This window comes from Bradyrhizobium sp. CCBAU 51627 (assembly GCF_028128765.1).
GTDB lineage: Bacteria > Pseudomonadota > Alphaproteobacteria > Rhizobiales > Xanthobacteraceae > Bradyrhizobium.
In genome coordinates this window covers 1-107,693 of record NZ_LBJG01000026.1, presented here as the reverse complement: position 1 = coordinate 107,693, position 107,693 = coordinate 1, and the positions used below count along the sequence as shown (strand labels likewise).

The 107,693-nt window shown below is 64.7% G+C and carries 118 protein-coding genes, 1 pseudogene and 1 riboswitch (1 of these 120 running past the window's edge); of the genes and pseudogenes, 56 read left to right on the top strand and 63 right to left on the bottom strand.

Annotation, left to right across the window (positions count from 1 at the left end; all coding sequences use genetic code 11):
- Positions 1 to 272 carry the start of an amidohydrolase family protein gene (locus tag XH88_RS23045; protein ID WP_271670578.1) on the bottom strand. 613 nt of this gene lie to the left of the window's left edge, so the window shows 272 of its 885 coding nt (coding positions 1-272); its start codon is at positions 270 to 272; its stop codon lies off the left edge, out of view.
- A gap of 342 nt (positions 273 to 614) precedes the next feature.
- On the opposite strand from XH88_RS23045, the gene ykgO reads away from it, so the two are divergent.
- The 3 genes from ykgO to XH88_RS23030 all read left to right on the top strand — a co-directional run bounded on the left by ykgO (position 615) and on the right by XH88_RS23030 (position 1,869).
- Entirely contained in the window at positions 615 to 740 is a 126-nt protein-coding gene (gene ykgO, locus XH88_RS23040) for a type B 50S ribosomal protein L36 (RefSeq protein WP_006611362.1), read from the top strand.
- A gap of 104 nt (positions 741 to 844) precedes the next feature.
- Positions 845 to 1,483: a tetratricopeptide repeat protein gene (locus XH88_RS23035; protein WP_271670577.1), complete on the top strand. Its 639-nt coding sequence runs from the start codon at positions 845 to 847 to the stop codon at positions 1,481 to 1,483.
- Between the two features lie 125 nt (positions 1,484 to 1,608).
- The gene (locus tag XH88_RS23030; protein ID WP_271670576.1) at positions 1,609 to 1,869 is read left to right on the top strand and encodes a hypothetical protein; all 261 of its coding nucleotides are present in this window, start codon (positions 1,609 to 1,611) and stop codon (positions 1,867 to 1,869) included.
- Here XH88_RS23030 and XH88_RS23025 read toward each other — a convergent pair.
- Positions 1,866 to 2,048 (bottom strand): hypothetical protein, encoded by a 183-nt coding sequence (locus XH88_RS23025; RefSeq protein ID WP_092288717.1) that lies wholly within the window; start codon positions 2,046 to 2,048, stop codon positions 1,866 to 1,868. The two genes, XH88_RS23030 and XH88_RS23025, sit on opposite strands and share 4 nt — an antisense overlap.
- Before the next feature lie 329 nt (positions 2,049 to 2,377).
- Between XH88_RS23025 and XH88_RS23020 the strand changes: the two genes are divergently transcribed.
- Positions 2,378 to 3,334, top strand: a complete 957-nt coding sequence (locus tag XH88_RS23020; protein ID WP_271670575.1) for an alpha/beta fold hydrolase — start codon at positions 2,378 to 2,380, stop codon at positions 3,332 to 3,334.
- 18 nt (positions 3,335 to 3,352) lie between these two features.
- Here XH88_RS23020 and cycA read toward each other — a convergent pair whose 3' ends face one another.
- Positions 3,353 to 3,748 (bottom strand): cytochrome c-550 CycA, encoded by a 396-nt coding sequence (gene cycA, locus XH88_RS23015; RefSeq protein ID WP_271670574.1) that lies wholly within the window; start codon positions 3,746 to 3,748, stop codon positions 3,353 to 3,355.
- A gap of 230 nt (positions 3,749 to 3,978) precedes the next feature.
- Between cycA and XH88_RS23010 the strand changes: the two genes are divergently transcribed.
- Positions 3,979 to 5,472, top strand: coding sequence for an FAD-linked oxidase C-terminal domain-containing protein (locus XH88_RS23010; protein WP_271670573.1), 1,494 nt, complete (start codon positions 3,979 to 3,981; stop codon positions 5,470 to 5,472).
- Between the two features lie 59 nt (positions 5,473 to 5,531).
- Here XH88_RS23010 and XH88_RS23005 read toward each other — a convergent pair whose 3' ends face one another.
- Positions 5,532 to 5,870 carry a putative quinol monooxygenase gene (locus XH88_RS23005; protein WP_271670572.1) on the bottom strand — a complete coding sequence of 113 codons (339 nt, stop codon included), beginning with the start codon at positions 5,868 to 5,870 and terminating at the stop codon, positions 5,532 to 5,534.
- A 223-nt stretch (positions 5,871 to 6,093) separates the two neighbouring features.
- Between XH88_RS23005 and XH88_RS23000 the strand changes: the two genes are divergently transcribed.
- The 4 genes from XH88_RS23000 to XH88_RS22985 all read left to right on the top strand — a co-directional run bounded on the left by XH88_RS23000 (position 6,094) and on the right by XH88_RS22985 (position 10,491).
- Positions 6,094 to 7,332: an FAD-binding protein gene (locus tag XH88_RS23000; RefSeq protein WP_271670571.1), complete on the top strand. Its 1,239-nt coding sequence runs from the start codon at positions 6,094 to 6,096 to the stop codon at positions 7,330 to 7,332.
- Complete coding sequence (gene glcF, locus XH88_RS22995; RefSeq protein ID WP_271670570.1) at positions 7,329 to 8,651, top strand: glycolate oxidase subunit GlcF; 1,323 nt, start codon at positions 7,329 to 7,331, stop codon at positions 8,649 to 8,651. Before XH88_RS23000 ends, glcF begins: the two co-directional genes overlap by 4 nt.
- Before the next feature lie 65 nt (positions 8,652 to 8,716).
- Positions 8,717 to 9,079, top strand: coding sequence for a histone (locus XH88_RS22990; protein ID WP_271670569.1), 363 nt, complete (start codon positions 8,717 to 8,719; stop codon positions 9,077 to 9,079).
- A gap of 407 nt (positions 9,080 to 9,486) precedes the next feature.
- Positions 9,487 to 10,491: a TorF family putative porin gene (locus XH88_RS22985; RefSeq protein ID WP_271670568.1), complete on the top strand. Its 1,005-nt coding sequence runs from the start codon at positions 9,487 to 9,489 to the stop codon at positions 10,489 to 10,491.
- A 247-nt stretch (positions 10,492 to 10,738) separates the two neighbouring features.
- Here the strand turns inward: XH88_RS22985 and XH88_RS22980 are convergent, their stop codons facing one another.
- A complete protein-coding gene (locus tag XH88_RS22980) occupies positions 10,739 to 12,502 on the bottom strand; it encodes an ABC transporter ATP-binding protein/permease (RefSeq protein WP_271670567.1) in 1,764 nt (587 codons plus the stop codon).
- A gap of 314 nt (positions 12,503 to 12,816) precedes the next feature.
- Here XH88_RS22980 and XH88_RS22975 point away from each other — a divergent pair, with 314 nt between their 5' ends.
- Complete coding sequence (locus tag XH88_RS22975; protein ID WP_271670566.1) at positions 12,817 to 14,481, top strand: L-lactate permease; 1,665 nt, start codon at positions 12,817 to 12,819, stop codon at positions 14,479 to 14,481.
- Between the two features lie 138 nt (positions 14,482 to 14,619).
- Positions 14,620 to 15,018, top strand: coding sequence for an META domain-containing protein (locus XH88_RS22970; protein WP_271670565.1), 399 nt, complete (start codon positions 14,620 to 14,622; stop codon positions 15,016 to 15,018).
- Positions 15,019 to 15,172: 154 nt separating this feature from the next.
- Here the strand turns inward: XH88_RS22970 and XH88_RS22965 are convergent, their stop codons facing one another.
- From XH88_RS22965 to XH88_RS22955, 3 genes are all read right to left on the bottom strand, one after another.
- Positions 15,173 to 16,384 carry a hypothetical protein gene (locus XH88_RS22965; RefSeq protein ID WP_271670564.1) on the bottom strand — a complete coding sequence of 404 codons (1,212 nt, stop codon included), beginning with the start codon at positions 16,382 to 16,384 and terminating at the stop codon, positions 15,173 to 15,175.
- 142 nt (positions 16,385 to 16,526) lie between these two features.
- Complete coding sequence (gene groL / locus XH88_RS22960; RefSeq protein WP_271670563.1) at positions 16,527 to 18,158, bottom strand: chaperonin GroEL; 1,632 nt, start codon at positions 18,156 to 18,158, stop codon at positions 16,527 to 16,529.
- Between the two features lie 158 nt (positions 18,159 to 18,316).
- Positions 18,317 to 18,613, bottom strand: a complete 297-nt coding sequence (locus XH88_RS22955) for a co-chaperone GroES (RefSeq protein WP_014491914.1) — start codon at positions 18,611 to 18,613, stop codon at positions 18,317 to 18,319.
- Between the two features lie 318 nt (positions 18,614 to 18,931).
- Between XH88_RS22955 and XH88_RS22950 the strand changes: the two genes are divergently transcribed.
- Positions 18,932 to 19,453 carry a hypothetical protein gene (locus XH88_RS22950; protein ID WP_271670562.1) on the top strand — a complete coding sequence of 174 codons (522 nt, stop codon included), beginning with the start codon at positions 18,932 to 18,934 and terminating at the stop codon, positions 19,451 to 19,453.
- A gap of 183 nt (positions 19,454 to 19,636) precedes the next feature.
- Here XH88_RS22950 and XH88_RS22945 read toward each other — a convergent pair whose 3' ends face one another.
- On the bottom strand, positions 19,637 to 20,416 hold the full coding sequence (locus tag XH88_RS22945) for a protein phosphatase CheZ (RefSeq protein WP_271670638.1): 780 nt from the start codon (positions 20,414 to 20,416) through the stop codon (positions 19,637 to 19,639).
- A 316-nt stretch (positions 20,417 to 20,732) separates the two neighbouring features.
- On the opposite strand from XH88_RS22945, the gene XH88_RS22940 reads away from it, so the two are divergent.
- A complete protein-coding gene (locus XH88_RS22940) occupies positions 20,733 to 21,548 on the top strand; it encodes a L,D-transpeptidase (RefSeq protein WP_271670561.1) in 816 nt (271 codons plus the stop codon).
- Positions 21,549 to 21,618: 70 nt separating this feature from the next.
- On the opposite strand, the gene XH88_RS22935 is transcribed toward XH88_RS22940, so the two are convergent.
- The 6 genes from XH88_RS22935 to XH88_RS22910 form a co-directional block, all read right to left on the bottom strand.
- A complete protein-coding gene (locus XH88_RS22935) occupies positions 21,619 to 22,443 on the bottom strand; it encodes a DUF2076 domain-containing protein (RefSeq protein ID WP_271670560.1) in 825 nt (274 codons plus the stop codon).
- 177 nt (positions 22,444 to 22,620) lie between these two features.
- Positions 22,621 to 23,466, bottom strand: a complete 846-nt coding sequence (locus tag XH88_RS22930; protein WP_271670559.1) for a ChbG/HpnK family deacetylase — start codon at positions 23,464 to 23,466, stop codon at positions 22,621 to 22,623.
- Positions 23,463 to 24,509, bottom strand: a complete 1,047-nt coding sequence (locus tag XH88_RS22925) for a glycosyltransferase family 2 protein (RefSeq protein WP_271670558.1) — start codon at positions 24,507 to 24,509, stop codon at positions 23,463 to 23,465. The genes XH88_RS22930 and XH88_RS22925 overlap by 4 nt, the downstream gene beginning before the upstream one ends.
- Positions 24,510 to 24,608: 99 nt before the next feature.
- Positions 24,609 to 25,586, bottom strand: a complete 978-nt coding sequence (gene hisG, locus XH88_RS22920) for an ATP phosphoribosyltransferase (RefSeq protein ID WP_271670557.1) — start codon at positions 25,584 to 25,586, stop codon at positions 24,609 to 24,611.
- Between the two features lie 3 nt (positions 25,587 to 25,589).
- Positions 25,590 to 26,741: an ATP phosphoribosyltransferase regulatory subunit gene (locus XH88_RS22915; protein ID WP_271670556.1), complete on the bottom strand. Its 1,152-nt coding sequence runs from the start codon at positions 26,739 to 26,741 to the stop codon at positions 25,590 to 25,592.
- 132 nt (positions 26,742 to 26,873) lie between these two features.
- Positions 26,874 to 27,629 (bottom strand): 16S rRNA (uracil(1498)-N(3))-methyltransferase, encoded by a 756-nt coding sequence (locus tag XH88_RS22910; RefSeq protein ID WP_271670555.1) that lies wholly within the window; start codon positions 27,627 to 27,629, stop codon positions 26,874 to 26,876.
- A gap of 209 nt (positions 27,630 to 27,838) precedes the next feature.
- Here XH88_RS22910 and XH88_RS22905 point away from each other — a divergent pair, with 209 nt between their 5' ends.
- A complete protein-coding gene (locus tag XH88_RS22905; RefSeq protein ID WP_271670637.1) occupies positions 27,839 to 28,501 on the top strand; it encodes a hypothetical protein in 663 nt (220 codons plus the stop codon).
- Positions 28,498 to 29,430 carry a 4-hydroxybenzoate octaprenyltransferase gene (gene ubiA / locus XH88_RS22900; RefSeq protein WP_271670554.1) on the top strand — a complete coding sequence of 311 codons (933 nt, stop codon included), beginning with the start codon at positions 28,498 to 28,500 and terminating at the stop codon, positions 29,428 to 29,430. Before XH88_RS22905 ends, ubiA begins: the two co-directional genes overlap by 4 nt.
- A 6-nt stretch (positions 29,431 to 29,436) precedes the next feature.
- On the opposite strand, the gene XH88_RS22895 is transcribed toward ubiA, so the two are convergent.
- Positions 29,437 to 29,955: a DUF6101 family protein gene (locus XH88_RS22895; protein ID WP_271670553.1), complete on the bottom strand. Its 519-nt coding sequence runs from the start codon at positions 29,953 to 29,955 to the stop codon at positions 29,437 to 29,439.
- A gap of 280 nt (positions 29,956 to 30,235) precedes the next feature.
- Between XH88_RS22895 and XH88_RS22890 the strand changes: the two genes are divergently transcribed.
- From XH88_RS22890 to XH88_RS22860, 7 genes are all read left to right on the top strand, one after another.
- On the top strand, positions 30,236 to 31,633 hold the full coding sequence (locus XH88_RS22890) for a TldD/PmbA family protein (protein WP_271670552.1): 1,398 nt from the start codon (positions 30,236 to 30,238) through the stop codon (positions 31,631 to 31,633).
- Complete coding sequence (locus XH88_RS22885; RefSeq protein ID WP_271670551.1) at positions 31,620 to 32,432, top strand: 3'(2'),5'-bisphosphate nucleotidase CysQ; 813 nt, start codon at positions 31,620 to 31,622, stop codon at positions 32,430 to 32,432. The genes XH88_RS22890 and XH88_RS22885 overlap by 14 nt, the downstream gene beginning before the upstream one ends.
- A gap of 62 nt (positions 32,433 to 32,494) precedes the next feature.
- Complete coding sequence (locus XH88_RS22880) at positions 32,495 to 32,737, top strand: DUF4170 domain-containing protein (RefSeq protein ID WP_028134338.1); 243 nt, start codon at positions 32,495 to 32,497, stop codon at positions 32,735 to 32,737.
- Positions 32,734 to 33,447 carry a lysophospholipid acyltransferase family protein gene (locus tag XH88_RS22875; RefSeq protein ID WP_271670550.1) on the top strand — a complete coding sequence of 238 codons (714 nt, stop codon included), beginning with the start codon at positions 32,734 to 32,736 and terminating at the stop codon, positions 33,445 to 33,447. Before XH88_RS22880 ends, XH88_RS22875 begins: the two co-directional genes overlap by 4 nt.
- On the top strand, positions 33,440 to 34,768 hold the full coding sequence (locus XH88_RS22870; protein WP_442868463.1) for a 3-deoxy-D-manno-octulosonic acid transferase: 1,329 nt from the start codon (positions 33,440 to 33,442) through the stop codon (positions 34,766 to 34,768). The genes XH88_RS22875 and XH88_RS22870 overlap by 8 nt, the downstream gene beginning before the upstream one ends.
- Complete coding sequence (gene lpxK / locus XH88_RS22865) at positions 34,761 to 35,777, top strand: tetraacyldisaccharide 4'-kinase (RefSeq protein WP_271670548.1); 1,017 nt, start codon at positions 34,761 to 34,763, stop codon at positions 35,775 to 35,777. Before XH88_RS22870 ends, lpxK begins: the two co-directional genes overlap by 8 nt.
- 259 nt (positions 35,778 to 36,036) lie before the next feature.
- Positions 36,037 to 36,372, top strand: a complete 336-nt coding sequence (locus tag XH88_RS22860) for a GYD domain-containing protein (protein ID WP_271670547.1) — start codon at positions 36,037 to 36,039, stop codon at positions 36,370 to 36,372.
- Between the two features lie 342 nt (positions 36,373 to 36,714).
- On the opposite strand, the gene XH88_RS22855 is transcribed toward XH88_RS22860, so the two are convergent.
- Positions 36,715 to 36,900: a hypothetical protein gene (locus XH88_RS22855; RefSeq protein ID WP_271670546.1), complete on the bottom strand. Its 186-nt coding sequence runs from the start codon at positions 36,898 to 36,900 to the stop codon at positions 36,715 to 36,717.
- 524 nt (positions 36,901 to 37,424) lie between these two features.
- On the opposite strand from XH88_RS22855, the gene XH88_RS22850 reads away from it, so the two are divergent.
- Complete coding sequence (locus XH88_RS22850; protein ID WP_271670545.1) at positions 37,425 to 37,736, top strand: hypothetical protein; 312 nt, start codon at positions 37,425 to 37,427, stop codon at positions 37,734 to 37,736.
- A 16-nt stretch (positions 37,737 to 37,752) separates the two neighbouring features.
- On the opposite strand, the gene XH88_RS22845 is transcribed toward XH88_RS22850, so the two are convergent.
- Positions 37,753 to 37,977: a DUF2093 domain-containing protein gene (locus tag XH88_RS22845; RefSeq protein WP_027563082.1), complete on the bottom strand. Its 225-nt coding sequence runs from the start codon at positions 37,975 to 37,977 to the stop codon at positions 37,753 to 37,755.
- Between the two features lie 167 nt (positions 37,978 to 38,144).
- On the opposite strand from XH88_RS22845, the gene XH88_RS22840 reads away from it, so the two are divergent.
- Together XH88_RS22840 and XH88_RS22835 are read left to right on the top strand one after the other, a co-directional pair.
- Positions 38,145 to 38,975: a dienelactone hydrolase family protein gene (locus XH88_RS22840; protein ID WP_271670544.1), complete on the top strand. Its 831-nt coding sequence runs from the start codon at positions 38,145 to 38,147 to the stop codon at positions 38,973 to 38,975.
- A 97-nt stretch (positions 38,976 to 39,072) separates the two neighbouring features.
- Positions 39,073 to 39,222, top strand: a complete 150-nt coding sequence (locus XH88_RS22835) for a hypothetical protein (RefSeq protein ID WP_271670543.1) — start codon at positions 39,073 to 39,075, stop codon at positions 39,220 to 39,222.
- 147 nt (positions 39,223 to 39,369) lie between these two features.
- Here the strand turns inward: XH88_RS22835 and xseA are convergent, their stop codons facing one another.
- Positions 39,370 to 40,992 (bottom strand): exodeoxyribonuclease VII large subunit, encoded by a 1,623-nt coding sequence (xseA, locus tag XH88_RS22830; protein ID WP_271670542.1) that lies wholly within the window; start codon positions 40,990 to 40,992, stop codon positions 39,370 to 39,372.
- Positions 40,993 to 41,129: 137 nt separating this feature from the next.
- Between xseA and XH88_RS22825 the strand changes: the two genes are divergently transcribed.
- From XH88_RS22825 to XH88_RS22815, 3 genes are read left to right on the top strand one after another with little or no spacing between them, the layout of a single operon-like run.
- Positions 41,130 to 42,140, top strand: coding sequence for an alpha/beta hydrolase (locus XH88_RS22825; RefSeq protein ID WP_271670541.1), 1,011 nt, complete (start codon positions 41,130 to 41,132; stop codon positions 42,138 to 42,140).
- Complete coding sequence (locus XH88_RS22820) at positions 42,137 to 42,688, top strand: hypothetical protein (RefSeq protein WP_271670540.1); 552 nt, start codon at positions 42,137 to 42,139, stop codon at positions 42,686 to 42,688. Before XH88_RS22825 ends, XH88_RS22820 begins: the two co-directional genes overlap by 4 nt.
- Positions 42,688 to 42,987 (top strand): winged helix-turn-helix domain-containing protein, encoded by a 300-nt coding sequence (locus XH88_RS22815; protein WP_271670539.1) that lies wholly within the window; start codon positions 42,688 to 42,690, stop codon positions 42,985 to 42,987. The genes XH88_RS22820 and XH88_RS22815 overlap by 1 nt, the downstream gene beginning before the upstream one ends.
- 105 nt (positions 42,988 to 43,092) lie before the next feature.
- Here XH88_RS22815 and XH88_RS22810 read toward each other — a convergent pair.
- Positions 43,093 to 43,335 (bottom strand): annotated as a pseudogene (locus tag XH88_RS22810) (IS110 family transposase); the annotation flags it as partial.
- A gap of 320 nt (positions 43,336 to 43,655) precedes the next feature.
- Positions 43,656 to 43,925 (bottom strand): hypothetical protein, encoded by a 270-nt coding sequence (locus XH88_RS22805; RefSeq protein WP_271670538.1) that lies wholly within the window; start codon positions 43,923 to 43,925, stop codon positions 43,656 to 43,658.
- 212 nt (positions 43,926 to 44,137) lie between these two features.
- On the opposite strand from XH88_RS22805, the gene XH88_RS22800 reads away from it, so the two are divergent.
- The 4 genes from XH88_RS22800 (at position 44,138) to XH88_RS22785 (ending at position 48,148) form a co-directional block, all read left to right on the top strand.
- Positions 44,138 to 44,503 (top strand): integrase core domain-containing protein, encoded by a 366-nt coding sequence (locus tag XH88_RS22800; protein WP_271670636.1) that lies wholly within the window; start codon positions 44,138 to 44,140, stop codon positions 44,501 to 44,503.
- A 267-nt stretch (positions 44,504 to 44,770) separates the two neighbouring features.
- Positions 44,771 to 45,487 (top strand): AbiU2 domain-containing protein, encoded by a 717-nt coding sequence (locus XH88_RS22795; protein ID WP_271670537.1) that lies wholly within the window; start codon positions 44,771 to 44,773, stop codon positions 45,485 to 45,487.
- 333 nt (positions 45,488 to 45,820) lie between these two features.
- On the top strand, positions 45,821 to 47,104 hold the full coding sequence (gene purD, locus XH88_RS22790; RefSeq protein WP_271670536.1) for a phosphoribosylamine--glycine ligase: 1,284 nt from the start codon (positions 45,821 to 45,823) through the stop codon (positions 47,102 to 47,104).
- A gap of 138 nt (positions 47,105 to 47,242) precedes the next feature.
- Positions 47,243 to 48,148 (top strand): alpha/beta fold hydrolase, encoded by a 906-nt coding sequence (locus tag XH88_RS22785; RefSeq protein WP_271670535.1) that lies wholly within the window; start codon positions 47,243 to 47,245, stop codon positions 48,146 to 48,148.
- Here the strand turns inward: XH88_RS22785 and XH88_RS22780 are convergent.
- Positions 48,145 to 48,603, bottom strand: a complete 459-nt coding sequence (locus tag XH88_RS22780) for a nucleoside deaminase (protein WP_212297101.1) — start codon at positions 48,601 to 48,603, stop codon at positions 48,145 to 48,147. The genes XH88_RS22785 and XH88_RS22780 overlap by 4 nt on opposite strands.
- 119 nt (positions 48,604 to 48,722) lie before the next feature.
- Between XH88_RS22780 and XH88_RS22775 the strand changes: the two genes are divergently transcribed.
- Positions 48,723 to 50,642, top strand: coding sequence for a pseudouridine synthase (locus XH88_RS22775; RefSeq protein ID WP_271670534.1), 1,920 nt, complete (start codon positions 48,723 to 48,725; stop codon positions 50,640 to 50,642).
- 1 nt (position 50,643) lies between these two features.
- Positions 50,644 to 51,198: a 16S rRNA (guanine(966)-N(2))-methyltransferase RsmD gene (gene rsmD, locus XH88_RS22770; RefSeq protein WP_271670533.1), complete on the top strand. Its 555-nt coding sequence runs from the start codon at positions 50,644 to 50,646 to the stop codon at positions 51,196 to 51,198.
- Positions 51,199 to 51,303: 105 nt separating this feature from the next.
- Here rsmD and mutL read toward each other — a convergent pair whose 3' ends face one another.
- On the bottom strand, positions 51,304 to 53,118 hold the full coding sequence (gene mutL, locus XH88_RS22765; RefSeq protein ID WP_271670532.1) for a DNA mismatch repair endonuclease MutL: 1,815 nt from the start codon (positions 53,116 to 53,118) through the stop codon (positions 51,304 to 51,306).
- Between the two features lie 317 nt (positions 53,119 to 53,435).
- Here mutL and XH88_RS22760 point away from each other — a divergent pair, with 317 nt between their 5' ends.
- Complete coding sequence (locus XH88_RS22760) at positions 53,436 to 53,747, top strand: hypothetical protein (protein ID WP_271670531.1); 312 nt, start codon at positions 53,436 to 53,438, stop codon at positions 53,745 to 53,747.
- A 58-nt stretch (positions 53,748 to 53,805) separates the two neighbouring features.
- Here XH88_RS22760 and arfB read toward each other — a convergent pair whose 3' ends face one another.
- From arfB to XH88_RS22725, 7 genes are all read right to left on the bottom strand, one after another.
- Entirely contained in the window at positions 53,806 to 54,222 is a 417-nt protein-coding gene (gene arfB, locus XH88_RS22755; protein ID WP_271670530.1) for an alternative ribosome rescue aminoacyl-tRNA hydrolase ArfB, read from the bottom strand.
- Between the two features lie 116 nt (positions 54,223 to 54,338).
- Positions 54,339 to 55,712 carry a M16 family metallopeptidase gene (locus XH88_RS22750; protein ID WP_271670529.1) on the bottom strand — a complete coding sequence of 458 codons (1,374 nt, stop codon included), beginning with the start codon at positions 55,710 to 55,712 and terminating at the stop codon, positions 54,339 to 54,341.
- The gene (locus XH88_RS22745) at positions 55,709 to 57,100 is read right to left on the bottom strand and encodes a M16 family metallopeptidase (RefSeq protein ID WP_271670528.1); all 1,392 of its coding nucleotides are present in this window, start codon (positions 57,098 to 57,100) and stop codon (positions 55,709 to 55,711) included. Before XH88_RS22745 ends, XH88_RS22750 begins: the two co-directional genes overlap by 4 nt.
- A gap of 186 nt (positions 57,101 to 57,286) precedes the next feature.
- Positions 57,287 to 58,012, bottom strand: a complete 726-nt coding sequence (locus XH88_RS22740; protein ID WP_271670527.1) for a hypothetical protein — start codon at positions 58,010 to 58,012, stop codon at positions 57,287 to 57,289.
- A 96-nt stretch (positions 58,013 to 58,108) separates the two neighbouring features.
- Positions 58,109 to 58,603 (bottom strand): signal peptidase II, encoded by a 495-nt coding sequence (gene lspA / locus XH88_RS22735; RefSeq protein ID WP_271670526.1) that lies wholly within the window; start codon positions 58,601 to 58,603, stop codon positions 58,109 to 58,111.
- Positions 58,604 to 58,612: 9 nt separating this feature from the next.
- Positions 58,613 to 61,621 carry an isoleucine--tRNA ligase gene (gene ileS / locus XH88_RS22730; protein WP_271670525.1) on the bottom strand — a complete coding sequence of 1,003 codons (3,009 nt, stop codon included), beginning with the start codon at positions 61,619 to 61,621 and terminating at the stop codon, positions 58,613 to 58,615.
- A gap of 203 nt (positions 61,622 to 61,824) precedes the next feature.
- Positions 61,825 to 62,796, bottom strand: coding sequence for a bifunctional riboflavin kinase/FAD synthetase (locus XH88_RS22725; protein ID WP_271670524.1), 972 nt, complete (start codon positions 62,794 to 62,796; stop codon positions 61,825 to 61,827).
- A 233-nt stretch (positions 62,797 to 63,029) separates the two neighbouring features.
- On the opposite strand from XH88_RS22725, the gene XH88_RS22720 reads away from it, so the two are divergent.
- A complete protein-coding gene (locus XH88_RS22720; RefSeq protein ID WP_008567674.1) occupies positions 63,030 to 63,425 on the top strand; it encodes a response regulator in 396 nt (131 codons plus the stop codon).
- 73 nt (positions 63,426 to 63,498) lie between these two features.
- Here XH88_RS22720 and XH88_RS22715 read toward each other — a convergent pair whose 3' ends face one another.
- From XH88_RS22715 to uvrC, 9 genes are all read right to left on the bottom strand, one after another.
- The gene (locus XH88_RS22715; protein ID WP_271670523.1) at positions 63,499 to 64,353 is read right to left on the bottom strand and encodes a TIGR01459 family HAD-type hydrolase; all 855 of its coding nucleotides are present in this window, start codon (positions 64,351 to 64,353) and stop codon (positions 63,499 to 63,501) included.
- 15 nt (positions 64,354 to 64,368) lie between these two features.
- The gene (locus XH88_RS22710; protein WP_271670522.1) at positions 64,369 to 65,835 is read right to left on the bottom strand and encodes an EAL domain-containing protein; all 1,467 of its coding nucleotides are present in this window, start codon (positions 65,833 to 65,835) and stop codon (positions 64,369 to 64,371) included.
- Positions 65,836 to 65,971: 136 nt separating this feature from the next.
- Complete coding sequence (locus tag XH88_RS22705) at positions 65,972 to 67,102, bottom strand: YihY/virulence factor BrkB family protein (RefSeq protein WP_271670521.1); 1,131 nt, start codon at positions 67,100 to 67,102, stop codon at positions 65,972 to 65,974.
- Complete coding sequence (locus tag XH88_RS22700; RefSeq protein ID WP_271670520.1) at positions 67,102 to 67,689, bottom strand: phage holin family protein; 588 nt, start codon at positions 67,687 to 67,689, stop codon at positions 67,102 to 67,104. The genes XH88_RS22705 and XH88_RS22700 overlap by 1 nt, the downstream gene beginning before the upstream one ends.
- Positions 67,690 to 67,767: 78 nt before the next feature.
- Positions 67,768 to 68,727 carry a 50S ribosomal protein L3 N(5)-glutamine methyltransferase gene (prmB, locus tag XH88_RS22695; protein ID WP_271670519.1) on the bottom strand — a complete coding sequence of 320 codons (960 nt, stop codon included), beginning with the start codon at positions 68,725 to 68,727 and terminating at the stop codon, positions 67,768 to 67,770.
- Positions 68,727 to 69,209: a molybdenum cofactor biosynthesis protein MoaE gene (locus XH88_RS22690; RefSeq protein WP_271670518.1), complete on the bottom strand. Its 483-nt coding sequence runs from the start codon at positions 69,207 to 69,209 to the stop codon at positions 68,727 to 68,729. Before XH88_RS22690 ends, prmB begins: the two co-directional genes overlap by 1 nt.
- A 3-nt stretch (positions 69,210 to 69,212) precedes the next feature.
- Entirely contained in the window at positions 69,213 to 69,464 is a 252-nt protein-coding gene (gene moaD, locus XH88_RS22685; RefSeq protein ID WP_271670517.1) for a molybdopterin converting factor subunit 1, read from the bottom strand.
- Positions 69,461 to 70,078: a CDP-diacylglycerol--glycerol-3-phosphate 3-phosphatidyltransferase gene (gene pgsA, locus XH88_RS22680; RefSeq protein WP_271670516.1), complete on the bottom strand. Its 618-nt coding sequence runs from the start codon at positions 70,076 to 70,078 to the stop codon at positions 69,461 to 69,463. Before pgsA ends, moaD begins: the two co-directional genes overlap by 4 nt.
- Before the next feature lie 105 nt (positions 70,079 to 70,183).
- On the bottom strand, positions 70,184 to 72,247 hold the full coding sequence (gene uvrC / locus XH88_RS22675) for an excinuclease ABC subunit UvrC (protein WP_271670515.1): 2,064 nt from the start codon (positions 72,245 to 72,247) through the stop codon (positions 70,184 to 70,186).
- Between the two features lie 250 nt (positions 72,248 to 72,497).
- Here uvrC and XH88_RS22670 point away from each other — a divergent pair, with 250 nt between their 5' ends.
- Positions 72,498 to 73,121 carry an outer membrane protein gene (locus XH88_RS22670; protein WP_271670514.1) on the top strand — a complete coding sequence of 208 codons (624 nt, stop codon included), beginning with the start codon at positions 72,498 to 72,500 and terminating at the stop codon, positions 73,119 to 73,121.
- An 87-nt stretch (positions 73,122 to 73,208) separates the two neighbouring features.
- Here the strand turns inward: XH88_RS22670 and XH88_RS22665 are convergent, their stop codons facing one another.
- The 4 genes from XH88_RS22665 to XH88_RS22650 form a co-directional block, all read right to left on the bottom strand.
- Positions 73,209 to 73,424: a cold-shock protein gene (locus XH88_RS22665; RefSeq protein WP_008544396.1), complete on the bottom strand. Its 216-nt coding sequence runs from the start codon at positions 73,422 to 73,424 to the stop codon at positions 73,209 to 73,211.
- Positions 73,425 to 73,688: 264 nt separating this feature from the next.
- The gene (locus XH88_RS22660) at positions 73,689 to 74,549 is read right to left on the bottom strand and encodes a 23S rRNA (adenine(2030)-N(6))-methyltransferase RlmJ (protein ID WP_271670513.1); all 861 of its coding nucleotides are present in this window, start codon (positions 74,547 to 74,549) and stop codon (positions 73,689 to 73,691) included.
- A 166-nt stretch (positions 74,550 to 74,715) separates the two neighbouring features.
- Positions 74,716 to 75,429 (bottom strand): ribonuclease T2, encoded by a 714-nt coding sequence (locus XH88_RS22655; RefSeq protein WP_271670512.1) that lies wholly within the window; start codon positions 75,427 to 75,429, stop codon positions 74,716 to 74,718.
- Positions 75,430 to 75,547: 118 nt separating this feature from the next.
- Positions 75,548 to 76,009: a hypothetical protein gene (locus XH88_RS22650; RefSeq protein WP_271670511.1), complete on the bottom strand. Its 462-nt coding sequence runs from the start codon at positions 76,007 to 76,009 to the stop codon at positions 75,548 to 75,550.
- 182 nt (positions 76,010 to 76,191) lie between these two features.
- Here XH88_RS22650 and XH88_RS22645 point away from each other — a divergent pair, with 182 nt between their 5' ends.
- Entirely contained in the window at positions 76,192 to 76,497 is a 306-nt protein-coding gene (locus XH88_RS22645; RefSeq protein WP_271670510.1) for a hypothetical protein, read from the top strand.
- Positions 76,498 to 76,553: 56 nt separating this feature from the next.
- A complete protein-coding gene (locus XH88_RS22640; RefSeq protein WP_271670509.1) occupies positions 76,554 to 77,084 on the top strand; it encodes a DUF3617 domain-containing protein in 531 nt (176 codons plus the stop codon).
- A gap of 194 nt (positions 77,085 to 77,278) precedes the next feature.
- On the opposite strand, the gene XH88_RS22635 is transcribed toward XH88_RS22640, so the two are convergent.
- From XH88_RS22635 to XH88_RS22625, 3 genes are read right to left on the bottom strand one after another with little or no spacing between them, the layout of a single operon-like run.
- Positions 77,279 to 78,667, bottom strand: coding sequence for an ATP-binding protein (locus XH88_RS22635; RefSeq protein WP_271670508.1), 1,389 nt, complete (start codon positions 78,665 to 78,667; stop codon positions 77,279 to 77,281).
- Between the two features lie 19 nt (positions 78,668 to 78,686).
- The gene (locus tag XH88_RS22630; RefSeq protein ID WP_271670507.1) at positions 78,687 to 79,418 is read right to left on the bottom strand and encodes a response regulator; all 732 of its coding nucleotides are present in this window, start codon (positions 79,416 to 79,418) and stop codon (positions 78,687 to 78,689) included.
- Positions 79,415 to 79,954 (bottom strand): MarR family transcriptional regulator, encoded by a 540-nt coding sequence (locus XH88_RS22625; RefSeq protein WP_271670506.1) that lies wholly within the window; start codon positions 79,952 to 79,954, stop codon positions 79,415 to 79,417. Before XH88_RS22625 ends, XH88_RS22630 begins: the two co-directional genes overlap by 4 nt.
- 338 nt (positions 79,955 to 80,292) lie before the next feature.
- Here XH88_RS22625 and XH88_RS22620 point away from each other — a divergent pair, with 338 nt between their 5' ends.
- The 4 genes from XH88_RS22620 (at position 80,293) to XH88_RS22605 (ending at position 83,818) form a co-directional block, all read left to right on the top strand.
- Positions 80,293 to 81,375 carry a branched-chain amino acid aminotransferase gene (locus tag XH88_RS22620; protein ID WP_271670505.1) on the top strand — a complete coding sequence of 361 codons (1,083 nt, stop codon included), beginning with the start codon at positions 80,293 to 80,295 and terminating at the stop codon, positions 81,373 to 81,375.
- Positions 81,376 to 81,469: 94 nt separating this feature from the next.
- A complete protein-coding gene (hisS, locus tag XH88_RS22615) occupies positions 81,470 to 82,990 on the top strand; it encodes a histidine--tRNA ligase (protein ID WP_271670504.1) in 1,521 nt (506 codons plus the stop codon).
- 118 nt (positions 82,991 to 83,108) lie between these two features.
- Positions 83,109 to 83,312, top strand: a complete 204-nt coding sequence (locus XH88_RS22610; protein WP_025033847.1) for a tautomerase family protein — start codon at positions 83,109 to 83,111, stop codon at positions 83,310 to 83,312.
- A 113-nt stretch (positions 83,313 to 83,425) separates the two neighbouring features.
- On the top strand, positions 83,426 to 83,818 hold the full coding sequence (locus XH88_RS22605; RefSeq protein ID WP_271670503.1) for a thioesterase family protein: 393 nt from the start codon (positions 83,426 to 83,428) through the stop codon (positions 83,816 to 83,818).
- A gap of 109 nt (positions 83,819 to 83,927) precedes the next feature.
- Here XH88_RS22605 and proC read toward each other — a convergent pair whose 3' ends face one another.
- Together proC and XH88_RS22595 are read right to left on the bottom strand one after the other, a co-directional pair.
- Positions 83,928 to 84,752 (bottom strand): pyrroline-5-carboxylate reductase, encoded by an 825-nt coding sequence (gene proC, locus XH88_RS22600; RefSeq protein ID WP_271670502.1) that lies wholly within the window; start codon positions 84,750 to 84,752, stop codon positions 83,928 to 83,930.
- Positions 84,753 to 84,946: 194 nt separating this feature from the next.
- Entirely contained in the window at positions 84,947 to 85,447 is a 501-nt protein-coding gene (locus tag XH88_RS22595; RefSeq protein ID WP_271670501.1) for a YbjN domain-containing protein, read from the bottom strand.
- Positions 85,448 to 85,853: 406 nt separating this feature from the next.
- Positions 85,854 to 86,012: riboswitch (FMN riboswitch) on the top strand.
- 74 nt (positions 86,013 to 86,086) lie between these two features.
- On the opposite strand from XH88_RS22595, the gene XH88_RS22590 reads away from it, so the two are divergent.
- Entirely contained in the window at positions 86,087 to 86,644 is a 558-nt protein-coding gene (locus tag XH88_RS22590; protein ID WP_271670500.1) for a 6,7-dimethyl-8-ribityllumazine synthase, read from the top strand.
- 180 nt (positions 86,645 to 86,824) lie between these two features.
- Here the strand turns inward: XH88_RS22590 and XH88_RS22585 are convergent, their stop codons facing one another.
- The 6 genes from XH88_RS22585 to XH88_RS22560 all read right to left on the bottom strand — a co-directional run bounded on the left by XH88_RS22585 (position 86,825) and on the right by XH88_RS22560 (position 92,286).
- Positions 86,825 to 87,778 (bottom strand): ribose-phosphate pyrophosphokinase, encoded by a 954-nt coding sequence (locus XH88_RS22585; protein WP_271670499.1) that lies wholly within the window; start codon positions 87,776 to 87,778, stop codon positions 86,825 to 86,827.
- 194 nt (positions 87,779 to 87,972) lie between these two features.
- A complete protein-coding gene (locus tag XH88_RS22580) occupies positions 87,973 to 88,602 on the bottom strand; it encodes a hypothetical protein (protein WP_271670498.1) in 630 nt (209 codons plus the stop codon).
- A gap of 185 nt (positions 88,603 to 88,787) precedes the next feature.
- On the bottom strand, positions 88,788 to 89,555 hold the full coding sequence (gene pgeF / locus XH88_RS22575) for a peptidoglycan editing factor PgeF (RefSeq protein ID WP_271670497.1): 768 nt from the start codon (positions 89,553 to 89,555) through the stop codon (positions 88,788 to 88,790).
- Entirely contained in the window at positions 89,555 to 90,673 is a 1,119-nt protein-coding gene (locus XH88_RS22570; RefSeq protein WP_271670496.1) for a class I SAM-dependent methyltransferase, read from the bottom strand. Before XH88_RS22570 ends, pgeF begins: the two co-directional genes overlap by 1 nt.
- A gap of 21 nt (positions 90,674 to 90,694) precedes the next feature.
- On the bottom strand, positions 90,695 to 91,540 hold the full coding sequence (gene lgt / locus XH88_RS22565) for a prolipoprotein diacylglyceryl transferase (RefSeq protein ID WP_271670495.1): 846 nt from the start codon (positions 91,538 to 91,540) through the stop codon (positions 90,695 to 90,697).
- Positions 91,541 to 91,548: 8 nt separating this feature from the next.
- Positions 91,549 to 92,286, bottom strand: coding sequence for a dienelactone hydrolase family protein (locus XH88_RS22560; protein WP_271670494.1), 738 nt, complete (start codon positions 92,284 to 92,286; stop codon positions 91,549 to 91,551).
- Positions 92,287 to 92,481: 195 nt separating this feature from the next.
- Between XH88_RS22560 and XH88_RS22555 the strand changes: the two genes are divergently transcribed.
- The 4 genes from XH88_RS22555 (at position 92,482) to ychF (ending at position 95,537) form a co-directional block, all read left to right on the top strand.
- Positions 92,482 to 92,742 (top strand): accessory factor UbiK family protein, encoded by a 261-nt coding sequence (locus XH88_RS22555; RefSeq protein WP_271670493.1) that lies wholly within the window; start codon positions 92,482 to 92,484, stop codon positions 92,740 to 92,742.
- A gap of 300 nt (positions 92,743 to 93,042) precedes the next feature.
- Positions 93,043 to 93,768, top strand: a complete 726-nt coding sequence (locus tag XH88_RS22550; protein WP_271670492.1) for a 50S ribosomal protein L25/general stress protein Ctc — start codon at positions 93,043 to 93,045, stop codon at positions 93,766 to 93,768.
- Positions 93,769 to 93,829: 61 nt separating this feature from the next.
- Positions 93,830 to 94,435: an aminoacyl-tRNA hydrolase gene (gene pth, locus XH88_RS22545; RefSeq protein ID WP_271670491.1), complete on the top strand. Its 606-nt coding sequence runs from the start codon at positions 93,830 to 93,832 to the stop codon at positions 94,433 to 94,435.
- A 4-nt stretch (positions 94,436 to 94,439) separates the two neighbouring features.
- Positions 94,440 to 95,537 (top strand): redox-regulated ATPase YchF, encoded by a 1,098-nt coding sequence (ychF, locus tag XH88_RS22540; RefSeq protein WP_271670490.1) that lies wholly within the window; start codon positions 94,440 to 94,442, stop codon positions 95,535 to 95,537.
- A gap of 147 nt (positions 95,538 to 95,684) precedes the next feature.
- Here the strand turns inward: ychF and XH88_RS22535 are convergent, their stop codons facing one another.
- Positions 95,685 to 95,981, bottom strand: a complete 297-nt coding sequence (locus XH88_RS22535; RefSeq protein ID WP_092230128.1) for a DUF4282 domain-containing protein — start codon at positions 95,979 to 95,981, stop codon at positions 95,685 to 95,687.
- A 159-nt stretch (positions 95,982 to 96,140) separates the two neighbouring features.
- Here XH88_RS22535 and XH88_RS22530 point away from each other — a divergent pair, with 159 nt between their 5' ends.
- From XH88_RS22530 to XH88_RS22520, 3 genes are all read left to right on the top strand, one after another.
- Positions 96,141 to 96,593, top strand: a complete 453-nt coding sequence (locus tag XH88_RS22530; protein WP_271670489.1) for a MaoC family dehydratase — start codon at positions 96,141 to 96,143, stop codon at positions 96,591 to 96,593.
- Positions 96,593 to 97,075 carry a MaoC family dehydratase gene (locus XH88_RS22525; RefSeq protein WP_271670488.1) on the top strand — a complete coding sequence of 161 codons (483 nt, stop codon included), beginning with the start codon at positions 96,593 to 96,595 and terminating at the stop codon, positions 97,073 to 97,075. The genes XH88_RS22530 and XH88_RS22525 overlap by 1 nt, the downstream gene beginning before the upstream one ends.
- A gap of 202 nt (positions 97,076 to 97,277) precedes the next feature.
- Positions 97,278 to 97,424, top strand: coding sequence for a hypothetical protein (locus XH88_RS22520; protein ID WP_014492017.1), 147 nt, complete (start codon positions 97,278 to 97,280; stop codon positions 97,422 to 97,424).
- A 41-nt stretch (positions 97,425 to 97,465) separates the two neighbouring features.
- Here XH88_RS22520 and XH88_RS22515 read toward each other — a convergent pair whose 3' ends face one another.
- From XH88_RS22515 to XH88_RS22500, 4 genes are all read right to left on the bottom strand, one after another.
- Positions 97,466 to 97,603, bottom strand: a complete 138-nt coding sequence (locus tag XH88_RS22515; RefSeq protein WP_271670487.1) for a hypothetical protein — start codon at positions 97,601 to 97,603, stop codon at positions 97,466 to 97,468.
- A gap of 327 nt (positions 97,604 to 97,930) precedes the next feature.
- Positions 97,931 to 98,350 (bottom strand): hypothetical protein, encoded by a 420-nt coding sequence (locus tag XH88_RS22510; protein WP_271670486.1) that lies wholly within the window; start codon positions 98,348 to 98,350, stop codon positions 97,931 to 97,933.
- Between the two features lie 167 nt (positions 98,351 to 98,517).
- Positions 98,518 to 99,441, bottom strand: a complete 924-nt coding sequence (locus XH88_RS22505) for a hypothetical protein (RefSeq protein ID WP_271670485.1) — start codon at positions 99,439 to 99,441, stop codon at positions 98,518 to 98,520.
- 215 nt (positions 99,442 to 99,656) lie between these two features.
- Entirely contained in the window at positions 99,657 to 100,097 is a 441-nt protein-coding gene (locus XH88_RS22500) for a nuclear transport factor 2 family protein (RefSeq protein ID WP_271670484.1), read from the bottom strand.
- Between the two features lie 350 nt (positions 100,098 to 100,447).
- Between XH88_RS22500 and XH88_RS22495 the strand changes: the two genes are divergently transcribed.
- Positions 100,448 to 100,678, top strand: coding sequence for a hypothetical protein (locus XH88_RS22495; RefSeq protein ID WP_271670483.1), 231 nt, complete (start codon positions 100,448 to 100,450; stop codon positions 100,676 to 100,678).
- 62 nt (positions 100,679 to 100,740) lie between these two features.
- Entirely contained in the window at positions 100,741 to 100,986 is a 246-nt protein-coding gene (locus XH88_RS39095) for an SEC-C metal-binding domain-containing protein (RefSeq protein ID WP_333909263.1), read from the top strand.
- A gap of 119 nt (positions 100,987 to 101,105) precedes the next feature.
- On the opposite strand, the gene uvrB is transcribed toward XH88_RS39095, so the two are convergent.
- The 4 genes from uvrB to XH88_RS22470 form a co-directional block, all read right to left on the bottom strand.
- The gene (gene uvrB / locus XH88_RS22485) at positions 101,106 to 104,006 is read right to left on the bottom strand and encodes an excinuclease ABC subunit UvrB (RefSeq protein ID WP_271670482.1); all 2,901 of its coding nucleotides are present in this window, start codon (positions 104,004 to 104,006) and stop codon (positions 101,106 to 101,108) included.
- Positions 104,007 to 104,099: 93 nt separating this feature from the next.
- Positions 104,100 to 104,327, bottom strand: a complete 228-nt coding sequence (locus tag XH88_RS22480) for a hypothetical protein (RefSeq protein ID WP_271670481.1) — start codon at positions 104,325 to 104,327, stop codon at positions 104,100 to 104,102.
- 56 nt (positions 104,328 to 104,383) lie between these two features.
- Positions 104,384 to 104,608 carry a hypothetical protein gene (locus XH88_RS22475; protein WP_271670480.1) on the bottom strand — a complete coding sequence of 75 codons (225 nt, stop codon included), beginning with the start codon at positions 104,606 to 104,608 and terminating at the stop codon, positions 104,384 to 104,386.
- Between the two features lie 110 nt (positions 104,609 to 104,718).
- Positions 104,719 to 105,633: a LysR substrate-binding domain-containing protein gene (locus tag XH88_RS22470; protein ID WP_271670479.1), complete on the bottom strand. Its 915-nt coding sequence runs from the start codon at positions 105,631 to 105,633 to the stop codon at positions 104,719 to 104,721.
- Positions 105,634 to 105,789: 156 nt separating this feature from the next.
- On the opposite strand from XH88_RS22470, the gene XH88_RS22465 reads away from it, so the two are divergent.
- From XH88_RS22465 to XH88_RS22455, 3 genes are all read left to right on the top strand, one after another.
- Complete coding sequence (locus tag XH88_RS22465; RefSeq protein WP_271670478.1) at positions 105,790 to 106,569, top strand: sulfite exporter TauE/SafE family protein; 780 nt, start codon at positions 105,790 to 105,792, stop codon at positions 106,567 to 106,569.
- Complete coding sequence (locus tag XH88_RS22460) at positions 106,566 to 106,796, top strand: hypothetical protein (RefSeq protein ID WP_271670477.1); 231 nt, start codon at positions 106,566 to 106,568, stop codon at positions 106,794 to 106,796. The genes XH88_RS22465 and XH88_RS22460 overlap by 4 nt, the downstream gene beginning before the upstream one ends.
- Before the next feature lie 112 nt (positions 106,797 to 106,908).
- Positions 106,909 to 107,604 carry a glutathione S-transferase family protein gene (locus XH88_RS22455; RefSeq protein WP_271670476.1) on the top strand — a complete coding sequence of 232 codons (696 nt, stop codon included), beginning with the start codon at positions 106,909 to 106,911 and terminating at the stop codon, positions 107,602 to 107,604.
- Positions 107,605 to 107,693 lie beyond the last annotated feature (89 nt).

Here is a 107,693-nt window from a genome sequence, read left to right as displayed (position 1 = left end):
TCGATCATCTCGTAGTTGTTGTAGCGGCGGAAGCCCGTCTCGCGCTCGGCATCGACGGGGAAGATCACCGCGGCGATGTTCTTGGCGCGATAATAGGCCGCGGTCTCCGGCACGGTCGGCGGATGCTTGTTGGGCGACTTGAAGTACTCCGCCATCTGCGCCTGGAAGTCGTCATAGCCGTCGTCGGGATGGCAGCCGCAGGGTTCCTCGGCGTGGGTGTGGATGTCGATGGCGACGACTTTGTCGATATCAGGCAGCTTCAGCTTCGGCATGGGTGTCCTCCCGACGGGTTGCCGAATTGATTATAGGATATAACGAATTTGGCAAGGCATTGCTGGCGCCCAAACCGGAAGCCCGGATAAGCCTTTGCGAGGCTTGGCCTCGAACGCGCTGGATCGGGCCGATCCGGCCTGATCTACTGTGCATGGGGTTGTTTTCACGATTTTGCCTTGAGGGAAGCGGGCAGTTAACATTTGACATCACCTCCCGCCATGCCTTAAGAACCCCCGTCCCGGGCGGACGGTCCGCCAGCGGGAAAGATCTCATTTTGCCACATTCGCGCGTGCCGAAACGGTAGTGCCGAACACGGCCTTTCGAACGTTCAGGATTCTGCCATGAAGGTCCGTAACTCGCTGAAGTCGCTGCGCGGTCGCCATCGCGCCAACCGCCTGGTCCGCCGCAAGGGCCGGGTCTACGTGATCAACAAGGTGCAGCGCCGCTTCAAGGCTCGCCAAGGCTGATATTGCCCTCGCGGTCGCCTGCGCGCCCCGCAAGACCACGGCTCACACGAGTTTGACGCCGCCTTTGCTTTGCAAGGGCGGCTTTGCGCGTTTAGACTTTCAACATGACGGTGAGATTCTCGATCGCACGCGTGTTGTTCCTGGCCCTGGTGCTCGGCACGAGCGGCCTCACGCCGGCGCTGGCGCAGGATCATCCGGCCCCGCCGGCGAAGCAGCAGAAGAAGCTGCCGGAGGCGCCGGCCAAGCTGCCCAAGGCCGACCGCACCAAGAACCTCGATTTCCTGTTCGGCGCGCTCAAGGCCGCTCCTGACGAGGCCAGCGCCAAGCATGTCGAGGCGCGGATCTGGGCGATCTGGCTCCAGACCCCGAGCGACACCGCGGCGCTTTTGATGGCGCGGGCCAAGGCGGCGGTCGATGCGCAGAAGATCGACGTCGCGATCAAGCTATTGGACGCCGTCATCAAGCTCAGGCCCGACTACATCGAAGCCTGGAACCGGCGCGCCACGCTCTATTACATGCAGAACGATTATGCCCACGCGCTCGCCGACATCCGCGAAGTGCTGATCCGGGAGCCCCGTCATTTCGGCGCGCTCGCGGGGCTCGGCATGATCATGCAGGATGTCGGTGACGAGAAGCGTGCCCTCGAGGCCTATCGCAAGGCGCTCGCCGTCAATCCGCACCTCGAGAAGATTCCCGATCAGGTGAAGGCCCTGACCGAGAAGGTCGAAGGCCGCGATATCTAGCCGATAAATCGATTATTGCTTGAGCGGTCGCGGCGCACGCCGGTTAACCACGATCGGAAGCGCTTTGCCGCGAGGGCTATTGCCGGCGCGGCCGCGGGTCTACCTGCAGGGCAGGAGCGAAAGCCATGAAGCGCTTGATGTTTGCTTGCAGCTTGCTGTTGGCGTCGGGGACGATGAGCCTCGCCGACGGATTGTTCTGGGTGGTCGGCAATCGCGCCACCGGCAAATGCACCATCGTGACCCGCAATCCCGTCATCAACGGCGACATCTGGTTCGGCGACGGTCCCTACAAGTCCAAGGCCGACGCCAAGCTGGCCCGCTCGACCATCCGTGCCTGCCCCGCGCCCACGCCCGACGAGGAAAAGGCCGAGGACGGCGCGGGCTAGTGCAGCACGCTGGTGCCGCGTTCGGCGAGACCGCGATCGGCCGCCGCAGCGTAAGCCTTTGCGAGCTCGCTCTCGAGGTGCTCATTGATCAGAAGCAGTGCCCGCACGGCCCCGCGCAAATCGCCGTTGCAGCTTGCGACGATCTCATCGATCGCGGTGTCATTCGATCTGAAGCGCATCGAAAAATCCTCCGGTTCAAACCAGGACAATCCTGCCGGTCTTTCCCGCATTTTTCAGGTTGCGAGGAGGGATCGGCGCCTATCCGCGTCTAAATGGCCGAACCGACCGTGGCGATTATATGGACAGCGCGATGACGACTGCATGAAGCTGGTCCGAAGCTTGTGCGCGTCAATTGGTTCCGTTGATTCCGTTGGGTTTTTTCGTTCTCGATTGTGCACATATCCACAGGGGGTGGCATTTCCTGTGGAAGCGCCGAACTGCCCCGCGCGAAACTGCCGCCCGCGTCACCCGTAACCGCGATGTGCTCTGGATCGCCCGGACTTTCTCCATGATCGTGCTCTCAGCCGTGACGGCGCTGGTGCTGCTGGCGCTGGTCACACAGGCCGGCGTTGTTGCCTTACAACGCGCCTTTCCGCCGCAAGGCCGGATGATCGAGGTCGATGGTGCGACGCTGCACGTCGTCGACATCGGCCCGCGCGAGGCGGGCACGCCGATCGTGATGCTGCACGGCGCAAGCTCAAACCTCGAAGTGATGCGACGTCCGCTCGGCGACCTCCTGGCCAAGCGGCATCGCGTCATCCTGATCGACCGTCCCGGCCACGGCTGGAGCACGCGCGCACTTCGGCAGGATTCGACGCCGGCCATCCAGGCGCGGATGATCGATGCGGCGCTGAGCAAACTCGGGATCGATCGCGCGGTCTTCGTCGTGCATTCCTGGAGCGGTGCGCTCGGTGCGCGGCTGGCGCTCGACCACGCGAGCCGCGTCGCCGGTCTCGTGATGCTGGCGCCGGTGACCCATCCCTGGCGCGGCGGCGTCGGCCGCTATAACGAGATCATTGCAATGCCGGTGATCGGTCCGCTGCTCGCCTACACCATCACGCTGCCGCTGGGCTATTTCGTCACGGAATCCGGTGCGCGGAATGTCTTCCTGCCGCAGACGATGCCGGATGGTTTCGTCAAGGACTCGGCGACGCCGCTGTTGCTGCGTCCGCGCGAATTCATCGCCAATGCCTATGATCTGGTGACGCTGAAGGCGTCGGTGGCCGCCCAGGCGGCCCGCTATGGCGAGATCAGATTGCCTGTCACGATCATCGCCGGCGAGCCCGACAAGACGGTGAAGACCGACATCCACGCGCGCCCGTTTGCCGCAACGGTGCCGGATGCAAAGTTGATCGTGCTGCCCGATCTCGGCCACATGGTGCAGAACGCGGTGCCGGACCTCGTGAAGGCGGAGATCGAGGCGATGATCGGTCACATCGCCCCCGCGCGGGCGGCCGCCGATTAGCGGCCGCCTCTTGGGCGCTTACTTCTTGATTTTTCCGTCCTTGTCGAACTGCGACACATAGGCCCAGAGATTGTTGATCTCGGTCTCGTTCTTGATGCCGGCGAACGCCATCTTGGTGCCGGGGACCTTGGCCTTCGGGTCCTTGATGTATTCCTTGAACTGAGCCTCGTTCCAGGTGATGCCGGAGTTTTTGTTGGCCTCGGAATAGTTGTAGTCCGGCGCGGTGCCGGACTTGCGGCCGTCGAGACCGTTGAGCTCGGGCCCGACCTTGTTCTTGGCGCCTTCGCCGATCGCATGGCAGGCCAGGCACTTGTTGAACGACGTCTTGCCGGCTGCGGCGTCCTGCGCCATCGCACTGGATGCTGCGGCAGTCATGGCAAGGGCAACCAGCGCGCCGAAAGTCAGTTTTGTCATAGGATGCTCTTCGTCTCTTCCCGGGGTCAGATGGTGGATCGTCGTTTTGGCAGGTCCGGTGCAAGTGGACAAGCCGCGAAACTGTGACAGGTTTCCTGATAACAGACTTGCCCCAGAGAGAACTTGCGCTGCAACAAAGCAATGCGACCTTCGGACGACCCTACCCAAACGCCGGGAGACATGGTTGATTTGGCGGAACAAATTCCAATGCCGGACGAAAGTTTTTTGATATGGCCATCATGATGCCTGCGAGCGACCAGGCGGTGCTTGCGCGCCGCGCGGAGATCGTCGCTGCATTGCGCGCAATCGTGCCCGGCGAGGGCGTGATCGATACGCCGGCCGAGATGCGCGCCTACGAATCCGACGGGCTGACCGCCTATCGGCAGCCGCCGATGGTCGTGGTATTGCCCGACACGACCGAGCAGATTTCGCTCGTCCTGAAATATTGTGCCGCCCACGGCATCAAGGTGGTGCCGCGCGGCTCCGGCACCTCGCTGTCGGGCGGCGCGCTGCCGCTCGAAGACGGCGTGCTGCTCGGCCTCGGCAAGTTCAAGCGCATCCGCGAAATCGATTTCGACAATCGCGTCGTCGTCACCGAGCCCGGCGTCACCAATCTCGCCATCAGCCAGGCGGTCGCCCACGCCGGCTTCTACTACGCGCCCGATCCGTCCTCGCAAATCGCCTGCTCGATCGGCGGCAATGTCGCGGAAAATTCCGGCGGCGTGCATTGCCTGAAATACGGCATGACCACCAACAACGTGCTCGGTTGCGAGATCGTGCTGATGAGCGGCGAGATCCTGCGCATCGGCGGCAAATCGGCCGAGAACGCGGGCTATGACCTCATGGGCGTCATCACCGGCTCGGAAGGCCTGCTCGGCGTCATCACCGAGATCACGGTGCGCATCCTGCAAAAGCCGGAGACGGCGCGCGCGCTGATGGTCGGCTTCGCCGAGGTCGAGGCCGCCGGCGAATGCGTGGCGCGCATCATCGGCGCCGGCATCATTCCGGGCGGCATGGAGATGATGGACAAGCCGGCGATCCACGCCGCCGAAGCCTTCGTCCACGCCGGCTATCCGCTCGACGTCGAAGCGCTGCTCATCATCGAGCTCGATGGTCCCAAGATCGAGGTCGACGAACTGATCAGTCGCGTCGAGGCCATCGCCAACGGCTGCGGCTCGACCACCTGCCAGATCTCGAGCTCCGAGGCCGAGCGCAACCTGTTCTGGGCCGGACGCAAGGCTGCATTCCCCGCCGTGGGCCGCATCTCGCCCGACTATCTCTGCATGGACGGCACCATCCCCCGCGGCGCGCTGCCGAAGGCGCTGGCGCGCATCCGCGAGCTCTCGGAGAAATACCAACTCGGATGCGCCAACGTGTTCCACGCCGGCGATGGCAATCTGCACCCGCTGATCCTCTACGATGCCAACAAGCCCGGCGAGATCGAGCGCGCGGAAGCTTTCGGCGCCGATATCCTCCGCGCCTGCGTCGAGTTCGGCGGCGTGCTCACCGGCGAGCACGGCGTCGGCATCGAGAAGCGCGACCTGATGCCCGACATGTTCACCGAGATCGATCTCAACCAGCAGCAGCGGCTGAAATGCGCGTTCGACTCGCAGGGCCTCCTCAATCCCGGAAAAGTGTTTCCGACCCTGCACCGTTGCGCCGAGCTCGGCCGCATGCACGTGCACGCGGGCAAGCTGGCATTTCCGGATATTCCGCGGTTTTGAAGCCAGGGCTGACCCGTCCCACCCTTGTCTTGTAGGAGAGGGCGAGCCAGCATTTTCCTTCACATGAGCGCGTATTGCGCCCGCTCGCGTCTCGCCAGCAGCGGCAGTGCCTGCCCGGCGATGTGGCTCTTGAAATGCGCGCTCTCCTGATGCGCCTGGAAAGCCGCCTCGTCGCGGAATAATTCGTAGAACAGGAACTGGGCCGGATTGTCCTTGGCGCGGCTGATCAGGAACAGCTTCACGCCGGGTTCGCTTTGAGCCTGTGGCAGGAAGCCGCGGAGGATCTCGGCAACGCGGTCGGCTTGCTCGGCCTTCGCTTCCCATTGCGCCACGACCAGAAGACCACCGCCGCTGACCGCCTGATGGATGGCTTGCTGGTTCACTGCCTGCTCGTTCATGAGGGAACTCCGTTAGAGAGGGAACAGTTCGATCAATAACGAAGTTTGAATGGGAATGATTCGATGGCGATCGAAGCACGACTGTGCCGAACGAGCCGTGCAGGATCGCCGCGCGCGCTCGCCGGATCAGCCACCGCAAGATGCGTGCACCTCCTTTGGAATGAGGGCGTCAAAGCTCCGCGCGAATTGATTTCCGACGGGAATTTCGCTACCGCCTTTTCTCGTGGATACGCTCAGGGTCAGAGACGCCAAGGACGTCGAAGAGGTGGTGCGCGCGGCGATTGCCAACGAGCAGCCGCTCGAGATCATCGGTCATGGCAGCAAGCGCAGCATCGGGCATGCGATGGTGACCAACGCGGTGCTCGACGTCTCCGCGCTGAATGCCGTCACCTCCTATGAGCCCAACGAGCTGATTGTCACGCTCCAGGCCGGCGCGCCGCTGGCCGACGTGCTGTCCCTGATCGATGCCAAGAACCAGCAATTCGCCTTCGAGCCCGTCAACACCGCGCCACTGCTTGGCACGTCCGTGTCGGGCACCATCGGCGGTATGATCGCTTCCGGCCTCGCCGGCCCGCGGCGGATCAGGGCGGGCGGGGCACGCGATCATCTGCTGGGGGCGCATGCCGTTTCCGGCTTTGGCGACAGCTTCAAGACCGGCGGCAAGGTGGTCAAGAACGTCACGGGCTACGATCTCTGCAAGCTGCTGGCAGGGTCTTGGGGCACGCTGTCAGTCATGACCGAGGTGACGCTGAAGGTGATGCCGAAGCCGGAGGCGGAGCGGACGCTGTTGCTGCGCGGATTAGATGATGCTGCCGCCAACAAGGCGATGACAGCGGCGCTCGGCTCGCCCTTCGACGTCTCCGCCGCGGCGCATCTGCCGAAATCGGCTTTCCGTGCCAGGACCGAAGGACTTGGCGATATCGCCGGCCAGGGCGAGGCACTGACCGTGCTGCGGCTCGAGGGCATCATCGCATCTGCCAGTCACCGCGCCGGCTCCTTGCGCGAATTGCTGGCCCCGTTCGGAACCGCTGTTGTCATCGGGGATGCCGCGTCGTCCGCGCTGTGGGCCACCATTCGCGACGTATTGCCTTTCGCGGCCAGCGCTGCGCTCGGGGCCTGGCCGGTATGGCGCATCGTCTGCCCGCCGGCCTCAGGCGCTGCGCTCGGGACGCAATTGGCGCGCGAGACCGGTGGCGACATCATCTACGATTGGGGCGGCGGCCTGATCTGGGCGGCACTGCCGCGGAAGGGCGATGCGCATGCCCCGGCCGTTCGCCAGCGGACCAATGCCTTCGGCGGGCATGCCACGCTGATCCGGGCGGACGAGGACGTCAGGCGCGAAGTCGATGTCTTCCATCCGCAAGCACCAGGTGTTGCTGCCCTGAGCGAACGGGTCCGCACCAGTTTCGATCCGAAATCCATTCTGAACCGGGGACGGCTGACGCGGAGCGCTCGGGCATGAAGACCGAATTCTCACTCGCACAGCTCGCCGACCCCGACATCGCCGAGGCCGACAAGATCCTGCGCGCCTGTGTCCATTGCGGCTTCTGCACCGCGACCTGCCCGACCTATGTCCTGCTCGGCGACGAGCTCGATAGCCCGCGCGGCCGCATCTATCTGATCAAGGAGATGCTGGAAAAGGACCAGGCGCCGACATCCCAGGTGGTCAAGCACGTCGACCGCTGCCTGTCGTGCCTCGCCTGTATGACCACCTGCCCGTCGGGGGTGAACTACATGCACCTCGTCGATCAGGCGCGGGTCAGGATCGAGCAGCGCTACCAGCGTCCGCTCGCCGAACGGCTGCTGCGCCGGGTGCTCGCCTTCGTGCTGCCAGACCCCCGATGGTTTCGCCTGAGCATGCGGCTGGCGCAGCTGGCCCGGCCGCTCGCCGTCTTCCTGCCGACCCCGCGGCCCTCAGCCACCCCAGGACTGATCCAGCGCCTCAAGGCGATGCTGGCGCTGGCACCTGGCCGGCTGCCGACGCCGGGTGCCCTCCCGGGCAGCGTATTCGCCGCGCTCGGCAAGAAGCGCGGCCGCGTCGCGCTGCTCCAGGGCTGCGCCCAGCAGGTGCTGGCCCCGCGCATCAACCAGGCGGCCATCAATCTTCTCACCCGGCATGGCATCGAGGTCGTCCTGGTCAAAGACGAGCAATGCTGCGGCGCGCTCACCCATCATCTCGGTCACGACGATGATGCGCTGGCGCGGGCGCGCGCCAACGTCACAGCGTGGCTGAAGGAGGCCGCCGGCGAGGGGCTCGACGCCATCCTGGTGACGACCTCCGGCTGCGGCACCGTGATCAAGGACTATGGCTACCTGCTGCGCGAGGACGCCGCATTCGCGGCCGATGCGGCGAAGGTGTCCGCGCTCGCGAAGGACGTCACCGAATATGTCGCCGGTCTTGCCCTCGCGCCGAGCACGCAACAGGGCGATGTCGTCATCGCCTATCACTCCGCGTGTTCGTTGCAGCACGGACAGAAAATCACGGGCCTTCCGAAAGAATTGCTTTCCAAGAATGGATTCGTGGTGAAAGATGTGCCCGAGAGCCATTTGTGTTGCGGTTCGGCGGGGACATACAACATTCTCCAGCCCGAGCTTGCGGGCCGGTTGCGCGATCGCAAGGTCGCCAACATCGCGAGCGTCAAGCCGGACATGATTGCCGCGGGCAATATCGGCTGCATGGTGCAGATTGCCAGTGGCACGTCAGTTCCGGTCGTACACACGATTGAGCTTCTCGATTGGGCTACGGGCGGGTCGCGGCCGGCATTGAATCCGTCGCGCTGAGCTTTCGTCCGGTGACGGCTGAAAAGCCCGATCGACCATTGTTCGGCGGCAACAGGAGGACCACGATGGCGAAAGCGAGCAAGAAGAAAAGCAAGAAGGCCAAAAAGGCCAAGAAGGTCGTAGCAGCGAAGAAGGCGACGAAGAAGAAGGCAGCCAAGAAGTCGGCGAAGAAGTCGGCGAAGAAATCTGCCAAGAAGGCCGCGCCGAAGAAAGCTGCCAAGAAGTCAGCAAAGAAGGCTGCGGCCAAGAAGGCCGTGAAGGCGGCGCCGAAAAAGGCCGCCAAGAAAGCAGCGCCGAAGAAGGCGAAGGCAGCTCCCGCGCCGAAACCAGCGGCCCCCGTGGCGCCGGCACCGGAGCCCGCCGCCGAGACGAGCTGGGCGATGCCTTCGTCTTCTGCGGAAGCGACGCCGGCCGAGGGGCAAGGTTAGGCCCAAGGGATTGGGTCCTACGCTTAGGCCAAAGGCCGGTTTATCCCCATCACGATCGACAGCAGAAGGCCGTAGCAGTGATGCTGCGGCCTTTTTGCATCGCCGCCCCGATGACTTAGTCCGCTGATTCGTGGCGCGGGTGCCACGCGGTCCCAGGCCCACGTAGTATCCTGGGGCCTCAGTGCACTTTGGCGTGAAAATAATGTGATCGAGAAGCAACACCGGCCGACAACCTTTTGTGGAATCGTCAGAACGCCCAAAAAGGCGGCAGATGCTCGTGTTTTTTGCTTCTCCGTTTACGTCCCTCCATCCAGATTGGCCGAGTTACAGAGTTTGCAATCAGGTCGGGCGGCCCCGGGGGGCTTCCGGAGCTCGACCGGGGTCTAAAATTGGTGATGGGGATCGAAATGAAAAAAGTGACTTTGTTGGCAACGGCGCTGGCAATGGTGACGGGTTCGGCGTTTGCGGCGGACATGCCGTTGAAGGCCTTGAAGGCTCCGCCGGCGCCCGCATTTGATCCCTGGGATGTCGCCTTCGGCGGCGCGATCATGAACGACTACATCTTCCGCGGCGTGACCCAGTCCAACCACAAGCCGTCGGTCGCTGCCTATTTCGAGCCGCGCTACAACATCAACAAGGACCTCCAGCTGTACGCCGGCGTGTCCGCTGAGAGCATCTCCTTCGCCAACCGCGCTGCAGCCGAAGTCGACGTCTACGGCGGTATCCGCCCGACCTTCGGCGCCTTCGCCTTCGATATCGGCGTCTGGGGCTACCTGTATCCGGGCGGAAGCTGCGCCGACAACGTGCTTACCGGCGGCATTCCCGGCGGCGGCGTCTGCCCCGTCAGCACCACGACCATCTTCCTTGCCGACGGCAACGTCATGAAGAAGGACGTCAGCTTCTTCGAAGTCTACGGCAAACTGAACTACACCATCAACGACAATTGGTCCGTCGGCGTGAACGAGTATTACTCGCCGAACTTCCTGAACTCGGGTGCGTGGGGCAACTACTCCTCGCTGACCGCGAAGTGGATCGCGCCGAGCACGACGTTCGGCGCTTCGGGCGTCGGCATGTATGTGTCGGGTGAGTTCGGCCGGCAGTGGTTCGGCACCTCGGATGCCTTCTACGGCACCGGTGCGGGCACCGTCTTCGCCAACGGCATTCCCTACAAGGACTACAACACCTGGAACATCGGCGTCGGCTTCACCTATAAGGTGTTCACGCTGGATCTGCGTTACTCCGACACCGACCTGAACAAGGGTGATTGCAACGCCTTCACCAGCGCCTTCAACGCCACCGGCACCACCAACGTCACCCCGATCAATCCGGGTGGCGCCGGCTCCAACTGGTGCGGCGCGGCAGGTATCGCCAAGCTGTCCTTCGACCTGACGGCGATGAGCAACCTGAAGTAAGTTACTTCCGAGACGACTGACGGGGGCGGCAGGGCAATCTGCCGCCCTTTTGTTTTGGGGGGCGGCTTCGCTTCCACGCTAAATTAGGCGTCGGGTCGTGCGAGGTGGTCCCACGTCGTCATGGCCGGGCTTGGCCCGGCCATCCACGCGCATCCCGAGGCTCGAAAGACGTGGATGCCAGGGACGAGCCCGGGCATGCCGAATCCGGGGGACGACCGTTCCGAGCCGCGCGTTCCCCGCTCGCGCCTCAGCGGGCCGCACTCGCCTCCGGCTCGGCCCGTGCGCCGCCATTGTCGAGGACATGGATCTTGCCGTACTCCGCCATCGCCACCTTGCGGGTGTGGAAGGCATCGAGCGTCGAGCGGTGCCCGATCGAGACGATGGTGGCCTGCTGCAGCCTCTCGGCCAGCAGCCGGTAGAGCCTCGCCTCGGACAATTCGTCGAGCGAGGCGGTGGCCTCGTCGAGGAAGAGATAGTCCGGTGCATGCAACAGCGCGCGGGCGAGCCCCAGTCGTTGCTGTTCGCCGAGCGACAGCATCCGGTTCCAATGGCCGTCCTCGCCGAGCCGTTCGGCGAGATCGGGCAGGCCAACTGAGATCACCGCATCCCGGATCTGGCTTGCCTGGAATGCGCCGGGTGGTGCGGGATAGATCACGGCATCACCCAGCGCACCGACCGGGAAATAGGGGCGTTGCGGTAGCATCATCAGCTTCGCCTGCGCGGGGACGACGATGCTGCCGGTCCCGAACGGCCAGATGCCGGCGATGGCCCGGAACAGCGTCGACTTGCCGGAGCCGGACGGGCCGGTCACGAGCACGCGCTCCGGCGCCTGGATGGCGAAGCCGTCGGCGGCGACCAGCGGCGTGCCGTTGGGGAGATACACACAGAGCTTTTCCAGGCCGATATTGCGGCTGCCGCCTGCCGCTTTGAGCTCGATCGTCGCCTCATGCGCCGGCAGGTTTGCCGCGGTCGCGACCGACATTTCGAAGCCGTCGAGGCGCGCGACGATCGCACGCCATTCCGCGATCGATCGATAGAACGAGACGAAAAAGGACAGCGCATCCTGCACCTGGCCAAAGGCCGAACCGGTCTGCATCATGTCGCCGAGCTGGATGCTCTTGGCAAAGTAGGCGGGCGCCACCACCACGTAGGGAAAGATCGTTGCAGCCTGACCGTAGCTCGCCGTGAAGGCGGTGAGGCGCTTGGTCCGGCTCATGATCGCATACCAGTTGCCGATGACGGAGCCGAAGCGCTGCAGAAGATGGCCTCGCTCCGCGCGCTCTCCCTTCAACAGTGCAATCTGCTCGGAATTCTCGCGCACGCGGATCAGGTTGAAGCGGAAGTCCGCCTCGTAGCGCTGCTTCTCGAAATAAAGATTGATGAGCGGCGCACCGATCCAGTGCGTCAGTGCCGTGCCCAGGAGCGCGTAGGCCAGCGCGCACCAGACCAGAAAACCCGGGATGACGATGTCGGTGCCGTAAATGTGCAGCGGCGCCTTGTTGGACAGGCCCCAGAGGATGACGATGAACGACGCCAGCGTCACGATCGACGACAGCAGGCCGAGGCCGAGGACCAGCGTTTGCTCGACGAAGTTCGTGACGTCCTCGGTAAGACGCTGGTCAGGGTTGTCGGCCGCATCGCCCTTCAGCTGCATGCGGTAATGCGTGGCGCCGTCGAGCCATTCGCCGAGATAGTGTTGCGTCAACCAGCGCCGCCAGCGGATCTGCAGCCACTGGTTCAGATAAAGCTTGTAAACGGCTATCGCGACGTAGGTGAAGGCAAGGCCGAGGAAGATCCAGACCTGCATCACGAACTCGTTCAGATCGTAGGCCTGGAGTGCACTGTAGAACCGGTTCTGCCACTGATTGAGCAGCACATTGATGGCGACGAGCGCCAGCTCCATCGCCACGACGACGGCGAGCAGGCCGCGACCGGCCCATTTGTCTTCCGATCGGAAATACGGGCCGGCGATTCGCCAGACGATCGCCAATGTGGCGCGGATGTTCTTCACAGAGCGGGATCTCCTGCAGGGGCTGTGCGCAAATCTCTCAAGCCAAGCCGTTGAGGCAAGGGCGGAAATGAGCGCGCTTGGACTAAAGTCGCACGTGATGCAATTTGCGTTGGCTTGTCGCGGCTTGCAACCCTAGCATGGGCCTCAACGGCGCGGGGTGGGGGCCTTCGGGATTTCGCGAGCTTGTGAGCGGCCGGGAACCGCTGCATCCGCGAGGAATTCGCATCCCCTTCGGGGGTTATCGCTTCAGCGTCAAGCAGGATCGGCTGTCCACGCGGGCCGCCTGTCGCACACATGCGTGGGGGAGGAAGACCATGTGGAATCAAATCTATGATCCGTTGCATAGCCCCGTGCTGTCGACGATCGCGGCGGCAGTGCCCGTCGTCACGCTGCTGGTCCTGATCGCGAGTGGGCGCGTTCAGGCTCACATTGCAGCCGTCATCGCCATGATCGTGACCAACCTGATCACGATCTTCGTGTTCACCATGCCGGCGAACATGTCGATTCGTGCCTCGATCCTCGGCATCGTGACCGGCTTCTTCCCGATCGGCTGGATCGTTCTCAACGTCATCTTCCTCTACCAGGTGACGGTCGGATGCGGGAAATTCGAGCTGCTCAAGCGTGCGATCGGTAGCGTGACGGAAGATCGGCGGCTGCAATTGTTGCTGGTGGCTTTCTCGTTCGGTGCCTTCTTCGAAGGCGCCTCGGGCTTCGGCACGCCGGTCGCGATCACCGGTGCCGTGCTGATCGGGCTCGGCTTCTCGCCACTGGCGGCCTCGGGGCTCTCGCTGATCGCCAACACCGCACCCGTCGCCTATGGCGCGCTGGGCACGCCGATCCAGGGCCTTGCCTCGGTCACCGGGCTCGATCCCTATATCCTGGGTGCAATGGTCGGCCGGCAATTGCCGTTCTTCTCGCTGATCGTGCCGTTCTGGGTGGTGTGGGCATTCGCCGGCTGGCGAGGAATGAAGGACGTCTGGCCGGCCGTCCTCGTCACCGGCGTGTCGTTCGCGATCCCGCAATTCGTGATCTCGAATTACATCAATCCCTGGATCGTCGACATCGGCGCATCGCTCATCTCGATGGGCGCGCTGATCCTGTTCCTCAGGGTCTGGCAGCCGAAGCAGCTCTGGCTCTCGCCGGCGCTGCGCGGCCACGATGAATCGGCGGCCACCATGGCGGCCGCAAAACCGCTCGACAAGACGCCCTTGACGCAAGGCGAGCTGTTCAGTGCGCTTCTGCCGTGGATCATCGTCTGCATCGTGATGCTGATCTGGGGTAACGGCGCCTTCAAGACGTGGGCGAATTCGATCTTCACCTGGAACTATGCCGTTCCCGAGCTGCACCAGATGATCAACAAGATGCCTCCGGTCGCGCCAGGGCCGACAAAGGAAGCGGCCGTGTTCAGCTTCACCTATCTGTCGTTCACCGGCACGGGCATGCTGATTGCGGCGATCATCTCCGGCCTGCTGATGGGCGTCGGTCCCGGCAAACTCGTGGCCGAGTATGGCCGCACCATCCGGCTCTGCGCGATCTCGCTGATCACGATCTCGGCGATGCTCGCGATCGGCACGCTGACGCGGCTGTCCGGCGTCGACGCGACGCTCGGTCTCGCCTTTGCCGCAACCGGCGTGCTCTATCCCTTCTTCGGCACGCTGCTCGGCTGGTTGGGCGTGGCACTGACCGGATCGGATACATCCTCGAACATCCTGTTCGGCAATCTCCAGAAGATCACCTCCCAGCAGCTCGGCCTGTCGCCGATCCTGATGGGCGCGGCGAACTCGTCCGGCGGTGTGATGGGCAAGATGATCGACGCGCAGTCGATCGTGGTCGCCTCCACCGCGACCAACTGGGTCGGCCACGAAGGCAGTATCCTGCGCTTCGTGTTCTGGCACTCGATCGTGCTCGCCTGTCTTGTCGGTCTGCTCGTGACGTTGCAGGCCTATGTCTATCCGTTCACGGCGCTCGTCCTGAAGTAGCAGGCGGCACCGGGCTTCGACAGCAAATCCCCGCGGGATCGTCCCCGCGGGGATTTTGGTCTCCTGCACCGACGAACCTTCTCAAAGGCCTTGCCGTCTTATAGAAGACCCGGCAAATCGGAATGCTCGAGAGGTCTGATGGTGTCGCTGAAGAAGATGGTATGTGCCGCGGCCGCGTTGCTCGTGATGTCCGCCGTTGCACCTGCGGAAGAAGGCTTTCCCTTCGGCACCGAGATGACGCTGGAAGCCGTGCCGCAGCCCGGCTCGAAGCGGATCCCGAACCTCGAGATCGGCGACCATGGCGAGGTCGTGCTCGAGCTCTGGTGCAAGGGTGGCAAGGGCCAGTTCTCCGTTGCCGGCAACACCGTGATTTTCGTCCCCGGCCCAATTCAGGATCGTTCCTGTCCGCCCGCCAAGGCCCAGGCCGACGACGATCTCGTCGCAGCGCTCGCCGCTGTCGAGACCTGGAAGCGCCAGGGCGACATGCTCACGCTGGTCGGCCCGAAGACGTTGCGTTTCCGCGAGAACGGGAATTAGATCCTCTCGTGTCCCGGACGCGGTGCGGCACGAAGTGACGCTCCGCTGAGCCGGGACCCAGACTCTCTCCACGATCTCGCTCGCAGCTTTCTGGGCCCCGGCTCTGCAGCGCTTATCGCGCTGCGTCCGGGGCACGAGAGCTTGGACTAGCTCGTCACTTCCACACCGACTTGTCGGCGTCCCAGCGCTGACCCTTCAACTCCTTGGCGAGCGCCTCGATCGAGCCGTTGTCGTCGGGCTGATCGCCCTCCTCGTCGGCGGTCGCCTCATCCGAGACGTTGAGCTTGGCGCCGCTGCTCTCGTCGGCTGTGGTGGTCGAGGGGCTGCCGATCCAGACCATCAACTTCTCTGATGTCCCCGGCTTGTCGGCGGAGACGAGGCCCGCGACCTCGATCGTGTCGGTGAGTTCGAGCGCCGGGAAATCCTGGTTCGGCCTTTTGAACACCAGCTTGAGCTTGCCGGTTGAGGGGCTGAAGCTCTGCGAGACAGGCTTGGCCGCGAGCGTCTTGCTGAGCACGCCGGCAATTGTGCTGGCGAGCTTGTCGCGGTTGATCTTGTCGCCGTCACGCCAGTCGGCGGCGGGCAGACGGATGGTGCGGTCCATCTCCGCGACCCCCGCGGTCCAGCCGGCAGCCGTGACACCCGGCATCGTCTTGAATTTTGCCAGCAGCGCGGCCGCGCGCTCCGGATCGACCGACATGTTGATGGTCTGCTCGCCGGCGCGCAACGCGTCGCAGCCGACGGAGAGACTTGCCAGCGTCACCTCGACGTCCTGGCCCTTGAGGCTTTTCAGGAAGTCGGTCGCGTTCTCCAGCTTGATCTTGACCGCGATCGCTTCCGGGGACACTTCAGTAAAGTCCTTCGGCTGCGGCGTGATGCCGTCGTCGGTGGTCTGGTTGTCCAGAAATTCCTTCTCGCTGAGGTCGGCATTGTCGGGCGACGTCACTTCGGTGACGGTCTGGCCGATGCCGATCTGGCCGCGGAACTCGAAGGTGTCGCCGGTCGGTTTGCGCGTCAGCTTGACGGTAACAGGCGCCTTCGCGCCGAGGCTCTGCGTCGTGCCGGTCAGCGTCTGGCCGGAGACCTGCAGGTTGACGACGAAGCGGTCCTTGCGGTCGGAGTTTTTTGCCACGGGGTAGCAGACGTCGAGCACGGCCGCGGTGACCGTCTTGCCCTGCCGCGTCTCCTTCAGGATCACGTCGGCATTGCCGTCCATCAGCCCGTCGATCGAGGTGAAATAGCGCGTCTCGATGCCGCCGGGCGCGGCGGCCTTCGGCGACAGCTTCATCTGGGCTGAGGCGACTTCGGGCGAGACGGCGAGCAGGACCGCCAAAAGAATTGTCGGGCAAACCAGAAGCGCGCGCATTGACGAAATCCTCGATCGAAAGAATCGGGCGCCACCGTAGTGGGTTTTGGCCGCCGGTTGAATCGGAAAGCGTGCGGCATGATCGGCAAAAAAGAAGGCCGCCCGGAGGCGGCCTTCATGACATTGTCAGGTGGGGACGGGCTTAGAAGCCGCCCATGCCGCCGCCGGCCGGCATGGCGGGCGCGGCTTCCTTCTTCGGCATCTCGGCGACCATCGCTTCGGTGGTTACCAGGAGGCCAGCCACGGAGGAGGCGTCCTGGAGCGCGGTGCGCACCACCTTGGCGGGATCGATGATGCCCTTCTCGATCATGTCGACATAGTCCTCGGTCTGGGCGTCGAAGCCGAAGGTCTCCGACTTGTTTTCCAGGATCTTGCCGACCACGATCGAACCCTCGACGCCGGCATTCTCCGAGATCTGGCGGATCGGAGCTTCCAGCGCCTTCAGCACGATATTGATGCCGGCCTGCACGTCGGCATTGGCGTTGGTGAGACGGCCGACGGCCTTCTTGGCGCGCAGCAGCGTCACGCCGCCGCCGGGGACGATGCCTTCCTGCACCGCGGCGCGGGTGGCGTTGAGCGCGTCCTCGACGCGGTCCTTCTTCTCCTTGACCTCGATCTCGGTGGCACCGCCGACGCGGATCACCGCGACGCCGCCGGCCAGCTTGGCGAGACGCTCCTGGAGCTTCTCACGGTCGTAGTCCGAGGTGGTCTCCTCGATCTGGGCCTTGATCTGGCCGACGCGGGCTTCGATGTCGGGCTTCTTGCCGGCGCCCTTGACGATCGTGGTGTTCTCCTTGTCGATCACGACCTTGCCGGCGCGACCGAGCATCTTCACCGTGACGTTCTCGAGCTTCATGCCGAAGTCTTCGGAGATCAGCTGGCCACCGGTCAGGATCGCGAGGTCTTCGAGCATGGCCTTGCGGCGGTCGCCGAAGCCCGGCGCCTTGACGGCCGCGACCTTCAGGCCGCCGCGCAGGCGGTTCACGACCAGGGTCGCCAGCGCCTCGCCCTCGACGTCCTCGGCGATGATGACGAGCGGCTTGCCCGACTGCACCACGGCTTCCAGCACCGGCAGCATGGCCTGCAGGCCGGACAGCTTCTTCTCGTGCAGGAGGATGTAGGCGTCCTCGAGCTCGGCGGTCATCTTCTCGGGGTTGGTGACGAAATAGGGGCTGAGATAGCCGCGGTCGAACTTCATGCCCTCGACGATGTCGACTTCGGTATCGAGCGACTTGTTTTCCTCGACGGTGATGACGCCCTCGTTGCCGACCTTCTGCATCGCCTGGGCGATCATCTTGCCGATGGCGGTGTCGCCGTTGGCCGAGATGGTGCCGACCTGGGCGACCTCGGAGGAGGCGGCGACGGGCTTGGCGCGCTTCTCGATGTCCTTGACGACGGCGTGGACCGCGGTGTCGATGCCGCGCTTGAGGTCCATCGGGTTCATGCCGGCGGCAACCGCCTTGGCACCTTCGCGCACGATGGCCTGGGCCAGCACGGTCGCGGTGGTGGTGCCGTCGCCGGCGAGGTCGTTGGTCTTGGAGGCGACCTCACGCACCATCTGGGCGCCCATGTTCTCGAACTTGTCCTCGAGCTCGATCTCCTTGGCGACGGTGACGCCGTCCTTGGTGATGCGCGGCGCGCCGAACGACTTCTCTATGACGACGTTGCGGCCCTTCGGACCGAGCGTCACCTTGACGGCGTTGGCGAGAATGTCGACGCCGCGCAGCATGCGATCGCGCGCGTCTCCGGAAAACTTGACGTCCTTGGCAGCCATTGTCTGCAATCCTTGTTAATTCGTGATGTGTCTGTCGCACTCCGTTCGTCATTGCCGGGCTTGCCCCGGCAATCCATCTCACTGCGAAGAATGATGGATGCCCGGGTCAAGCCCGGGCATGACGATGGGATATTCAGCGGCCGTTCAGGCTGACGGCCTTAGGCCATCACGCCCATGATGTCCGACTCCTTCATGATCAGGAGCTCTTCGTTGTCGATCTTGACCTCGGTGCCCGACCACTTGCCGAACAGTACGCGGTCGCCGACCTTGAGATCGATCGGGATCAGCTTGCCAGCCTCGTCGCGGCCTCCGGGGCCGACGGCGACGACTTCGCCCTGGGACGGCTTTTCCTTGGCGGTGTCGGGGATGATGATGCCGCCCTTGGTCTTTTCCTCGGCGTCGATACGTTTGACCACGACACGGTCATGCAGCGGACGAAATTTGGACTTAGCCATGACGTTTCCCTTTGGAGGCTCGCTTTTCCGAAAGCAGCGGAAGTGGGTGAGGGCGGCGCTCCCGTTCCCCCTCTTCCCGAGGAGCGAACGGCGCGCTTAGCAATCGGTCTTTCCGAGTGCTAATAGTGCGCAGGGGATATGGCTTGACTGCGATCCTGTCAAGCAAAGGTGGTTAAGCGATTGGTGAGGCGGATATAGGATGGTGGCATTGGAAACTTGTTCGGGGCGCCGGCGTATCAAAGGACGTCATTGCTCCGGCAGCGGTTTTGCGCTTGGCTGCGGCTGGGGTGCGGCCAGGGTCTTGTTCGGGGGAATGCCATGATCAGTTCAGCTCACGCGCGCACGGTTGCCAATCTGGCGGCGGCCTCTTGTCTGGCGCTGCTGCTGGGTGCCTGCGGCGGCGGCATGAGCCTGCCGTCCTTTTCGTCGTCCCAGCCGGCGCCGGTGGCCGAGCCCGGCACCGCGCCGGAAATGCCGGCCTCGATCCGCGCCGACGAGATCGTCGGCCGCTGGGGCCTCGCCTCGTTCCAGAACCCGGCCGACCGCGCCCGCACCGAGGCGGCTGCGCGAGCCCAGTGCAAGAATCCCTACGTGATCGGCGCCGGTTCGTCCGGCGGCGTGATCATGCATCTCGCCGACCAGGCTACGCCGCAGGAACTGCGGCTGAAGGGCTCGCCGAGCGGCAAGAACTATATCGGCCCCTCCGGCCCGACGCCGGGCGAGCAGGACCGCGAGATCGTCTCCTTCGACGGCCGCGTCATGATCACCCGCTTCGTCGACAAGGACGCCGCCACCCGCTACGGCAACATGGTCTATGTCCGCTGCGCCCCGAGGGCGTGATTTTCTGCAGTCGTTCCGGGGCGCGCGAAGCGTGAACCGGGAACCTCGAGATTCTCAGGTGCGCAATTGCGCACCGGAGTTCGATGCTGACGCACCGGCCCGGAATGACCGCCTGAAAATAAGTCCCAAAAACAAAAACGCCGGCTCTCGCCGGCATTTTGCTTTTCTGGCTTTCGCGTCCGCTCAGTCGAACAGCGCGTCGATGTCGTCCTGCGAGGCATGGCCGACGTCGCCGGCGAGCTTCGGTCCGTTGAGGAGCTTTTCGTCTTCGCTGCGGCTGTCGACATGCGCCGGCACGTGGGACTTGATCGCGTCGACGCCGCCCCAGATCTCCATCATCGCGTTGATGTGCTGCTCGATGAACTTCATCGTCGTCATGACCTTGCTGATGCGCTGGCCGGTCAGGTCCTGGAAGTTGCAGGCCTCGAAGATCGAGATGACGCGTTCCTGAATGTCGTCGGCGAGCCGCTTCTGCTGATCGACCGAGTCCACCTTGGACATCGCGCTCGCTGCCTGGTCGATCGACTCCGCGGCCTCGAGGATCTGCTGGGTCGCCTGTTCGGTGCCGCCGACCACCGCGCCGAGTTCGCCATTGACCTTGGCCATCTCGCCGCCGTCGAAGCTCTTGCCGTGCAGGGTCGCGATCTCGCGCTTGGTGCGGTCGATAGCATCATGGATGAGGTCGAGTTCGACCTTCAGCTTCTCGCACTGCTCGATCTGGGCGCGATAGGTGTCGAGCATCGTGCGCGCCTCGGAAAGCTCGTGGGCGGTGGAGGCGTCGATCGCGGCCATCGCTGCACTGCCGGATAGCGGGGCCGTGCCCTTTGCCATCTGTGCGCGGATCGCGCGCAGCTCGGCCATGATCTCGCTGTGCATCGGGCCTGCCTCTTCGGTCACGTCGACAATTGGCATCTCGCCGCCGGCGATATCCTCGACACGAAAACGTTTGCGGTGAACAGCCATCAGGATACTCCCCCCACCTCTTTCACGGGTCTTTGTAGGCAGAAGCAATTTAACACGAGGTTCACGGCCGGAACTGAGAAGCGGCCGCGCGCGACGGCGAGCATGCGCGCGGTTAACCATGCGGCTCGCGCCTTCACCGAAAATAAACGCTGATCGCCGAATTGGGCCGCCGCTCGCGACGTGGTGAATCGAAACCCCCGATCCGTTTACCAAACGAAACGGAGTTTGCTCTTTATTGACCACGTCGAGGACGCGAGACTTCAGCCAGCGCGCTCGGCGGCGAATGCAACTAGACGAAACAGTACAGAGTACGTCGATGTTCAAGAAAATGTCTGTCGCGCTGCTCGGCAGCGCTTGCGGCTTCATTGTCAGCACCGATTGCGCCAGCGCCTTCGACAATACGGTCCCGAACGATCCGCCCGCGGTGCTCTACCAGCCGCGTGTGCCGGCGGCGCCGGTCCGCGTCGCCTCCAATGGCAACATGGGCGGCGGCTTCATCGAGTTCCTGTTCGGCGATGGACCCGGCCGCGGCCCGGCCTACGCTCCGCAGCAGCCGATCTATCAGCAGCAGCCGGCTTACGCCGATCCGCGCCGCCTGCCGCCAATGGGCGAGCCGCAGATGCAGGGTGGATATCAGCAGGGTGCGAGCTATCAGCAGGAGGCGATCGATCCGCGGCAGCGTCCGTTCGATCCGAAGTTCGAGAAACAACTTGTTGACTATAGCGGCAAGGAAAGCGCCGGCACGATCGTGGTCGATTCCACCAACAAGTTCCTCTATCTCGTCGAGGGCAACGGGCGCGCGTTGCGTTACGGAATCGGCGTCGGACGCGAAGGTTTTACCTGGACAGGCGTGAAGTCGATCACGGCCAAGCGCGAATGGCCGGATTGGACGCCGCCGGCGGAAATGCTCGCTCGCCGGCCTGATCTGCCGAGGCACATGGAGGGCGGCCCGGAAAACCCGCTCGGCGCGCGCGCGATGTATCTCGGCTCCACGCTCTACCGCATCCACGGCTCCAACGAGCCCTGGACTATCGGCACCAACGTCTCCTCCGGCTGCATCCGCATGCGCAACGAGGACGTCATCGACCTCTACGGCCGCGTCAATGTCGGCACCAAGGTCGTGGTGATGTGATCGCCTGATGTCCGACGTGAAAACGGCCGCCTCATCGGCGGCCGTCTTGTTTGGCACTGTCGAGGCAAACTCAGGCGTAATCGCTACCGCCGTCGTCTCCGCCGCCGAAGTCGCTGTCGCTGTCGTCGGCCATGTCCATGTTGCCGTTGTCGTTGTTGTCGTAGTCCTGATCGTTGTCGTCGCGATCGTTCGAGGCCTGGTCGAAGAAGCCCTGTCGGGAGTCCCTGTTCGATCCGATGTCGTCGAGACCGGCGTCGCGGGCAAGCGAGCTGCCGGACTGATCGCCGCCCCAGGGGGAGCCGCCGCGCTCCTCGATGATGGTGGTGTCGCCAAAAGCCTGATGCGATCCGCCGCCCATCATGCCGCGGATGCTTGAAAGCAGCAGCGAACCGCCGACGACACCGGCCGCGGCCGCCGCCGCCGTGCCCAGGAACGAACCGCCCCCACCGCCGACCGGCGGGGCGCCATAGCCCTGACCATATCCCTGACCTTGCCCGTAAGCCTGGCCATACGGCGGTTGGCCGTAACCCGGCTGGGCCTGCTGCATCGCCTGGCCGCTATTCCAGACCGGCCGCTGCTCGCGGGGCGGTACGTTGGGAACCGAGCCGCGCGACGAACTCGAGCCGAACAACGTGTCGCGCATGGTGTCCAGGAAGCCGCCGGATTGCGGCTGCTCCTTCGCATGCGCCGCTTCCAGCTCCTGGATGCGGGCATTCGCGCGCTTCAGCGCTTCGTCCTGGACCAGCGTGGTCTGCACCAGCGCGTAGACGGCGCCCGGCGCCTTGCGTAAGCCGTCCGAAATCGCGGCGATCGCGTCGGGATCGCGCGGTGCATTTTCCAGTTTCGAAAGCCTGTCGAAAAGATCGTCGACGAGCTGGCGTTCCTGCGGCGTCATGGTCTGTCTCCCTCGCGCGAAACAAGCGCAAGCGGGATGTAGGGTTCCATTGTGGCCCCAACAGTGGCGGCCGGATTAAATTTCGGTATGCGACAGACTGCCCCAAGGCTTTGCCCCAAGGCTTTGCCCCAAGGCTTTGCAGCAAGGCTTACCTTTCAGGGCTGGTTTTCGCCGGTGTCATGCCAACGTCACATGGCTGGCCGCGAGAAGCTGCGCGAAGGCGTCGCCGGCGAGGTAGGCGTGCTCGCGCTCGCGGACATCGGTCATCGGATCGAGGCCGGTGAGGACTTCGTCGACGAAGCCGGGATGGCACATCACCAGGCCGCCCTCGGGGAGGCCCTCAAGGAACTGCCGCATCAGCGCGCCGAAATCGGCCGCGCGCGTGAAATCATAGGCGCCGGCGAAAGCGGGATTGAATGCGAGACCGACGCGCTGCGCGCGGCGGCGGAATTGCGCGCTGAGGACATCGAGCACCATCGCTTTTGGCGAAGCCAGTCGCTGCGCCAGCGGCAGGTTGCGGCCGCCCTGCCGCACCCAGGCCTTGGGCGCGGCCTCGCCGACCGCCTCGAGGAAGCCGTCGCGCACCTGCGGAAACAGCTGCACGTGCTGATGGCCGTCGACGAAGTGGGGCGGCCGGCCGAAGGCTTCCGCGAAGGCCACGAGCTGCGCTCGCACCTCGTTGCGGAAGAACTCGCTGTCGAGCCGCCGCATCAACCCGGCGCGCAACAGTTTTGGAAAAGCCATGAACATGTCGCCGTCGAGCGGACGGAAATGCATGGTGAGCGGGCGGAATGGGGCCGACAGCGTCACGTGCAATCCGATCGCGCAACGCGGGCTCGCCTTGACCGCTGCCTGAAGCGCCTCGATCTCGCTGCGCTGGATCGCCGGGCCGACTATCATCACCGAGGTGGCGTTGAGGCGGCCGCGCTCGATCAGGTCGCGGATGGCGCGGTTGACCCCAGGGCTGATGCCGTAATCATCGGCGCAGAGCCAGATCCGCCGCAGGCGCGCGGCCGCGCTCATTCGGCCGCAGTCCTGTTCGATGCGTCGTCGGCGGTGTCGGCGTTAGAGTGCTTTTCGCTGTGCTCGGCAACGAAATAGATCGGACGCGCCTTCAGCTCGGAGAGGATCTTGCCGATATATTCGCCGACGATGCCGATCATGATGAGCTGCACGCCGCCGATCGTCATCAGGCCGACCACGAGCGACGGATAGCCAGGGACCTGCTTGCCGGTCGTGAAAACCTCCCACAGGATCGAGAGGCCAAACAGGAACGCGCCGCCGGCGAGGATGACGCCGAACAGGCTGGCGAAACGCAGTGGTGCCACCGAGAACGAGGTCAGGCCCTCGATCGACAGGCCGAGCAGGCTTGCTGCGTTGAAGGTGGTGACGCCGTGGGTGCGCGCTGCGGGCTCATAGTCGACGCGGATCTGGCGGAAGCCGATCCAGCTGGCGAGGCCCTTGAAGAAGCGGTTGCGCTCCGGCAGTTGCCGCAGCGCGGTTACCGCGCGCGGCGAGAGCAGGCGGAAGTCGCCGGCATCTTCCGGGATCTTCTGGCGGGCCCCCCAGTTGATCAGCGCGTAGAAGCCGTGCACGGCGACCCGGCGCAGGAACGTCTCGTTGTCGCGATGTGCCTTGGCGGTATAGACGACGTCATAGCCGTCATCGATCCAGTGCCGCACCAGCTGCTCGATCAGCGCCGGCGGATGCTGACCGTCGCCGTCCATGAACATGACGGCTCCGAGCCGGGCATGGTCGAGGCCGGCCATCAGGGCGGCCTCCTTGCCGAAATTGCGCGACAGCGAGACCACCTGGACGTCAATGGCGTCGGCCGGCAGCGAGCGGGCGATCGACAGCGTCGCATCCTTGCTGCCGTCATCGACATAGACGACCTCGCAAGCGAGCCGATAGCGCTGCCGTACGACCTTGGCGAGATCGCAGATGCGCTGATGCAGGGCGGCAAGGCCTGCCGCCTCGTTGTAGACGGGGACGACAATCGACAGCCCCTTCGCCGCGGCATTCGCTGCGGTGGTGGTCAGGGCGGAAACGTCAGAGCCCAGCGTCATCGATCGAGGTTCCAGAGGCGTTCAAGGTCATCTCAACAGCATATGGTAGCTGCCGTTTGCTGTCGCTACGCTGAACGGAACAGCTCGGCAGCTTTGGGCTCATCGCCGCAGGAAGGCCTCGAGCTTGGCGAACAGCGGGTTCTCCCGGTCGAACACGTAGTCGAGCGAAACCACCGAGACGGTCTCGGCGCCGTGCTCGCGCAGGAAGCTTGCCAGCGCATAAAGCTGTCCTGGCGGGCAGTGCAGCGTCAGCATGCCCGATGAGGTCGGCCCGCCGAACGGAGCTTCGACGCCGAACCGGCTATGGGCTTCGCCAATAAGGGCGGTATCGCATTGCCGGAAGCGGGTCCGGACCTCGCGGTATTTGTTGGCGCGCGCGCGTGCCGCGATGTGGTCGAGGATCACGCGCGCGGTCTCGAGCGCCTGCGGCGACCAGTCGGCGTGCTTTGAGGCGACCAGATTGGCCTGGCTGCGCAGCATCACGCCGTCGTCGAGCACCCGCAAGCCGTTGGCGGCGAGCGTCGCCCCCGTGGTGGTGATGTCGACGATCAGTTCGGCACTGCCCGCGGCCGGCGCGCCTTCGGTGGCACCAGCGCTCTCGACAATGCGGTAATCGGTGATGCCGTGGGTTTGGAAGAAGGTGCGAGTCAGGTTGACGAACTTGGTCGCGACCCGCATCCGCATGTGGTGCTGCTCGCGGAAGCCGGTGGTGACATCGTCGAGATCGGCCATGGTACGGACATCAATCCAGGCCTGCGGCACCGCGACGACGACGTCGGCATAGCCGAAGCCGAGCCCGTCGATCAGGGACACGTGCTTGTCGGCGTCCGCGATGTTCTCGCGCACCAGGTCTTCGCCGGTGACGCCGAGATGTGCGAAGCCGCGCGACAGTTGCGAGGCGATCTCGCTCGCCGAGAGATAGGCGACCTCGACATTGTCGAGGCCCGCGATGGTGCCGCGATAGTCGCGGGCGCCGCCGGCCTTCGACAGCTTGAGCCCGGCGCGGGCGAAGAAGCTTTCCGCGTTTTCCTGAAGGCGGCCCTTGGAGGGAACGGCCAGAACGAATGGCGCGCTCATGACTTAAGCTCCCACCTTGCGGCCGATCCTGGTCAGAGCGTCGACCCAGACCGAGAAGCCGACCGCCGGAATCGGAGTTGGCGATCCAAGCTGGGTCATCAGTCCATCATAACGGCCGCCGGCGACCAGCGGTTCGGCGCCATTGCCCCTGTGATGCAGCTCGAATTCGAAGCCGGTGTAATAGTCGAGCCCGCGGCCGAATGCGGTCGAGAAGCGCGTGGTCTTCACCTCGATGCCGCGCGCGGCCATGAAGCCGATCCGGCTTTCGAATTGGTCGATGGCGCCGGCGAGGTCGAGCTTTGCATCAGTGGTGAGCGCGCGCAGCTCAGCGACGGCATCGTCCGGATTGCCTGATATCGACAGGAAGCGCTTGAGGACATCGATCGCCTCGCGCGGAAGCGCGCCACCCTTGAGCGTCGACTGCTCGAGGAAGCGGTCGGCGATCTCGGCCGTGGTGCGGCCGCCGACATTGGTGGTCCCGGCGATCGACATCAGATCCGTGACGAAGGCCAGCGCCGCTTTGCGGTCCGAGCCGGCGAGCGCGGCCAGCACGCCCTCATATTCGCTGCGGGTCGCGGCGGTCGCAGCCGCCAGCCGCTCCAGATCCTGCTCCAGACTGATCTTGCGATTGAAGTCCTTGACCAGGCGGCGGCGCCAGACCGGGTAGAGGTTGAGGGCATCAAGCAGCGCGTTGAACAGCGCCACGTCCCCGGTGCGGATCTCGACATCGCGCACGCCGAAGGCGGCGGTTGCCTCCAGCGCCAGCGCCAGGGTCTCGGCATCCGCGGCGGCGCGGTCCTGCCGGCCGAACGATTCGATGCCGGCCTGGAGGAATTCGCTGGGCTGGCCACTGCGGTAGCGGAACACGGGTCCCAGATAGCTGAATCCGGCCGGCTGACCGGCGCGGCCGGAGGCGAGATAGTCGCGCGCCACCGGGATCGTCAGGTCGGGGCGCAGGCAGAGCTCTTCGCCGGACAGGTCCGTCGTCAAATAGAGGCTCTTGCGGATGTCCTCGCCGGACAGATCGAGGAACGGCTCGGCCGGCTGCAGGATGGCTGGCTCGGACCTGATGTAGCCGGCCTGCGCAAACGACAACAGCAGCGTATCCGCCCAGGCGGCGGAGCCGGCAGCATTTGAGGTGGCAGTTGCGGTCATAACAGGGTCCATCGTCCCGGTGGAACCGGGCAGCGAGCAAGGGGAGACGAGTTGGCGCAGCCCTTAGCATGGCCCGAAACCGGTTTCGACCTCCAAAGGATCAATCGCTTAACGGCGGGGCAATGCATGGGATCAGGCGGTTTTGCCGCTCCAGTCGCCCAGCACCGCCTGCACCAGCGCCAGCGCCGCCACCGCGGCGGTGTCAGCCCGCATGATGCGGGGGCCGAGGGCCAGCCGCAGGATCTTCGGCTGGCGCAGCAGCAGGCCCCGTTCCTCCTCGGCAAAGCCGCCCTCGGGTCCGATCAGCACGTCGATACCTCGTCCGGGCTCGCGCGCGCCTTGCAGGCTCTGGACCGGATTTTCGACCTCGGCTGCCTCATCGCAGAAGATCAGCAGGCGGTCGGCAGGGCGCTGGCTGAGGTAACGCTCCAGCGACATCGGTTCGGCGACAGTGGCAATGCTCAAAATCCCGCATTGCTCGGCCGCTTCGACCACATTGGCGCGCATCCGTTCGGTGTTGACCCGGGAGGCCTGCGTGAACCGGGTCAGGACCGGCTGCAGGCTGGCAGCGCCCATCTCGATGGCCTTCTGGACCATGTAATCGAGCCGGGCATGCTTGAGGGGGGCGAAGACGTAGGCGAGGTCGGGCAGGCGGTCCTGGGGCCGGGTCGGCTGCAGGATGACGAGGCCATCCGGACGCTTGCGGCCTTCGATCGCGGCCTGCCATTCGCCGTCGCGGCCATTGAAGGCCAGCACCTCGGCTCCGGCGGCGAGCCGCAGCACATTGCCGAGATAGTTGCTCTGGTCGCGGTCGAGGGCGATCCTGGCGTCCTGGGCCAGGGGGGCATCGACGAACAGGCGGGGGGCGCGAAAATCGTGCGAGGGCATTGGTCAAAAGTCCGATTTGCCGCCGTTCTTAAACGAAAGCAGCCATTTCGGGGGTAAATATTGCCGAACTGCTGCGTCGGCGCGCCGCGCTCTTGCCCTATTCAACGGGTTGTTAAGGCTCGGCGGGAATCGTAAAATCGCGCGCACGCTGGTTGCGCTTCAATGGAAGACGCCGAACCCCGTAAGCTCCTGCCGGAGAGACACTCTTGATAATCCGTCGTTTGATGGTTCCTATTACTGCCGCCATGGTCACCGTGGGGGCCGCGGGTGCTCATGCCCAGGGATTCCCGGCGCCGTTACCGGGCCAGGCCGCAGCCGATCCCGCATTTCCGCCCGTCAACGGCCGAGCGCCGGTCGCCTCCATTGGCACCGCGCCACAGGCTTCCTTCCCGGTCAACGGCGCCGCGCCCCTCGGTGGGGGCGGCGGCGCCTTCAGCGCGGCCCCGCCGACGCAAGCCGGTCCCGGCGAGAATTGCATGAAGGCGTTCATCCCGCTCCGCGAGGAGGCCGAGAAGCGCGGCAAGCTGATCAAGGCTGCGAGCGACCGCCATGCCTCGCCCGAGGAAGCCTGCAAGCTGATCAGGAGTTTCGGCCAGGCCGAGTCCAAGATGATCAAGTATGTCGAGGCCAATGCCGCCAAATGCGGAATCCCGCCGCAGATCGGCGCGCAGATGAAGGACGGCCACAAGAACACCGAGGCCATGCAGACGAAGGTCTGTAACGTCGCGCAGCAGATGGCGAACCAGCCGCGCGGTCCGGCCGGTCCGTCGCTCAGCGAAGTGGTGGGCTCGGGCTCGGCGCCGGAAGCCAATGCCGGCAGGAAGGGCGGCAGCACCTTCGACACGCTCAACGGCAACGTCCTCACCCGATGAGCGACACATCAGCCCGTGTTGCCGACTCTACCGGCAACTGGGTCGATACGCTCGCGCCGTCATGGGCGCGGCCGTATCTGCGCCTGTCCCGCTTCGACAGGCCGATCGGCTCCTGGCTTCTGTTGATGCCGTGCTGGTGGTCGGCCGCGCTCGCCAGCGGCATGGCGCATGACGCCCGCCGCCTGCCGCTGATCATCGTGCTGTTCTTCATCGGCGCCTTCGTCATGCGCGGCGCCGGCTGCACCTGGAACGACATCACCGACCGCGACCTCGACGACAAGGTCGAGCGCACCCGCTCGCGGCCGCTGCCGTCTGGACAGGTGACCACGAAGCAGGCGCTCGCCTTCATGGTTGCGCAGGCCCTGATCGGGCTCGTGGTGTTGTTGCAGTTCAACCGCTTCGCCGTCCTGACCGGCATCGCCTCGCTTCTGATCGTCGCGATCTACCCCTTCATGAAGCGCATCACCTGGTGGCCGCAGACCGTGCTCGGGCTTGCCTTCTCCTGGGGCGCCTTGATGGGCTTTGCCGTCACCTTCGGACGCATCGACGTCACCGCGCTGGTGCTCTATGCCGGCGCGATTTCCTGGGTGATCGGCTATGACACGATCTATGCGCATCAGGATGCCGAGGACGACGCGCTGATCGGCATCAAGTCGACCGCGCGCCTGTTCGGCGCACACACGCACCAGGCGCTGATCCTGTTCTACGGATTGTCGGTGATGCTGATCGGCGTCGCGCTCGCCTCTGGCGATGCGCGCTGGCCGGCGTGGATCGGGCTTGCCGCGTTCGGCGCGCATCTGGCGTCGCAGATCGTACGGCTCAGGATCGACTATCCTGCACTGTGCCTGCGCCTGTTCAAGTCGAACCGCGACGCGGGCTTGCTGCTGTTTGCGGGACTGCTGGCCGATGCGGTGATGCGAGCAGCCTAGCTTCGCTCAATTCCTTGCGATGATCTCGCGTTCTTCGCGATGAATCGGCAGCTCGCGCGCCATGGCGGTGCGTCGGCGCATCAGGAATTTCGGGCGGCGGGCACGGATCGCATTGGCGCGGCGACGCCGGGCGGCCGGCTTGCGGGCGCCTTCGTCGAGCTGCGGAAGCGCAAAGACCTCGCTCCAGATCGCCCAGGCTTCAGCGAGTTCGTCGCTGTCGGCGCCGACCAGCAGCGGAACGGACAGGGAGGGGTCGCGATGGACCAGCACGAGGGCCTGCGCCTCGTCGTTACCGCGCAGCGCGACGCCGGTGAAGTCGCTGACGCGCACGTTGATCGCCATCTGCATGCCGCGGACCGCACGGCGCAGCACGACGCGTTCGCGATGAAGCTCGATCTGTCTTGTGGATCCGTCGGCGCGCGGATCATGCGCATCGAAGCGGACCGGAAGGGAATGAGGGTCGAGCCGCAAGCTGCGGCTCGACCCGGCGGGGTTGACCCCGCATGTTGATGTTTGACGCCTCACGGCTTTCATTCTCCCCGCCAGGATTGTGTTCCCGGTCGATGCGAGGACCTTAGCGCAGGCCCTTTCCGAAACCGCTTAAAAAGGCTGGTTAATCCAGCGTCACCGGGCCGCATGATTGACAAGACCTTGGCGCGCATGATTGACGAGACGTTGCGCGAGAAGCGCGAATCTGAGCCTTTTGCGGGCTGAAAATGCTTGAAGTCCGCACCATTTGGGCACATCTGGTGTTCAGGGCCCAAGGTCGCCCGGAAACCTCCCGCGCCCCAACAGGATTTCGTTCGTGAACTCTTCACCATCCGCAAGCTCGACGCTTTCGCCCAAAGCCAACCGCGACCTGTTCGATCAGTCTGCGCTCTCGGATCTCGCTCAGCGTCTGGTCGAGGCGGCAAAGCGCGCCGGTGCGGATGCGGCCGATGCGGTCGCGGTGCGCGGCATCTCGCAAGGTGTCGAGGTGCGCGACGGCCGCGTCGAGGAGTCCGAGCGGTCCGAGGGCGACGATGTCGGCCTGCGCGTGCTGGTCGGCCAGCGTCAGGCCGTGGTCTCGACGAACGATGTCGGCGGCGATGCCGTCACCAAGCTTGCCGAGCGCGCAGTCGCAATGGCACGCGTGGCTCCAGCCGACAAATATGTCGGCCTTGCCGATCCCGCGCTGCTCGCGCGTGATTTCCCCGATCTCGATCTGCTCGATCCCAATGTGCCGGCAACGGCTGAGCTCGAACGCCGCGCGCTGGAGGCAGAGGCTGCTGCGCTCGCCGTGAAGGGTGTATCCAAGTCGGGCGGCGCCTCGGCCTCATCAGGCATCGGCGGCATGGTGCTCGTCACCAGCACAGGTTTCCACGGCTCTTACCTGCGCTCCAGCCAGGGCATCTCGGCGACCGCAATCGCCGGCGAAGGCACCAGCATGGAACGCGACTACGACTTCACCTCGGCGCCGCACGGCGCCGATCTGCTGTCGCCGCAAGCCGTCGGCCGTTCCGCCGGCGAGCGCACCGTCGCCCGCTATAATCCGCGCAAGGTCGAAACCTGCAAGGTGCCCGTGGTGTTCGACCCGCGCGTCGCGGGCTCGCTGGTCGGCCATCTCGTCGGTGCCATCAACGGCGCCTCCATCGCGCGCAAGACCAGTTTCCTCAAGGACAAGCTCGGCGAGCAGCTGTTCGCCAAGAACATCCGCATCGTCGATGATCCCTTGCGCAAGCGCGGCCTGCGCTCGCAGACGTTCGATGCCGAGGGCGTCGCGGTGAAGACAATCGCGCTGGTCGACGAAGGCGTGCTGACGACCTGGCTGCTCGATTGCGCCACCGCGCGCGAGCTCGGCCTCACCACCACAGGCCACGCCCATCGCGGCGTCTCGTCCTCGCCCTCGCCCGGGCCGTACAATCTGCATCTCGAGCCCGGCACACCGACGCCGGCCGAGCTGATCGCCGACATCAGCCAGGGTTTCTACGTCACCGATCTGATCGGCTCGGGCGTCAACGGCGTCACCGGCGACTACAGCCGTGGTGCCTCCGGTTTCTGGATCGAGAACGGCGAGCTCACCTATCCCGTCAGCGAGGTGACGATCGCCGGCCATCTGTTCGAGATCTTCAAATCGATGCAGCCGGCCAACAATCTCGAATTCCGCTACGGCATCAATGCGCCGACGGTGCGCATCGAGGGATTGACGCTTGGCGGACGCTGACTTCTCCGACGCAACGATCCTGACGCGCGACGCCGCGCTGCTGCAAGACACGGTGCGGGAGGCAGGCGCACTCGCGCAATCGATGTTCCGCACCGAGTTGAAGAAGTGGATCAAGGGCGCGTCCTCCCCGGTCTCGGAAGCCGACATCGCCGTCAATGATCTCCTCGAAGCACGCCTGCGTGGCGCTACGCCGGACTATGGCTGGCTGTCGGAGGAGAGCGCCGACGATTCCACACGGCTGTCGCGGCGGCTGACCTGGGTGGTCGATCCCATCGACGGCACGCGCAACTATCTTGGGGGTCATGACGATTGGTGCGTCAGCGTAGCGCTGGTCGAGGGTGCTTCGCCGGTGCTGGCCGCGGTGTTCGCGCCTGTTACCAGTGAGTTCTTCTTCGCCGCCCGCGGCCGCGGCACGCTGCTCAACGACATCCCGGTCCGGGCAAATTCCGGCAGCGAGCTCGACTTTGCACGCGTCGCCGGCCCCAAGCCGCTGGTCGAGCGGCTGAAGCCGTCGCTGGGCGAGATCAAGCTGCATCCGCGAATCGGTTCGCTCGCGCTCCGCCTTTGCCGGGTTGCCCATGGCGGGCTGGATGCGGCTTTTGCGGGGGGCAACAGCCATGATTGGGACCTTGCGGCGGCCGATTTGATCGTGCAGGAAGCGGATGGTAGGATGAGCGACCTCTCCGGAGATCCCATCCTTTATAATCGTCGGGAAGTGACGCACGGGGTGCTGGTGGCAGCGGGACGCGATCGTCATGCGAGCATTGTCGCGCATTTTCGAAACCGTCCCTTGCCCTGAAGCGCTTGTCGGCGTGCTTGTCGACAACTGCTTTGCCGGGCAGACCATTAGGAACAGAACTCATGCCAGATAGTGCCCCGCAACAACTGCTTCATCTCGTCATCGGCGGCGAGCTCGTCGATCTCGAGCAAAACGTCTTCAAGAATCTCGACGACGTCGAGATCGTCGGCCTCTATCCGAACTATGCCACCGCTCACGCCGCCTGGCGCGCGAAGGCGCAGAGCACGGTCGACAACGCGCAGATGCGCTATTTCATCGTCCATCTCCACCGGCTGCTCGACCCCAATCAAGAACCGGCGCGTTGAGAAGACTGCTTCGCAATACGCTGCGAAGCAGCTGGTTTCAGCGTGCCGTCGGGTTTCTGGCGGCCGAATATCTGCGTCTGGTCTGGCGGACCAACAAATTCACCTTTGATCCGCCCGATGTCTATGACATCGTCGAGCCGCAGATCCCGGCGATCTTTGCCTTCTGGCACGGCCAGCATTTCCTCACCCCGTTCATCAAGAACAAGGACTCCTATCGCGCCAAGGTCCTGATCTCCCGTCATCGCGACGGCGAGTTCAACGCGATCGCGGTGGAGCGGCTCGGCATCGGTCTCATCCGCGGTTCGGGCGACCATGGCGGCGCTTTCCACCGCAAAGGCGGGGTCGGCGCCTTCAAGGAGATGGTGCGAACGCTCCAGGACGGTTGTAATGTCGCGCTGACAGCCGATGTCCCCAAGCGCGCGCGCGTCGCTGGACTCGGCATCATCATGCTGGCACGGGAATCGGGGCGTCCGATCATGCCTTTCGCCATGGCGACGAGCCGCTTCGTCAGGCTCAAGAACTGGGATCGCACCACCATCAACCTGCCGTTCGGGCGGGGCGCGCTGGTCGGCATCAAGGAAATCCACGTTCCCGCAGATGCCGATGCCGCCATGATGGAAACGCTGCGGCTGGAGCTGGAAGAGACGCTGAACGAGGCCACCCGCCGCGCCTATGCGCAGCTCGGGCGTCCGGGGCCTGCCGATGGCTAGCTCGCTGCCCCATGCGGTCCCGAAGTCCCTGCCGATGACGCTGCGGATGTATCGGCGCCTCGCCACCGGCCTCGTGCCGCTCGCGCCGGCGCTGATCAAGCGGCGGCTGAAGCAGGGCAAGGAAGATCCCGCGCGCGTCGGCGAGCGGCGCGGCCTGTCCCGGGACGTGCGCCCGCACGGCCCGCTGGTCTGGATCCACGGTGCCAGCGTCGGCGAGGTGTTGGCGGCAGCGGCGCTGATTGAGCGCCTGCGCGATCTCAACCTACGCATCCTGCTCACCTCGGGCACGGTGACTTCGGCCGCGGTCGTCGCAAAACGCTTTCCGCCCGACGTCATCCATCAATATGTGCCGTATGATTCCCCGCGCTATGTCGCGCGCTTCCTCGACCATTGGAAGCCGTCGCTGGCGCTGTTCATCGAATCCGATCTCTGGCCGAATCTGATCCTGGCGGGCGCGGCGCGCCGAGTACCGATGGTGCTGATCAACGGGCGGATGTCGCCGCGGTCCTTCCCGCGCTGGCGGCGGATGCACGGCACCATCTCGGCGCTGCTGTCGCGGTTCGACATCTGCCTCGCGCAGTCGAAGCTAGACGCCGAGCGCTTTTCCGCGCTCGGCAGCCGCGATGTCCTCACCACGGGCAATCTCAAGCTCGACGTGCCGGCGCCGCCGGCAGATCCCGCCAAGCTCGAACGGCTGATGACGATGACGCGGGGACGCCCGATCATCGTTGCGGCTTCGACCCATCCGGGCGAGGACGAAATGCTGGTCGCGGCGCATCGCAGCCTCGTCGGTCACTTCCCGCAGCTTCTGACCGTCATCGTGCCGCGGCATCCGGATCGCGGCCCCTCGATCGCGGGGCTGGTCACGGCGTCCGGCCTGAAGCCGGCGTTGCGCTCGCGCGACGAGCTGCCGACGGCCACGACCGACATCTATGTCGCCGACACCATGGGCGAGCTCGGCCTGTTCTACCGCCTGTCGCCCATCGTGTTCATGGGCGGTTCGCTGATCCGCCATGGCGGCCAGAATCCGATCGAGGCGATCAAGTTGGGGGCGGCCATTGTCCATGGTCCGAACGTCTTCAACTTCGCCGATGTCTATCAGGCGCTCGATAGCCGCGGCGGCGCGCGCCAGGCCGACACGCAGGAGGCGCTGGTCAAGCAGCTCGGCCTGTTGCTGGCCGATCCGACCGTGCGCGACAAGCTGCAGCGCGCGGGAAGCGGCGTGGTCGAGGAGCTCGGCGGTGCGCTCGATCGCACCATGACGGCGCTCGAGCCGTATCTGATGCAGTTGCGGATCGAGATGGGAGCCGCCAATGCGTGAGCCGGCCTTCTGGTACCGGCCGCGCTCTCCGACGTCGCATCTGCTCAGCCCATTGGGCATGCTCTATGGCGCCATCACCGCGCGCCGCATGGCGCGCAAGGGCTTTGACGCCGGCATCCCCGTGCTCTGCGTCGGCAATTATCATGTCGGCGGCGCCGGCAAGACGCCGACGGTGCTGGCGCTGACCAGGCTGCTGCGCGAGCTCGGCGAGACGCCGGTGGTGCTCAGCCGCGGCTATGGCGGGCGCCTCAACGGCCCGGTCATGGTCGACCGCGAACGCCACACCGCGTCCGATATCGGCGACGAGCCGTTGATGATGGCGCGTGATGTCCCGGTCGCGGTGGCACGCGATCGTCTCGACGGTGTTGCGCTGGCGAAGTCGCAAGGCGCCACCGTGATCCTGATGGATGACGGCTTTCAAAATCCGCATCTAGCAAAGGATGCCTCGCTGATCGTGATCGACAGCGAACGCGGCCTCGGCAATGGCAAGGTGTTTCCCGCCGGTCCCTTGCGCGCGCCACTGGGAGCGCAGCTCGCGCGCACCGACGCGCTGGTGCTGATCGGCGACGGACATGGCGCGGACGATGTCGCGGCGAAGATTTCCGCACGCGGCAAGCCGGTGCTGCGCGCGCGGCTGAAGCCGGACGCGGCATCGGTTGCGAGACTATCCGGCAAGCCTGTGCTTGCCTTCGCCGGCATCGGCGATCCCGAGCGCTTCTTCCGCACATTGCGCGCCAGCGGCATCGAGGTCGTGCGCACGCGACCCTTCGCCGACCACCACATGTTTTCGCCAGCCGAGATCGCCGCGCTCGCCGCGGATGCCCGGCGCGAGCAGCTCACGTTGGTCACGACAGAGAAGGACCTCGCGCGCCTGCGCGGCATCGAGGGCGCGCCTGATGGCATCGTGCCGTTCGCCGTTCAGCTCGAGTTCGATGAACCGGAAAAGCTGCGGCAACTGATTGGCGATCATCTGTACAAATCGCGCGAGCGGCGATTCAGCGCGCGTTGATCTCGCACGTTGGGCAACGTCTCTGCCGTACCCCAGAAAAGCGACATGTCGCCGCTAGCGAATCCTCTTCCGCGCGTACGGGAGTTGATGTAGCCTTTCACAAGAGCCGTCACCGGGACGTGCCGAACTCCCGGAAATCATCGGCGGCGTTTATGCCCACGGCGGGCAATGTATCTTCATCATTTCAGATGGGCGGCCGTAACGACGAGTTTGGAACGGCACGGAAAGCTATTGCCAAAAGCTCAGAGGAGAACATGCCATGCATTTTTGCCTCACAGGTCAATACACGCAACGCGCGCTCAACGCCATTCTGGAAAATCCCACGACCAATCGCCAGGAAGCCGCGAGAAAACTCATCGAAGCGGCCGGCGGCAAGCTGATTTCGATGTACAGCGTTGCGGCCGACGGCCCAGGCGTTCTCGTGATTTTCGACCTGCCTGATCCGAGCGCGGCCCCGGCCATCTCCGGCCTGACCGTCACCGCAGGCACCCTGCAGAACGTGAAACTGATGAGGTTGTTCACGCAGGATGAGATCAAGCAGGTGCGCCAGAACGCGGCGAAGCTGCGTTCTTCTTATACTCCGCCCGGAAGCTGACATCCGGATCTGAAGCGCTGCCGCCGCCATCGTATCAGGCTGCGGCAGCGCTTTTGCATCCACAGCGGACATCACGGCAAAATCGGGCCTGCGAACCGGGCGAGGCAAAGCTCGATGCGGTGCGGCGTGCTTGCCGGCGGCGTCGGCTGCGACCTGCGATCGTGCTTCGGCGGCCAGTCATGCTCACCATGCGCCGACGGCGATCATTCCGGCGATGGTCAGGCACGAGACGCAAGCCACGATGAAAGTATAGCATTCGGGTGTGTTCATTGCCGGCTCCCAAACTGTTGCCAATCGCTTGGTCAATGCTACGCGGGAGAGGTCGCCGACGTTCGGGCCGCTTCAGTTCGGCCCGTGGTGACCGGGTTTGCGATGTATGTCCATCCCGTCATCGTCAATTCGATCCGCAGGATGATAATCCGTGTCCGGAGCTTCAGCGCGCTCAGGTGCGATCAGAAGCTGTTTTCGCATTTCAGCGAGGCGGGCACGGCAATATTCACGATAGAGCAATTCCAATATGGCGGGCATGCGCACCCTCCATCGTTTAACTTGATATTCCATCGCGAATTTTCGAAGTGATCGTAGCCCGCCGGATGGCTCTTCAATATGAGCCCGTTCACAGACTGCGCCGATTCCAAAGCTCAATGGCTGTTTGGTTGACTTGATTGTCTGTGCGATAAAAGGAGCAGGGCCAATTACCTAACACGCAGTTTAGCAGCCTTCTGTTTCACCAGGACTTCGTCAAACAACGTGAGGGTGCCAAAGCTGCAGAAAAATTCCAACCACAACGCGAAATGACTTACCACGAGGTGCAAGGACTCCGTGATCTCACGCTGCAGTAGAGAATTTCGACGATCCGGCAGCGCTTCGGCATCCGATCAGCGATCCTCTCGACAAGGCCCGCGAGCAACGCTTCGGCAAGCGCTGATTTCGCCGTTGGCGCCGATCTCGTGGGGTGGGCGCGCTTCGCTTTGCCCCCTGCGGCACCTCGCTATTCAGCCGACATTCATCGCGCAACCTCTATCGCTCACAAGCGATCTTCGGAGACTGCGATGAAACTGCCCCCTGTTGCCCTTGCCGCCAGCCTTCTGTGTCTGATTGCTGCGCCGGTGCTTGCGCAGACGACGACGGCGGCTCCTGCTGCTCCCGCCGCAACGGTGCCGGTTCCGGCGACCAAGCGCATGGCGTGCCTCAGCTCGACCCAGAATCTGAAGGGGCAGGACAAGCGCGACCAGATGCAGCTCTGCATGGCGCAGGCGCGGCTCGATTGCCTGAAGCAGGCGATCGATCAGAAGGTGGTCGGCGAAGCGCGCAGGACCGCGATCAAGGATTGCGTGGGCACGGATGGTTCCGCGCAGCAATAGCCACGCGGGCGAAGCGTCACGGCTGCTTCAGCGCACCCGGAAAATGCCGCTGCAGCACCGCGGCGGGCGTGGCGTAGGCCTCTTGCAGGTCCACGCTCCAGTATTTCAGCTCGTCGAGCGGGATCCGCGTGTCAGTGATGGCGCAGCGCACGAACGTTCCCGGCGAGATCACGCGGAAATCGCCGTCGAGATATTGCACTTGCGCTTCGCCATGGCCCGAGGGGCCGAACTTGTTCAGCACGGTCGAAAGTCTCCGTGGGAGGCCCTGGAGGGCACGATGTGTTGCTGTGGATGTACCACAGATAGGGTGGCTTGTCCGCCCGTTAAACCCACCGGTTTGTGATGTTTTGCCGCCGTTTGCGCATGATAGTGCTTGAGGCCGTGCGGCACCTCCTGCGACAGAGTCCGATGCGCCCCGTACTTTCCGCCCTGTTCCTGACGCTTTCGATCTCGGCCGTGCAAGCCGCGCCAGCGCCCGCGCCTGCGCAGGTCGAAATTCCGCTGTCCTCGGGCGTCCTGCATGCGCAGCTCTTCAAGCCGGAGGGGGCGGGTCCCTTCCCGACCGTGATCGCGCTGCATGGCTGCGGCGGCCTCGGCAGCCGGTCCGATTCCGTCCTGCCGCGCTATCGCGACTGGGCCGAGCGCCTGCTCAAGGCGGGGAATGCCGTCCTGCTGCCGGACAGCTACGGCTCGCGCGAGCTCGGGCCGCAATGCCGCGTCAAGGAGATGCACGTCAAGGCGCGGCGCGAGCGCGTCATCGACATCGCGGCGTCGCGCGCCTGGCTGATGAAGCAGAATTGGGTGGCGCGCAACCGCGTCAGCCTGATCGGCTGGGCCAACGGCGCCAGTGCGCTGCTCTGGGCGGTGCGTCCGCAGGCCGCAGGCCGCGATGCGGGCCCGGATTTCCGCGCCGCGATCGCGTTCTATCCGGATTGCCGGATTTCCGCCGGTCTCGGCTGGAGCACGCGGGTGCCGACGCTGCTATTGATCGGCGCCAATGACGACGTCTCCTCGCCGCCGGCCTGCCGCCAGATGGTGGAGGGTGCCTACGGCCGCAGCGCGCTCGCGCGCATCGTGGTCTATCCCGGCGCCTATCACGATTTCGACCGCGCCAACATGCCGCTGCACGCAGCAAGCGGCAGCCTTGATGCCGCCACGCCCGAGCACGGCCATCTCGGCACCGATTCCGAGGCGCGCGCGGACTCGCAGAAGGAAGTGGCGAAGTGGCTGGCGCGGTAGCTGGCGGGCCTGCCGCGCCGCAGCTCGAACAGCGAAGGCGGGTTCCGCCGATATCGGCGCCTTAGTTCGACCAAGATGTCGGCTAAACGCATCTCTCATGCGTAACCGCATCCTCATCTTCTCGTCCGCACTGGCCGTCTTCACCGTCGCGGTGTTCCTGTTCGAAGCCCACGCCGGCTCGCCCGAACGAGCGCCTGATCATTGCGGCTTCTGGACCACGATCGACGCGGGCTTGTCCTGCCGGTAGGTGCTTCCACTCGATCGCTGTCATCGCCCGGCTTGACCGGGCGATCCAGTACGCCGAGGCGTCTGTGATTCACCGAGAAGCCGCGGCGTACTGGATTCCCCGCTTTCGCGGGGAATGACAGCCAAAGCGGAGCGCCGCCATCGCGCCTCAGAACAAACTGCCCTGATCCACCGGTTTCGCCATGCGCTTCGGTGCTGGCTTCGTTTCTTGCGTCGCCGCCTTCGGTTGGGATGGCGCGCGCTTCGCGGTCGGCGCCGGCCGGTCCGCATCCGCGGTCGCGCCGACGCGACCATCCGCAAACTCGATCGCGATCCGCGCGTTCGGCCCCACGCTGTCGGCCGAATGCAAGGGATGCCCTGAATCATCGCGCACCAGCGCGAAGCCGCGGGCGAGCACGCCGCGATAGGACAGCGCGGAGAGCAGCTTGCCGCTGTTCTCGACGCGGGCATCGAGTCGCTGCAGCAGCGTGAGAAGCGCGCGGCCGGCGCGTTCGGAAAGCCGATGCGTGCGCTCGCGCTGGCGGGCAATCGCGTTGCGCTGCGCCTGCGCGTTGGAGAGTTTTGAGGCGCGCAGGCGCACTTCAAGCCCGGCGAAGCGGTCGCGCCGCTGCCGCAGCAGCGAGCGCGCCGAGAGGCCGAGCCGCTCGCCGCACACGGTGAGGCGATGGTCGGCCTGCGCGATCTGGCCGTGCAGCACCCGCAGCGTCAGCTTGGCGCTTGCGGCGGTGAACCTGCGGAAATGCGCATGCGTGTTGGCCTTGAGCCCGCGGGGCAGGGCGCTGCCGGCCGAATCCAGCCGCTGCCTGGGGATCGCGAGCAAGTCTGTTGCAGCCGGCAACGCGCGCGCGGCTGCGCGAAGCTCGTTGCGGCGGTTTTCATGGCCGCGCTGCCAGCAGGCCCGCGTGCGCCGGGCGAGGTCGGCGACCTCGACGAACAGGTCGCTGCGCACCGGCACCGCCATTTCGGCCGCCGCCGTCGGCGTCGGCGCGCGCTTGTCGGCGACGAAATCGATCAGCGTGATGTCGGTCTCGTGGCCGACCGCCGAGATCAGCGGGATCATGCTCTCGGCCGCCGCGCGGACCACGATCTCCTCGTTGAACGACCAGAGATCCTCCAGCGAGCCGCCGCCGCGCGCGACGATCAAGACGTCGGGCCGCGGAATCCTGCCGCCCTCCGGCAGCGCGTTGAAGCCGCGGATCGCGGCCGCGACCTGCTCGGCCGAGCCTTCGCCTTGAACTTTCACCGGCCACACCAGCACGCGGCGGGGAAAGCGGTCCTCCAGCCGGTGCAGGATGTCGCGGATCACGGCGCCGGTCGGCGAGGTGACGACGCCGATCACCTCGGGCAGCCACGGCAGCAGCTGCTTGCGCGCTTCGTCGAACAGGCCCTCGGCGGCGAGCTTCTTCTTGCGCTCCTCCATCAGCGCCATCAGCGCGCCGATGCCGGCCGGCTCCAGCGCCTCGATGACGATCTGGTACTTTGACGAGCCCGGATAGGTCGTGAGCTTGCCGGTCGCGATCACCTCGAGCCCCTCCTGGGGCTTGAAGCGCATGCGGCCGTGCACGCCCTTCCAGATCACCGCCTCGATCTTGGCGCTCTCGTCCTTGAGCGCGAAATAGCAATGGCCGGAGGAATGGGCGCCGCGGAAGCCGGAGATTTCGCCGCGGACCCGGACATGGCCATAGGTGTCCTCGACCGTCCGCTTCAGGGACTGGGAGAGCTCGGAGACGGTGAATTCGGGCGCGTTGTGAAGTTGTTCCGCAGGCGGCATCTGGCAATCGATTCGGCATTTTGGGGTTCGCTTCAGACGTTAAGGATTTTCGCCTGATAGCGCCATCCAGCCTCTTGATCGAAAGAGTACTCTGTAATATAGAGTTATCTATTGATCCTTGATCTCGGAGTTTGGCCATGGCGACGCGTCTGCTGCGAGGGGTGCTGGGCTTGTTCAAATGGGGGCTGTGCGCGGTTGGGGCCGTCGCTCTGATCTTCACCGCCTTGATCGCGACGCCGCTGCAGCGGCCGCCCGAGATGCGTTCGGTCTCCAGCTCCGTCAAGGGCGTCGACATGTCGACCCTGCCGGCGCTGGAGCGTTTCCAGGCCCGTGACGGCACCTGGCTCGGCTATCGCCATTACGCAGCCGGCGGCGCCGCCACGCGCCGCGGTGCGATCTTCATCCACGGCTCGTCCGGCTCCTCCGGGACGATCAATCACGCGTTGACCGCTGCCATGGCCGCGCACGGCGTCGAGACCTGGGCGCTGGACATCCGCGGTCACGGCGCCTCGGGCACGCGCGGGGATATCGGCTATGTCGGCCAGCTCGAGGACGATCTCGTCGACTTCGTCGCCCATGTCCGCAAGTCCGCGCCGGATCTGCCGCTGACCCTGGTCGGCCATTCCGCCGGCGCCGGCTTCGCGCTGCGGGTGGCGGCGACGCCGATCATCCAGGACATGTTCGTGCGCACCGTGCTGGTCGCGCCCTATCTCGGCTATGACGCGCCGACCAACCGGCCGCATTCCGGCGGCTGGGCCAATGCCGACATTCCGCGCTTTCTCGGCCTCACCGCTCTGCGCAAGATCGGCATCGACTGCTGCTCCCAGCTTCCGGTGCTCGCCTTCGCGGTGCCTGCCAGTTCGGAAGCGATCCTGACCCCGACCTATTCCGACCGCCTGATGCGCAACTTTGCGACGCGCGGCTATCGTCTCGACCTGCCGCGCGTGACGCATCCGATGACGATCTTCGGCGGCACCGAGGACGAGATGATGATATCAGGAAAATATGCCGAGGCCGTGCAGGTCATCAAGCCCGACGTGGACGTCAAGCTGATCGAGGGCGTCAACCACATGGGCATCGTCACCAATCCGAAGGCGGTCAATGCAATTGCCGAGGACGCTGCGACCAGAGGGGCAGGGCAGTCATGATCGACAGCAAGCAGGCGGCCGAAGCGCTCGCCGACATCGACGACATCGTCCAGCGCCTGCGGCAGTCCCAGCTCTATGAGCTGGCCAGCATCGGGGCGATCTGGTGGGGTGTCCTGGTCTTCGCGGGCAACGTCGTGACCTGGGCGTGGCCGTTCTACGCAGTCTATGCCTGGCCCGCCGTCGACATTCTCGGCGTCGGCGGCCTGGTCGCGATCAGATTGCTCACGCCCCCGCGAGCCCAGGCTGCGGCGTTCGATCTCAGGATCGTGCTGGTCTTCGCGCTGTTCTTCGCCTTCGGCTATATCTGCACCAATGTGCTCGGTCATTTCGGCCCGCGCGAGCTCGGGGCGTTCTGGCCCGTTTATTTCATGCTGTTCTACATGCTCGCCGGTCTCTGGTTCGGCACGGCCTTCGTCGCGATCGGCCTCGGCATCAGCGCGCTGACGCTGATCGGCTACTTCATTATCGGCGCGCCATTCCCGCTCTGGATGGCCTTCGTCAACGGCGGCGGCCTGATCCTCGGCGGCCTCTGGATGCGGCGCATCTGATGGCCGAGCTCGACGACATCATCCACCAGCCGCTGCGGCTGAAGATCATGGCGGCCCTGAACGCGCTGCCGGCGGCCTCGGGCCTCGAATTCGCACGCCTGAAAAAACTCACCGGCGCCACCGACGGCAATCTCGGCGCGCACATCGAGACGCTGGCGAAGGCGGGTTACGTCTCGGTGGAGAAGGCGTTCGTGGGGAAGAAGCCGCAGACCACGGTGACGGCTACGGCAGCGGGCCGCGGCGCCTTCGCGCGGCATGTGGCGACGTTGCAGGAGATCATTGCGGGGAAGCAGGGGTAGGCTCCGCTGTCATCGCGGTGCTGATTGTTGTGCCCTCGCCCCTTGCGGGAGAGGGCAACTCCGCTGGTCAACAAGGCTCACTTGGGTGAGCGACTATCTCTGTTGTCAAGTTGCATTAGCGTAGGTGGTACGCGCATCGCGAGCTTTGGCGTTGAGGCGAACGAGAAGCTTTCGGGCAAGCGCGATCCGAATGACCATCTTTTCCTTTCCTGCGGCGACCAGCCTGTTGCGGAAGTCTTTGAGGCTTTTGTCGTAGCGGGCGGCGGTGGCCGCGACGAGGAAGAGGATCGAGCGGACGCCAGCACGGCCGCCGCGGGTGGGGCGCTTGCCCTTTCGCTTGCCACTGTCACTGTAATTATCGTGTCTCACTTCAGGGGTGCAGTCCAGCACTGTCACCGTAATCCAAGCTGCCCCCGCACATGTCGAGCGGAGCTGGCGAGTTCAATGTGGCTCGCCGGGGCCGGAGGAGCGATGTCGGCTCCAGGTCCACAAGCGCTCACCACGAACGAGATCTGGTCTCGGCGCCAGTCAGACTTGAGCGGGCTGCCGAAGGTCTTCAGGCCACATGCCGCTGGGCCGCCGACTCAGGCGGCCCTTAGTAAGCTCTCAATTCCCTCGTCCTCCTGGCGCTTTTGTGAGTGCCAGGAGTCGATTTTCTAGTCGATCTTCTAGTAGTCGCAACGGCGGATCCTGCGGACCGAACCGTCGTCGCGTTCGATCGTAACGGTGCGGCATCCACTGCGATATCCGCGATCATATCCGTAGGCGCGATAAGCGGGTCGATCGTAGTCTCGGTAATAATGCCGCTCCGGGCCCACTCTTACGCCGCCGAGGGGAGTATCGACGGCAACTTGAGCTGATGCGGGTGCAATGGTCATCGGCGTCGCAATAGCGAAAGCGGCAACCGCCAGTGCACTAGCCAATAACAGAATTCTCATGCGAGTTCCTCCTGAACTGTTGTATGTTTTTTGCAACATCCCAAGGTAGGGCAAGGTTCCTCATAGCGAGGCGGTCGTTGTCGGCTTGCGCGCATCTTTAAGGGCAATTTCCCTTATTGGTCATGAAGACGTCGCTGAGCCGAACATGCTTGCCGCCCTGCGAGTTCGGCTTGGGCGCCTGCGAGGTTTCCAAATAGCGCTCCTCGCTTGCCATCGCTGCACTGGAGAAAGCCATCGCGGCGCGGGGACCGGCCCCTGGCAGTCTGATCCATCACTCCGACCGCGGCGTGCAATACGCCTCCATCGCCTATCGGCAACGGCTCGCCGACCGTGACATCACCATCAGCATGAGCAGGCCGGGCAATCCCTTCGACAACGCCAAGGCGGAGAGCTTCATGAAGACACTCAAGGCCGAGGAGGTCGACGGCAGGGCCTTTGCCGATCTGGGCGACGCTCGCCGTCACATCAACAGCTTCATCGCGGAGGTCTACAACAAAGAGCGCCTGCATTCGGCGCTCGGTCGCCTATTGAGTTCGAAGCCGCGTTCGCGCAAAACAACCCGCGGTAACGCATCGTGACAACCCGACTGTCACTGTAATTATCGTGTCTCACTTCAGGGGTGCAGTCCAGCACTGCCCCCGTAATCGCAAAATCTTTGTCTTCTGCAGCGCGACAGGGTGCTCATGTCGAGGCGGAGGATCGCTGGGGCGCGCGGGATGGTAAGGCGTCACGAGGTGTGGTGAATGACGTGCCAAGCGCAAGGGCGGAGACGGACGGACCATAAACGCGGGGATAAGCTGCACCAGTCTGTTGCCGCCCTTCCGAGCTTAGCCCTTCATAGCAACATGTCGAAACGTAACGATGCCGAGAAGGCGATTGTTCGCCTCCCGAAGCCAGACCGGCTTCGGCTTGCCAAAGCCAAAATGAAGAAGGTGCTCGATCACTTCCTATATGTGGTCGAACTGCACGCCAACAATTCGTTCGTGGTGTTCTCGCCGGTGCTGGCGTCTCAAATTCCCCGATCCTATGCAGCGAACGCGTTCAGGATCTTCCAGCTCAGCATGTACCAGATCGAGATCGTGCGTCTTTGCGCAATCTGGGACGGCGTCGATCTTGACAAGGAGAACATTCCGACCGTCGTTGCGCTGATTGGCGATGAAGAACTCATCGAGATGCTTGCTGAGGAGACGCGCAGCCAGCACCAAGATCAGAGAGACGAGCAGTTCGCAGAAGAGCGCGCATCGCAGGCTCGGACCGAGCTGCGGCAGGCAATCGCGGATGCTCGCTCAGTTCTTAGATCAGCGCGGCTAGCCTCGATCATGAACGTTCGCGATAAGTACCTCGCGCACTCCCTCGAGGCGACACGCCGCGAGAAGAACGGACCTGTCGACCCAATGAAGTACGGCGACGAAACCAAAGTGATGGATGCCTCGGTACCAATTCTCGAAAGTCTCTACTGCTGGGTGAATGGCTCCAGCTTCTCGATTGAGAACTCGCAAAGGATAGACCAGAAAAACGCCGAGGCGTTGTGGACCGGCTGCAAGTTCGTAGCCCTTCGTTGAAGGGCCTCCGCCCACTGGCGGCCCGGTGCGAGCGATGAAGCGTTGCAACCCTCTCGTTGTGGCACGACACTGTGGGCAGAGAGGGGTTGTGTCGAAGGCGGCGAAGCGAGCCAGGGGCAGCTCAGTCCGCCATCAGAGGGGCGCTTAACGAAGTCCCTGCGACGCTGAGAACCCCCTCTAAGAAATAGGCAATCAGCGACAGGAGATGAGGAAAAGAACAGTAGCGGCTTCGCTGGGCCTGGAATGACGTGAAGTCTGGGCCCCACCCCCTTGAGCCCCACCCCGATTCGTGCGACCTCCGGCCCCAGCAAAACCCCTCATTCTGAGCCTTCGATGCACATTCTCCTGCTTGGTTCCGGCGGCCGCGAACATGCGCTGGCGTGGAAGATCGCAGCTTCCCCCCTGGTGACCAAATTCTGGTGCGCGCCCGGCAATGCCGGCATCGCGCGGGAGGCCGAATGCGTGGCGCTCGATGTCGCCGACCATGCCGCCGTGATCGACTTCTGCAAAAAGAATGCGGTCGAGCTGGTCGTGGTCGGCCCGGAGACGCCGCTGGCGGCCGGCATCGTCGATGATCTCACCGCCGCAGGCATCAAGGCGTTCGGGCCGAGCAAGGCGGCGGCGCAGCTCGAGAGCTCCAAGGGCTTTACCAAGGCGCTGTGCACCGAGTTCGGCATTCCCACCGGCGCCTACAAGCGCTTCACCAAGGCTCAAGATGCGCTCGCTTACGTGCACAGCCAGGGCGCGCCGATCGTGGTCAAGGCCGATGGCCTTGCCGCCGGCAAGGGCGTCGTCGTTGCGAAAACCATGCGCGAGGCGGAGGACGCCATCGCCATGATGTTCGAGGGCGCCTTTGGCGAAGCCGGCGCGGAGGTCGTGATCGAGGAGTTCCTGCCGGGCCGCGAGATCAGCTTCTTCGCGCTCTGCGACGGCGAGACCGCCATTCCGCTCGCCTCCGCCCAGGACCACAAGCGCGTGTTCGACCACGATGTCGGCCCCAACACCGGCGGCATGGGCGCCTATTCGCCGACGCCGCTGGTGACGCCCGTCATCCACGACGCGATCATGGCCAGGATCATCCTGCCGACGGTCGCAGGGATGAAGCAGCGCGGCACGCCGTTCCGCGGCGTGCTCTATGCCGGAATCATGCTGACGACGCAGGGCCCAAAACTGTTCGAGTTCAACGTCCGCTTCGGCGATCCTGAATGCCAGGTGCTGATGCTGCGCATGATGAGCGACATCGTCCCGGCGTTCCTGGCCTCATGCGATGGCCAGCTGAAGAATTTCGACCTGCGCTGGTACCCGGAATCCGCGCTCACCGTGGTGATGGCGGCGAAGGGCTATCCCGGCGACTACCAGAAGGGCACGCGGATCGAGGGGCTCGATGACGCGGCCAAGGCCGACAGCGTCGAGATCTTCCATGCCGGCACCGTGGCGAAGGACGGCGCCATCCTCGCCAATGGCGGCCGTGTGCTCAATGTCTGCGCGCTGGGGGCGACGGTGACCGAGGCGCAGGCGCGCGCCTATCGGGCGGTGGACCGCATCGTCTGGCCGGAAGGCTTCTGCCGCCGCGACATCGGCTGGCAGGCGGTGGAGGCGGAGAAGGCGAGGCGCTGACCGGCCTATTGCGGGGGCGCCCGACGACATGCCCAAAATGCATAGGCGGGCGTTGAACTTAGCTACTGTGCATGGGGTTGTTTTCGACTTTTTGTCGGGAGCAGTTCCGGGACTGACCAAAGACAAGGATGCAACAAGATGTCCGATCTCGCCGACCTCTATCCCGGCTTCGCCTCCGAATGGATCAACACCTCGTTCGGCCGCATCTTCGCCCGCGTGGGCGGCAACGGGCCGCCGCTGCTCCTGCTGCACGGCTTCTCCGAGACGCATGTGATGTGGCACCGCGTCGCGCCTGAACTGGCCGACCGCTTCACGCTGATCATCGCCGACCTGCCGGGCTATGGTTGGTCCGACATGCCCGGGAGCGATGCGCTGCACATGCCCTACAGCAAGCGCGCGATGGCGAAAGCGATGGTGGAGATGATGGAGCGCCTCGGCCACGTCCACTTCGCGCTCGCCGGCCACGATCGCGGCGGCCGCGTGTCGTATCGGCTCGCGCTCGACCATCCCGGCCGGCTGTCGAAGCTCGCGGTGCTCGATATCCTGCCGACCTATAATTACTGGGAGCGGATGAACCGCGCCTATGCGCTGAAGATCTATCACTGGACTTTCCTGGCCCAGCCCGCGCCGCTGCCGGAGACGCTGATCTCGGGGCAGGGCGAGTTCTTCCTGCGCTTCAAGATGGCGAGCCAGACCAAGTCGAGGACGCTGGACGCGATCGACCCCCGCGCGCTCGCGCACTACATCGCCCCGTTCCGCGATCCCGCCCGTATTCACGCGATGTGCGAGGACTACCGCGCCGGCGCCACTATCGACTACGACCTCGACAAGGCCGATGTCGAGGCCGGCAAGAAGATCACCGTGTCGATGCTGGTGCTGTGGGGCAATGCCGGCATCGCCCAGGCCGCCGCGACGCCGCTCGACGTCTGGAAGCAGTGGGCGACCAATGTCGACGGCATGCCGGTCGATTCCGGCCACTTCCTCACCGAGGAGAACCCCGAGGTCACAGCAAGGGCGCTGCGCGCGTTCTTCGCCGGCCCCTAACGCCGCTCGCGGAAGAACTCCTTGAGCAGCCGCGCCGCCTCGCTCTCGCCGACGCCGGAATAGACGTCGGGGGCGTGGTGGCAGGTCGGCGAAGCAAAGAACCGCACGCCCGACTCCACCGCGCCGCCCTTGGGGTCGGCGGCGCCGTAATAGAGCCGGCGGACCCTTGCAAAGGAGATCGCGCCCGCACACATGGTGCAGGGCTCCAGCGTCACGTAGAGGTCGCAGTCCACCAGACGCTCGCTGCCGATCTTCTTTGCCGCCTCGCGCAGCGCGACGATCTCGGCATGGCCGGTGGGGTCGTAATCGGTGAGGGTCCGGTTGGCGGCGGTGGCGATCACCTCGTAATTCCGGACCACCACGCATCCGATCGGGACTTCGCCCGCCTTTCCGGCGTTTTCGGCCGTTTTGAGCGCCAAATCCATGAAAGAGGGGGCTTTCAAGCCTCGTATCATCCGAAGAAACCTGCTAGTAGCTGCGCCTTCAGCAGAAGTGCTTAACCTGATTTGCCTGAGCATGCGGCTCGGAATGAGCGCGCACAATGCGTTTGGCCACCCCCTGAGTGAGATTATTCATGCCTCGCGACAGCGACAAAGACAACGATTCCCGCGGCCGGCGAGGCCCGGCCAAAGGCGGCCGCAGCGGCAAGCCCCGCGGCCCCGAGAAGAAATTCGCCAAGCGCGGTTTTGAGGGCAAAGGCGACCGCGACAGCCGTCCGCCCCGCGGCGACCGCGATAGCCGCCCGTTCCGCCGTCGCGAGGACGGCGATGCGCCGCGCCGCGAGTTTTCCGATCGTCCCCGTTTCAAGCGCGACGAGCGTGGCGGTGAGGGCCGCGGCGAGCGCAGCTTCAAGCCGCGTGGCGACCGCCCGTTCTCCGATCGCGGAGCGCGCGATGGCGAGAAGCGCTCGTTCAAGCCGCGCGGTGATCGTCCGTCCTATGGCCGCGACGACCGTCCGCCGCGCGGCCGGGTTCGCGACGAGTCGCGTCCAGCCGGCCGCTTCGGCGACAAGAAGTTCGGCGACAAGCGGCCCTATACGCCGCGCGGCGAACGCCCCGAGCGCAAGTTCGAGGGCGAGCGGAAGTTTTCGCGCGACCGTGGTGAGCGCGGTGATTCCAAACCCTGGCAGAAGCGCGACGATCGTGCGCGCGGCGACCGTCCGCGCAAATCCTTCGACAAGGATTTCGGCGGCCGCGATCGCGGCGAGGACAAGCCCTGGCAAAAGCGCGACGACCGTCGCGAAGGCGGCCGTGGCGAGGACCGCCCGCGCTTTTCACGCTCGCGCGATGATCGTGGCTCGGGCGATCGTCCGTTCCGCGATCGCCCAAAATTCGATCGTCCGCGTGAGCGGCCGGAAGGCCGTATGGACTGGCAGGAGCATCCGCGCGGCGAGGGCCGCTTCCGCGACCGTCCGCGGCGCGACAATGAGGACGACAGCCGCATTTTCGAGAAGCGTCCGGCCTTCGGGGGCCGCGGTGCCTATCGCGAGCGCGATCGGGATTTTGAGGGGCGGCCACGCCGCGAGGAAGCTCCGAAGCCGAAGAAGGCCGGCGAGCGGATCGCCAAGGCTCTGGCGCGTGCAGGCCTGGCGTCGCGCCGCGATGCCGAAGAGATGGTCACGCAGGGCCGCGTCACCGTCAACGGCCGCGTCATCAACTCGCCGGCGCTCGACATCACCAGGAACGACGTCGTTCTGGTCGACGGCAAGCCGTTGCCGGAGCGCGAGCGTACGCGTCTGTTCCTCTATCACAAGCCGCGCGGGCTGATGACGACGCATGACGATCCCGAGGGGCGTCCGACCGTGTTCGACAATCTGCCCGAAGGCCTGCCGCGCCTGATCAGTGTCGGCCGGCTCGACTTCAACACCGAAGGGCTCTTGCTGCTCACCAATGATGGCGGCCTCGCACGCACGCTCGAGCTGCCGGACACAGGTTGGCTGCGCCGCTATCGCGTTCGCGCCCATGGCGACATCACCCAGGCGCAGCTCGACCAGCTCAAGAACGGCATCGAGGTCGAGGGCGTGAAATACGGGCCGATCGAGGCGACACTGGAGCGTGACCAGGGCGCCAATGTCTGGCTGGTGTTCGCGATCCGCGAAGGCAAGAACCGCGAGGTGCGCAACGTCTGCGCCCATCTCGGGCTCGAGGTGAACCGGCTGATCCGTGTCTCCTATGGCCCGTTCCAGCTCGGCGAAATCCCCGAGGGCCAGGTCGAAGAGATCCGCGCGCGCGTGCTGCGCGAGCAGCTTGGCGACAAGGTGATCGAGAAGTCGGGCGCGCAGTTCGACGTACCGAAGAAGTCCTCAGGTGAAGGTGAGAAGACATCAAAGCGCGCCGTGATTGCCGACCGCAAGGGCCGCCGCGTGCTGGTGCAGCGCACCGGCAGCGACGAAGCGCGTGAGCGCAATGAGCTGGAGGCCAACGGCTACGGCCCGCCGCGTCGTCCCAAGCGCGGCTATCACGGCAAGCGCGATCTGACGCCGCGGGACGAATAGCATGCGCGTCGTCGGCGGTCGCTTGAAGGGGCGCAACCTCGCCTCACCGTCCTCGCGCGACATCCGTCCCACGGCGGATCGGCTGCGCGAGTCCGTGTTCAACATCCTCGTGCACGCCTATGACAATCCGATTCCGGATGCGCGCGTGCTCGATCTCTTTGCCGGCACCGGCGCGCTCGGCATCGAGGCGTCCTCGCGCGGGGCGAAATTCACGCTGTTCGTCGACAACGGTGCGGAGGCGCGCGCGCTGCTCCGTAACAATGTGGAATCGCTGGGTCTCGGCGGAGTGACAAAAGTCTATCGCCGCGATGCGACCGATCTCGGCCCCGCGCATCCCGTCGAGCCATTCTCGCTGGTGTTCCTCGATCCGCCCTATGGCAAAGGCTTTGCGGAGAAGGCGCTTGCGTCCTTGCGGGATGGCGGCTGGCTCACGCCAGGCGCGCTGCTCGTGGTGGAGGAGGCGAAAGCTGCGCAGTTCGCGACGCCGGAGGGGTTCGAGGAACTCGAGCGGCGGGCGTATGACGATACGGAATTCGTGTTTCTGAAGAGGCCCTAGTCTCGCTGCCACAGGGTGGGCAAAGCGGAGCGTGCCCACCATTTGTCTCGAACATGAAGTGATCGTAGGCACGGCGCTCCGCGACTTTGCCCACCCTACGGCACCTTACCTCCGCCCGAACAGCTTCTCCACGTCGCTCAACTTCAGCTCGACATAAGTGGGCCGGCCGTGATTGCACTGGCCGGAGTTCGGCGTCTCCTCCATTTCGCGCAGCAACGCGTTCATCTCCTCCGGCCGCAGCCTGCGGCCGGCGCGCACCGAGCCGTGGCAGGCCATGGTGGCGGCGACATGCATCAGGCGGCGTTCGAGAGGAAGCGCCTCGTCCCATTCAGCCATATGCTCGGAAAGATCGCGGAGCAGTCCGCCCGCATTGGTCTTGCCGAGCAGAGACGGCGTCTCGCGCACCGCGACCGCGCCGGGACCGAAGGATTCGATCGCGAGGCCGAATGAGGCGAGCTCGTCGCTGCGATCGAGGAGGCGTTCCACCGTAGCCTCGTCCATCTCGACGATCTCGGGGATCAAGAGGATCTGTCGCTGCACGCCGTTCTCGGCGAGCGAGGCCTTCAGTCGTTCATAAACGATGCGCTCATGGGCGGCGTGCTGGTCGACGATGATGAGACCGTCGCGCGTCTGCGAGACGATGTAGGTCTCGTGAATCTGTGTGCGCGCCGCGCCGAGCGGGCGGTCGACGAGATCGGCCACCGGCTGTGTCTCGATCCGCACGTCGGCGCTCGGCCCGCCGACATCGAAGGTGGCCTGCGCGCGCTCGGCGAAGGCGGGCGCGGCGGAGCTTTCGAATGACGGCATCGGCGCGACCGGTGCGGCTGGCGAAGCACGCCAGTCCCAACTCGCAGGGCGCTGCGGCGTGAAAGCCGGCCGGAACGAGGTCAATGCGCTCTCGCCGCTATTGGCGGCGGTGCGACGGCCCTCGCGCGCCAGACCTTCCTTCAGCCCGTGTACAATCAGTGCACGCACGAGCCCGGCATTGCGGAAACGCACCTCGGTCTTGGCTGGATGCACGTTGGCGTCGACCTCGCGCGGATCGAGCGTGACGAACAGTGCCAGCACCGGATGCCGGTCGCGCGGCAGATAGTCGGCATAGGCTCCGCGCACCGCGCCCAGGATCAACTTGTCGCGCACGGGGCGGCCGTTGACGAAGAGATATTGCCCGAGCGCGTTGGCTTTGGTCAGCGCCGGCGCTGCGGCATAACCGGCGACGACGACGCCCTCGCGCTCGGCATGAACCTCGAAGGCATGGCTGCGGAACTCCGCTCCGAGAATATCGCCGAGCCGCGTCAGCCGTCCGGCCGCGCCGGGCAGCGCCGCAGCCCAGGTTACCGGCGCACGCTCCTCGCCTGCCAATGTGAAGGCGATATCCGGCCTCGCCATCGCCAGCCGCCGCACCACCTCGCGGATGGCCTCCGCCTCCGTGCGGTCGGTCTTCAAGAACTTCAGTCGCGCCGGCGTTGCATAGAAGAGATCGTTGACCTCGACTCGGGTGCCTTGCGCCAGCGCCGCCGGCATGATCTCGGACTTCTCACCGCCCTCGACGGTCAGCGCCCAGGCGTGCGGCTCGCTGGCATGCCGCGTGGTGATCGACAGCCGCGCGACCGAGCCGATCGAGGGGAGCGCCTCGCCGCGGAACCCGAGCGTGCGGATCTGGAGCAGATCCTCGTCGTCGAGTTTGGACGTGGCATGGCGCTCGACTGCGAGCGCGAGATCGTTTGCGGTCATCCCGCTGCCATCGTCGGTGATGCCGATCCGCCGCCGGCCGCCGCCATCGGTGAAGACGTCGATCCGGCTTGCGCCGGCATCAATCGCGTTCTCGACGAGTTCCTTGACGACGCTCGCCGGACGCTCGACCACCTCGCCGGCGGCGATGCGGTTAACGATCTGTTCGGGAAGTTGGCGGACGGGCATGGGTTCACTCGGCGAATAACTCAGTTTAACGCCGCCGGACAACAAATGCATGGGGAAGGTCGAGCTTCCCACATACCAAATGTAGTTCATTTTCAGCCTTGAGCCGTCCTCGCAATTGAGGCGCGCTTCCGCGCGGCGCCGCATATGAGGAGCGCAATTCCGTGAAACCGCCGCGAAATCCCTAAACGATCACCACAGGAGACCGTTTGCATCGCGTGCACGCCGTTCGCACAGTTTGCGCGATGACATGGTCCGGTCGAGACGAACGGCGTGGGGAATCGCCGAACCGTTCATCGCGCACAATCCAGGAGAAATGGATGAAGTTGGTGAAGACCTCTGCAATCGCATGCGCCCTCGCAGCCCTCGTCGCGACGCCTGTTCTCGCGCAAGGAACGTCCTCTGGTGCCCGGCCCGCCGGCACCGTGCAAAGCAAACCCATGCAAGGCGGCGCAGGCATGGACAGTGAGGATGAGGGCCTCGGCGCCCAGCAGGGGGCCGTCGGCGAAAAGGTCGGTATGAAATCGACCAAGGGGACGAAGGGGACCATTGGGACGACCGGCAGCGCGACACACAAGGGGCCCGCCGACGGTGCGGCTGCGGGTGGCACTGCGACCGGCAAGCGTTACTGAGGCCGGCCGGCGAACCGCAAACCTCCGGTCGCTCTGCGGCCGGAGGTTTTTTGCGCAATCAGTCGTCGAAGCGGCCGCCGCGACCGGCCTTGACGTCGCTGCGGCGTTTCTTGCCCTCGAGCCGGCGCTGCTTGGAGGCGAAGGTCGGTCGCGTCGCGCGCCGTGGTGTCGGGCGGACCATGGCCTCGCGCAGCATCTCCGTGAGGCGGTCGATGGCGTCCTGCCGGTTACGCTCCTGGGTGCGGAAGCGCTGGGCGTGGATCACGATGACGCCCTCCTTGGTCATGCGCTGGCCGGCGAGGCGGGCAAGGCGCAACGCGGCGTCCTCCGGCAAGGTCAGCCTGCGGGTATCGAAGCGAAGCTGCGCCGAGGTCGCGACTTTGTTGACGTTCTGCCCGCCCGGGCCGGAGGCGCGGACAAAGCCGATCTCGATGTCGTCCTCGTCGATGACGAGATCGCGGGATATCCGCAGCATGATGGCACCATTTGTGATGTCACGACATATCGCGGATCGTCCATGCTCGGCAATGGTACATCTGGAAGCGCAAATGGCCGGGCGAGCCCGGCCATTTCGGGAAGGGTCAGGAGATCTCAGTTCGACTTCGTTGCGGGTGCCGCAGCTGGTTGTGCGGCAGCCTGCGGCGCACGACCGACGACGACGGTCAGGAGCCCCTGGCCCCACATCCGCTTGGCGGCGGCCTTGGCGTCGTCCAGCGTCACCGCGTCGACGATGGCGTTGCGCTTTTCGATATAGTCGATCGGCAGCTTGTCCTGCTGATATTGCAGCAGCGCCTGCGCGAGCTTGGAGGAAGTGTCGAGCGCCAGCATCTGCGAACCCTTGAGATAGGACTTGGCCTCGTCGAGTTCCTTCTGGGTCGGGCCCTCGTCGGCGATGCGGCGCACTTCCTTCTCGATCGCATCCATGGTGTCACCGGCGCGGTCGGCACGCGTGCCGGTGTTGCCGATGAAGATTGCCGAATGCTCCATCCAGAGCAGGGACTCGAATACCGAATAGGCCAGGCCGCGCTTCTCGCGCACCTCGCGATAAAGCCGCGAGGACAGGCCGCCACCGCCGAGGATGTGATTGACCACGTAATAGGCCATGAAGTTCGGATCGCTGCGCATCACACCGGGGCCGCCGAAGGTGATCACGGTCTGCGGCACGTCGAGCGGCACAAAGGCGCGCTGCGGCGGCTTTGTGGCCTCGACGTCGGGGACCGGCACGAGATTGGCCTTGGCAGGCAAGCCACCGAAGGTGTGATCGAGCAGCTTGCCGAGCGTGGCCGGATCGACGTCGCCGACGACCGCGATCTTCAGCGTGTCCTTGGCGAGCACACGGCTGACATAATCCTTCATGTCGGCGACCGTGATGGTCGGCACGCTCTCCAGCGTGCCATTGGTCTGCCGTCCATAGGGATGATCGCCGAACGCCATCTCCAGGAATTTGCGGCTTGCGAGCGAGGTCGGGTTGGTCGTGTCGCGGCGCAGGCCCGAGATGACCTGCGAGCGGATGCGCTCGACATCGGTCGTTTCGAAATGTGGCGAGGTCAGTGCCAAGCGCAGCAGGTCGAAGGCCTCGTCCTTGTTGTCGCGCAGCATGCGCAGGCTGCCGCGGAAAGTGTCGCGTGTGGCGCTGAAGGAGAGTTCGATGGCGCGGCGGTCGAGCCGTTCATGGAACGTCTTGGAATCGAGATCGCCGGAACCCTCATCGAGAAGGTCGCCAACGAGATTGGCGACGCCGGACTTGCCCTTGGGATCCTGCGCCGAGCCGCCGGCAAAGGAATATTCCATGGCGATCAGCGGTACGGTCGCGTCCTGAACGAACCAGGCCTCGATGCCACCAGGCGAAACCAGGTGCTGGATCTTCGCTGCGGCTTGAGATGGCGAGATCGAAACGAGCGCGAGCGTCGCGCCGGTGACGAACGACAATGCGAAATGGCGAGCGCGAAGGAAGGGATGATTCACGAACGCTTCTCCTCGCGCTTGGCGGCACTGGTGTCCTTGATCAGATAGCCCGTCACCGAGCGCTTCTTCTCGAGCCATTTCTGCGCGGCGGCGCGCACCTGCTCGGCGGTGACCGCGCGGATGCGGTCGGGCCAGCTCCTGATGTCCTCGATCGACAGACCTGTGGTCAGTGCGCTGCCGTACCAGCGCGCCAGCACCGCCTGATTGTCCTGAGCGTAGATCGCCTCGGCGATGAGCTGGGTCTTGACCCGTTCGAGATCCTCGGCGCGGATCGGGTTCTTCGCGACGTCGGCGATGACGCCGTCGATGACCTGTTCGATGTCGGCGAAGCTGACACCAGGCTTTGGTGAAGCCGAGATCGCGAACTGGGTCGGGTCGAGCGAGATGCTGGAATAGCTGGCGCTGGCTGAAACCGCGAGCGGCTTGTCGACCACGAGCGCGCGGTACAGATAGGAGTTGCTGCCGCTGCCCATCAACTGCGCGAGCACGTCGAGCGCCGCGCTCTCGCCGGCCGCGGCCGTGGTTGCCGAAGGCACCAGATAGTAGCGGCGCAGGCCCGGCTGCTCGACGCGCGGGTCGGACAGCGTGACCGTGCGCGGCGCCGCCGGCGCCGGCTCCTGCGGACGGATGCGACGCGCCGGGATCGCAGGCTGGGCCGGGATCGGGCCGAAATTGCGTTCGACCAGCGGGCGCACGTCGGCCGCTTCGACGTCGCCGGCGATCACCAGGATCGCGTTGTTGGGCGCGTAGAAGCGGCGGTAGAAGGCCAGTGCATCCTCGCGATCGAGCTTCTCGATCTCCTGGTGCCAGCCGATCACAGGCCGGCCGTAGGGATGGTTGAGATAGAGCGCGGCCATGATCTGCTCGTTGAGCCGCGCATCCGGATTGTTGGCGACGCGCATATTGTACTCTTCGAGCACGACGTCGCGCTCGGGCAACACGTTCTCGTCCTTGAGGATCAGGCCGGTCATGCGATCGGCCTCGAACTCCATCATCGTCGGGAGCTGCTCTTTCGGTACGCGCTGGTAGTAATTGGTGTAGTCGACCGAGGTCGAGGCGTTCTCATTGCCGCCGACGCGAAGCACGGTCTGGGAGAACTCTCCGACTGGATGCTTCTCGGTTCCCTTGAACATCAGATGCTCGAGGAAGTGGGCGAGGCCCGACTTGCCCGGCGTCTCGTCGGCCGAGCCAACCTTGTACCAGATCATCTCCGTGACCACGGGGGTGCGATGGTCCGGGATCACCACGACCTGGAGGCCGTTGCTGAGCGTGAAGCTGGCGGGCGGCGCCGATGTGACCGTCGTCTGGGCGAATGCGCTGCCGACGTCGAGACCAGATGTCGAGAGCAGCGCGGCGAGAAGGCAGGCAACCGATCGGGGTGAGGGCATCTCGATCCTTGTGAAAGCCCAGACCCTGATGTCCGGGCGTGAGAGCACGGCAATGCTACACCGCGCGGCTTTAAGCTTCGGGTCACGAAGCAGAGAACGCCGTCAACTGATACTTAAAAATAGGTCATCTTCCGCGTCTGGCCTATACCGGACGATTGCGGCGCGCGCGTTCGACGGGCAAGCAGCTTACTGCTGCTTCTCCTTGCCGGACATGATGTCGTAGTACGTCCGCCGCGACTTGTCCTCTCCGGCACCATAGGCATAGTTGGGCGAAGGCGTCTGATAGCCCGGCGGCGGCTCGACCAACGATTGGCGCGGCGGCTCGCTGGTAAATGGCTTCTCCTCGCCCTTGTTGTTCGTCATCATGTTCCACAGACCGCCGGTGAATCCCAGCTGGGCCGGGCTCAGCGCCGGGTTGCTGTTGGTGCCCGGCTGGATCGGATCGTTGCTGGTCCGCTCGGGGGCGGCGGTCCTGCCGGCGTTCAACTCGGCGGGAGTCAGCGGCCGGGCCGCCTGCCAGCTTTCCGTCGCCTTGGACTCTTTCTTCCGCGCGGCGATGGCCTCCTTGCGGCGCTTCTCGTCGGGATCCTTCGGCCAGTTCGGCGCGTTCTTGGCTTCCGCGCCGGTGGGCGGCGGCAGGTCGAGCTTGGGCGGCACCACCAGCGGCGAGCGCTCGCGGTATTCGATGCCCTTCTTCTCCATGCTCTTGGCGCCGATGCCGGACATCAGATTGTCGATGATCCGCTCTTCGAAGGTCATCCCGTCGTCTTCATCGTCGTCATCCCCGGCGCGGACCGGGCCTGCCGACATGACGAGACCGACGCCCAGTGCGACGGCTGACAATTTCAGCGCCAGCCAAAGTCTCCGCCGGGGGTTTCGACCCATCGAACCGCTGGTCTCGGAGCTGCGCATACCTGTACCTGTTCCATATTGTGGCAGTCGTGTCGCGTCTCGCGCGACCACTCCTCGCCAAAGCAAGGTTCCGCCTCCGGTCCGTATCAGCCGGGATCAGGGCGCTTTTGCGGCGGGTATCCCCACAAAGGAATCATACAATAGGGCCGCTACCCCAGCAACGATGGCAACGTCCGCCAAGTTGAAAACGTACCAATTATAGGTATTTCCGGCGATTTCGATGTGAAACAGGGCAAAATCGACCACCGCGCCATAGGCCAGACGGTCGATGCCGTTGCCGATGGCGCCGCCGATGATCAGCCCCAGCGCCACGGTGGCGAGGTGGGTCTGCGACCGCGCCATCCAGATTGCAAGCGCGACCACCGCAACGATCTTCACTGCCATTAGCGCCAGCTGTGCGGCGTGACCGTCGTTCTGGAGCCAGCCGAAGCTGATCCCGATGTTCCAGGCCAGCACCAGATCGAAGAACGGCGTCACCTTCACCACGCCGCGGCGAGCGAGGTCGAAGCTGTTCAGTAGCCAGAGCTTTGAGGCCTGGTCGGCGACGAGCGTGGCCACAGCCGCGAGGATGCCGGTGCGGAGCGGGGTCATGGCCGGCGATCAGACCGCCACTCCGAGCGCCTTCCATTCGCGCAGCGCCTGGGCATCGCGCGGGGTGACGTCGGGATATTCGGTGTCCTCGCCGACCGTCGGCAGGATCTTCCAGGAGCGCGCGCATTTGGTGCCGACCGCCTTCTCGACCACGACCGCGACACCCGGCACCGTATCGAGACGGAATGCATTGGCCGGCGCCTCGCCCTCGCGCACCTCGTAATTCGAAGTGATGCAGATCTCGGCAAGATCGACGTCGAACAGCGTCGCCAGCATGTCGCGCTCGGCGACATAGATCACCGGCGAGGCCTCCAGCGAGGATCCGATGTTCTTGGCGGCACGTTCGAGCTCGAGCGCGCCGGTGACGACGCGGCGAACGTTGCGGATCGTCTCCCATTTCGCGGCGAGCTTTTCGTCGCGGAATTGTTCGAGACCCTCGGGGAAAAGGGTCAAATGGATGGAAGGTACCGCATCAGGACGGAACATCCGCCAGGCTTCGTCGGTCGTGAAGCTCAGGATCGGAGCGAGCCACTTCAGGATGGCGTCGCACAGAATGTCAATCGTGGTCAGCGCCGCCTTGCGCGCCGGCGAGGACGGTGGATCGCAATACAGCGTGTCCTTGCGGATGTCGAAGTAGAACGCCGACAGCTCCGAGTTCATGAAGGCGGACAGGGTCGCGACCACGCTCTTGTAGTCGAACGCAGCGTAGGCCTTGCGAACCGTTTCGGCATGGCCGGCCAGCTCGTGCAGCATCAACCGCTCGAGCTCGGGCATGTCGGCATGGGCAACCTTCTCGCTCGGCTTGAAGTGATGCAGCGTGCCGAGCATCCAGCGCACCGTGTTGCGCAGCTTGCGATAGGTCTCGATGGTGTTCTTCAGGATCTCCGGGCCGATGCGCTGGTCGTCGGCATAGTCGGTGGCGCAGACCCACAGGCGCAGGATGTCCGCACCCGAATCCTTGATCACCTTCTGCGGCTCGACGGTGTTGCCGAGCGACTTCGACATCTTGCGGCCGTTCTCGTCGAGCGTGAAGCCGTGGGTGAGTACGATGTCGTAGGGCGCGCGGCCGCGCGTGCCGGCACTCTCGAGCAGGGAGGAGTGGAACCAGCCGCGATGCTGGTCGCTGCCTTCCAGATACATCACGGTGTCATTGCCGCCGTCGACCTTGCGGACGATGTTGCCGAGTTGCGGGAAGTTCTGGCGATCCTCGAGCACGAAGGCGTGCGTGGAGCCGGAATCGAACCAGACGTCGCAGATGTCGTCGACCTTCTTCCAGTCCTCGGCTGCATGCGATCCGAGGAAGCGCTCGCGCGCGCCATCCATGTACCAGGCGTCCGCACCTTCTTCCATGAAGGCTTCGGTGATGCGCTGGTTGACGATCTCGTCCTGGAGGATTTCGGCCGAGCCGTCGCTCTTCTCGCGTACGAACACGGCAATCGGCACGCCCCAGGCACGCTGGCGCGAGATCACCCAGTCCGGGCGATTGGCGATCATGCCGTTGATGCGGTTTTCGCCCGACGGCGGCACCCATTGCGTCACCGAGATCGCATGCAGCGCGCGGGCGCGCAGCGTGTCGCCCTTCTTCGCATGGCCGTCCTCGCTGATGTCCTTGTCCATCGCGATGAACCATTGCGGCGTGTTGCGGAAGATTACCGGCTTCTTCGAGCGCCAGGAGTGCGGATATTGGTGCTTGAGGCGGCCGCGCGCGAGCAGCTTGCCGCCTTCGATCAGCGCCTTGATCACGGCCTCGTTGGCGTCGCCCTTCTCGCCCTTGTCGTTGAGCACGCGCCTGCCGGCGAAGCCCGGGGCCTGCGCGGTGTAGGCGCCGTTCTCGTCGACCGTGTAGGGGATCGCGGTCGAGATGCCCCGCGCGTCGAGCTCGCGGGTATTCGCCATCCAGACGTCGAAGTCCTCGCGACCGTGGCTCGGCGCGGTATGCACGAAGCCCGTTCCGGTATCGTCGGTCACATGTTCGCCGGCGAGCAGCGGCACGACGAACTCATAGCCGCCGCCGAACCCGCGCAACGGATGGGCGCATTCCACTGCGTCCAGCGTGTCGCCGGGAATCTCGCGTACCTTCTCATAGGCCGTGACGCGTGCCTGCTTGAACACTTCCGCGGCCAGCGCATCTGCCAGGATCAGGAGATCACCGGTCTTTGCCCAATTGTCCACGGGGGCGTCCGTCACCTTGTAGAGGCCATAGGCGATCTTGGGCGAGAACGAAATCGCGCGGTTGCCGGGCAGCGTCCATGGCGTGGTGGTCCAGATCACGACGCTGGCGGAAGCGAGCGCGCCGTGCGAGGGCGAGGTGACCGGAAATTTCACCCAGACCGTATCGGAGGTATGGTCTTCGTATTCGACCTCCGCCTCAGCCAGCGCAGTCTTCTCGACCACGCTCCACATCACCGGCTTGGAGCCGCGATACAGTGTGCCGTTGGCCGCGAACTTCATGAGCTCGCGGGCGATCTGCGCTTCGGCGGGATAGCTCATCGTCTGATAGGGGTGATCCCAGTCACCGATGATGCCGAGCCGCTTGAACTCCTCACGCTGGACGTTGATCCAGTGGGTCGCATAGGCGCGGCATTCCTTCCGGAACGCAACCATCGCGGCGGAGTCGCGGAAGTCCGGCTTCTGCTTGCCTTTCTTGCGGTAGTTCTCCTCCTCGATCTTCCATTCGATCGGCAGGCCGTGGCAGTCCCAGCCGGGCACATAGTTGGAGTCGAAGCCGAGCATCTGCTGGCTCTTGGTCACGACATCCTTGAGGATCTTGTTCAGCGCGTGCCCGATATGGATGTTGCCGTTGGCGTAGGGCGGGCCATCATGCAGCACGAATTTGGCGCGGCCCTCAGCTTCCTTGCGCAGCTTGTCGTAGAGGCCGATGTCGTTCCAGTATTTCAGGATCTCCGGCTCGCGCTGCGGCAGGCCGGCCCGCATCGGGAATTCGGTCTGCGGCAGGAACAGCGTCTTCGAATAGTCTTTGACTTCAAACTTTGGGGACTTCTGCGGCTTTTCGGACATGAGATTGACTGGCTCGGAATGGCGCGGGAACGGATGGCGATGCGGAATCGCGGGTGAAACGACAAAATCCCGGTCTTGCGCCGAGCCCTTAGGCTCAGGCGGAAGCCGGGCCGCTAATCCCTATGATGCGCCGCGCAAACATAGGCTCTCCATAGCAGGGGGCCAAAGGAAGCGCAAAGGTCCGGCGGATCGGCTTGGGGCCCTCAATCGACCATCCCCAGCCGTGGAAACGCATCCGGGGCGGCGGCCAGCATGGCGCGGGCACGGGCGGAATCGTCGTCCATCTGGCGGATCAGGGCCTCGATGTCGTTGAATTTCAGCTCCTCGCGGATGAATCCGACAAAGGCGCAGTCCAGCACCTGGCCGTAAATGTCGCCCTTGAAGTCGAACAGGAAGATTTCGAGCAGTGGGGCGCCATTATCAAAGGTCGGGCGGCGGCCGAAGCTCGCCACCCCGTTCAGACGCTCCGACCCGCGGCCGACCCGCACCGCATAGATGCCGTGCTTGAGCCCGCAATTGGCGTCGAGCCGGATGTTGGCGGTGGGGTAGCCGAGGTCGCGGCCGCGCTTCTCGCCATGGATGACCTCGCCGGTGATGAACCAGGGCGCGCTCAGCATGGCCGTGGCCTCGTCGAGCTGTCCCTCAGCGAGCGCGATCCGGATCGCGCTCGAGGACACCGGCCGCTCGTCGATATCGACATGCGGCTGCACGTCGACCTCGATGCCGAGCCGGGGCGCCTCGTTGACCAGGAGGCTCGGCGAGCCGACCCGGCCCTTGCCGAAATGGAAGTCGTAGCCGACCGCAATCCCGCTGACGCCGAGGCGCTCGATCAGCTCATGATGAATGAAGTCTTGCGCGCTGGTGCCGGCCCTGGCCTTGTCGAAGGTCATGACCACGGCACCGGAAAGCCCGGTCCCGGCCAGAAGCCGAAGTTTTGCCCGTTCGTCGGTCAGACGAAATTGTGGGGTGTTGGGGCTGAAAAACCGCCTTGGATGCGGTTCGAAGGTCAGCGCCAGCGCAGGGCGGCCATGCGCCCGGCCCATCTCCAGGGCAGCGGCGATGACGGCCCGGTGGCCGAGATGGACCCCGTCGAAATTGCCCATGGCGACCACGGCGCCCTTGGGGATCGCAGAATTCGGCGTGGTGTCGCGGATAACGGTAAATTGCGGGGCCATCAGAGGAATTCTCGAGCCGGCGGGGTCGGCCGGGACCGTGGCTTGAGCCGCGCGTTGAAGTCAAGCGGGCCGATATGGCCGCAGGGAACATGATTTCGGTCCGGCCCGGTCCCAGCCCAGTTAACGCGCTGTTTAACGCCTTGGTGCTAAGTGCATGAAAGGTGGAACTGAGGGCCCCCGGCCCGTCAGGTCCGTTTTTGAATATTCCTGGGTATGCGTTGGGGGGAGTCGAGATGGCGGTTGATTTGTCGATGCCGGTTCTGGTGGTGGACGACTACAGCACCATGATCCGTATCATCAGGAATCTGCTGAAGCAGCTTGGCTTCGAAAATATCGATGATGCCAGCGACGGTTCGGCGGCGCTGAACAAGATGCGTGGCAAGAAGTATGGGCTCGTGATTTCCGACTGGAACATGGAGCCGATGACCGGCTACGACCTGCTTCGCGAAGTGCGGGCCGACCCCAACCTCGCCACCACGCCCTTCATCATGATCACGGCGGAATCGAAGACCGAGAACGTGATCGCGGCCAAGAAGGCCGGCGTGAACAATTACATCGTCAAGCCGTTCAACGCGGCGACGCTGAAGACCAAGATCGAGGCGGTCTTCCCGGACATGGCTAGCGCATAAGCCGCGCTTCGAAGCCATCAGCTGAATCTTAAAAAGCCCGGGCACTCGTCCCGGGCTTTCTGCCTTTCTCAGCTCACCACTTCAATTCGCGCATCAGCGCTTTCGGCGGGTGACCGAACAATTCCAGCACCGATTTGGGATCGAGCTGGTCGAGGCCCTCGAACTCCTCGGCATGGATGCCGCGGGTGACGAACAGGCAGTCGATGCCGAATTCGCGCGCGCCGGTCAGGTCGGTGCGGACGGAGTCGCCGATCGCCAGCACCTTCTTCCTGTCGATCGGGTGGCCATGACGCTCGCCGGCCAGCGCCATCGCGCGCTCGTAGATCGGTCGGTGCGGCTTGCCATAGAAGATCACCTCGCCGCCGAGCTCGCGGTAGAGCTCCGCGATCGCGCCGGCGCAATAGATCAGCCGGTCGCCGCGCTCGACCACGATGTCGGGGTTGGCGCAGACCAGGGTCAGCCTGCGCTCGCGGGCCTTCAGCATCATGCCGCGATAGTCTTCCGCGGTCTCGGTCTCGTCATCATAGAGGCCGGTACAGACGATGTAGTCGGCCTCCTCCAGCGGAGCGGTCGTCGCATCGAGGCCGCGATAGATCGAGTTGTCGCGCTCGGGACCGAGCCAAAACATCTTGCGGCCTGGATGATCGGCGACATACAGCCGCGTCAAATCGCCCGAGGAGACGATCGCGTCATAGGTTTCGTCGGCGACGCCGAGCTTGCGCAATTGCCGCTGCACCGAGTCGGCCGGGCGCGGCGCGTTGGTGATCAGGATCACGGTACCGCCGTGACTGCGATAGGTGTGCAGCGCCTCGCAGGCCTCGGGGAACGATTCCAAACCGTTATGGACCACGCCCCAGATGTCGCTGAGGACGACATCGACCCCGCCCACGAGTTCGCGCAGGCTCTGTGCGAAATGCAGCGTGGTCATGACGCGCGCGGCCGATCAGATCCGGCGCGCGAGCGCCGCGTTGCCGGTGAGGCGTGATGAGGGGGTGGCAGGCGTCGTGCCTGCGCTGGGTATACCGGGGCCATTGGATCCCTGAATGTCCTGCGCCTGATGCGGCGAGGCTCCGCCGGTAGCAGATGCCCCTTCGGGCCGCAATGGCCGGGGCGGCGCGAACAGAAAGCCCTGGCCGAACCGCACGTCATAGTCGAGCAGGTCGACCACCGCGCGTTCGCCCTCGATCCGCTCGGCGATCAGGTCGATGCCGAAACGGCCGAGCAGATCGGACAGGTCGGAGGGGTGAATGTCCGAGGCCGATGCCTGCTTCGGGTCGAGCAGAAGTGGTGCCGGAACCTTGATGAAGCGAACGCCGCGGTCGGCGAGTTCGCGCGGCTCGATCCGCAGGTCAGTGACATGGTCGATCGAGAAGCGGAAGCCGCGCTGTGCGAGCGCCGCGAGATGCTCGGTCTCAGCCGGACCGAGGCTGCGGAAGGTCGATTGCTTGAACTCGAGCACCAGTGATGGCGCCAGCGCCCGGTTGGCCTCGAGGAAATCGAGACATTGCGCGAAGATGGTGGAATTGCCGAGCGTTGACGCCGCGATATTACAGAATACGCCGACATCCTTGTTGCGCACCATCAGCCGGCGCAGCACCTGGACACAGCGCAGCAGCACCATGTTGTCGATGCGCCCGATCAGCCCGGAGGCCTCGGCGATGCTGATGAACTCCTCGGCGGCGATCAACTGGTCACGCTCGTCGCGGACGCGAGTCACCGCTTCATAGAAGCGGACCTTGCGCTGCGGCAGCGTCACCATGGGCTGGAGGAAGATATCGATGCGGTTGTCGTCGATGGCGTTGCGCAGCGTCGCCAGCATCTGGGTCTGGTTACGGCCGTTGACGGTCTGACCCGCGGTCGCGGTCCGGGCTGCCTGCGATGTCGACCGCGGCGGCGCAGGAAGTGGAGAAGGAGCGGCCGGCCGCTGCTCGAAAGGTGCAACCAGGTCGACCGGCGCTTCCGGCTCCAGCCTGCCGATCGGAGTGGGGGCCGGCGCCGGCACATGGCCGGCCAGCAGGTCCTCATGCGTGGACACCGTGGCGGCGAGCTGCCTGACCAATCCGCCAAGCTCGTTGATCTCGCCGACCACCGACTGGACACGGTCGGAATTGGCCGAATTGGACGAAGCGATGCGGCCCTCGATCGCAGCCAACCGGCGCCCGAACTCGGCCACCTGGCGGGCGAGGTCGGCGGTGCCGCGCGACAGGTCAGCGATCTGGCCGCCAACGTCGCTGCGATCGCGCAGCCGCATCGACACAGCGTTGTAGAGGATCAGGAAGGTCAGCGCGGTCAGCGCCACGATCGCAGATTCGGTTCCGCTGATCCCGGCGACCGCGTAGAGCACCAGCCCGAGCGAGGCCGCGACCAGAACCATGCAGATGGCGATGAAGATCGTCGAAATGCGAATCATGCCGCGCGTTACGCCTCAAGAGCTGACTGCCTCATCCGGGAAAACACGGGCCGCAATTCGCAGCCGCCACGCCTCATGCTCCCCCTGAGCAAGGCGAGCTTAACATCTTTGTTGATTCGAGGGGATAGCGGCGAGATCAGGACGGCGCGGCGGCGCCGACCGTGTCGGCCGGGACGGCCTCGCGGCTGCCGATCGGCTTGGGCCGTCCGGTGGTCGTGTCGCGCAGGCTCTGCCGCTCGATCTCCGAATTCAGTTCGGCACCGAACATGATGACGATGGCCGACATCCACATCCACATCATCAACCCGATGGCCGCCCCGAGCGAGCCGTAGGTCGCGTTGTAGTTGGCGAATTCCGACAAATACCAGGAGAGCAGCGCCGACCCCGCAATCCAGAGGATGGCGGCCGTCACCGCGCCGAGGCTCAGCCACTGCCAGCGCGGTGCATCGCGGCTGGGCGCGAAGCGATAGAGGATGGCGAGCGCCACCAGCAGGATCAGGAACAGCAGCGGCCAGCGTGCCAGCGCGACGATCAGCTTGCTCTCCGGCGCAATGCCGAGGTGATCGAGTGCAAGCGGGAAGGCGACCACGGTGCCGACCATGACCAGCAGGGCTACGATGCCGCCGACCGTGAAGGCGAGGGACACCATGTTCAGCTTGATGAAGCTGCGTTTCTCGCGCTCCTCATAAGCGACGTTGAGGGCGTCGAAGATCGCTTTGACGCCCGCATTGGCGCTCCAGATTGCGAGCACGAGGCCGAACAGGAAGGTGGCGCCGAGCGCCGTGTTGCCCTTCGACACCACACGACCGACCTGATCCTGGACAATCTGGAACGTGCCTTCGGGAAGCATCATCGCCAACTTCTGGAGATTGTCGCTGATGGTCGCGGGATTGGCGAACAGTCCGTAGGACGAGACGAGTGCCGTCACGGCGGGAAAGATCGCGAGCAGCCCGAAGAACACCACGCCGCCGGCGGTCGCGAGCAGGCGATCGTCGTCGATGCGCTGATAGGTGCGCCAGAAAATATCCTTCCAGCCGGCCCACGAGATTTTGAGCGGGCTTTTGGAGCGGCGACCGTGGCCGGGCTGCATGGCCGCGCTTGCCGGATTGGTTTCCGGTGAACTCGCTTCGTTGTTGCGATGGTCTTGCGGCGGTCCCGGCCGGATCAGCCCGGACTCCCCGAAATAGCGTTCTGCCGTCAGCACGAACACCGCCGTGGCGGCGACCAGCAGCCAGCTGTCGAGCTGCTCGGTTGGTCGCGCCGGCATCATGCATCCTGTCTGCGGGCGGGACGCCGCCGGCGCGCCGCGGTGAATCCGACCAGGGTGAGCGCCGCGAGCATCAGGCCAAGTTGCATGGGCCTGACGGTGCGAGCCGAAAAGCTGTTGCCGCGATGGCCACGTTCGCCCGGCGCAAGCGGCACCAGGGGAATTGTCGTCGCAACCTCTTTTACAGCCTGTTTGACCGTTCCGCGCGGAATGCGCGGCGTCGCGACCGCTACGCGCAAACGGCTGGCAAGCGGAACGACCGGCTTTGCCTTGCGCTTCATCTGCGCCATCGCAATACCGGCGCAGGCCCCGGCCAGCACCAGCAGCACGGCCCCGACGGCACCAAAACCCCAGAATTGTCCGTAAGTGATGGCCACCCAGCGGTACAGGGCCATCAGTCCGACGAAAAATGCGGCGATCAGGAACAGGCCGGCGACCGCGAATAGCCCGCCGGCTACCGCGTAAGATGTCACCTTTCCCGCTGCCTGGCTGGTCTGGTCGCGCAAATAGGATTGAGCGGCGCGTTTGACGTGATTGAGCTTCAGCGCCATGCCGGCGCGCAGCAATTCGCCCGATGGCGCGAGCATACGGACACCTCCGAGAACGAGACATTCGTCGGGGGATGAACGTGGCGGAATTTGACTTGTTCCGCCGGCCGCGCGCGATCAGCCGAGATCGGCGGCCGCGATCCAGAACACCTCGCCCTCGGACTCCTCGGTGTCAAGCCAGAGCAGGGGCAGTTCCGGAAAGGCCTCGTCGACCAGCTCGCGGCCGCGGCCGATCTCGCAGATCAAGCCGCCGTCCGGCGTCAGGCGATCGGGTGCATCGCGCAGGATGCGGCGGACGATGTCGAGTCCGTCGGCGCCGCCGTCGAAGGCGAGTTTGGGCTCGGCCCGGCATTCCGGCGGCAATGCCGCCAAGCCTTCGGCGTCGACGTAAGGCGGGTTGGTGACGATCAGATCGTACTTGTTGTCGTCGAGCGGCGCGAACAGGTCGCCACGATACAGCGTGATCCGCTCGTCCAGCCCATGTTCGCCGACATTGCGCGCCGCGACCTCAAGCGCGCCCTCGGACACGTCGACGGCATCGACGGTCGCGTTCGGGAAATGATACGCGGCGAGGATCGCAAGGCATCCCGATCCCGTGCAGAGATCGAGCACGCGCTCGACGGAGGCGGGATCATCGATCAGCGAGCCAGGCTGCCCGTCGCCGCCGAAATGCGAATCCAGCAGCTCGCCGATGAAGGAGCGCGGAACGATGACGCGCTCGTCGACATAGAAGGGCAGACCGCGCATGTAGATCTTGTTGACGAGATAGGCCGCCGGTTTGCGCGTGGTCACGCGCCGATGGATGAGATCGAGCAGCGTCTTGCCTTCCACCGCGGTGACGCGGGCGTGGGCGAAGCTCTCGAACTGGTCGGGATGCAGATGCAGGGCCTCGCAAACCAGGAAGACGGCTTCGGCGACCGGATCGGTCGTGCCGTGCGCGAAGGCAAGCTTTGCCTCGACGAAGCGGCTCACCGCATAGCGGACGTAATCAATCAGCGTGAGCAGCTCGCCGCGCCCGACTTTGGCGAGCTTGGGTGCGGCGCGGCCGCGCGTGACCTTTTTCGAAACTTTTGCCATCAGGATTTGGTCCAGCGTGCGGCGGCCTCGTCGTCGCAGGCCTGGGCTTCGACCCAGCCGGTGCCCGTTGCGCTCTCTTCCTTTTTCCAGAACGGGGCGCTCGTCTTGAGATAATCCATCAGGAACTCGGCGGCCTCGAATGCAGCTCGGCGATGCTGCGAGGCGGTGAGCACCAGCACGATGTTCTGGCCCGGCATGAAGCGGCCGACGCGGTGGATGACCGTGACGCCGTTGAGCGGCCAGCGCGAGATGGCTTCGTCGACATGGCGCTTGATCTCTTCTTCCGCCATACCAGGATAGTGCTCGAGCGTGAGCGCCGCGATCTTCGAACTGTCGTCATCGGCGCGGCAGATGCCGGAGAAGCTGACGACGGCGCCGATATCGGTGCGGCTTTTGGTCAGGACCGCGATCTCGCGCGCAATGTCGAAGTCATCTTCCTGAATGCGGATGGCGACGGGGCAGGTGGCGGCGGGGGAGTTCATGGCCTAGCCGCCGGTCATCGGCGGGAAAAACGCGATCTCGCGGGCGCCGGCGATGGCGGCGTCCGCCTTGACGTGGGCATGGTCGATCGCGGTGCGGATCACCTTCGGCTTCTCGAAGGCATGAGCATAGGCTTCGCCTTGGCCGGATAGCCAGGCGATCAACTCCTCGACGGTGCGCACGCTCGCGGGTGGCTCGACGGTCTCCTCGGCCTTGCCGATGCGCTCGCGCACCCAGGCAAAATACTTCACCTTCATCCCTCGTCCTCCTTGATGAGGTGATGGATGCCCGCGCGGAAATAGTCGTAGCCGGTGTACATGGTCAGAATCGCCGAGGCCCACAGCAGGACGAGGCCGATCAGCGAAACCACCGGGACGACCTCGTCGCCGGCTGGGCCTGCGAGCAGGAAGCCGATTGCGACGAGCTGAACCGTGGTCTTCCATTTGGCGAGCTTGGTCACGGGCACGCTGACGCGCAGCGCGGCAAGGTATTCGCGCAGGCCCGAGACCAGGATCTCGCGGCAGAGGATCACGATGGCAGCCCACAACGACCAGCCATGGATGATGCCGTCGGCGGCCAGCATCAGCAGGCACGAGGCGACCAGCAGCTTGTCCGCGATCGGGTCGAGCATCCGGCCGAACGCCGATTGCTGATTCCAGATCCGGGCATAATAGCCGTCGAGATAGTCCGTCACCGCGGCGCCGATGAAGATCGCGACCGCGACCCAGCGCAGCCACAACGGGTAGTCCAGGATCGATTGCGCGTAGATGCATCCGACTACCACGGGGATCGCGGCGATCCGGCCATAGGTCAGGATGTTCGGGAGGGACATCGCGCGGCTGGTCGTCCCTCGTGTGGTGGCGATGTTCATCCGTCCTACCAATACCGCTCAAGGCTGAAGGTCAACCGTCCGTTCCCAAATGGGCACGGGATGCGACGACCATATGACTTTAGCTTCCTTTTGGGGCCCTTTAGTTCATCCAGGCTGGGGATGGAAATAGTCGAAAATCCTGCGGGCGCTCTCCGCGCTCACCCCAGGAACCTTGCCGAGATCGGCGATCGAAGCGCGTTCGATCTCCTTCAGGGTTCCGAAATGATGCAGCAAGGCACGTTTGCGTGACGGGCCGATGCCCGGAATCTCCTGCAAACCGGCCTCGCGGATGTCCTTCTTGCGGAGCTTGCGGTGCGAGCCGATGACGAAGCGGTGGGCCTCGTCGCGCAGGCGCTGGATGAAATAGAGCACGGGGTCGCGTGGCTCGAGCTTGATCGCCTCTCGCTCCGGCATGAACAGGGTCTCGCGGCCGGCATCCCGATCCGGGCCCTTGGCAACCGACATCAGCGACACCTGGGTGAGGCCGAGATTGGCAAAGATTTCGCGGACGGCGTTGAGCTGGCCGCGGCCACCGTCGATGATCACGAGGTCGGGCCATTGCGGGAAATCGTCGTCCTTTGCTTTGGCTGCGGCGTCCTCGGGTGGGTTGATCAGGCGCTTGAAGCGACGCTCCAGCACCTCGCGCATCATGGCGAAGTCGTCGCCCGGCGTAATCCCTTCCGACTTGATGTTGAACTTGCGGTACTGGTTTTTGACGAAACCATCCGGGCCGGCGACGATCATGGCGCCGACCGCATTGGTGCCCTGGATATGGCTGTTGTCATAGACCTCGATGCGCTTGGGCGCATGCGGCAGGCTCAGCGTCGCAGCCATGGCGTCGAGCAGACGGCTCTGGGTTGCGGTATCCGCGAGCTTGCGGCCGAGCGCTTCGCGCGCGTTGGTCAGCGCGTGGGTGACGAGCTCCTTCTTCTCGCCGCGCTTGGGCGCGATGACCTCGACCCTGTGGCCGGCCTTGACCGATAGCGCGTTGGCGAGCAGCTCCATCTCCTCGATCTCGTGAGAGAGCAGGATGGTCTTCGGCGGCGGCTTGTCGTCGTAGAACTGGGCGAGGAAGGACCCCAGCACCTCCTCCGGCGTATACGTCTTCTCGGCGCGCGGGAAATAGGCGCGGTTGCCCCAGTTCTGGCCGGTGCGGAAGAAGAACACTTCGACGCAGGAGAAGCCGCCCTCCTGGTGAATGGCGAACACGTCGGCTTCCTCGACCGTTCGCGGATTGATGCCCTGCTGCGACTGGATCGCCGACAGCGCGGCGAGGCGGTCGCGGTAGAGCGCGGCGCGCTCGAATTCAAGCTCACCTGAGGCCTTCTCCATCTCGCCGGCAAGCTCCTGCTTCACGGCATGGCTCTTGCCGGACAGAAAGTCGGTGGCTTCGCGCACCAGCGTCGTATAGCCGCCGAAGTCGATCTCGCGGGTGCAGGGGCCGGCGCAGCGGCGGATCTGGTAGAGCAGGCAGGGGCGGGTGCGGCTCTCGAAGAAGGAGTCCGTGCAGGAGCGGATCAGGAACGCGCGCTGAAGTGCGGTGATGGTGCGATTGACCGCACCGGCGGAGGCGAACGGGCCGAAATAACGTCCGGGGCGGGTCTGCGCGCCGCGATGTTTGAGGATCTGCGGCGCCCAATGGTCGCCAGTGATCAGGATGTAGGGAAACGATTTGTCGTCGCGCAGCTGCACGTTGAAGCGCGGCCGCAGCTGCTTGATGAGGTTGGCTTCCAGCAGCAGGGCCTCGGTCTCGGTGGTGGTCGAGACGATCTCCACGTTCACCGTGGCCGCAATCATGCGCAGAATGCGCGCCGGCAGCGGTGCACTTTGGCGCGCATAGCTGGACAGGCGCTTTTTGACGTTCTTGGCTTTGCCGACATAGAGCACGTCGGCGTTCGCACTGAGCATGCGATAGACGCCGGGCGAGGTCGGCGCGAGCCGGACCGCCCGCTCGATCGCCTCGTGACCGCTCGCCAGCGGCTCCTCGCCGATCGCGCCGCTCTCTTCCAGAATATCCGGCAGTCGCGCATCGTCCTCATCGTCGCCGCCGACGGCGGGATCGAGGTCCGGCGGTGTCAGCCCCTCGGGCGGGAGATCGGCGGTCGCGGCAGCCCGCGCCGGCTTGCGCGCGCGTGCGTCGTCCGGATTGTCGGTGGAATCGTGAACCATGGAGCGAATTTAGGCACTGGGGGGACCGATTTGAAGTTCCGGTCGTGCCGCACGCACAGGCGGGCGCGCAGTTCCCGGTAACGCTTCCTTAAGTTTGTTAATAGCGCGGTAACGGGTCTTAACAGCCCTTTAACTTAAAACTCTCGATAAATCCTACGCGAAAAAGTGGTGGTTCCGTAACCATGCGGTCTGACCTGGCGCGGCGGCGCGGGCATCGCACGGCGTTGCGGCAGTTGCGTTGGAGTATGTGATGAGGGGGCTCGTTTTGGGCGCAGCCGCGTTGGTTGCAGCCGGCTGGACAGCTTCGGCAGATGCCGCCGATCTCAATTACGGGCAGCGTGCGCCCTATACGGTCAATCAGCCGCTCAATGCCTATAGCTGGGCCGGCCCCTATCTTGGCGGCAACCTCGGTTATGAGTGGGGCTCGGTGAGCAACACGTCCGTGAAGCCCTCCGGCTTCGTCGGTGGCGTGCAGGCCGGTTACAATTTCCAGAACGGCCCGTGGGTTTTCGGCGTCGAAGGCGATATCGAGGCCGCCGGCGCCGACGATACGTTCGCGCCGTGGAAGTTCTCCAATCCCTGGTTTGGAACGCTGCGCGGCCGCGCCGGCTACGCCTTCAGCAATGTGCTGTTCTACGGCACTGCGGGCCTCGCCTTCGGCGAGCTGCGCGCGCAAACCTTTGGCTGGACAGAGTCGCACACCACGGCCGGCTGGACCGCCGGCGTCGGCGCGGAAGTCGGCCTCGCGCCGAACTGGAGTGCGAAGCTCGAATATCTCTACATCGATCTGTCGACGAGCCAGTTCGCGATTACAGGCGTGTCAAACGGCTATAGCGCCAGCGTCGTGCGTGCAGGCGTGAACTATCACTTCTGATGGCTTGAAGAAGAAAATACCGGACAACAGCCTCCCGGCCGCTCGCGGCCGGGACTTTTTTGCGCCGATTGCGTGGGGTGAGGTCCGCTAGGAAAGGATCACGAGATTGACCGCCTTCGGGCCCTTCCCCTTCTTGTCCGGTTCGACTTCGAATGTGATACGCTGTCCTTCGGCAAGGTCCTTCAGTCCCGCCCGCTCCACGGCGGTGATATGAACGAAGACATCGCGACCGCCGTCGTCCGGCTTGATAAAACCATAGCCGCGCTCGCCGTTGAAGAACTTGACCGTTCCCGTCATGGCCATCGGGAAACTCCCCCTCATTGCTCCTCCGTCGCAACGCAGACGCGCGTCACGACATGACCGGGCATTACGGAGCCCGGGAGCTGGCCATCCTTGGGCGGACCTCTAAGGTCCGACCGGATCTTTCTAAGGCCTTCACTCCGCCGCAACCATTCGCGGAAGCGGAACGTAAAGCCAGTCACGGAAACAGCATAATACGGTTCGTTGCAGATTGACTACCGCTCCTGCATCTTTTTCCCAAGAATGCCGGAGTGTTACGGGGTGGTGTCAAGGCTTGGGCACCTCTAGTCGGAATCTGGCAGCGCCCCCTTGGCCGAGCGGCATTTCCAGCTCGGGCAGGATCGTCTTGAGCTCGCTTTGCAGCGTGTATGGCGGATTGACGATCAGGAGCCCGGCCGAGGTCAGCGCCGCGCCGTCGGCTTGCGGCGCCACGCTGAATTCGAGACGCAGGCATTTGCCCTGCGGCTTTGCGGCAGCCGCGGCGCGCGCCACAAGCTGCGCCAGCGTGTCGGTGGCGCGCCGGCTCTTGGCGGGGTACCAGATTACATAGATACCGGTCGGCCATTTCGCGAATGCGGTGGAGAAGGCTTCGCCCAGTCTTTCGAACTCGTCCTTGGCTTCGAAAGGCGGGTCGACCAGCACCAGCCCCCGCCGCTCCTTCGGCGGCACGAAAGCCGGCAGCGCCATCCAGCCGTCGAGATCGACCACGCGGGCCTGTTCGTCGCGCCGCAGCACGTCGATCAGCGCCTTGCGCGCCTTCGGCTCGAGCTCGCAGGCCACCAGTCGGTCCTGCGGCCGCATCAGGCCGCGCGCGATCAGCGGCGAGCCCGGGTAGGCCTTGAGCTCACCCTTCGGATTGAAGGCGCGGACGATGTCCATGTAGGGCCTGGTCAGCGCAACGGTCTCGTTGGAGAGGCGCGCCTGCATCAGCCGCGCGATCCCGGTCAGCCACTCGCCGCCGCGGCGCGCCTCGTCGCTGTCGAGATCATAGAGGCCGGCGCCCGCATGGGTGTCGATGACGCGGAAGGCGGCAGGCTTGTCCTGCAAATAAGTGAGGATGCGGGCCAGCACGATGTGCTTGATGACATCGGCGAAGTTGCCGGCGTGAAAGGCGTGGCGGTAGTTCATGGCGGATGGGACTACGTTGTCTTGCGCGATCCCATCCCCTTGTCATTGCGAGCGCAGCGAAGCAATCCAGAATCTCGATGTCGAGGCAGTCTGGATTGCTTCGTCGCATCCGCGCTAAATTACTGCGCAATTTTATCGCGGGCCCCTCGCAACGACGAAGCAGGAACTAACCGCCCCTGATCGGTGGCATCGTCACCTGGTCGCGACGGCAGGCGCGGCGCTCGATTTCCTCGCAGGCGCGGAATTGCAGGTCCTTGCTGAGGCAGATGCGGACCTCCGAGAGTCGCGTCCGGTTGCATGTGACCGAGACGGCTGCGTTGCTGAGGCCCGGATTGGCCTTGATGAAGGCTTCTTCCACCTCACCCGGCGCCACGGTCTTGGTCTCTGACAGGTCGAGATATTCGGCCGGGATCTTGATCGCGGCCCGCGCCTTGCGGATCGTCTCGAAATAGTTGCGATCGGTGAGCCCGGAGCAGGTGCCGTGCTTGTCCCATTCATTGAAGATCAGGCCTGGCGCCGGCATCAAATCGAGCATCGAGGAGACGATGCTGCGGTTCAGGCGCGGCGAGGGCCGCTGGCAATATTCCGGAAAGCCGTTCTCATATTGCGGCCAAAGCCCGTGCACCACGAAGGAATAGGGTCGTCCCTCGCACTGCATGTTCGAGCGTCCGCCGCTACGGCCGCGCTCAGCTGCTTCCTCGCAGAAGGACGGCGACCACGACAACGACAGCACATAGAAATCAAATTCGCCGGGCGCGTTCTGTCGTTTGTCCTCAGCCTTCGCGCTGCCGGCCGGCGCGATCAGCCCGGCGGCAAGACCCAAGGGAAGGATTAGTGAGATCATGAGACGGGAGAACGAATGCAATCTAAAATGAAACATGGCAACGCCCCTCAACTAGACTGTGCAATCAGCCTAGCAGCCAATAAGAACATTTCAAGAACAAAATTTGAGCGACCGGCGATCTGCTGCTGGAGCGGTCCGAATCGAACTCTTCTGCTCAGGGCTTGGCGGCGCGGCAGGACGGATTGTAAGCCCAGTTGCGATCGAGCCCGACCACGCACCATTCGACGCCGTTGCCGTACCCGGCAAAGCCGCCATCCTCGATAATCGAAAAGTGCACCCTGCGCACCTTCCCATCGGTGAGCATGGCCTCGCCGGTGCAGTAGCGGCGCGGAATGTTGTCGGATGCCCAGGGCCGGAACGCGACCTCGTGAACCGCGGCGAAGCCGGTGATCTTCAACGAGGAATTCCAGAACGAGCTTTCCTTCTCCCAAAACTGGGTGGCGATCGTCGGAAGCGCCTTGTCGCAATCGGCAACCGCGCCGTCATAGCGCGGCCCGCTCAGCCAGAAGTTCAGCTCCAGCGGATTGGCGGCCCTGGCCTCGCCGAGCGACAGCGCTCCAAACACGAGGCCGAAAACGGCGGCAAAGCGAAGCGATTTCAGGGAGGGCGCGCGCATGGGCAATCCGGACAGCTGGTCTTGCGAGGACAGGACGGTGCCGCGAAGGGCAGTGGAGGTCAAGTGCAGCGCGGCAACACTTGGCCGGGAGTTGATCGCAACGTCGCCGCCAGCAGGCTTTCCGTTCTTTTCACCGCCCTGCTGGCGCCGTAAAGTGCCGGCGATCAATCGGAGTGACGGGAATGCGAATCATTGCGGCCGCGGGCCTTGTTGCCAGCCTGGTTGTCTCGGGGATGATGGCGAGCCAGCCGGCGCGTGCCGACATCCTCCCGGTGCCGCCCTTCAAGGGCAACGACACCGGCGGCATCATCGCCTATTCGATGGCGACGCAGGTCGATGCGCGGCAGGTCGCGGTCGATCACTGCGCACGCTACGGCAAGGTGGTGAAATTCCTCGCGGTGCAGGCCTATGAGGGCGGCTACATCTCGTTTGCCTGCCGGTGGGTGCCCTACGGCGCCGCCGATCGGCCGATCCGCACGCTGTACTGAGGCGTTTCGGAACGGCAGGACTTAAGGCCAGACATCTCCAGCCGGGAGTCTCTCCTATGACGCGCAAGCTTGCTTTGCTCGGATCAGTCGTTTGCCTCGTGTTGTCGACCGGGGGCGCCTTTGCCGACGATCTGCCGGTGCGCAAGGCTGGTCTGTGGGAAATGAAAATGGTCAGGTCCGGCTCGGCGATGCCGGAGATGACCATGCAGCATTGCACCGACGAGAGCGTCGACAAGGAGATGAGCAACAACATCTCGCCGATGGCCAAGCAGGTCTGCGCCAAGCAGGAGGTCAAGAAGACCGCAACCGGCTATGTCAGCGATTCCGAATGCAGCGTTGCCGGCATCAACACCACCTCGCACGCCGAGATCACGGGCGATTTCAACTCGGCCTATACGGTGAAGACCTCCTCGCATGCGCAAGGCGGCGCCGCAGGGGCCGCGGGGCGCGACACCACCATGACGCTGGAGGCGAAATGGCTCGGCGCCTGCAAGCCGGAGCAGAAGCCCGGCGACATCGTGATGCCCGGCGGCTTCAAGATGAACGTGCGGGACGTCGACAAGCTGAAGGCGCTGCTGCCGAAGTAGAGTGGTGAGATCGTAGCTCGGATGGTCTTTCCCTCTCCCCTTGTGGGAGAGGGTGGATCGCCGCGTAGCGGCGAGACGGGGTCTGCCCCTGCAGCGTTAGGCCTCCTAACCTCAGCTTCTCTTTCCGCGGATAGAAACCCCTCATCCGGCGCTTCGCGCCACCTTCTCCCGCAAGGGGAGAAGGGAAGGAGCAGCTACACCGGAATCCGCACGCTCGCCCTCAAGCCGCCCATCGGGCTGTCACTCAGCGTGATGTCGCCGCCATGGGAGCGGGCGATGTCGCGGGCGATGGCGAGGCCAAGGCCCGTGCCGCCTTCGTCCTGGTTGCGGGCGTTGTCGAGCCGCAGGAACGGCTTGAACACTTCCTCGCGCAGATGCGCGGGAATGCCGGGGCCGTCGTCGTCGACCGTCACGGTGAGATAGCGGTGATCGCGCTGGCCGGAGATGGCGATGGCCTTGCCGTAGCGCGCGGCATTGGTGACGAGGTTGGCGAGGCAGCGCTTGAATGAGGCCGGCTTCACCGTCACGACAGGCAGGCCGCTGAATGTCACGGTCGCGGTGTGGCCATGGCGCTCGGCGTCGCTGCGCAATTCCTCGAGCGCCTGCGCCATGTCGGTCGGCTGCGATTGCTCGCCGGAATCGCCGCGCGCGAAGGCGAGATAGTCTTCAAGCATCATCGACATCTCGTCGACGTCCTTGCGCATGCCCTCGAGTTCGGGGCTGTCGCCGATCAGCGCCAGCTCGAGCTTGAAGCGGGTGAGGATGGTGCGCAGATCGTGGCTGACGCCGGCGAGCATCGCGGTGCGCTGCTCCATGGTGCGCTCGATGCGCGACTTCATCTCGAGGAAGGCGACCGCGGCGCGGCGCACCTCGCGCGCGCCTCTGGGTCTGAAGTTCGGTGCCTCGCGGCCCTTGCCGAAGCTTTCGGCGGCGTCGGCAAGCCGCAGGATCGGCTTGATCTGGTTGCGCAGGAACAGCACCGCGACGATCAGAAGGATCGAGGACGTGCCGACCATCCAGAACAGGAAGATTTCCGAGTTGGAGGCATAGGCGGCGCTGCGCTGCGCGAACACGCGCATCACGGCATCGTCGAGCTGAATGCGGATCTCGACGAGGTTGGAGCGGCCGACCGTGTCGATCCAGAACGAGCGTCCGATCTGGCGGCCGAGCTGCACCGAGAGCGTCTGGTCGAGCAGCGAGAAGAACGGCTTTGGCCCTGGCGGCGGCATGTCGCCGGGAGGCAGGAAGTCGACGACGAGGCCGAGGCGCTGCTGGGCGATGCGGCGGATCTGGTCGCGGTCCTTGTCCTGCGGATAGCCTTTGTAGACGTCGATCAGCGCGGCGATGTCCTGCACGACAGCAGCCGACAGGCGTCGCGTCACCGTGTTCCAGTGCCGCTCCATGAACACGAAGGCGACGACTGATTGCAGGATCACCATGGGCACGATCATGATGAGCAGCGCGCGGGCATAAAGGCCGGTCGGCATCCAGCCCTTGAACGCATTGCCCATCCAGCCATTGGCGGCTGAAACGCGGCCGGCGGCGCTCTTGAGCATCGTGAGGCCAGTATCGATCGTGCTCATCGGTCGCGCTTCACTTGATCTATGGCGAGGCCACGAGCCGGTAGCCGATGCCGCGCACCGCCTGCAGGAACAGCGGATTGGCGGGATCGGTCTCGATCTTGCGCCTGAGGCGGTTGATCTGCACGTCGACGGCGCGCTCGTTGACGCTGCCATTACCGGTCAGCGCGCTGCGCGGCACGGTCTCGCCCGGCGTCTCCGAGAGAATCCGCAGCATCTCGCGTTCGCGGTCGGTGAGGTGAATGACCTCTTCGCCCTGGCGCAATTCGCCGCGATCGACATGATAGACGTAGGGACCGAATGCGATCTTCTCCACCGCTGCGGCCTGGACCGGCGGCGCGGCGCGCTTGAGGATGTTGTTGATGCGCAGCGCCAGCTCGCGCGGCTCGAACGGCTTGGCGACGTAGTCGTCGGCGCCGATCTGCAGGCCTTCGATGCGGGCCTCGGCTTCGTGGCGTGCGGTCAGCATCACGATCGGCACCGAGGAGGACGTGCGAATGAACCGGGCGAGATCGAAGCCGGTCTCGCCGGGCATCATGACGTCGAGGATGAGGAGGTCGAAATGCAGCCCGAGCAATTTCGCGCGGGCATCGCCGGCGCTGGCGGCGGTGGTGACGCGATAGCCTTCAGCCGCGAGGAAGCGCGACAGAAGATCGCGGATACGGCGATCGTCGTCGACCAGCAGCAGATGCGGGGCGTCGTCGGCGGGTTGCGCCGGCGCGCGGGCGAGCGTGGCAGCGAGCGGCACGGTCACTCCTTGTCTTGGTTGACGGAGGCGAAGATCGTCTCGAGCACCTTGTCGGGATCGTCGCGGTCGATCATCGCGCGCAGGAAGCGCTTGACCGTCTCGGCGTCCTGCGGCGCCATCTCGGCGAGCGCCTTGGTGATCCGCGTGGTCTGGAGCCCGGCGAGCTTCTGCACCAAGGCTTCACCCTTTGGGGTGGCATAGAGCAGCCGCTGGCGGCGGTCGTTGTCACCGGTCTTCTGCACGATGTAGCCCTCGTCCAGCAGCTGCTTGAGCACCCGGCCGAGCGACTGTTTGGTGATGCGCAAGACATCGAGCAGGTCGGCTACCTTCAGGCCCGGGTAGCGATAGACGAAGTGCATGACCCGGTGATGGGCCCGGCCGAAGCCGAAGGCCTCCAGCTCCTGGTCGGGATCGCCGACGAAATCGCGATAGGCGAAGAACAGCAGCTCGATGATATCCCAGCGCAAATTGCCTCCATCGCCAGTTGCTGGCCGTGACGCGGCAGCGTCCTGAGAGGAAGTTGCGAAATTTATGTCAGGCATATTGACGTATCTTGGGTTCAATGTTACAAAAGGATCGGCCCGCACGAAATTTTAGATCGTTTCATGGCGGGTGCATTTCCAAGAGCGGCCGGAAGGTGCCGGACAGGCGGTGACGACCGGATCAGATCTACCGTGCGATTGTCGAGCGGCATTTCGGCAAAACATACTGGACTTCCGCCTTCCGCAAAAGCATGTCCTCAGGCGACATGCTGGCCACGGAAACCGGCCGTAACAAGGCTGGCGGCAGTCCGGCCAGAAACCACATTAAGCCAGCCGGGCCCGAAAGCGGGCAGGCGGGCGCGAGAAACAGCGCCGCCACGGCAGCGGGAGGCAAGGACATGAGCATGAAATTCGACATCCAGCCCGCATCCAATCCGACACCCGAAAAGGACCGCGTCGCCAAGCTGGTGGACCCCGGCTTCGGACGGGTCTTCACCGATCACATGGCGATCGTTCGCTACAACCAGGCCAAGGGCGGCTGGTATGAAGCGAAGATCGAGGCGCGCGCCAACTTCCAGATGGATCCGGCCGGCGCGGTCCTGCACTACGCCCAGGAAATCTTCGAGGGCCTCAAGGCCTACAAGCGCGACGACGGCGGCGTGAACCTGTTCCGCCCCGACGCCAATGCGCGCCGCTTCAAGGACTCCGCCGACCGCATGGCGATGGCGCAACTGCCCGAAGACGTCTTCATCGAGGCGGTCGAGCAGGTCGTGCGCATCGATCGCGCCTGGATGCCGGGCGGCGAGGGCAGCCTGTACCTGCGGCCTTTCATGATCGCGAGCGAGACCTTCCTCGGCGTCAAGCCGTCGTCGGAATACATCTTTGCGGTGATCGCTTCGCCTGTCGGCTCCTACTTCAAGGGCGGTCCCGCCCCGGTCTCGATCTGGGTCTCCGAGAATTACACGCGCGCGGCCGTCGGCGGCACCGGCGCCGTCAAATGCGGCGGCAATTATGCTGCGAGCCTGCGCGCCCAGGCCGAAGCGATCCAGCACGCCTGCGATCAGGTCGTGTTCCTCGATGCGATCGAGCGCCGCTATATCGAGGAACTCGGCGGCATGAACATCTTCTTCGTGTTCGACGACGGCTCGCTCTCGACCCCGCCGCTCGGCACCATCCTCCCCGGCATCACCCGCGACTCCATCATCGCGCTCGCCCGCGATGCCGGAAAGACCGTGCGCGAGGAGCTGTATTCGCTCGACCAGTGGCGCAAGGACGCGGCCTCGGGCAGGCTCAAGGAAGCCTTCGCCTGCGGCACCGCGGCCGTGATCTCGCCGATCGGCAAGGTGCGCTCGGTCAGCGGCGATTTCGAGATTTCGGGTGGTGCCGCCGGTCCCGTCGCCATGGGCCTGCGCAAGCAGCTCGTCGACATCCAGTACGGCCGCACCAACGATCCGCACAACTGGATCCGCAAGGTGTTTTGAGGCTTTAGCAGTCATTCCGGGTTCGATGCTTCGCATCGCCCGGAATGACGGCCGCAACTGTTGCCGCATCGCGCGTCGGCTGGTAAACGCCCGCATGGCCGAAAAACCCAAAAAACCCCAGAAGCTGAAGGCGCGCCTGCCCCGCGGGCTCGAGGATCGCGATCCCCAGGCGATCCGGGCGACGCGCGAGATGGTCGAGAAGATCCGCGCCGTGTACGAGCTCTACGGGTTCGAGCCGGTGGAGACACCGGCGATGGAATACACCGATGCGCTCGGTAAGTTCCTGCCCGACCAGGACCGTCCGAACGAAGGCGTGTTCTCGTTCCAGGACGATGACGAGCAATGGATCAGCTTGCGCTACGACCTGACTGCGCCGCTGGCGCGCTATGTCGGCGAGCGCTACGGCACCGACGGTCTGGTCCTGCCTTATCGCAGCTACCGCGTCGGCTATGTCTTCCGCAACGAGAAGCCGGGCCCCGGCCGCTTCCGCCAATTCATGCAGTTCGATGCCGACACGGTCGGCTCGGCGACGCCGGCAGCGGATGCCGAGATCTGCATGATGGCTGCCGACACGATGGAAGCGCTCGGCGTTGCGCGCGGGCAATACGTCGTGAAGGTGAACAACCGCAAGGTGCTCGACGGTGTGCTCGAAGCCATCGGGCTTGCGGGTGAGGAGAACGCGGGCCGCCGGCTGACCGTGCTGCGCGCGATCGACAAGCTCGACAAGTTTTCCGCCGACGAAGTGCGCAAGCTTCTTGGCGCTGGACGCTGGGACGGCGGCGAAGAAGGCAAGGGCGACTTCACCAAGGGCGCCAATCTGAGCGCGGCAGAGGCCGACGTCGTTCTCGCCATCACCAAGCCGCGCGAGGATTGGAAAGAAGCCATCGCTGCGGCGGAGACTTACCTGGCCAAGAGCGAAGTCGGTCAAGCCGGCGTGAGCGAATTGGAAGATATTGCCAAACTGGTCGCAGCCTCCGGCTATGGTGCCGACCGCATCAAGATCGATCCCTCCGTGGTGCGCGGCCTCGAATATTACACCGGTCCCGTCTACGAGGTCGAACTTCTGCTCGACACCAAGGACGAGAAGGGTCGCCCGGTGCGGTTCGGCTCGGTCGGCGGCGGTGGCCGCTATGACGGTCTCGTCTCGCGCTTCCGCGGCGAGCCGGTGCCGGCGACCGGTTTCTCGATCGGTGTGTCGCGCTTGCAGGCTGCGCTGACGCTGCTCGGCAAGCTCGACACGCGGCCTGAAGTCGGCCCCGTCGTTGTCACGGTGTTCGATCGCGATCGCGTCGCCGACTATCAGAAGATGGTGGCGAGCTTGCGCACCGCCGGCATCCGCGCCGAGCTCTATCTCGGCAATCCCAAGAACATGGGCAACCAGCTCAAATATGCCGATCGCCGCAACTCGCCTTGCGTGATCATTCAGGGCTCGGACGAGAAGGCGCGCGGCGAGGTGCAGGTCAAGGACCTGATCGAGGGCGCCAAGGCTGCCGCAGCGATCGCGTCCAACCAGGAATGGCGCGAGACGAGGCCGGCGCAGTTCTCGTGCAGCGAGGCCGATCTCGTCACGAAGGTGCGCGAGGTGCTCGCGCGCCATGACGTGAGCTGGGGCTAGCCATTCGTCCTGTTCGTCATGCACGGGCTTGACCCGCGCATCCATCTTCAAAATGATGGATTGTCGGGTCAAGCCGGCAATGACGAAACGGCAATATTGAGGCAGCAGGGAGAGAAAAATGCCTGAGATCACCATCAGCATGGCCGAAGGCCGCACGGACGAGCAGAAGGCCGGCATGATGCGCGACATCACCCAGGCGCTGGTGAAGAATCTCGGCGTCGACGCCGATGCCGTTGTCATCCAGATCAACGAAGCCCCGCTGCGCCACAAGATGAAGGGCGGCAAGACGTTTGTGGAGCGCGCGGCAGCCGCGAAGAAGTGACGCATCCGCGTCATTCCGCGGCGGCCCGTCAGGTGCTGAACCCGGAATCTCGATCGACAATCTCTGGATTCCGGGCTCGCGCTTCGCGCGCCCCGGAATGACGAGCAAGCAGCATGGACGCACGCGACTTCATCACAACAGGCATGAGCGCCGAGCGCACGCTTGTCGTGCCGGCCGAGCGCACGGTCGGGCATTTCGTGCCCGGCATGCCGATGGTCTATGCGACCCCGATGATGATCCTGGAGATGGAGATGACGTCGGGCGATGCGATCCGCTCTGCGCTTCAGCCGGGCTGGGTCACCGTCGGCACCGAGGTCGACATCCGCCATCTCGCAGCCGCCCTCGTCGGTGCGACGGTGCGGACCACTGCGCAGGTGATTGCGGTCGAGCGCCGCGTCATCCGTTTCGAGGTCGAGGCCTTCGAGGGCACGCGCAAGCTCGGCGAGGGCCGCCATGCGCGCGGGCTCGTCAATGTCGAGATGTTCAACAAGCGACTGGGCGCGTAGCGACTGGCGCGGAGCCGTAGGGTGGGCAAAGCGAAGCGTGCCCACGATCTCCATCAATCAAAGAGGAACGGTGGGCACGGCGCTTCGCGCCTTGGCCCACCCTACGGCACTACTTTGCCAATTCCTTTGAACGCTGCGCCGCGGCCGCGATCGCGCGGATCATCAGGTCGCGCAAGCCGGGCTCGCCCATCAGCACGCCGAGCGCCGCAGCGGTGGTGCCGCCGGGCGAGGTGACGTTCTGGCGCAGGGTAGCCGAGGGAAGATCCGACTGGTGCAGCAGCTCGCCGGAGCCGGCGACCGTCTCGCGCGCGAGCTTGGTCGCCAGCGCTTCGGGCAATCCCGCTTCCACGCCGGCGCGCGCGAGCTCTTCGGCGAGGAGAAACACATACGCGGGCCCGGAGCCGGACACGGCGGTCACCGCATCCATCAGGCCCTCATCCTCGACCCATTCGATCGAGCCGGTGGCGCGCAGCAGCGCATCGGCCACGGCGCGCTGACCCGCGCTGACATTCTTCGCGGCGACCGCCACCGTGATGCCGCGGCCGATCGCGGCCGGCGTGTTCGGCATCGCCCGCACCACGGCGCCGCCGCAGACCTCCTCGAGCGCAGCGATCGTGGTTCCCGCCATGATCGAAACCACGGACGTTTTTTCCGAGACGAACGACTTCAGCCTGGCACCGGCCTCGCGGAACATTTGCGGCTTCACCGCGACGACCATCGTCTCGACCGTGCCCGCCGCCTTGACGTTTGGATTGAGCGCAACGCCCTTGGCGGCCAGCGCGGTGATCTCGGGCGAGAGGTGCGGATCGACCACCGCAACGCGGCGCGGATCGAGCCCGCCCGCCAGCCATCCGGTCAGCATCGCGCCGCCCATCTTGCCGGCGCCGGCGAGCAGGATGGTGCCGGTGATGTTCTGGAGAACGCTGTTTGCCATTGCTGTTGCCACAAAATCCGCCGTCGTCCTGGCGAAAGCCAGGGCCTATTACCCCGGCTGGTTCTAGTGGATGGATGGCAGAGCAACAAGCGCCGTGCCGCACATGGGCACCTCGCGCTATGGATTCCGGATCAGCGCTCGCTTGCCCAGGACGACGACGAGTGGAGAGCTTGGGCTCCCCCTACGCCTAAAAGCTAGGCCTCGCCCACCGTATCGAACATCGCCGCGTCCATGGCCTGCGCGGTGGTCTTGCCGGCCCACACCACGAACTGGAACGCCGGGAAGTAACGCTCGCAGGCGTGGATGGCGCCGGCGAGCATGGCTTCGCATTGCGCGGTCGAGGCGGTGAGGCCGCCCGGCAGCACCAGTGCCTGACGATGCATGATCATGCCGGTGTTGGTCCACAGGTCGAAATGGCCGATCCACAACTGCTCGTTGACCGCGGCGACGAGGCGCTGCACCTCGCCCCGCCGCGAAGGCGGAATCTTCATGTCGAAGGCGCAGGCGAGATGCAGCGCCTCGATCTCGCCCATCCAGGTGAAGGAGATCTGGTAGTCGGTCCATTGTCCCTTCGAGACAATGGTCAGCTCGTCCTCGCCGGAACGTTCGAACGGCCAGTTGTTGCTGGCAGCGATATCCTCGACCACCGCGAGCGGGTGATTTCGGGAATCGATATTGCCTTCGAGCAGGGACATGCCGTCTCGACCTCTTGCCTTCTTGTTGTCTTTGATACGCACGCGGTTGGGTCCGGCGCGCGCTCCCTAACGTCGTCGATCTCGGGAGTCGCTTTCGCGATCTCCCTCCGATCGGCGCGGCCTGTCGCGGATCAAGTGATGTGATTTGCGGAATCTGCGCAACTGGGTCGCGAGTCCGTCCACAAGCCAGGACTCGTTCGTCCACAGCTCATCTCGGCCACAATTGTTAACGAATGAGAACAAACCGGAATCGGATTCCCGAAAACCGCCACTCGTTACTTCCGCTGCGCGAGGGGCGGCACCGCCCCAGCGGCATGGGACCATGCGGTTTTTGGCTGCGGAACAGGCTTGCCTGCGGCCCCGGACCGGCGGCATATTTCCGTCAGGTCGCTCAATCCCGAGCGGTCGATGTTCTCAGGGCGGGGTGAAAGTCCCCACCGGCGGTAAGGGCCGAAAGGCCCAAGCCCGCGAGCGCCTTCCCCGGGGGTGTTCCCGAAGGGAAGGGTCAGCAGATTCGGTGCAACTCCGAAGCCGACGGTTAAAGTCCGGATGAAAGAGAACGGTCGGTGGCAGACGCATCGCAAGATGCGGCTGTTTGTCGTTCCGTGTGCCCTGATTCTGGTCCTGAAGAGGAAAGCCATGAATCAGATGTTGCAAGATCCCCGAAGTGAAGCGTCCCAGACACCGCCGCCGGTTCCACAGGATCCGGTGAAGGGATACCCCCGTTTCGCCAAGCCGCAGCGCGTGGCCTTCGTGCAGGCCTGCTGGCATCGCGACGTGGTCGAGGAGGCCCGCATCGCCTTCCTGAAGGAGGCGGAGGCGCGCCATCTCAATCATGTCGACGTGTTCGAGGTGCCGGGCTCGTTCGAGATCCCGCTGCACGCGCAGGTGCTCGCCAAGACGCGGCGCTACACCGCCATCGTTGCGGCCGGCCTCGTCGTCGACGGCGGCATCTATCGCCACGAGTTCGTCGCCGACACCGTGATCAAGGCGCTGATGGACGTGCAGCTGCGCACCGAGGTGCCGGTGTTCTCGGCGGTGCTGACGCCGCAGCAATTCCATGAGACCGAGGTGCACTACGATTTCTTCCGCCGGCACTTTGCCATCAAGGGCGTCGAGGTCGCGGCCGCCTGCGCCGAGACATTGCTCGGCCTCGAGCGCCTGCGGGGCCAGGTCGCGGCGGGCATTGTGGGGTAGGCAACGGTCATTCCGGGGCGCGCCACCCGAACTCGGGTTTACCGGAGTTCGGCAGATTTGAAGATCCGAGTCGGCAGCAGCCGACCTGGATGGCGCGAGCCCGGACTCCATTGATCGACACGGATTGCTGCAAGACGGATTCCGGGCTCGGCGCTGACGCGCCGTCCCGGAATGACAGTGTCAGTCGAACAGGCTCGAGACCGACTCTTCTGCCGCGGTACGCGCGATCGCGTCGGAGATCAGGCTGGCAATCGGCAGCGTGCGGATGTTCGGCGCCTTGGTCACCGCCTCGGTCGGGAGGATCGAGTCGGTGATGACGAGCTCTTTCAGCTTCGAGCCGCCGATGCGGGCGGCCGCGCCGCCGGAGAGCACGCCGTGGGTGATATAGGCGTAGACGTCCTTGGCGCCCTTTGCGATCAGCGCGTCGGCTGCGTTCACCAGCGTGCCGCCGGAATCGACGATGTCGTCGACCAGGATGCAGCTATAGCCGGAGACGTCGCCGATCACGTTCATGACTTCGGATTCGCCCGGACGCTCGCGGCGCTTGTCGACGATTGCGAGCGGAGTGTTGATGCGTTTGGCGAGGCCGCGGGCGCGGGCGACGCCGCCGACGTCGGGCGAGACCACCATCACCTTGCCGAGGTCGAAACGCTCGCGGATGTCGCGTACCATCAGGGGGGCCGCGAACAGATTGTCGGTCGGGATATCGAAGAAGCCCTGGATCTGGCCGGCATGCAGGTCGAGCGTCATGACGCGATCGACGCCGGCATGGGTGATCAGATTGGCGACGAGCTTGGCCGAGATCGGCGTGCGCGAGCCGGAGCGGCGATCCTGCCTGGCATAGCCGAAATAGGGGATCACGGCGGTGATGCGGCGCGCCGAGGAGCGGCGCAGCGCGTCGGTGATGATCAACAACTCCATCAGATTGTCGTTCGCCGGAAACGAGGTCGACTGGATGATGAAGGCGTCCGAGCCGCGGATGTTCTCCTGGACCTCGACGAAGATCTCCATGTCGGCGAAGCGCCGGACCACCGCTTTGGTCAGCGGCATGTTGAGGCCCTGCGCGATGGCCTGGGCAAGAGCCGGATTGGAGTTGCCGGCGACAAGCTTGATGGAGCCGTTCTTGGCCGACATGGACGCTTCCTCCCGCGCTTTGCTGGATACGACGTGCAACATCTGAAAATACCCACTGGCAGCACGGTTACGACGGGCGAGGAAATATCAGGCCGGGGGCCGCGCTGGCAACCCGGGATGCTACGTTTTCCCTCTGAAAATCCTGAGTCGCGCCAACGGCTTGGCCGCAAACTGGGCCCGTGGTTTAGCGGTGGTTATTGCTGGGCGTAGCCGAGCGCCGTGGCCGGCATCTCGGCCACTGGAGCTTCCGGCGTCACGCTTGCCACGGCCGGTCCGCGCAGGCCGGGAACAGCGTTCGGCGTGTCCGGCGTGCCGTTGATCATATTGGAAAGTCCGCTGAATCCGGCCTGGGCGATCTTCCGCAGCACCAAATCGTCGGCGGCAGCCCAAGCATCACGCGTCGCGTCGCGGCCGCCCTTGGCCGCGGTCGGTTCCTCGCCGGAGAGGCGCAGCGCCCGCTGCTGGTTGGCGTCGTAGACGTCCCAGACCCAGGCGATCACGGTCTTGCCGCGCACCATCTGGGCGGAGAGATAGCTGCGCACGCGGTAGGCTGCGGTCGCTTCGCGCGAGACGATCGAAAGGCTGCGCAGCTTGGATTCGCTGTCGAGCACCCCGACCATGCGGTCGAACACCTGCGGCGGCGGCCCGTCGATGGATTCGAATGCGACCGTCGCGCCGGAGCCGCCACTCGGTGTCGCCATCGCGTAGGAATTGGCGGGCGCGTTGCCGCCGGCGCAGCCGGCCAGCACGGTCGCTGCAACCAGCAGCACGACCGCCAGCACGTGCGAGCCCGCACGGCGCAAAAATGATGACGCTTCCCTCATTGAGGGCAGCGATATCGTTAAAATCGATTAAGGTCTAGGGCAGAGGCGACACAGACCACCGTCATTCCGGGGGCAGGGGCATCGTCATTCCGGGGCGATGCGAAGCATCGAGCCCGGAATCTCGAGATTCCGGGTTCGGCTCTTCGAGCCGCCCCGGAATGTCGATCGTTAACGTTGCTGTGTGTTCACGCTTCCAGCGCGATGGCGTGGACGTGACGGCCGTAATCCGGCTCCTTGCGATGCACCGAGCGGCGATAGCTGAAGAAGCGTTCGTCCGCATAAGTGTCCAGACCGAGATCGTCGATCATCAAAATGCCGGCAGCTTCCAGCCGCTTGCGGATGAAGCCGGCGAGGTCGAACATCGCGTGGCCCTCGCGCACCGACGGGATGAAGAACACGGCGTTGTCGGCATCCGACTCGATGAACCGCGCCACGAACTCGTTGCCGACCTCGTAACTGTCCTGCCGGATCAACGGGCCGATCGCGGCGATGATGCCGCTGCGGGTGGCGCCAAGCTCCTCCATCGCCGCAATGGTGGATTCCAGCACGCCCGTGAGCGCGCCCTTCCAGCCGGCATGCGCGCCGCCGATCACGCGCGCGTTGGGGTCGACGAACAGCACCGGGCCACAATCGGCGGTGGAAACACCGAGCGCGATGCCGGGTGCCTTCGTCACCAGTGCATCGCCTTTCGGCCGCGGTCCGCTCGGCCACGGCGCTTCGGCCACGAGGACGTGGGGCGAGTGGATCTGGTGCAGGCTGAGGAAGCGGTCGGCTGCGACGCCGACGTGCTCGGCCATGCGGCGGCGGTTCTCCGCGACAAGCGCCTGATCGTCGTTGGAGCCGAGGCCGCCGTTCAGCGCGGCATAGATGCCGCCAGAGACGCCGCCCTCACGGGTGAAGAAGGCATGGCGCAGGCCCGGCACAGCAGACAGCAGCGACGAGGTGAGAGTCATCAATGACCTCCGGCCTGTTCGAGATCGCTGAGGCCCGCAATGCCTGTCAGCCGCGGCTCGGAGATGCCGAGCACCTTGAACATCGAGCCCATGCCGCTGCGTCCCGTATCGGTCAATCGCTTCAGCGCCACGGAAATGTCAGTGGCTACTTCCGGCGTCGCCTTCTGCATCAGTGCGGCTGCCCGGGTGTCGATGCCGATGCGCTTGAGGAAATCGCCTTGCGTCACCGGCCCGTGCACGCGGGCGCCGACGTCTTCCGCTGCACGTGCGAGCGCCTGGAAGTCGACATGGGCGGTGACGTCGGCCTGGCCCGGCGCCTTCAGGGGATCGGTGAAGCTGTGACGTGCGATGGCCTGAAAGGTGTCGCCGGCATCGCTGCGCAAATGGCCGTAATCGATGATCAGCGCGGCGCCGTCCTGGTCGCGCACGCGCTTGGCGAGCTTCATGATCTCCGTGTCGGGCCGCCACTCGAACACCGCGCCGACCGGCGCCGCGCGCACCAAGGGCGGCAGCAGCACGTCGAAGCGCGGCGTCGGCTCGGATGCCGCGCCGAACTGGAGCTTGCCGTTGGGATCGATCTCGATCACGCGCTCATGCCAGCCGTCCTCGCGCTTCACCATCTGGTGGATCGGCAGCACGTCGAAATATTCGTTGGCGAGGATGACGCTGGGTCCCTCGGGTACGTCGTCGATGCTGTCGTGCCAGGCGATATTGTTGCGCACGCCCGACAATGTCGCATCCTGCCGTTCGCGCAGGACGGGATTGACCTCGACCATGTGGATGTGAAGCGCCTGATAGAGCGGCGGCAACACGCGAAGCGCGCGCAACGCATCCGCCATCATGGTGCCGCGGCCGGGGCCGAGCTCGATCAGCCGCAAAAATTGCGGCGAGCCCATCTGCTTCCACACCGAGGCGGTCCACAATCCCAGCAGCTCGCCGAACATCTGGCTGACTTCGGGGGATGTGGTGAAGTCGCCTTCACGCCCGAGCGGATCGCGCGAGACGTAATAACCATAGTGCGGATGCATCAGGCACAATTCCATGTACCGCCAGACCGGCATGGGGCCTGAGGATTTGATCAGCGCCTTGATCTCGTTGAGCAGTGGCTGTTCGGTCACGACCTGTCTTCTCGAGATGAATTAACGAATGGTCTTGGCGGACTTCGGCGCACCGCGCTTGACAGCCCATACAATAAGTACGCCGCCGACAATAAGCATCGGGATCGACAGCAGCATGCCCATGGTTAATCCACCCCAGAGAAAGCCGAGCTGCTCGTCCGGTTCGCGGAAATGCTCGCCGGCGATGCGCGTCAGCCCATAGATCAGGATGAAGGCACCGAGGATCATGCCCGGCCGTTTCAGGGCGCCAAAGCGGACCATCACCGCGAGCACCGTGAACAGCAGGATGCCCTCCATCCCGGCCTCATAGAGCTGGCTCGGATGGCGCGGCAATTGCGAGGGATCGTGGGGGAAGATCATGGCCCAGGGCAGGCTCGCATCGGTGGCGCGGCCCCACAATTCGCCGTTGATGAAATTGGCGATGCGCCCGAGCAGCAGCCCGATCGGAGCGACCGCGGTGGTGATGTCGCCCAGCGACAGGATCGAGATGCCGTTGCGATAGGCAAACCACATCACCGCGACGACGCAGCCGAGAAAGCCGCCGTGGAAGGACATGCCGCCCTCCCACAATTTGAAGATCGCGGCGGGATTGCTGATGAAGAAGGGCAGATTGTAGAACAGCACGTAGCCGGTGCGGCCGCCGAGGATGATGCCAAGCGTCACCCAGAGGATGAAGTCATCGATCTGCACCAGCGACATCGGCGCGGGGCCGCCCCACAGGCGCTCGTTCTTCAGCAGCGAGCGCGCATAGAGCCAGCCGATGACGATGCCGCCGATATAGGCCAGCGCGTACCAGCGGATCGCGAACGGCCCGATCGCGACCGCGATCGGGTTGAAGGATGGGAAGTCGATGAGCAGAAGGGGCATTGCGCCTGCTATTGCTGGACGAGATTGCGGCGATAGAGCGCCAGCAGACGCTCCCAATGCCGCTCGGCGGCGTCACGGTCATAGACCGGGCGCTTGGGGAATGCGAAGCCGTGATGGGTACCGGGATAGATCTCGACCTCGGCCTTCGCGCCTTTCATGCCTTCTTTGACCTTCTCGATAATCTCCGGCGGCGCGTAGATATCGGTCTCGGCGCAGGCGAAATAGAGTTCGGCGCTGGTCTTGCCTGCCGCAAGATGCGGACTGTCATCCTGGTCGGTCGCGAGCTGCACACCGTAGATCGAGGCGGCAGCCTTGACCCTTTCAGGGAAATGCGTGGCGGCGTTGACGGCGTACCGGCCGCTCATGCAATAGCCGACGGCGCCGACGATTTTTGTGTCAGCGGCAGCCTGGCCCTCGGCATAGGTGAGCAGCGCGCGCGTGTCGTCCATGATCATGGGAATCGTGAGCGAGCCCATCAGCGCGAACATGCGCTTGCGCTCCGGCGCGTTCGGGTCAGCCGGCAGCGCGCCGAGCTCCATCACGCCGGAGCGGTAATAGAGGTTCGGCAGCATCACATAATAGCCTGAGGTCGCGAGCCGGCGCGCCATGTCGCGCAACTCCTCGCGGATCGCCGGCGCGTCCATGTAGAACAGGATGACCGGAAACGGTCCGCCGCGCTCGGGATGGACGATGAAGGTCGCGGTATGGCCGTTCTTGGTGGGAATTGCGATCTGCTGCTCGATCATGTCGTGCGTTCCGCCTTGTGATTCTTGTTATGCAGGGACGTTGAATACGATTGCAAGGAAACCGGGGCATGACAAGGATACCGCCGCGCGGCCCTTGAACCTGTCACCGCGGATTGCCATTGTCTTCCCGCGCGTTCGCGCAAAGTTTATCGGGGCCGCCAAGAAACCGATCAAGAAACCGATCAGGAGACCGACATGACCCAGACCACCAACCGGTTTTTCGACGAGATCGGCCGCATGATGAACGATGCCGCGGGTGCGGCCCAGGGCGTCAAGCGCGAGTTCGACACGGTGATGCGCAACCAGGCGGAGAAATTCCTGCGCGACATGGATTTGGTCAAGCGCGAGGAGTTCGAGGCGGTCAAGGACATGGCCCGTCTGGCACGCGAGGAGAACGAGGCCCTCAAGGCGCGCATTGCCGCGCTCGAGGCCAAGCTCGGCGGGTCGGCCAGCTGAGGTCGTCATGCCCGGGCTTGTCCCGGGCATCCACGTCTATCCTCCTGACTGGCAATGCGTGGATGCCGGGACATCGGCGAGCGGAAGCGACGCCGTCCTTCGGACGGCTACGCCCGGCCATGACGTGTTCCGGGCCACACCGGTCCCTGCAAAAAATCCCCGCATTTCCTTGTCATTTCCGCATCTTCCGGGTAAAAGCCCGCCACGTCCGCGGCCCCCGCACCCCTGGAGGCTTGCTGCGGCGTGCGCCATGGGCCGCCTTGCGGCCCATTAACTTTTGCAAAAACAAGGACTTAGACTATGGCGACGACCGTCAAGGAATTGAAGGCGACCGCACGTCCGAAGAGCGGCAAGGGGGCCGCCCGGGCTGAGCGTCGCGCCGGCAGAGTGCCCGGAGTGATCTATGGTAACAACCAGCCCCCGCTCACGATCTCGATCGAAGATCGCGAACTGCGCCAGCGCATCCTTGCCGGCCGGTTCCTGACCACGCTGGTGGACATCGACCTCGAGGGCAAGAAGCACCGCGTGATTCCGCGCGACTATCATCTCGATCCGGTCAAGGACTTTCCGGTCCACGTCGACTTCATGCGTCTCGGCGAAGGCGCCACCATTCGCATCAGCGTTCCCCTGCATGTCGTGAAGGCGGAAACGTCTCCGGGCGTGAAGCGCGGCGGCACGGTCAACATCGTCGCCCACGCGATCGAACTCGAATGCGGCGTCGAGAGCATTCCGCAATACATCGAGGCCGACGTCGGCTCGCTCGAAATCGGTCACTCGCTGCATCTGTCGGACGTCAAGCTTCCGGCCGGCGTCAAGGCGCTGACCCGCGAGGACGCGACCCTCGTCACCATCGTGCCGCCGTCCGGCTACGCCGAAGAGCAGAAGGCCGCGGCTGCGGCTGCTGCTGGTGGCGCGGCTCCGGCGGCTGGCGCGGCTGCTCCGGCAGGTGCTGCGGCTCCGGCTGCGGGTGCTGCGGCTCCGGCCGCGGCGGCCAAGGCTCCGGCCGGCGGCGACAAGAAGAAGTAATCCTTCAGAAGAGCCGGCGCGTGATCCCTGATCGCGCGCTGGCTGAGGGGCGCGCCGCGTCATGCGACTCTTTGTTGGGCTCGGCAATCCCGGCGCGAAATACGCACGTAACCGGCACAATATCGGCTTCATGGCCGTCGACGAGATCGCGCGGCGTCATGGTTTCGCACCATGGCGCCGCAGGTTTCAGGGCGAGACTTCGGAAGGCACGCTCGGCACTGAGCGCGTGATCCTGCTCAAGCCGACGACGTACATGAACGAGTCCGGCCGCAGCGTTCAGGAAGCGGCAAGCTTCTTCAAGATCGCGCCCGGTGACACCACGGTGTTTCACGACGAGCTCGAATTGCCGCCGGGCAAGGTGCGGGTGAAGGTGGGCGGCGGCATCGCCGGCCATAACGGCCTGCGCTCCATCTCTGCCCATATCGGCAACGATTATCGCCGTGTCAGGCTCGGCATCGGTCATCCCGGCGTCAAGGAGATGGTGCACGGCCATGTCCTGTCGGACTTCGCCAAGGCCGACAATGAGTGGGTGACGACGCTGTGCGACGCGGTCGCCGAGCACGCCGCCCTGATCGCCAAGGGCACGGACGCGACCTTCGCCAACAGGGTGCATCTTGCGATGCAGGCGAAGGGATTTTTGACCAAGGACGAGAACGGCAAGGAATAGGCTCGTGGGATTCAAATGCGGAATCGTCGGATTGCCCAATGTCGGCAAGTCGACCTTGTTCAATGCGCTGACCGAGACGGCCGCGGCGCAGGCGGCCAATTATCCGTTCTGCACCATCGAGCCGAATGTCGGCGAGGTCGCCGTGCCCGATCCGCGGCTGGAGAAGCTCGCGGCGATCGCCAAATCGGGCCAGATCATTCCGACCCGGCTGACCTTCGTCGATATCGCGGGCCTCGTGCGCGGCGCCTCCAAGGGCGAAGGTCTCGGCAACCAGTTCCTGGCCAACATCCGCGAGGTCGACGCCATCGCGCATGTCGTGCGCTGCTTTGAAGATTCCGACATCACGCATGTCGAAGGCAAGATCGCCCCGCTCGCCGACATCGAGACCATCGAGACCGAGCTGATGCTCGCCGACCTCGACAGCCTCGAGAAGCGTGTCGACAACCTCACCAAGAAGGCCAAGGGCAACGACAAAGACGCCAAGGAGCAGCTCGACCTCGTCACCCGCACCTTGGTGCTGCTGCGCGAAGGCAAGCCGGCGCGCCTCGTCGAGCGCAAGCCCGAGGAGGAGCGCACTTTCGGCATGCTTGGCCTCTTGTCGTCCAAGCCCGTGCTCTATGTCTGCAACGTCGAGGAAGGCTCGGCCGCCACCGGCAACGCGTTCTCGAAGGCGGTGCAGGAGCAGGCTGCCAAGGAGGGCGCCGTCGCCGTCGTCATCTCGGCCAAGATCGAATCCGAGATCGCCACCATCTCGCGCGAGGAGCGCGCCGACTTCCTGGAGACGCTGGGCCTGGAAGAGGCGGGCCTCGATCGTCTGATCCGCGCCGGCTACAAGCTGCTCGATCTCATCACCTATTTCACGGTGGGCCCGAAGGAAGCGCGCGCCTGGACCATCCATCGCGGCACCAAGGCGCCCGGTGCGGCCGGCGTGATCCACACCGACTTCGAGAAGGGTTTTATTCGCGCCGAGACGATTGCCTTTGAGGACTACGTCGCGTTCAACGGCGAAGCCGGCGCCCGCGATGCCGGCAAGCTGCGCCTCGAAGGCAAGGAATACGTCGTCGCCGACGGCGACGTGATGCATTTCCGGTTCAATACGTAAGGGGCGCTCTCCGTGCCCCGGACGCAGCGCAGCGCGTCTTCAGCGGTGCGCTGCAGAGCCGGGGCCCGCGGGTCCTGATTGCGGATGCATGGGGCCCGGCTCTGCGTCGGGTCATTTCATGCCGCGCCGCGTCCGGGACACGAGTGGCTACCGCATCCCGCCGCCCTGATCCCTGATCGCGCCGAGATGCTCGTTGATGCGGAATACGATCAGGATCAATTCCGCGGCGATGCGCGAGAACACTACCCCGACGACGACGCCCGCGATCGATTCCAGCACGACCAGGAAGCCGGCGAACGGGCTGATCGCCATCGCCGTGAGGCCGGCAAAGATTCCGGAGAGCCCGAACAGGCAGATCACACCGATCACCAGCCAGTAGAAGGTCTTGATGATCGTCGGCGTGATGAAGCGGTCCCACTGAAACAGATCGCTGAATGAAAACATGTCTCTCCCCCGGGCAGATCGTGCCGCCGGCCGTGTCATCTAGACAATGAGGCAGGTTCAGCCCGACTCGCCGAATGTAGCACGAGCCATGCGAGCCGGCGGGTTGAGATTGCCGCAAAGTGCGGCCACAATCTGTCCTTCCCGCAAAGCTTTTCCAAGATGACCCTGACATTCGAAGATTTCCCGACCGGCCGCTACGGAACGTTCGGCCCGCGCCATGTCACCCGCGACGAGATCCTGGCCTTCGCCACCGAGTTCGATCCGCAGCCGATGCATCTGGACGAGCAAGCTGCGGCCAAGAGCATGCTGCGCGGCCTGTCCGGCTCGGGCTGGCATCTCTGCTCGCTGATGATGCGGATGATGGCCGATGGTTTTATCACCCGCGCTGCTTCGCTGGGGTCTCCCGGTGTCGATGAGGTGCGTTGGCTCTCGCCGCTCAGGCCGGGCGACGACCTCATGCTCGACGTCGATGTCGTGGAGGCGCGTACGTCCAAGAGCCGCCCGGAGCTCGGCATCGTCAAGTTCAAATGCACGGTGCGCAACGCCAAGGGTGAGGCGCTCGCCGAGATGACCTCGCCGATCCTGATCGAGCGGCGCGCGGGAGCGGTCTGATGCGGTTCTTCGAGGATATCGAGATCGGCCAGCGGCGGGAGATCGGCAGCTATACCTTCACGGCGGAGGCCATCAAGATTTTTGCGGCAAAGTTCGATCCGCAGCGCTTCCACCTCGACGAAGAGGAGGGCAAGAACTCGCTGTTCGGCGGGTTAGCCGCGTCCGGCTGGCATGTCGGCTCGGCCTGCATGAGCCTGCTTGTCGCCGATGGCCAGCGGCTGGCGCGCGAGGCCGCTTCGCGCGGCGAGGAGGTTGCCGTCTGGGGCCCGTCGCCGGGCTTTCGCGATCTGCGCTGGATCAAGCCGGTGCTCGCGGGCGACACCATCTCTTACGTTAACGAAGTCATCGAGAAGCGTGCGTCTGGCTCGCGTCCCGGCTGGGGCATCCTGACCGCCCGCACCACCGGCACCAACCAGCGCGGCGAGGACGTCTATTCCATCACCGCCAGCGCCTTCGTGCCGATGCGCGGCAAAGGCGGTTAGACAAGTTCCAGAATGAACGGCCGAAAAGAGCGCACGAGTGTTGCCCGCGCGCTATGGACGCGATTCAGGGCGGCTGCCATAAGCCATCCCGAGATGGCCGGCGGCTCACGAAGCAGCTGCCGGAACCATCGAGTTGCTAACCAATTATGAACCTGTCGCTGTCTATTTGAAACGAATTGGCAGAGTACAGGGGACGAGGACTATGGCAGACCGCGGCGCACTCAAGCTGGTCGGATTCATCTTTGCGACTGCGACGCTGGCTGTGATGCTGGTCGCGGGCATGGTGGTGAAGGGTTACGCCGACGGCGCCTACACCCTGGAAGCTTCGGCCATCGACGCGAGCCGTTAAGCGCTCGTTAACTCCGGGGACCCGCCTCGCGGCTCCCGCTATCAGCGGCTATAGACGAACGCCAAAATCGCGATCGCAACCGCCAGCAGCCCGACAAAGCGCAGCATAATGGTGCCGAACTGGTTCGGCGTGGGTCGCAGCGGGATCGGGTCCGCATTATCGGGCCGAATGCTTTCCATCTGAGAGGTCCCCGAGGCCCCGCCGTCAGCGGCACGGGCGCTAGGCTTTGGTCGCCGGGGTGGGGCAGAGGGTTCAAACGACGCCCACCGCTGTCCTGCCCGCTTCGTGCAGCCACATGTCGTGCTGTCATGCCCCCGCGCAGGCGGGGCATCCGGTACGCCGCGGCGTTTCGGTTCAATCACTGCCGCCTCTGGAATACTGGATCACCCGCTTTCGCGGGTGATGACAGCTGTCCTGTGGGGACGGCGCCGGCCCATCGCGCCCCTGAATCAAAACCGCCGCGCCCCTTCCGGAACGCGGCGGTTCGTGATGCCTGGTTCGCTCGATCAGCTATTGCGCAGGCCGTCGGCGGCGCGCTTCCACTGGGCGACGTTGTCGGCGATCATGCGGGTCGACTTCATCGCGGCCTGGCTGAGCTGGGCGTAGCCCGAGATCTCGCGCTGGACGCGCTGGCCTTCGGCATGAAGCAGGTCGCGCAGGCTCTCGAGCTCCGAGATCAGATTCTCGATCTCGGCGAGCGAGGTGCCGGCGACGCGCTGGATCAGCGAGTTGACGTTGGTGACGGTGGCTTCCGCGCTCGGGTCGAGCGGCGGCGCGTCGGTGGTCGCGGCCGGCCGGCGCAGATAGGCGATATCGTTGCGGACGAAATCGCGGATGCCGGCTTCCACTTCGGTCACGGCGGCGAGGTTGCTGTCGACCGTCTCGGTCTCGGTGGCTTCGATCTTTTCCGGACGAATGGCGTTCATCAAGGTTCCCCTGTTCGCGTTGAGCGCAGCGCGAGTGTCCCCCGCACGACGGCGTCGGTGACCCGACTAGGGCGCCGGATTTTGACCGCAACGGGGCCGAGATACGGCAAGTGCGGACGATTCGGGGGCTTTGCCGTGGCGTATGGTTAGGAGAGTCTGAAGAAGCCTCACCAGCTCTTCTTGAAGCCGGCCGTCACGCTCTTGTTGATCGCCCCTTGCGAGGTCTCACCGACCGAGCCGGACACGGTGACATTGTCGAACAGCTTCTGTTCGGCGCCGACCTTGCCCAGCCATTTGTCGTCGGTGGTCGAGAGCGTCCGGCCAGCGGTGATGCTGGTGCCGGTGTCGATGATGGTCACCTTGGCGGACTGGTCGGTCTCGTAATTGCGGGTAACGTGGCCACCGACGCCGGGCAGCGCCGTGGTGCCCTGCTGGTTGACGCTGTAGCCGTTCTGGAGCGTCAGGAAATAGTCGCTCGACAGCGGCACCGATTTGGTCAGCGACGCCCCGAGCTTGCTCTGCTCGGCGCCGGGGTCGACGCGGGCTTCCACCGCGGTCTTGTCCCAGATCACGCCCGCGCCCGGCGCAGTCACGGCGGCCCAGGCGCTGCCGGAGGATTGCGGCAGGTTGCCGCCGTTTTCGGCCTTCTCCGCCAGCAGCTCCGACATCGTGGTCGGCTCTTTGGTTACGGTCATGTCGGCGCCGATGCGGGTGTCCCAGAACGAGGACACCGACTCCTTCACGGTCACGGCCGATGTGCCGTTGGCATTGGCGTTGGACGACCAGTTCAAGCCGGCATTGGTGGCGGCCTTCGCGCGTTTCTTGGCTTCGATGATGTCGTTGAGCGCGCCGGCGTCGATGGCGAGCTGGCTCCAGTCGAGCTTGTCGACGTCGATGCCCTTGAGTACGTCGGTGTCGTTGGCGTCGGGGGTCGTCTCGGCAACCTTGTCGGCTTCATCGTCAGGCGCGGTCGCGGCGGGAGGCGGGGAGAAGGGCGGAATGATCTGCGCCTGGGTCGTCAGCACCGAGCCGAAAATGAACGTGGCCGCCAGCGGCAGCCTGCTCCAGCCAAAACCTGTCGTGAATTCCATTGCCTTGCCCGCAAGCCCAGTTCGCGCGGAAGATGCGGAACTATCGTCGCAAAATTGTGGCACCCAGAATGATGAACCAACGGGCCGCGCGCAAGTCGCGCGCGACCGATGACGAGCCTCTCGGCGATGCGCGTCCGGCGGGGCTGGTGGCCAGGACGGGTCGCAGGAGCATCAGTCGATCGGTCCCGAAGTCTCGGAGCCCGTTGGTGTCCCCCTCAGCCGACGCTGGTCATCTTTGGCAGATGAATGGCGCGGCCGAGTGCCTGCTCGACCAGATCGAAGGTGTCGATCAGCACGCGCATGTTGATGAGCTTGTCAGCCTTGAACTGGGCGAACTGCGCCACGCGCAGGCTGATCGGCTTGTCGGAATCCAGCGCCGTGAGCGAGTAGCGCAGCATCGAGGAGGCGGAATCGACGCCGAGCATGATGCTCTCACGGTCGAAACGACGGACGTGGAAATTGTCGGCGAGCTGGCGGATAACCTGGAGCACCGCCGCCTTGCCCTGGCGCGCGCCGAGGAACGGAAACATGTCGATCGGGCCATAGACCGCCCAGTCGACGTCCTCGTCGATCAGGGCCTCGATATCCTCGAAATGCCGGTCGTTGATCGCGCGATGCAATGCACGCGAGAAACGCCAGAGGCTGTGCTCTGTCATTTTGGGCAGTCCTGAAGCTGGCTTGCAAAAAACGGAAAACAACCCCATGCACCGTAAAGGCGCCCCGGGGTCGGTCAACTCATTTGTATGCGAACAAAATACGCCGTTTCGGCCAAAACGCAATTCACGTTTTTGCAATGCGCAATTGATCGCGCTTTGTGAGATTTGCAATAGAGCCCCGTAATCTCCCGGGGGTCGAGCCGACCGTGCCTGCGCCGGCACGCCCGAAGACCGGCGAGCCCGCGGATGCGGCAGGCATCACGATCCGCGCTCACACCCCGCGACGTGCGCGGGAACTCCGGCCCGCTCCTGTTCGTTGAAGCGCCGACATCGGAAGGAGACATCGACCCATGAAATCCCCGCTTCTCGCCGTCACCGCCGCGCTTCTGATGCTGGGCGCGACCTCCGCCGCCGACGCCAAGGGCTGCATCAAGGGCGCCATCGTCGGCGGCGTCGCCGGCCATTATGCCGGTCATCACGGCATGCTGGGCGCCGCCGCCGGCTGTCTCTACGGCCGCCATCACGCCAAGGAGCAGGAGAAGCAGCAACAGCAGAGCCAGAACGGGCAGGGCAAGCTTTAAGGGGGGGCAAGCGCCACGTCTTCCCGTGCACCCGACATCCGTGATAGCGAAGCGCGGCGGCAATCGGCCGCGCTTCGCACCGATGGAGGGCGTCATGCGCAAGTCCCGCGATCTCGAAAACCTCACCAGCTTTCAGCGTCACGCGTAAGTGGCGGAATTCTTTCCCCTCGGAAACCCACGTCAAACGCGGCCAGCGCGTCCTCCACGGCGACGTCGAACTGAGCGAGAAGCTCGGCCGCAACGACCTTTGCCCATGTGGCTCCGGACGCAGGTTTCAAGGCCTGCTGCATGGCCTCAGGCAGCTATGACGGCTCCAACCGCAGCTATTACTTTCAGGGAGTAGCTGCCGACGCGGCTGCGACGTCGATGACGGCTTACTTCGCCCCGCTTGCGGGGCGAGGTAAGCGGCTCGCATCGATCGAGCAACCTACCTCTTCTTCCATCCACCCCGCCTTCCCGGCGCGCCACCCGTCGACTTCGGCGCGGGTCCAAACTCCGGCCCCGATTGCCGTGAATCCGTCGGCTGGATGATCCGGCTCGTGCTGCCGAACGGCTTCGACGGCAGGCTCGCGCTCGCGCGATACGGCAGCGATTCCGGGCCGTGCATCTCGTCGAGATGCGGCTTGTGCACGCGTGAGCCTTTGCCTCCGCCAGCCTTGAGCGCTGTTGCGGCGCTCTTGTTTTTCATGGCGCTGACCGGCAGATTCGCGGCGTCGCCGTATTTTCTGGTGCCGGCATAGGCGCCGGCCTTGCTCGCGACCGCGCGCTGCTTGGCGGTGGGGTCGTCGACCACCGCGAGCTCGGTGGCGCGCAGGCGCTTGACCTCGTCGCGCAGGCGCGCGGCTTCCTCGAAGTTCAGGTCCGCGGCGGCCTCGCGCATCCGCGTCTCGAGATCGGCGAGCACGGCTTCGAAGTTGTGACCGATCGAGATGACGTCGTCGGTCATGTCGTGGCCGCCGACCTCGACCAGCACGTGGTCGCGCTCGTAGACGGAGTTGAGGATGTCGCCGATGTTCTTCTTCACGCTCTCCGGCGTGATGCCGTTGGCGGTGTTGTACTCGACCTGCTTCTCGCGGCGGCGGTTGGTCTCGGCGATAGCCCGCTCCATCGAGCCGGTCATCTGGTCGGCGTAGAGGATCACCTTGCCGTCGACGTTGCGCGCGGCGCGGCCGATGGTCTGGATCAGCGAGGTCTCGCTGCGCAGAAAGCCTTCCTTGTCGGCGTCGAGGATGGCGACGAGGGCGCATTCGGGAATGTCGAGACCTTCGCGCAACAGGTTGATGCCGACCAGCGCGTCGAACGCGCCGAGGCGGAGGTCGCGGATGATCTCGATGCGCTCGATCGTGTCGATGTCGGAGTGCATGTAGCGGACGCGAATGCCCTGCTCATGCAGATATTCGGTGAGATCCTCCGCCATGCGCTTGGTGAGAACCGTGACCAGCGAGCGATAGCCGGCCTGTGCGGTGGCGCGGACCTCGCCGACGAGATCGTCGACCTGGGTGCGGGCGGGCCTGATATCGACGGGCGGGTCGATCAGGCCCGTGGGGCGAATGACCTGCTCGACAAACACGCCGCCGCTCTCATTCAGCTCCCAGCCACCCGGCGTCGCCGACACCGCGATGGTCTGCGGCCGCATCATGTCCCATTCCTCGAAGCGCAAGGGACGGTTGTCCATGCAGGAGGGCAGGCGGAAGCCGTATTCGGCCAGCGTCGCCTTGCGGCGGAAGTCGCCGCGGAACATGGCGCCGATCTGCGGAATGGTGACGTGGCTTTCGTCGGCGAAGATCAGCGCATTGTCGGGCACATATTCGAACAGCGTCGGCGGCGGCTCGCCGGGGCGGCGACCGGTGAGGTAGCGCGAATAGTTCTCGATGCCGGCGCAGCTTCCGGTCGCCTCCATCATTTCGAGATCGAAGGTGGTGCGCTGTTCCAGCCGCTGCGCTTCCAGCAGGCGGCCCTGGTTGTTGAGCTGGTCGAGCCGCAGCTTCAATTCCGACTTGATCGATTTTATCGCCTGCACCAGTGTCGGCCGCGGCGTCACATAGTGCGAGTTGGCGTACATCTTGATGAATTCGAGCTCGTCCTGCTTGTGGCCGGTGAGTGGATCGAACTCCTCGATATTCTCGATAGTGTCGCCGAACAGGTTCACGCGCCAGGCGCGGTCCTCATAGTGAGCCGGGAAGATGTCGATGACGTCGCCGCGCACACGGAACGTGCCGCGGGTGAAATCGGCCTGGGTGCGCTTGTACTGCAGCGCAACGAGGTCGGCGATGAGCTGGCGCTGGTCGATGCGCTCGCCCTTCTTCAGCGCGAAGGTCATCGCGGTATAGGTCTCGACCGAGCCGATACCGTAGATGCAGGACACCGACGCAACGATGATGACGTCGTCGCGCTCGAGGAGCGCGCGCGTCGCGGAGTGGCGCATGCGGTCGATCTGTTCGTTGATCGAGGAATCCTTTTCTATGTAGGTGTCGGTGCGCGGGACGTAGGCTTCCGGCTGGTAGTAATCGTAATAGCTGACGAAATACTCGACGGCGTTGTCGGGGAAGAAATTCTTGAACTCGCCATAGAGCTGAGCGGCCAGCGTCTTGTTCGGCGCCAGGATCAGCGCGGGGCGCTGCGTCGCCTCGATCACCTTGGCCATGGTGTAGGTCTTGCCCGAGCCGGTGACGCCGAGCAGCACCTGCGAGCGGTCGTTGCGCTCGATGCCCTCGACCAGTTCCTTGATCGCGGTCGGCTGGTCGCCGCGCGGCCGGTATTCGGACTTGATCTCGAAACGCACGCCGCCTTCGGACTTCTCCGGGCGCGGTGGCCGGTGCGGCGTCCACACCTTCATCGAGCCGTCGTCCTTGCGGAACTCGGGCCGACCCTCGCGGATCAGCGATTCCAGCGCGTCGGCCGTCGCCTTGACGCCGAGCGCCTCCATCTTGCTGCGCGGCGGACGCGCCAGCGCCTCGGCGTCGTCCTCCTCGGTGGGAAGACCGAGCTGCCGCGCCAGTTCCGGATCGAGCGTCGGGATCGTGGCGGCCGTGCCGTAATTGGCTTGCGGTGCCTCTTCCAGCCCTCCGGGACGATCGGAGGGAAACTCCTTCGGCGTCGAGGCCCGCGCCCGGTGCGCGGCGGCCTCGCCTCCGGCGCGGCGATCGCGCGAATTGTCCGGCGGCGGCTGCAACCCGGTGCCCGACCCGAGTCCGGCATCGCCGCGGTTGATCGCGGGATTGAGCAGTTCAGCCAGCGCCGGTCCGATCGGCTGCACGTCAGGCCGATGTGCCTTCGAGTTCGGAGCCTTGGATCTGGGGGATTTTGGGGGAGCAGCTTTCTTCGCCATGGGGCGAATATGGGACGAGTCTGCCCCTCAGAAAAGGGCGAATGCCCGTCTGCGCGCAGGCTGCTGACAGCAGGTTGGCAGCAGGCCCTGCGGTCACGCCGCCGGCAGCGGCCCGTCGCCGTCGACGACTGTCAGGTGCGGCTCGAGGATGTCGAGATGGACCCCGCCGCAATCGGCGCAGCGCATGGCCCAGTACTCGCACCCGCCGCGGCCACTGATCACACGGAGCACCGTGAGATCGCCGTCGCATTCCGGGCATGTCGCCAGCACGTTGCGCGAATAAATTCTCGGCCGCGGAGCGTCGTAGTCGATGACTGACATGAGCCGGTGTCCCCCTGTGATGCCGCGCTGTCGCTCGGTCTCTCGTCTCGCGAGGTCTATTCTGCGCTGTCGTCCGCGTGCCGGCGGAAGCGGTCGATGTGGTGCTTGGCATCGGCGATCGCCGCGTCCGGATCGGGCCAGGCGAAGCCGACTTCCATGGTCGGAAACAGCACGCCGTCGATGGCAACCGGGCTGAAATCGGCGCGCCGGATCCGGGCGTGCCACAGTCCCTTGCCAGCTTCGAAGGATTCGATGTCAAAGCCGTCGTAAAGGGTCGTCATTGGTAGTCCCCAAATGTTCTCGTGTCGGAGGGCCAGAGGACCACGTTTGCGGATTTCGAAATGTGAAGCGGTTCACAAGCGGTCGGCTTTTTCAGCCGAACGTTGAGACGTCAGTTCCGCACTGCGCTGCGTCCGGACCGGCGTGGACGGGCCGCAGGTTCCGCCGCCGCCCGCATGATCCAGCGGCGAAAGGCGGCGAAGTCGCGCTGTTCGGTCTGGAAGCTGCGGTAGAGCAGGTACCAGCGCATCCCCTTGGGCACGGAGAGGTCGAATGGCGCGACCAGCCGGCCGGCGGCGAGATCGTCGTCGATATAGGGCCGGATGCCCATGGCGATGCCGAGCCCGTCGACGGCGGCCTGGAGCGCCTGGCCGTAGAACTGGAACTCCGGCCCGCGCGGATTGATGCGGGGAAGGTTCGCGGCCTTCAGCCAGAGCGGCCAGTCCTCCGGCGAATGTTCGACGCGGATCAGGCTGGGTCCTTTGAGGTCGGCGGGGCGCTTCAATGACGTGGCGAGGCGGGGCACGCAGACCGGCGTCAAGTCGCCGGCGAACAGGGGCTCGGCGACGAGCCCCGGCCAGTCGCCGGTGCCGAGCTTGATGCCGCAACTCCAGTCCTCGCCAAACGGCACCGACGCGCCGCCGGTGGTAAAGCGCACCTCGATGTCCGGCTCCTCGCTGCGAAACTCCGACAGGCGCGGGATCAGCCAGCGCATTGCAAACGTATGTCCGACGCCGATGGTGAGCACGCGCACGCTTGCAGGCGCCGTCACCTGCGCGGTGAGGCTGGCGAGCGCGTCGAAGATCGGCGTCAATCCGCTCTGATAGGCGCGGCCGGCCTGGGTCAGTACCAGCCTGTTGGCCTTGCGCTCGAACAGCGCGACGCCGAGCCGCTCTTCCAAGAGATGCACCATGCGGCTGACGGCGGCCGCCGAAACGCTCAGCTCGACGCCGGCCCCGGCAAAGCTGCCGGTCCGCGCCGCCGCCTCGAATGCCTTGATGCCGTTGAGAAAGAGCAGCCGGCGCAAATGGAGGACCCTCAGGAAAGCTGATGCCAGGGCAAGATAACTCAGTTTGCGCGGGGACGGCAAGCGAGGCACCTTCTCCTTCGCCTCGTCCCGCCAGCCGGGCGAGGGGGAATGAACAGTCTGCGTCCCCAGCTGCCCCAACAGGAGAATCCCCTCGTGACGCCCATCATGATCGTTGCCCTTGGATTGCTGATGGTCGCCACCGCGTTCCTGTCGGGGCTGTTCGGCATGGCGGGCGGGCTGATCCTGATCGGCGTCCTGCTGGCCTTGATGCCGTTGCCGGCCGCGATGGTGCTGCATGCGATCACGCAAATGGCCTCGAATGGCTGGCGCGCCCTGCTGTGGCGAGCGCATATCCGCTGGCGGGCGGTGGCGAACTATTTGGCCGGCGCGACCATCGCGCTCGCAGCCTGGTCGCTCGCCCGCTACGTGCCTGACAAGCCGATCGCGCTCTTGATGCTGGGCGCCACGCCGTTCATGGCGCGGCTGTTGCCGACCAACATCAAGCCCGATCCCGATCGCCTCTGGCAGGGCACGGTCTACGGAATGATCTGCATGGGCCTGATGCTGATGACCGGCGTTTCCGGTCCGTTGCTCGACACGTTCTTCCTCGGCGGTAATTTCGGCCGGCGCGAGAAGGTGGCGACGAAGTCGATGTGTCAGGTCGTCAGCCATTTCACCAAGCTGATCTATTTCGGCGGCATCGTCGACCAGGCGGCGAGCCTCGATCCCGTGTTCGCCGGCGTCGCGATCCTCGCCTCGATGCTCGGCACCACGCTGGCGCGGCGCCTGCTCGAAGCCATGACTGACCAGCAATTCGTCGCCTGGTCGTACAAGCTGATCACCACCATCGCCTGCTACTACATCGCCTATGGCGGCTGGCTATTGGTTCGCACGCCGGTGCTCGCTGCCTTCGCCAAGGGAGGTTTACAATGAGCTGTAAGGCTGACCCGCTGGTGCTGGATTTCGTCGAATGGGTTGCGCGCGAGCCGCGCGCCTATGCCGAGGTGATCTCGACCTGGAAGACCTCGTGCCCGCGCCTCACCATCTGGGAAGACGCCGCCGATCGCGGCTTCGTCGCGCGCGAGACGCTGCCCGGCATCGGCCTGGTCATCGCGGTGACGGAAGAGGGCGAGAGGCTGCTGCGAACCAACGGGCGGTGATACGCCCTTTTGTCTCCACATCGTCATTGCGAGCATCAGCGAAGCAATCCAGAATGCCTCCGCGGCGACAGACTGGATTGCTTTGCTGCGCTCGCAATGACGGAAAAACAATATGTCACTCAAGCTCTACGAACTCGTCGGCACCGATGCCTCGCGCCCGTTCAGCCCGTTCTGCTGGCGCACGCGGATGGGGCTCGCGCATAAGGGGCTGACTGCGCAATCGCTGCCCTGGCGTTTCACCGAGAAGAGCACGATCGCGCCGCACGGCTCGGAACGGGTCCCGGTGCTGCTGCATCACGACAAGCCGGTGGTCGATTCCTGGGTGATCGCGAATTATCTCGAAGACGCGTTTCCGGATCGTCCATCGCTGTTTGGCGGCGAGGGCGGCCGCGCCATGGCGCGCATGATCAACGCCTGGGGCGACATCGCCATCGTCGGGGGCATCTTTCCGCTCATCATTGCCGACATCCCGAAGAATTTGGCCGAGGCCGATGCCGCTTATTTCCGCCAGTCGCGCGAGGCGCGTTTTGGCAAGCCGCTGGAAGAGATCATGGCGAACCGCGACAGCGGCGTGATCGCATTCCGCAAATCGCTCGAGGTGTTGCGCCAGAGCTTCAAGACGCAGCCTTTCATCGGCGGAGCTGCGCCGAACTATGCCGATTACATCGTGTTCGGCGGCTTCCAATGGGCGCGCGTGGTGAGCCCGTTCAAGCTGCTCGAATCCGACGATCCGGTCTATGCATGGCGCGACAAGTTGCTCGATGCGTTTGGCGGTATGGCGCGGAAATCGCCGGGGCATCCAGTCTAGAGCATCCGTCACTTAAGCTGAAGCGTATCCGTCGTGGCGGAAGTAGTTTTGGCATTCCTGAGGCGAGAAGTCGTCGATGAGAACGGCGA

Coding starts and splice junctions, on each gene's coding strand:
- ykgO (WP_006611362.1), top strand. CDS start 615: ATGAAGGTCCGTAACTCGCTGAAGTCGCTGCGCGGTCGCCATCGCGCC.
- XH88_RS23035 (WP_271670577.1), top strand. CDS start 845: ATGACGGTGAGATTCTCGATCGCACGCGTGTTGTTCCTGGCCCTGGTG.
- XH88_RS23030 (WP_271670576.1), top strand. CDS start 1,609: ATGAAGCGCTTGATGTTTGCTTGCAGCTTGCTGTTGGCGTCGGGGACG.
- XH88_RS23025 (WP_092288717.1), bottom strand. CDS start 2,048: ATGCGCTTCAGATCGAATGACACCGCGATCGATGAGATCGTCGCAAGC.
- XH88_RS23020 (WP_271670575.1), top strand. CDS start 2,378: ATGATCGTGCTCTCAGCCGTGACGGCGCTGGTGCTGCTGGCGCTGGTC.
- cycA (WP_271670574.1), bottom strand. CDS start 3,748: ATGACAAAACTGACTTTCGGCGCGCTGGTTGCCCTTGCCATGACTGCC.
- XH88_RS23010 (WP_271670573.1), top strand. CDS start 3,979: ATGGCCATCATGATGCCTGCGAGCGACCAGGCGGTGCTTGCGCGCCGC.
- XH88_RS23005 (WP_271670572.1), bottom strand. CDS start 5,870: ATGAACGAGCAGGCAGTGAACCAGCAAGCCATCCATCAGGCGGTCAGC.
- glcF (WP_271670570.1), top strand. CDS start 7,329: ATGAAGACCGAATTCTCACTCGCACAGCTCGCCGACCCCGACATCGCC.
- XH88_RS22990 (WP_271670569.1), top strand. CDS start 8,717: ATGGCGAAAGCGAGCAAGAAGAAAAGCAAGAAGGCCAAAAAGGCCAAG.
- XH88_RS22985 (WP_271670568.1), top strand. CDS start 9,487: ATGAAAAAAGTGACTTTGTTGGCAACGGCGCTGGCAATGGTGACGGGT.
- XH88_RS22975 (WP_271670566.1), top strand. CDS start 12,817: ATGTGGAATCAAATCTATGATCCGTTGCATAGCCCCGTGCTGTCGACG.
- XH88_RS22970 (WP_271670565.1), top strand. CDS start 14,620: ATGGTGTCGCTGAAGAAGATGGTATGTGCCGCGGCCGCGTTGCTCGTG.
- XH88_RS22965 (WP_271670564.1), bottom strand. CDS start 16,384: ATGCGCGCGCTTCTGGTTTGCCCGACAATTCTTTTGGCGGTCCTGCTC.
- groL (WP_271670563.1), bottom strand. CDS start 18,158: ATGGCTGCCAAGGACGTCAAGTTTTCCGGAGACGCGCGCGATCGCATG.
- XH88_RS22955 (WP_014491914.1), bottom strand. CDS start 18,613: ATGGCTAAGTCCAAATTTCGTCCGCTGCATGACCGTGTCGTGGTCAAA.
- XH88_RS22950 (WP_271670562.1), top strand. CDS start 18,932: ATGATCAGTTCAGCTCACGCGCGCACGGTTGCCAATCTGGCGGCGGCC.
- XH88_RS22945 (WP_271670638.1), bottom strand. CDS start 20,416: ATGGCTGTTCACCGCAAACGTTTTCGTGTCGAGGATATCGCCGGCGGC.
- XH88_RS22940 (WP_271670561.1), top strand. CDS start 20,733: ATGTTCAAGAAAATGTCTGTCGCGCTGCTCGGCAGCGCTTGCGGCTTC.
- XH88_RS22935 (WP_271670560.1), bottom strand. CDS start 22,443: ATGACGCCGCAGGAACGCCAGCTCGTCGACGATCTTTTCGACAGGCTT.
- XH88_RS22930 (WP_271670559.1), bottom strand. CDS start 23,466: ATGAGCGCGGCCGCGCGCCTGCGGCGGATCTGGCTCTGCGCCGATGAT.
- XH88_RS22925 (WP_271670558.1), bottom strand. CDS start 24,509: ATGACGCTGGGCTCTGACGTTTCCGCCCTGACCACCACCGCAGCGAAT.
- hisG (WP_271670557.1), bottom strand. CDS start 25,586: ATGAGCGCGCCATTCGTTCTGGCCGTTCCCTCCAAGGGCCGCCTTCAG.
- XH88_RS22915 (WP_271670556.1), bottom strand. CDS start 26,741: ATGACCGCAACTGCCACCTCAAATGCTGCCGGCTCCGCCGCCTGGGCG.
- XH88_RS22910 (WP_271670555.1), bottom strand. CDS start 27,629: ATGCCCTCGCACGATTTTCGCGCCCCCCGCCTGTTCGTCGATGCCCCC.
- ubiA (WP_271670554.1), top strand. CDS start 28,498: ATGAGCGACACATCAGCCCGTGTTGCCGACTCTACCGGCAACTGGGTC.
- XH88_RS22880 (WP_028134338.1), top strand. CDS start 32,495: ATGCCAGATAGTGCCCCGCAACAACTGCTTCATCTCGTCATCGGCGGC.
- XH88_RS22870 (WP_442868463.1), top strand. CDS start 33,440: ATGGCTAGCTCGCTGCCCCATGCGGTCCCGAAGTCCCTGCCGATGACG.
- lpxK (WP_271670548.1), top strand. CDS start 34,761: ATGCGTGAGCCGGCCTTCTGGTACCGGCCGCGCTCTCCGACGTCGCAT.
- XH88_RS22860 (WP_271670547.1), top strand. CDS start 36,037: ATGCATTTTTGCCTCACAGGTCAATACACGCAACGCGCGCTCAACGCC.
- XH88_RS22855 (WP_271670546.1), bottom strand. CDS start 36,900: ATGCCCGCCATATTGGAATTGCTCTATCGTGAATATTGCCGTGCCCGC.
- XH88_RS22850 (WP_271670545.1), top strand. CDS start 37,425: ATGAAACTGCCCCCTGTTGCCCTTGCCGCCAGCCTTCTGTGTCTGATT.
- XH88_RS22840 (WP_271670544.1), top strand. CDS start 38,145: ATGCGCCCCGTACTTTCCGCCCTGTTCCTGACGCTTTCGATCTCGGCC.
- XH88_RS22835 (WP_271670543.1), top strand. CDS start 39,073: ATGCGTAACCGCATCCTCATCTTCTCGTCCGCACTGGCCGTCTTCACC.
- xseA (WP_271670542.1), bottom strand. CDS start 40,992: ATGCCGCCTGCGGAACAACTTCACAACGCGCCCGAATTCACCGTCTCC.
- XH88_RS22825 (WP_271670541.1), top strand. CDS start 41,130: ATGGCGACGCGTCTGCTGCGAGGGGTGCTGGGCTTGTTCAAATGGGGG.
- XH88_RS22820 (WP_271670540.1), top strand. CDS start 42,137: ATGATCGACAGCAAGCAGGCGGCCGAAGCGCTCGCCGACATCGACGAC.
- XH88_RS22815 (WP_271670539.1), top strand. CDS start 42,688: ATGGCCGAGCTCGACGACATCATCCACCAGCCGCTGCGGCTGAAGATC.
- XH88_RS22805 (WP_271670538.1), bottom strand. CDS start 43,925: ATGAGAATTCTGTTATTGGCTAGTGCACTGGCGGTTGCCGCTTTCGCT.
- XH88_RS22795 (WP_271670537.1), top strand. CDS start 44,771: ATGTCGAAACGTAACGATGCCGAGAAGGCGATTGTTCGCCTCCCGAAG.
- purD (WP_271670536.1), top strand. CDS start 45,821: ATGCACATTCTCCTGCTTGGTTCCGGCGGCCGCGAACATGCGCTGGCG.
- XH88_RS22785 (WP_271670535.1), top strand. CDS start 47,243: ATGTCCGATCTCGCCGACCTCTATCCCGGCTTCGCCTCCGAATGGATC.
- XH88_RS22780 (WP_212297101.1), bottom strand. CDS start 48,603: ATGATACGAGGCTTGAAAGCCCCCTCTTTCATGGATTTGGCGCTCAAA.
- XH88_RS22775 (WP_271670534.1), top strand. CDS start 48,723: ATGCCTCGCGACAGCGACAAAGACAACGATTCCCGCGGCCGGCGAGGC.
- rsmD (WP_271670533.1), top strand. CDS start 50,644: ATGCGCGTCGTCGGCGGTCGCTTGAAGGGGCGCAACCTCGCCTCACCG.
- mutL (WP_271670532.1), bottom strand. CDS start 53,118: ATGCCCGTCCGCCAACTTCCCGAACAGATCGTTAACCGCATCGCCGCC.
- XH88_RS22760 (WP_271670531.1), top strand. CDS start 53,436: ATGAAGTTGGTGAAGACCTCTGCAATCGCATGCGCCCTCGCAGCCCTC.
- arfB (WP_271670530.1), bottom strand. CDS start 54,222: ATGCTGCGGATATCCCGCGATCTCGTCATCGACGAGGACGACATCGAG.
- XH88_RS22745 (WP_271670528.1), bottom strand. CDS start 57,100: ATGCCCTCACCCCGATCGGTTGCCTGCCTTCTCGCCGCGCTGCTCTCG.
- XH88_RS22740 (WP_271670527.1), bottom strand. CDS start 58,012: ATGCGCAGCTCCGAGACCAGCGGTTCGATGGGTCGAAACCCCCGGCGG.
- lspA (WP_271670526.1), bottom strand. CDS start 58,603: ATGACCCCGCTCCGCACCGGCATCCTCGCGGCTGTGGCCACGCTCGTC.
- ileS (WP_271670525.1), bottom strand. CDS start 61,621: ATGTCCGAAAAGCCGCAGAAGTCCCCAAAGTTTGAAGTCAAAGACTAT.
- XH88_RS22725 (WP_271670524.1), bottom strand. CDS start 62,796: ATGGCCCCGCAATTTACCGTTATCCGCGACACCACGCCGAATTCTGCG.
- XH88_RS22720 (WP_008567674.1), top strand. CDS start 63,030: ATGGCGGTTGATTTGTCGATGCCGGTTCTGGTGGTGGACGACTACAGC.
- XH88_RS22715 (WP_271670523.1), bottom strand. CDS start 64,353: ATGACCACGCTGCATTTCGCACAGAGCCTGCGCGAACTCGTGGGCGGG.
- XH88_RS22710 (WP_271670522.1), bottom strand. CDS start 65,835: ATGATTCGCATTTCGACGATCTTCATCGCCATCTGCATGGTTCTGGTC.
- XH88_RS22705 (WP_271670521.1), bottom strand. CDS start 67,102: ATGCCGGCGCGACCAACCGAGCAGCTCGACAGCTGGCTGCTGGTCGCC.
- XH88_RS22700 (WP_271670520.1), bottom strand. CDS start 67,689: ATGCTCGCGCCATCGGGCGAATTGCTGCGCGCCGGCATGGCGCTGAAG.
- prmB (WP_271670519.1), bottom strand. CDS start 68,727: ATGGCAAAAGTTTCGAAAAAGGTCACGCGCGGCCGCGCCGCACCCAAG.
- XH88_RS22690 (WP_271670518.1), bottom strand. CDS start 69,209: ATGAACTCCCCCGCCGCCACCTGCCCCGTCGCCATCCGCATTCAGGAA.
- moaD (WP_271670517.1), bottom strand. CDS start 69,464: ATGAAGGTGAAGTATTTTGCCTGGGTGCGCGAGCGCATCGGCAAGGCC.
- pgsA (WP_271670516.1), bottom strand. CDS start 70,078: ATGAACATCGCCACCACACGAGGGACGACCAGCCGCGCGATGTCCCTC.
- uvrC (WP_271670515.1), bottom strand. CDS start 72,247: ATGGTTCACGATTCCACCGACAATCCGGACGACGCACGCGCGCGCAAG.
- XH88_RS22670 (WP_271670514.1), top strand. CDS start 72,498: ATGAGGGGGCTCGTTTTGGGCGCAGCCGCGTTGGTTGCAGCCGGCTGG.
- XH88_RS22665 (WP_008544396.1), bottom strand. CDS start 73,424: ATGGCCATGACGGGAACGGTCAAGTTCTTCAACGGCGAGCGCGGCTAT.
- XH88_RS22660 (WP_271670513.1), bottom strand. CDS start 74,549: ATGAACTACCGCCACGCCTTTCACGCCGGCAACTTCGCCGATGTCATC.
- XH88_RS22655 (WP_271670512.1), bottom strand. CDS start 75,429: ATGTTTCATTTTAGATTGCATTCGTTCTCCCGTCTCATGATCTCACTA.
- XH88_RS22650 (WP_271670511.1), bottom strand. CDS start 76,009: ATGCGCGCGCCCTCCCTGAAATCGCTTCGCTTTGCCGCCGTTTTCGGC.
- XH88_RS22645 (WP_271670510.1), top strand. CDS start 76,192: ATGCGAATCATTGCGGCCGCGGGCCTTGTTGCCAGCCTGGTTGTCTCG.
- XH88_RS22640 (WP_271670509.1), top strand. CDS start 76,554: ATGACGCGCAAGCTTGCTTTGCTCGGATCAGTCGTTTGCCTCGTGTTG.
- XH88_RS22635 (WP_271670508.1), bottom strand. CDS start 78,667: ATGAGCACGATCGATACTGGCCTCACGATGCTCAAGAGCGCCGCCGGC.
- XH88_RS22625 (WP_271670506.1), bottom strand. CDS start 79,954: ATGCCTGACATAAATTTCGCAACTTCCTCTCAGGACGCTGCCGCGTCA.
- XH88_RS22620 (WP_271670505.1), top strand. CDS start 80,293: ATGAGCATGAAATTCGACATCCAGCCCGCATCCAATCCGACACCCGAA.
- hisS (WP_271670504.1), top strand. CDS start 81,470: ATGGCCGAAAAACCCAAAAAACCCCAGAAGCTGAAGGCGCGCCTGCCC.
- XH88_RS22610 (WP_025033847.1), top strand. CDS start 83,109: ATGCCTGAGATCACCATCAGCATGGCCGAAGGCCGCACGGACGAGCAG.
- XH88_RS22605 (WP_271670503.1), top strand. CDS start 83,426: ATGGACGCACGCGACTTCATCACAACAGGCATGAGCGCCGAGCGCACG.
- proC (WP_271670502.1), bottom strand. CDS start 84,752: ATGGCAAACAGCGTTCTCCAGAACATCACCGGCACCATCCTGCTCGCC.
- XH88_RS22595 (WP_271670501.1), bottom strand. CDS start 85,447: ATGTCCCTGCTCGAAGGCAATATCGATTCCCGAAATCACCCGCTCGCG.
- XH88_RS22590 (WP_271670500.1), top strand. CDS start 86,087: ATGAATCAGATGTTGCAAGATCCCCGAAGTGAAGCGTCCCAGACACCG.
- XH88_RS22585 (WP_271670499.1), bottom strand. CDS start 87,778: ATGTCGGCCAAGAACGGCTCCATCAAGCTTGTCGCCGGCAACTCCAAT.
- XH88_RS22580 (WP_271670498.1), bottom strand. CDS start 88,602: ATGAGGGAAGCGTCATCATTTTTGCGCCGTGCGGGCTCGCACGTGCTG.
- pgeF (WP_271670497.1), bottom strand. CDS start 89,555: ATGACTCTCACCTCGTCGCTGCTGTCTGCTGTGCCGGGCCTGCGCCAT.
- lgt (WP_271670495.1), bottom strand. CDS start 91,540: ATGCCCCTTCTGCTCATCGACTTCCCATCCTTCAACCCGATCGCGGTC.
- XH88_RS22560 (WP_271670494.1), bottom strand. CDS start 92,286: ATGATCGAGCAGCAGATCGCAATTCCCACCAAGAACGGCCATACCGCG.
- XH88_RS22555 (WP_271670493.1), top strand. CDS start 92,482: ATGACCCAGACCACCAACCGGTTTTTCGACGAGATCGGCCGCATGATG.
- XH88_RS22550 (WP_271670492.1), top strand. CDS start 93,043: ATGGCGACGACCGTCAAGGAATTGAAGGCGACCGCACGTCCGAAGAGC.
- pth (WP_271670491.1), top strand. CDS start 93,830: ATGCGACTCTTTGTTGGGCTCGGCAATCCCGGCGCGAAATACGCACGT.
- XH88_RS22535 (WP_092230128.1), bottom strand. CDS start 95,981: ATGTTTTCATTCAGCGATCTGTTTCAGTGGGACCGCTTCATCACGCCG.
- XH88_RS22530 (WP_271670489.1), top strand. CDS start 96,141: ATGACCCTGACATTCGAAGATTTCCCGACCGGCCGCTACGGAACGTTC.
- XH88_RS22525 (WP_271670488.1), top strand. CDS start 96,593: ATGCGGTTCTTCGAGGATATCGAGATCGGCCAGCGGCGGGAGATCGGC.
- XH88_RS22520 (WP_014492017.1), top strand. CDS start 97,278: ATGGCAGACCGCGGCGCACTCAAGCTGGTCGGATTCATCTTTGCGACT.
- XH88_RS22515 (WP_271670487.1), bottom strand. CDS start 97,603: ATGGAAAGCATTCGGCCCGATAATGCGGACCCGATCCCGCTGCGACCC.
- XH88_RS22510 (WP_271670486.1), bottom strand. CDS start 98,350: ATGAACGCCATTCGTCCGGAAAAGATCGAAGCCACCGAGACCGAGACG.
- XH88_RS22505 (WP_271670485.1), bottom strand. CDS start 99,441: ATGGAATTCACGACAGGTTTTGGCTGGAGCAGGCTGCCGCTGGCGGCC.
- XH88_RS22500 (WP_271670484.1), bottom strand. CDS start 100,097: ATGACAGAGCACAGCCTCTGGCGTTTCTCGCGTGCATTGCATCGCGCG.
- XH88_RS22495 (WP_271670483.1), top strand. CDS start 100,448: ATGAAATCCCCGCTTCTCGCCGTCACCGCCGCGCTTCTGATGCTGGGC.
- uvrB (WP_271670482.1), bottom strand. CDS start 104,006: ATGGCGAAGAAAGCTGCTCCCCCAAAATCCCCCAGATCCAAGGCTCCG.
- XH88_RS22480 (WP_271670481.1), bottom strand. CDS start 104,327: ATGTCAGTCATCGACTACGACGCTCCGCGGCCGAGAATTTATTCGCGC.
- XH88_RS22475 (WP_271670480.1), bottom strand. CDS start 104,608: ATGACGACCCTTTACGACGGCTTTGACATCGAATCCTTCGAAGCTGGC.
- XH88_RS22460 (WP_271670477.1), top strand. CDS start 106,566: ATGAGCTGTAAGGCTGACCCGCTGGTGCTGGATTTCGTCGAATGGGTT.
- XH88_RS22455 (WP_271670476.1), top strand. CDS start 106,909: ATGTCACTCAAGCTCTACGAACTCGTCGGCACCGATGCCTCGCGCCCG.